Annotated in this window: 83 protein-coding genes (2 of these 83 cut by a window edge); 28 read left to right on the top strand and 55 right to left on the bottom strand. The window is 62.9% G+C overall.

Going from position 1 to position 115343, the window contains the following annotated elements; genetic code table 11:
• Both CGL56_RS06400 and CGL56_RS06395 read left to right on the top strand, forming a co-directional pair.
• A protein-coding gene (locus CGL56_RS06400; protein WP_099105705.1) for a glycosyl hydrolase crosses the window boundary here: on the top strand, positions 1-341 show its 3' end. The gene continues 2191 nt to the left of window position 1, outside the view; the window shows 341 of its 2532 coding nt (coding positions 2192-2532); its start codon lies beyond the left edge, outside the window; it ends in the stop codon at positions 339-341.
• A gap of 117 nt (positions 342-458) precedes the next feature.
• Positions 459-1151, top strand: a complete 693-nt coding sequence (locus tag CGL56_RS06395; RefSeq protein ID WP_099105704.1) for an SDR family NAD(P)-dependent oxidoreductase — start codon at positions 459-461, stop codon at positions 1149-1151.
• A 3-nt stretch (positions 1152-1154) separates the two neighbouring features.
• Here the strand turns inward: CGL56_RS06395 and CGL56_RS06390 are convergent, their stop codons facing one another.
• From CGL56_RS06390 to CGL56_RS06380, 3 genes are all read right to left on the bottom strand, one after another.
• On the bottom strand, positions 1155-2102 hold the full coding sequence (locus CGL56_RS06390) for a glycoside hydrolase family 43 protein (RefSeq protein ID WP_099105703.1): 948 nt from the start codon (positions 2100-2102) through the stop codon (positions 1155-1157).
• Positions 2103-2143: 41 nt separating this feature from the next.
• On the bottom strand, positions 2144-4585 hold the full coding sequence (locus CGL56_RS06385) for a DUF5916 domain-containing protein (RefSeq protein ID WP_099105702.1): 2442 nt from the start codon (positions 4583-4585) through the stop codon (positions 2144-2146).
• Positions 4586-4723: 138 nt separating this feature from the next.
• A complete protein-coding gene (locus CGL56_RS06380) occupies positions 4724-5170 on the bottom strand; it encodes a DUF1761 domain-containing protein (protein WP_099105701.1) in 447 nt (148 codons plus the stop codon).
• Between the two features lie 145 nt (positions 5171-5315).
• Here CGL56_RS06380 and CGL56_RS06375 point away from each other — a divergent pair, with 145 nt between their 5' ends.
• From CGL56_RS06375 to CGL56_RS06345, 7 genes are all read left to right on the top strand, one after another.
• Positions 5316-6521 carry a sensor histidine kinase gene (locus tag CGL56_RS06375; protein WP_143470640.1) on the top strand — a complete coding sequence of 402 codons (1206 nt, stop codon included), beginning with the start codon at positions 5316-5318 and terminating at the stop codon, positions 6519-6521.
• A gap of 299 nt (positions 6522-6820) precedes the next feature.
• The gene (gene rplM / locus CGL56_RS06370) at positions 6821-7261 is read left to right on the top strand and encodes a 50S ribosomal protein L13 (RefSeq protein ID WP_099105699.1); all 441 of its coding nucleotides are present in this window, start codon (positions 6821-6823) and stop codon (positions 7259-7261) included.
• A 91-nt stretch (positions 7262-7352) separates the two neighbouring features.
• Complete coding sequence (gene rpsI, locus CGL56_RS06365) at positions 7353-7742, top strand: 30S ribosomal protein S9 (protein ID WP_099105698.1); 390 nt, start codon at positions 7353-7355, stop codon at positions 7740-7742.
• 131 nt (positions 7743-7873) lie between these two features.
• On the top strand, positions 7874-8617 hold the full coding sequence (rpsB, locus tag CGL56_RS06360) for a 30S ribosomal protein S2 (RefSeq protein ID WP_099105697.1): 744 nt from the start codon (positions 7874-7876) through the stop codon (positions 8615-8617).
• Positions 8618-8744: 127 nt separating this feature from the next.
• Complete coding sequence (gene tsf / locus CGL56_RS06355; RefSeq protein WP_099105696.1) at positions 8745-9575, top strand: translation elongation factor Ts; 831 nt, start codon at positions 8745-8747, stop codon at positions 9573-9575.
• Positions 9576-9676: 101 nt separating this feature from the next.
• Positions 9677-9895, top strand: a complete 219-nt coding sequence (locus tag CGL56_RS06350) for a heavy-metal-associated domain-containing protein (protein ID WP_099105695.1) — start codon at positions 9677-9679, stop codon at positions 9893-9895.
• The gene (locus CGL56_RS06345) at positions 9892-10794 is read left to right on the top strand and encodes a pyridoxal-phosphate dependent enzyme (RefSeq protein ID WP_099105694.1); all 903 of its coding nucleotides are present in this window, start codon (positions 9892-9894) and stop codon (positions 10792-10794) included. The genes CGL56_RS06350 and CGL56_RS06345 overlap by 4 nt, the downstream gene beginning before the upstream one ends.
• 2 nt (positions 10795-10796) lie before the next feature.
• Here the strand turns inward: CGL56_RS06345 and CGL56_RS06340 are convergent, their stop codons facing one another.
• From CGL56_RS06340 to CGL56_RS06330, 3 genes are all read right to left on the bottom strand, one after another.
• Positions 10797-11657 (bottom strand): glycosyltransferase family 2 protein, encoded by an 861-nt coding sequence (locus tag CGL56_RS06340; RefSeq protein WP_099105693.1) that lies wholly within the window; start codon positions 11655-11657, stop codon positions 10797-10799.
• 75 nt (positions 11658-11732) lie between these two features.
• Entirely contained in the window at positions 11733-12707 is a 975-nt protein-coding gene (locus CGL56_RS06335; RefSeq protein WP_099105692.1) for a polyprenyl synthetase family protein, read from the bottom strand.
• A gap of 19 nt (positions 12708-12726) precedes the next feature.
• Entirely contained in the window at positions 12727-13536 is an 810-nt protein-coding gene (locus CGL56_RS06330; RefSeq protein WP_099105691.1) for an SdiA-regulated domain-containing protein, read from the bottom strand.
• 200 nt (positions 13537-13736) lie between these two features.
• On the opposite strand from CGL56_RS06330, the gene pdeM reads away from it, so the two are divergent.
• Positions 13737-14387 carry a ligase-associated DNA damage response endonuclease PdeM gene (gene pdeM / locus CGL56_RS06325; protein ID WP_099105690.1) on the top strand — a complete coding sequence of 217 codons (651 nt, stop codon included), beginning with the start codon at positions 13737-13739 and terminating at the stop codon, positions 14385-14387.
• An 11-nt stretch (positions 14388-14398) separates the two neighbouring features.
• On the opposite strand, the gene CGL56_RS06320 is transcribed toward pdeM, so the two are convergent.
• The 11 genes from CGL56_RS06320 to CGL56_RS06270 form a co-directional block, all read right to left on the bottom strand.
• Complete coding sequence (locus tag CGL56_RS06320) at positions 14399-14941, bottom strand: hypothetical protein (RefSeq protein WP_099105689.1); 543 nt, start codon at positions 14939-14941, stop codon at positions 14399-14401.
• 92 nt (positions 14942-15033) lie between these two features.
• Positions 15034-15375: a hypothetical protein gene (locus tag CGL56_RS06315; protein ID WP_099105688.1), complete on the bottom strand. Its 342-nt coding sequence runs from the start codon at positions 15373-15375 to the stop codon at positions 15034-15036.
• 5 nt (positions 15376-15380) lie between these two features.
• The gene (locus CGL56_RS06310; protein ID WP_099105687.1) at positions 15381-16775 is read right to left on the bottom strand and encodes a sulfatase family protein; all 1395 of its coding nucleotides are present in this window, start codon (positions 16773-16775) and stop codon (positions 15381-15383) included.
• A 623-nt stretch (positions 16776-17398) separates the two neighbouring features.
• Positions 17399-18082 (bottom strand): haloacid dehalogenase type II, encoded by a 684-nt coding sequence (locus tag CGL56_RS06305; RefSeq protein ID WP_099105686.1) that lies wholly within the window; start codon positions 18080-18082, stop codon positions 17399-17401.
• Positions 18083-18085: 3 nt separating this feature from the next.
• Positions 18086-18967: an alpha/beta fold hydrolase gene (locus CGL56_RS06300; protein ID WP_099105685.1), complete on the bottom strand. Its 882-nt coding sequence runs from the start codon at positions 18965-18967 to the stop codon at positions 18086-18088.
• A 133-nt stretch (positions 18968-19100) separates the two neighbouring features.
• Complete coding sequence (locus CGL56_RS06295; protein WP_099105684.1) at positions 19101-19877, bottom strand: oxygenase MpaB family protein; 777 nt, start codon at positions 19875-19877, stop codon at positions 19101-19103.
• Between the two features lie 143 nt (positions 19878-20020).
• Complete coding sequence (locus CGL56_RS06290; RefSeq protein WP_099105683.1) at positions 20021-20449, bottom strand: SRPBCC domain-containing protein; 429 nt, start codon at positions 20447-20449, stop codon at positions 20021-20023.
• A gap of 11 nt (positions 20450-20460) precedes the next feature.
• Positions 20461-23100, bottom strand: coding sequence for a DUF7133 domain-containing protein (locus CGL56_RS06285; RefSeq protein ID WP_099105682.1), 2640 nt, complete (start codon positions 23098-23100; stop codon positions 20461-20463).
• A 94-nt stretch (positions 23101-23194) separates the two neighbouring features.
• Positions 23195-24634, bottom strand: a complete 1440-nt coding sequence (locus CGL56_RS06280; RefSeq protein ID WP_099105681.1) for a M20 family metallopeptidase — start codon at positions 24632-24634, stop codon at positions 23195-23197.
• A 130-nt stretch (positions 24635-24764) separates the two neighbouring features.
• Positions 24765-25055, bottom strand: coding sequence for a hypothetical protein (locus tag CGL56_RS06275; RefSeq protein ID WP_099105680.1), 291 nt, complete (start codon positions 25053-25055; stop codon positions 24765-24767).
• A gap of 104 nt (positions 25056-25159) precedes the next feature.
• The gene (locus tag CGL56_RS06270; protein WP_099105679.1) at positions 25160-25948 is read right to left on the bottom strand and encodes a nitrilase-related carbon-nitrogen hydrolase; all 789 of its coding nucleotides are present in this window, start codon (positions 25946-25948) and stop codon (positions 25160-25162) included.
• A 652-nt stretch (positions 25949-26600) separates the two neighbouring features.
• Between CGL56_RS06270 and CGL56_RS18530 the strand changes: the two genes are divergently transcribed.
• A complete protein-coding gene (locus CGL56_RS18530; RefSeq protein WP_099105678.1) occupies positions 26601-28490 on the top strand; it encodes an amidophosphoribosyltransferase in 1890 nt (629 codons plus the stop codon).
• Positions 28491-28517: 27 nt separating this feature from the next.
• On the opposite strand, the gene CGL56_RS06260 is transcribed toward CGL56_RS18530, so the two are convergent.
• On the bottom strand, positions 28518-29615 hold the full coding sequence (locus CGL56_RS06260; protein WP_099105677.1) for an adenylate/guanylate cyclase domain-containing protein: 1098 nt from the start codon (positions 29613-29615) through the stop codon (positions 28518-28520).
• Between the two features lie 278 nt (positions 29616-29893).
• On the opposite strand from CGL56_RS06260, the gene CGL56_RS06255 reads away from it, so the two are divergent.
• Together CGL56_RS06255 and CGL56_RS06250 are read left to right on the top strand one after the other, a co-directional pair.
• Positions 29894-32650 carry a M16 family metallopeptidase gene (locus CGL56_RS06255; protein ID WP_099105676.1) on the top strand — a complete coding sequence of 919 codons (2757 nt, stop codon included), beginning with the start codon at positions 29894-29896 and terminating at the stop codon, positions 32648-32650.
• Positions 32651-32735: 85 nt separating this feature from the next.
• Complete coding sequence (locus tag CGL56_RS06250; protein ID WP_099105675.1) at positions 32736-33902, top strand: PQQ-dependent sugar dehydrogenase; 1167 nt, start codon at positions 32736-32738, stop codon at positions 33900-33902.
• Between the two features lie 127 nt (positions 33903-34029).
• Here the strand turns inward: CGL56_RS06250 and CGL56_RS06245 are convergent, their stop codons facing one another.
• From CGL56_RS06245 to CGL56_RS06235, 3 genes are read right to left on the bottom strand one after another with little or no spacing between them, the layout of a single operon-like run.
• The gene (locus CGL56_RS06245; RefSeq protein ID WP_099105674.1) at positions 34030-34860 is read right to left on the bottom strand and encodes a methylated-DNA--[protein]-cysteine S-methyltransferase; all 831 of its coding nucleotides are present in this window, start codon (positions 34858-34860) and stop codon (positions 34030-34032) included.
• 50 nt (positions 34861-34910) lie between these two features.
• Positions 34911-35306: a hypothetical protein gene (locus tag CGL56_RS06240; RefSeq protein ID WP_143470639.1), complete on the bottom strand. Its 396-nt coding sequence runs from the start codon at positions 35304-35306 to the stop codon at positions 34911-34913.
• Between the two features lie 46 nt (positions 35307-35352).
• Positions 35353-36009, bottom strand: a complete 657-nt coding sequence (locus tag CGL56_RS06235; RefSeq protein WP_209280334.1) for a hypothetical protein — start codon at positions 36007-36009, stop codon at positions 35353-35355.
• 156 nt (positions 36010-36165) lie between these two features.
• Between CGL56_RS06235 and CGL56_RS06230 the strand changes: the two genes are divergently transcribed.
• Entirely contained in the window at positions 36166-36948 is a 783-nt protein-coding gene (locus CGL56_RS06230) for an alpha/beta fold hydrolase (RefSeq protein WP_099105671.1), read from the top strand.
• 41 nt (positions 36949-36989) lie between these two features.
• Positions 36990-38651 carry a M1 family metallopeptidase gene (locus CGL56_RS06225; protein ID WP_099105670.1) on the top strand — a complete coding sequence of 554 codons (1662 nt, stop codon included), beginning with the start codon at positions 36990-36992 and terminating at the stop codon, positions 38649-38651.
• Between the two features lie 3 nt (positions 38652-38654).
• Here CGL56_RS06225 and CGL56_RS06220 read toward each other — a convergent pair whose 3' ends face one another.
• Complete coding sequence (locus CGL56_RS06220) at positions 38655-39224, bottom strand: DUF3109 family protein (RefSeq protein WP_099105669.1); 570 nt, start codon at positions 39222-39224, stop codon at positions 38655-38657.
• 182 nt (positions 39225-39406) lie between these two features.
• Between CGL56_RS06220 and CGL56_RS06215 the strand changes: the two genes are divergently transcribed.
• The 3 genes from CGL56_RS06215 to CGL56_RS06205 are packed head-to-tail and all read left to right on the top strand — an operon-like array spanning position 39407 to position 42144.
• Positions 39407-39931: a Pycsar system effector family protein gene (locus CGL56_RS06215; protein WP_143470638.1), complete on the top strand. Its 525-nt coding sequence runs from the start codon at positions 39407-39409 to the stop codon at positions 39929-39931.
• Positions 39932-39967: 36 nt separating this feature from the next.
• Positions 39968-41458 (top strand): lipopolysaccharide biosynthesis protein, encoded by a 1491-nt coding sequence (locus CGL56_RS06210; protein WP_099105667.1) that lies wholly within the window; start codon positions 39968-39970, stop codon positions 41456-41458.
• 8 nt (positions 41459-41466) lie between these two features.
• On the top strand, positions 41467-42144 hold the full coding sequence (locus tag CGL56_RS06205) for an SGNH/GDSL hydrolase family protein (RefSeq protein WP_167641615.1): 678 nt from the start codon (positions 41467-41469) through the stop codon (positions 42142-42144).
• On the opposite strand, the gene CGL56_RS06200 is transcribed toward CGL56_RS06205, so the two are convergent.
• The 14 genes from CGL56_RS06200 to tyrS all read right to left on the bottom strand — a co-directional run bounded on the left by CGL56_RS06200 (position 42138) and on the right by tyrS (position 80943).
• The gene (locus CGL56_RS06200) at positions 42138-42989 is read right to left on the bottom strand and encodes an ion transporter (RefSeq protein ID WP_099105665.1); all 852 of its coding nucleotides are present in this window, start codon (positions 42987-42989) and stop codon (positions 42138-42140) included. The genes CGL56_RS06205 and CGL56_RS06200 overlap by 7 nt on opposite strands.
• Before the next feature lie 53 nt (positions 42990-43042).
• On the bottom strand, positions 43043-44989 hold the full coding sequence (locus tag CGL56_RS06195) for a histidine kinase (RefSeq protein WP_099105664.1): 1947 nt from the start codon (positions 44987-44989) through the stop codon (positions 43043-43045).
• Between the two features lie 31 nt (positions 44990-45020).
• Positions 45021-45170 (bottom strand): hypothetical protein, encoded by a 150-nt coding sequence (locus CGL56_RS18220; protein ID WP_167641616.1) that lies wholly within the window; start codon positions 45168-45170, stop codon positions 45021-45023.
• A 115-nt stretch (positions 45171-45285) separates the two neighbouring features.
• Positions 45286-46047 carry a LytR/AlgR family response regulator transcription factor gene (locus tag CGL56_RS06190; RefSeq protein ID WP_099105663.1) on the bottom strand — a complete coding sequence of 254 codons (762 nt, stop codon included), beginning with the start codon at positions 46045-46047 and terminating at the stop codon, positions 45286-45288.
• Positions 46048-46082: 35 nt separating this feature from the next.
• Positions 46083-46625 carry an LPS export ABC transporter periplasmic protein LptC gene (lptC, locus tag CGL56_RS06185; protein WP_099105662.1) on the bottom strand — a complete coding sequence of 181 codons (543 nt, stop codon included), beginning with the start codon at positions 46623-46625 and terminating at the stop codon, positions 46083-46085.
• Positions 46616-46792, bottom strand: a complete 177-nt coding sequence (locus tag CGL56_RS18215; RefSeq protein WP_167641581.1) for a hypothetical protein — start codon at positions 46790-46792, stop codon at positions 46616-46618. Before CGL56_RS18215 ends, lptC begins: the two co-directional genes overlap by 10 nt.
• Positions 46793-46847: 55 nt before the next feature.
• Complete coding sequence (locus CGL56_RS06180) at positions 46848-49001, bottom strand: peptidylprolyl isomerase (RefSeq protein ID WP_099105661.1); 2154 nt, start codon at positions 48999-49001, stop codon at positions 46848-46850.
• Positions 49002-49164: 163 nt separating this feature from the next.
• Positions 49165-49743, bottom strand: a complete 579-nt coding sequence (locus CGL56_RS06175; RefSeq protein ID WP_245184090.1) for a Maf family nucleotide pyrophosphatase — start codon at positions 49741-49743, stop codon at positions 49165-49167.
• Positions 49740-50321: a D-sedoheptulose-7-phosphate isomerase gene (locus tag CGL56_RS06170; protein ID WP_099105660.1), complete on the bottom strand. Its 582-nt coding sequence runs from the start codon at positions 50319-50321 to the stop codon at positions 49740-49742. Before CGL56_RS06170 ends, CGL56_RS06175 begins: the two co-directional genes overlap by 4 nt.
• 75 nt (positions 50322-50396) lie before the next feature.
• A complete protein-coding gene (locus CGL56_RS06165; protein WP_099105659.1) occupies positions 50397-53375 on the bottom strand; it encodes a PKD domain-containing protein in 2979 nt (992 codons plus the stop codon).
• Positions 53376-53649: 274 nt separating this feature from the next.
• Positions 53650-61719 carry a PKD domain-containing protein gene (locus CGL56_RS06160; protein WP_099105658.1) on the bottom strand — a complete coding sequence of 2690 codons (8070 nt, stop codon included), beginning with the start codon at positions 61717-61719 and terminating at the stop codon, positions 53650-53652.
• Positions 61720-62113: 394 nt separating this feature from the next.
• Complete coding sequence (locus CGL56_RS06155) at positions 62114-64873, bottom strand: T9SS type A sorting domain-containing protein (RefSeq protein ID WP_099105657.1); 2760 nt, start codon at positions 64871-64873, stop codon at positions 62114-62116.
• A gap of 146 nt (positions 64874-65019) precedes the next feature.
• Positions 65020-79233, bottom strand: a complete 14214-nt coding sequence (locus CGL56_RS06150) for a PKD domain-containing protein (RefSeq protein ID WP_099105656.1) — start codon at positions 79231-79233, stop codon at positions 65020-65022.
• 396 nt (positions 79234-79629) lie between these two features.
• Positions 79630-80943, bottom strand: a complete 1314-nt coding sequence (tyrS, locus tag CGL56_RS06145; RefSeq protein WP_099105655.1) for a tyrosine--tRNA ligase — start codon at positions 80941-80943, stop codon at positions 79630-79632.
• Positions 80944-81085: 142 nt separating this feature from the next.
• Between tyrS and CGL56_RS06140 the strand changes: the two genes are divergently transcribed.
• A complete protein-coding gene (locus CGL56_RS06140; protein WP_099105654.1) occupies positions 81086-82408 on the top strand; it encodes an ABC transporter permease in 1323 nt (440 codons plus the stop codon).
• A 27-nt stretch (positions 82409-82435) separates the two neighbouring features.
• Here CGL56_RS06140 and CGL56_RS06135 read toward each other — a convergent pair whose 3' ends face one another.
• Both CGL56_RS06135 and porV read right to left on the bottom strand, forming a co-directional pair.
• Complete coding sequence (locus CGL56_RS06135; protein WP_099105653.1) at positions 82436-83491, bottom strand: DUF1015 family protein; 1056 nt, start codon at positions 83489-83491, stop codon at positions 82436-82438.
• Positions 83492-83724: 233 nt separating this feature from the next.
• Positions 83725-84933 (bottom strand): type IX secretion system outer membrane channel protein PorV, encoded by a 1209-nt coding sequence (gene porV / locus CGL56_RS06130; protein ID WP_099105652.1) that lies wholly within the window; start codon positions 84931-84933, stop codon positions 83725-83727.
• Between the two features lie 193 nt (positions 84934-85126).
• Here porV and CGL56_RS06125 point away from each other — a divergent pair, with 193 nt between their 5' ends.
• From CGL56_RS06125 to mnmE, 6 genes are all read left to right on the top strand, one after another.
• Complete coding sequence (locus tag CGL56_RS06125; RefSeq protein WP_099105651.1) at positions 85127-85675, top strand: hypothetical protein; 549 nt, start codon at positions 85127-85129, stop codon at positions 85673-85675.
• Positions 85676-85845: 170 nt separating this feature from the next.
• A complete protein-coding gene (locus tag CGL56_RS06120; protein ID WP_099105650.1) occupies positions 85846-86085 on the top strand; it encodes an acyl carrier protein in 240 nt (79 codons plus the stop codon).
• A gap of 84 nt (positions 86086-86169) precedes the next feature.
• Positions 86170-87435 carry a beta-ketoacyl-ACP synthase II gene (gene fabF / locus CGL56_RS06115; RefSeq protein WP_099105649.1) on the top strand — a complete coding sequence of 422 codons (1266 nt, stop codon included), beginning with the start codon at positions 86170-86172 and terminating at the stop codon, positions 87433-87435.
• Between the two features lie 54 nt (positions 87436-87489).
• A complete protein-coding gene (gene rnc / locus CGL56_RS06110) occupies positions 87490-88233 on the top strand; it encodes a ribonuclease III (protein ID WP_245851933.1) in 744 nt (247 codons plus the stop codon).
• 111 nt (positions 88234-88344) lie between these two features.
• A complete protein-coding gene (locus CGL56_RS06105; protein WP_209280335.1) occupies positions 88345-89517 on the top strand; it encodes a sensor histidine kinase in 1173 nt (390 codons plus the stop codon).
• Positions 89514-90914: a tRNA uridine-5-carboxymethylaminomethyl(34) synthesis GTPase MnmE gene (mnmE, locus tag CGL56_RS06100; RefSeq protein WP_099105648.1), complete on the top strand. Its 1401-nt coding sequence runs from the start codon at positions 89514-89516 to the stop codon at positions 90912-90914. Before CGL56_RS06105 ends, mnmE begins: the two co-directional genes overlap by 4 nt.
• 63 nt (positions 90915-90977) lie before the next feature.
• Here mnmE and CGL56_RS06095 read toward each other — a convergent pair whose 3' ends face one another.
• Positions 90978-91691: a glycoside hydrolase family 73 protein gene (locus CGL56_RS06095; RefSeq protein WP_099105647.1), complete on the bottom strand. Its 714-nt coding sequence runs from the start codon at positions 91689-91691 to the stop codon at positions 90978-90980.
• A 163-nt stretch (positions 91692-91854) separates the two neighbouring features.
• Here CGL56_RS06095 and CGL56_RS06090 point away from each other — a divergent pair, with 163 nt between their 5' ends.
• The gene (locus CGL56_RS06090) at positions 91855-92355 is read left to right on the top strand and encodes an OmpH family outer membrane protein (RefSeq protein ID WP_099105646.1); all 501 of its coding nucleotides are present in this window, start codon (positions 91855-91857) and stop codon (positions 92353-92355) included.
• On the opposite strand, the gene CGL56_RS06085 is transcribed toward CGL56_RS06090, so the two are convergent.
• Genes CGL56_RS06085 through CGL56_RS06065 form a run of 5 tightly spaced genes read right to left on the bottom strand, consistent with a single transcriptional unit; the run spans position 92333 to position 98619 of the window.
• Positions 92333-93475, bottom strand: a complete 1143-nt coding sequence (locus CGL56_RS06085; protein WP_099105645.1) for a M50 family metallopeptidase — start codon at positions 93473-93475, stop codon at positions 92333-92335. The two genes, CGL56_RS06090 and CGL56_RS06085, sit on opposite strands and share 23 nt — an antisense overlap.
• Positions 93476-93484: 9 nt before the next feature.
• A complete protein-coding gene (locus CGL56_RS06080) occupies positions 93485-94537 on the bottom strand; it encodes a lysylphosphatidylglycerol synthase transmembrane domain-containing protein (protein WP_099105644.1) in 1053 nt (350 codons plus the stop codon).
• A 19-nt stretch (positions 94538-94556) separates the two neighbouring features.
• A complete protein-coding gene (locus CGL56_RS06075) occupies positions 94557-95885 on the bottom strand; it encodes a Gfo/Idh/MocA family protein (RefSeq protein WP_099105643.1) in 1329 nt (442 codons plus the stop codon).
• A 39-nt stretch (positions 95886-95924) separates the two neighbouring features.
• Entirely contained in the window at positions 95925-97046 is a 1122-nt protein-coding gene (locus CGL56_RS06070) for an alpha/beta hydrolase family protein (protein ID WP_167641618.1), read from the bottom strand.
• 34 nt (positions 97047-97080) lie between these two features.
• A complete protein-coding gene (locus tag CGL56_RS06065) occupies positions 97081-98619 on the bottom strand; it encodes a family 20 glycosylhydrolase (protein ID WP_245851932.1) in 1539 nt (512 codons plus the stop codon).
• 231 nt (positions 98620-98850) lie between these two features.
• Here CGL56_RS06065 and CGL56_RS06060 point away from each other — a divergent pair, with 231 nt between their 5' ends.
• Both CGL56_RS06060 and CGL56_RS06055 read left to right on the top strand, forming a co-directional pair.
• Positions 98851-101019 (top strand): TonB-dependent receptor, encoded by a 2169-nt coding sequence (locus CGL56_RS06060; RefSeq protein ID WP_167641619.1) that lies wholly within the window; start codon positions 98851-98853, stop codon positions 101017-101019.
• A gap of 119 nt (positions 101020-101138) precedes the next feature.
• Positions 101139-102275, top strand: a complete 1137-nt coding sequence (locus CGL56_RS06055) for a S1C family serine protease (protein WP_245851931.1) — start codon at positions 101139-101141, stop codon at positions 102273-102275.
• Between the two features lie 78 nt (positions 102276-102353).
• Here the strand turns inward: CGL56_RS06055 and CGL56_RS06050 are convergent, their stop codons facing one another.
• The 11 genes from CGL56_RS06050 to CGL56_RS06000 all read right to left on the bottom strand — a co-directional run.
• Entirely contained in the window at positions 102354-105497 is a 3144-nt protein-coding gene (locus CGL56_RS06050; protein ID WP_099105639.1) for an ExeM/NucH family extracellular endonuclease, read from the bottom strand.
• 114 nt (positions 105498-105611) lie between these two features.
• A complete protein-coding gene (locus CGL56_RS06045; protein ID WP_099105638.1) occupies positions 105612-107723 on the bottom strand; it encodes an ExeM/NucH family extracellular endonuclease in 2112 nt (703 codons plus the stop codon).
• Between the two features lie 78 nt (positions 107724-107801).
• Positions 107802-108431 carry a hypothetical protein gene (locus CGL56_RS06040; protein WP_099105637.1) on the bottom strand — a complete coding sequence of 210 codons (630 nt, stop codon included), beginning with the start codon at positions 108429-108431 and terminating at the stop codon, positions 107802-107804.
• Between the two features lie 207 nt (positions 108432-108638).
• On the bottom strand, positions 108639-109265 hold the full coding sequence (locus tag CGL56_RS06035; RefSeq protein WP_099105636.1) for a hypothetical protein: 627 nt from the start codon (positions 109263-109265) through the stop codon (positions 108639-108641).
• Positions 109266-109380: 115 nt separating this feature from the next.
• Complete coding sequence (locus tag CGL56_RS06030; RefSeq protein WP_099105635.1) at positions 109381-110067, bottom strand: NUDIX hydrolase; 687 nt, start codon at positions 110065-110067, stop codon at positions 109381-109383.
• A complete protein-coding gene (locus tag CGL56_RS06025; RefSeq protein ID WP_099105634.1) occupies positions 110052-110810 on the bottom strand; it encodes an SDR family oxidoreductase in 759 nt (252 codons plus the stop codon). Before CGL56_RS06025 ends, CGL56_RS06030 begins: the two co-directional genes overlap by 16 nt.
• Before the next feature lie 24 nt (positions 110811-110834).
• Positions 110835-111665, bottom strand: a complete 831-nt coding sequence (kduI, locus tag CGL56_RS06020) for a 5-dehydro-4-deoxy-D-glucuronate isomerase (RefSeq protein WP_099105633.1) — start codon at positions 111663-111665, stop codon at positions 110835-110837.
• 52 nt (positions 111666-111717) lie between these two features.
• Positions 111718-112359: a M23 family metallopeptidase gene (locus CGL56_RS06015; RefSeq protein ID WP_099105632.1), complete on the bottom strand. Its 642-nt coding sequence runs from the start codon at positions 112357-112359 to the stop codon at positions 111718-111720.
• Between the two features lie 308 nt (positions 112360-112667).
• A complete protein-coding gene (locus tag CGL56_RS18055; RefSeq protein WP_167641620.1) occupies positions 112668-113630 on the bottom strand; it encodes a T9SS type A sorting domain-containing protein in 963 nt (320 codons plus the stop codon).
• A 282-nt stretch (positions 113631-113912) separates the two neighbouring features.
• Complete coding sequence (locus tag CGL56_RS06005) at positions 113913-114887, bottom strand: T9SS type A sorting domain-containing protein (RefSeq protein WP_099105630.1); 975 nt, start codon at positions 114885-114887, stop codon at positions 113913-113915.
• Between the two features lie 227 nt (positions 114888-115114).
• Positions 115115-115343, bottom strand: partial view of a T9SS type A sorting domain-containing protein gene (locus CGL56_RS06000; RefSeq protein ID WP_099105629.1) — the end only. It continues 767 nt past the right edge of the window; 229 of the gene's 996 nt are visible here — the last part of the coding sequence; the start codon falls outside the window, past its right edge; it ends in the stop codon at positions 115115-115117.

Raw genomic sequence — 115343 nt, 5'->3', positions numbered from 1 at the left:
AACCCGCAGCGGCGGATGGTTACCGGCTGCATTTCGACGAGATCCGGGAGTCGGCGGAAGTCATCCTGAACGGAGTGAGCCAGGGCACGATCTGGGCTTTCCCCAATACCCTGGACCTGCGCGCCGCCGACCTGCATGAGGAAAATGAACTTGAAGTGGTGATCCAGAACGTGTCGGCGAACTACCTGCGCAAGTACGACCGCGAGCACCCGGAATGGAAGCGATTCTACGACATCAACTTCGTGGACATCACCTACCGACCATTCGTGGCGGCGGAGTGGCCCCTGCACCCCGCGGGACTGATTGGCACCGTGCGGCTGATCAAATGGAGCGGAAGGTGAGCGGCGTACGCATGGATGCGCGAACTTAACCGTATCTGCCTTAATTATAGATGAATAGGCCCCTTTCGCTTTTTGGCGAGAGCGGTCGAGGCTATTTATCACATTCAAAGAGGCACTATGAACTACCCCCCACTATCCAAACTCATTTCATTCGAAGGCAAATTCGTAGCGGTGACCGGTGCCTGCTCGGAGATCGGCCGGCGCACGGCGATGCGGTTCGCTGAATCGGGCGCCCGGGTGATCCTGCTGGACGCCGATGCGGAAGGGTTGGCCGAACTGGTCGACGCCGTCACCGCCCAGGGCTACCGGGCACACAGCCACGAAATGGACATCTCGGATCCAGAGCAGATCCGCGAGGTGGTCGACCACATCAGCCGCGAACACGGTCACCTGGCCGTCTGGTGCACCATCGCCAGCATCTTTCCCTGCGCCCCGACGCTGGAGATGGACCCCGACAGTTTCCAGCGGATGATCGACCTTAACCTGAAGGCGACCTTTTTCTCCGGGCAGCAGGCCGCCCGCAGCATGATTGAGGCCGGAACCGAAGGCACCATCATCAACGTCATCGCTCCCGCCCAGCGTAAACCGATGAGCCGCAAGGACCCCTACCTGTCTACCAAGGGGGCCGTGCACGGCTTCACCCGGGCCCTGGCCGGGGAACTGGCCGACCGGAACATCCGCGTGCTGGCCATCGATCCGAGCCTGGCCATGCAGGCCGACGCGGACGAGGTGGCCAGGGTCATCTTCTTTTCCGCTTCCGGCATGCTGCCCATCATGAGCGGCAGTTCCCTGCGCGCCCAGGCGGTATAGGGCTTATTCCGCCCCGAATTCCGCCAGGAGGCGGTCCAGGACGCTCCGCTCCACCCGCAGGACCGTTCCGTGGCGGGTACCTTCCGGAAAGTCCAGTTCGTCGGAAATATCGGTCCAGGACTCAAGGTCGGAAGAGCGCACCGCCCCCATCTCGTGGTCGGTGTAGCGGTCGAAGTATACCACCCAGCCGTCTTCCGTCTTCGTAACGGTAGGCCCTTCCACCCAATGGTCGGTAATGGGTGGGGAGGGGGCGGAGTAGGGGCCGGTGAGGTTCCCGCTGCGGGCTACGCGAATGTTCTTTTCCGCTTTGGGGTGTTTGGTTTCATCCTTGAGGAACATGATGTACTCGTCCTCCCGCCGCTGGATGGTCGCGTCGATCACGTTGAAGCCCCGATCGTAGAGGTGCCGGGTGGGGGAGAAGCTCCGGAAGTCAGGAGTCAGGGTGTAGTACATGCGGTGGTTGAGCCCGTTGTCGCCGCTGGAGTCCGTTTCCGGGAAACGGCCGGGGATGGTGGTGGCCCAGTAGATGAGGTAGCGGGCGGAGTCGGGGTCGTAGTAGAGTTCCGGGGCCCAGCAGTTGCCGGCGGTGGGCTCGTGTTCCATGACGGGCAGGTAGCGTTGGTCCGACCAGTGGATCAGGTCGGGGGAGTGGGCGTAGCCGATGCCCCGTTCGTGCCAGCTGACGGTCCAGACCATATGGAATTCCCCGTCGCCCCCCCGGATGATGCAGGGGTCGCGCATGAGTTGGTCCTCCCCGACGTAGGGCGTGAGCACCGAGGCGTTGCCGTTCAGGGGCGTCCAGGCCATTCCGTCTTCGCTGTAGGCCAGGTGGAGGCCGTCCTCTCCGTTGCCCTGGAAATAAGAGAAGAGGAACACGCTATCGGTTTGGGCGGCGAGCGGAGCCGCCAGGGTAATCAGGATGGCCACTGCGCAGCGGAAGAGGGGTGACATTCGCGGGGTTTTGCGAAAGGTAAGCCTGAACGACGAATGGGCTAGCCCGGAAACAGGCTGGCGTAATCCAGCCAGTACACCACCTTCACGGACAGTGATCCGGACCGTGGCGTGTCCCTTCCCCAGAGCTGGGAGAAACTGTCGGAATAGGAATCCGCCTTCTCGCTGTCGAAGTCCGTGATGTTGGACTTGTACACCACGAAAATGTCGCTGCCCGGAGCGAAGCGCCAGCGGTAGATCAGGTCGACGTTGAGGGCGTCGAAGTCCTGGTCGTGGTTTGACTGGTAGTCGGTGTCGACCAGACGCCCGTCCGTATCGAGCAGGTGAAAGCGGGAATAGGCCACCCCGCTCCAGTAGTGGCGCAGGCGCAGGTTCAGGGTCATGCGGGCGCTGAAACTGTACTTGCCGCTCAGTCCCGCCTCCACGCTGCTGCGGTTTCGGGTGCCGAAGTAGATGTCGGTGCGGGAGCTGCCGTTGGCGGGGATGGTTTCCCGGTTCACGTAGCCCACGTCGCGGTAGAAATTGCCGCGCCAGGCGAAACCACTGAGGCTGAGGCGGTCACTGAAACGGTAGCGGGCGTTGAAGGCGAAACTCAGCGAGTGGCGATCGGTGTCGTCCCACCAGCGGTTCAGGTTGAAGTTGGTACTGAGCCGCAGCTTTTTCCGTCCGTCGGTACCGATCCAGCCGCCGAAGTTGCTGTAACCCGGGCCGCGCCAGTACCGGCCCTTTACCCGGGGTTCGAAGAAGTCGAACTGGTCGCCGATGTCGTGCTCCGTCCACAGGTTGAGGTTCCAGAAGCCCTTGGTGGTGGCGTATACGTAGGCCTCCAGGTTGGTGCCCACGTAGCGGCTGGGGGCGTACAGGCGGCGGTAGTCGAGGTCAATGCCGCCACCGCCGTTGAGGAATTTACCGTTGAAGAAGGCCTGCGGCCGGTTGTAGTTGAGCTCGGCGCTCCAGAAGCGGGAGTTGTTGGCGAAGATGATCCCCAGGTCGTTGACGTCGTAGGTGTCGCTTTCCTCGCCGTAGCTGGCCTCCCAGGTCCACTGACCGGAGATGCGGGCGAGTTCGAGTTCCAGGGCGTGGCCGGTTATCAAGTTGTCGGGCTCGTATTTACGGCTGTGGTTGAACCCGCCGCGTACGGCGTAGGCGTTGGCGTTGTTGTGGATATCGAAGAGCAGGCCGGTTACGTTGGCGTCGCGGGCCTCGCCCTCCCGCAGCACGTTGGTATTGATGAGGGTGGCCGAGGAGTTGTTGGGGAGGTTCTGGTCGACGGTCACCACGTTATAGTTCGTCAGGGGATTGGTGAGGACTTCCCGTTCCTCGCCCTCGGTGTTGCGGATGGTGGCGTAATTCTCCTGTTCCACGGCGTTGAAAAAGCCGAGTCCGGTACCCTGGGCCGTGCGGCCGCTGATTTTGGTGGCGTTGTAGAGCTTGGCGCGTTGGGGGTTGTGGACGATCTCTTCGCCTTCTCCGAGCTGGTCGTAAACCCGATGCTGGTAAAAATTGCGGCCGCCCACCCGACGACTGTAGAAAAGTCCACCCTTGTTGAATAGCTCCGTACCCTCGGTGAAGAAGGCCCGCTGCTCGTCGAAGCGCTGCTCGAAGGGGCCGAGGTTGAGGATCTGGTCGTCGCTGCGGGCCTCGCCGAAGTCGGGAATCAGGGTCATGTCCAGGGTGAAGGCGTCGCTGAGGCCGAGTTTGACGTCCATACCCCCGGTGATGCTGGTGCCGTAGGTGGTCTTTTCGTTGGATTCCCGCCCCTGCAATCCGTACACGGCTACGAAAGGGGTGGCCTGGAGCCGCAGGGGCGCCTTGATGTCGTAGAGGCCCGTCAGGGTGCCCGACTGGTTGAGGAAGCCGTCGATGGTGGGGTCGATCTCGGCCCAGAAGCTCTGCTCGTTGGCGCGGCGGATCATGCGCACGAAATTGACGGTCCACCGCTGCTCGGCCGTGGAGGGGAAGCGGAGGGCGGAGTAGGGGAGGAAGATCTCGGCCACCCATCCGTCGTCGTTGCGCTGGGTTTCACTTACCCAGACGGCGTCCCAGTTTTCGTCCTCGCGGCCGTCGTTCTGCTTGGCGTCGAATTGGACGTTTGAGGGGGTGACCAGGAAGGTGAATCCGTCGATCCCGCTTTGGTAGGGGTCGAGGACGAAGCCGAAAAAGTCGGTGTTGCCCAGGTCGTCCCTTTCCGTCAGTTCGGCCAGGATGCTGTCCGGCTGGCTGTCGAACAGCTGGGCGGCGAGGTAAATTCCCTTGTTGTCGTAGAGCACCTTGATGGCAGTAGGCTGGCTGGCCGCCAGGCCGGGGGTGGGCCGCAGGGTGGTGAAGTCGGTGGCGGCGGGGGCGTCGGCCCAGGCCGCCTCGTCGAGGATGCCGTCGATCTTGATGGATGCGTCGGTACGGACCGCTTCCAGGGTGGGCTTTTGCTGGGCGGTTAACGGGCAGGATAGCAGGGCAATAAAGAGGAGTACAAGTACGGGCATGGGGATACTGGCTCAGGGCGGAATGCGAGAGAGTTTCCGGAACGACGATACCCCGCCGGAAGGGTTGCAGCCCGCGACCGAGTAACCCTAAAAGATAAGGCTTGTAGATTGCTTATTCGAATCCCCGATAAGTGGGAGTCAGGGAATCCGCCGCACCACCGGCCAGCGGGCCACGATGCCCCCGATTATCGCGAACAGCACAGCGTGGTAGCTGCCATCGATAATGGTGAGGATGGCGGGGTTCATGGCGAACAGGTTGGTCAGGCCGTGGCTGGCGGCAACCACCAATCCGACAAGGAGGCCCAGCAGGGCACCCTCGGCAAAGGTCTTGCGCTTGGTCCGCTGCATAAGCCACGACAGGAACAGGGCGTAGGCCGCCATCACGAAGGCGTTGATCAGCATGGGGGTGACGGGGTCGATGGTGACCGGGGTACCGTGCTTGAAGTAGTTGACCTCATCGGTGGTGGTCAGGCCTACGGCGGCCGTCCAGGGTGCGTTGAAGAGGGCACCGTAAAAGAGGAATCCGACGAACATGGCCGCAACCGTAGCGCCCAGTATCGCCCACCAGTTGATGGTTCGTGTCATGGTTAGTGAGTAGCTTGGGGAAAAGGTACACACTTCGGCGCGGTTCTCTGACCTGCCCGGCGGCTTTTCCCCTGGTCCGGCACCGGCGGCCGCGCCTCCTACGTTCCTGGATGCCAAAACAACTTGCGTGGGTTACCTTTGCGGCGTGATCCCCCCCAGACCGGAAAACGAAGCCGCGCGGTTGGCCAACTTGCGCGAATACGCGATTCTTGACAGCCTGCCCGAGGATGAGTTCGATGACCTGACCACCATCGCGGCTCACATCTGCGGTACCCCGGTATCGTTGATCAGTCTGCTGGATGAACAGCGGCAGTGGTTCAAGTCGGCCGTCGGCGTACCGGAAGGTATGGAGGGTTCGCCCCGGGATGCGGCCTTTTGCTCCTATAATATCCTGGACCCTGCGGCTCCGCTGGTCGTGCCCGACGCGCGGGTTGATCCCCGCTTTGAGAACAATGAACTGGTGCACCAGGAACCCCACGTCGTCTTTTACGCGGGGGTGCCGCTGGTGAGCCGGGAGGGATACGCCCTGGGCAGCCTGTGCGTTATCGATCATGTACCACGGGAACTGTCGGACAGCCAGATGCAGGCGCTGAAGCGGCTGGCCCGCCAGGTGATCAAGCTGTTCGAACTCCGCAAGGCCCTGGCCGAGGCCAAGCAGCGGGCCCGGGAGCGGGAGCAGGCCTACCGGATCCTGCGCGACTTCAGCCACGTCATCGCCCACGACCTGAAAGCCCCCCTGCGGAATATCCGCCAGGCCGGGGAAATGCTCGAGGAGGATTATCTGTCGCTGTTGCCCGAAGACGGTGCCGAGCTCCTGCAGATGATCCAGGAACGGGCGGAGGACGCCACGGATATGATCGAGGGCGTGCTGCGCTACAGCCAGGTGGCCCGCAACCTGCGGGAAGCCCACGAGGAAGTGGTGGTCCAGCAGTGTATCGACCAGGCCCTGCGCCACCTCGGGTACCCGGACGATTGCCGCGTGGTCTACGTGGGCGCGGTGGAACGAGTGTACACCTCCTCCCTGGCCCTGTTGCAGGTGATCCAGAACCTCATCGGCAACGCCATCAAGTTCAGCAACCGCGACGACTGCCGGGTGGTGATCGATTGCGTCCATGAACCGGGCAACCAGTTCGTGTTTACGGTCAACGATAACGGCCCCGGCATCCCCGCCGAGAACCAGCGGGATATTTTCCGCCTGTTCCACAGCGCTGGGACGGGTAAAACGCGCAGCCACGGCGTAGGTCTTTCGATCGTCAAACGCCTCGTGGAAACCATCGGCGGCACCGTTAGCGTGGCTTCCGAGGTCGGGCAGGGGACGACTTTCACCTTTACCATTCCCGATCAGGACTGAGGCCCCCGATTATTTCATTGGATACTCCCCCCAGAACCTTACCCGCGCAAGTGGTGGAAGATTAGGCAGTTGCGTGCGGAGGAAGGGGGTGAAAAGCCGCCCATGGTGGGAGCTGTGCGAAATTTCAACTGTTTTTCAGCGACTTATGAGGGTCGGAAGTGAAAAATAAGCTTTCAAATGCTTGTTTCTGTTTTTCGTTCCACGTACCTTTGCGTCCGCTTTCGTGGACCCCGTTCCCCGGGGGCGCGTCCGTCCCGCCGGTGTGCGGGGCATTGAATCAGTAAAATCAAGTATTTCCCGTGAATACACTATCCTACAAAACCCAGTCGGCCAACGCCAGCACCGTTGAGCGCAAGTGGCACGTAATCGACGCTGAGGGTGAAGTCGTTGGACGACTCGCCAGCCGTATTGCCCGCGTACTGCGCGGCAAGCACAAGCCCGACTACACGCCCCACTTCGACAACGGCGACCACGTAATCGTAATCAACGCCGACAAGGTCCGTTTCACGGGCCAGAAGTTCAACAACAAGATTTACCTGCGCCACACCGGCTACCCCGGTGGCCAGCGGCAGGCTACGCCCCGGCAACTGCTGGCGCGCAAGCCCGAGCTGGTGCTGGAGCACGCCATCAAAGGCATGATGCCCAAGACCAAGCTCGGTCGGGCCCAGTACCGCAAACTTCACGTGTACGCCGGTGCCGAGCATCCCCACGCCGCCCAGCAACCGCAGGAACTCAAATAGTCAGTTGGTGCGTCCGGGAGCTACCGCGCCAGCAGCCCCTCCGGCCCAGGCAACCTACCCACGCACGAACGCCACAAAGCAACAATAATCCATGGAACAAATCAATGCCATAGGTCGCCGCAAGGCCGCCGTCGCCCGCGTTTACCTCATGCAGGGCAAGGGTAATATCACCGTTAACGGTAAGGACTACAAAGCCTACTTCCCCCAGACCCACGTCCAGGGCAAGATCGTACAGCCCTTCCACGTCATCGAGGTGGACAACAGCATCTACGACGTGAAAGTCAACGTCGACGGTGGTGGTTACAAAGGACAGGCCGAAGCGATCCGCATGGCCATCAGCCGTGCCCTCGTGAAGTTGAACGAAGACTTCCGCAGCCCCCTGAAGAGCAACAAGCTGCTGACCCGCGACGCCCGCGTAGTAGAGCGCAAGAAGTACGGTAAGCCCAAGGCCCGTAAGAGCTTCCAGTTCTCCAAGCGATAGATTGATAACGGTGGTACACCGGTACAGCCGTTCCGTCTTGCGCTTGCGCCTCTGCCGGACCCCTGTATTATCGTATCACGGTGCATAAAAAACCATTCGGGCTCCCGCCCGGATTCAACAATAAAAAAACCATGGCTAAGCCCACCCATCAGCAGCTCCTGGACGCCGGCGTACACTTCGGTCACCTGCGCCGCAAGTGGAACCCCAAGATGTCCCCTTACATCTTCACCGAGAAGAACGGCATCCACCTCATCGACCTGAACCGTACCCTGGAGAGCATCGACCGCGCCGGAAACGCCATGCGGCAGATCGCCCGTGCCGGTAAGAAGATCCTCTTCGTGGCCACCAAGAAGCAGGCCCGCGATATCGTCACCGCCGCCGCTCAGGAAGTCAACATGCCCTACGTTACCGACCGGTGGCAGGGAGGTATGCTGACCAACTTCAACACCATCCGCCGCTCGATCCGCAAGATGCAGAACATCGACCGGATGCTGAACGACGGTACCCTCGACAGCGTAACCAAAAAGGAGCGCCTCACCCTCACCCGCGAGCACGAGAAGATGAACAAGGTACTGGGCGGTATCGCTGACATGCAGCGGATCCCCAACGCCATCTTCGTGGTCGACATCGTACACGAACACCTGGCCATCGCCGAAGCCAAAAAGCTCGGTATGCGCACCTTCGGTATCGTCGATACCAACGCCGACCCCACCAGCGTCGACTACGCCATCCCCGGCAACGACGACGCCAGCAAGGCCGTAGGCGTGATCACCAACTACCTCGTCGAGTGCATCAAGGAAGGCCTGGCCGAGCGCAGCGAGGAGAAGGAAGAGAAAGCCAGCAGCGGAGAAGAACAGGCCGCCAGCGCAGAGTAACGAATCGGTAGGGTAGTACGGTAGTATGGCAGTACAGCAGTACGGTACTACCGTACTGCCATACTACCGTACTACTTTACTGCTGTACTCCTCTACCAGATTATTCCAATAAAAAACATCTATACAAATGGCTATTTCGGCTAAAGACGTAAAGAAACTGCGGGACATGACCGGTTCCGGTATGATGGACTGCAAGAAAGCCCTCGCGGAAGCGGAAGGCGATTTTGACAAGGCCATCGAGATCCTCCGCAAGCGCGGCGAAAAGGTAGCTGCCAAGCGCGGCGACCGGGAAGCCAACGAAGGCGTAGTGATCGCCCAGGTAAACGACGCCAACGACTATGGCGTGATCGTGCGCCTGAGCAGCGAAACCGACTTCGTGGCCAAGAACGACGACTTCGTGGCTTTCGCCCAGAAGGTCGCTGACCTGGCCCTCGAGAACCGCCCCGCCGACCTCAACGCCCTCAACGGCCTCAAGATGGAAGGCAACCTCACCATCGGTGAGAAGGTTACCGAGATGGTAGGCAAGATCAACGAGAAGATCAGCATCACCGCCTACGAGCAACTCAGTGCCCCCCTCGTGGCTCCCTACATCCACAGCGGATACCGCGCCGGTGTACTCGTGGCCCTGACCAAGAACAACGAAGCCGCCTTCGACGCCGGCCGTGACGTTGCCATGCAGGTTGCCGCCATGAAGCCGATCGCCGTCAACAAGGAGGGCATCGACCAGGCCACCGTTGACCAGGAGCTCGACATCGCCATGGACCTGGCCCGCCAGGAGGGCAAGCCCGAAGCCATGCTCGAGAAGATCGGCCAGGGACGCCTCAACAAGTTCTACAAGGAGAACACCCTGGAAGCCCAGGCCTTCGTCAAGAGCGACAAGCAGACCGTGGCCCAGTACCTCGACAGCGTCGAGAAAGGACTGAAAGTCACCGACTTCAAGCACGTCGCCCTGGGTTAATCCCCCCGCAACGACCGTTAAAAGTGGGTCACCTTCCGAACGGAGGGTGACCCATTTTTCATTTTGGGGTGTTCTGTGACCGAATTAGACCGATAGAACCCATGACCGCTACGCTCAAGTCCTTCGCCACCAACATCAACTGCGGCAGCTGCGTGCGCAGCGTCACCCCCTTCCTGGACGAGCTGGAAGGAGTGACGATCTGGCGCGTTGACGTGGAAGACGACCGCAAACTGCTTACGGTGGAAGGCACCGCCACCGAGGCCGAAATCATGCAGGTCGTCGAGGACGCCGGTTACGACATCCGACCCGTTCGGGCCTGAGGCCGCTACCGCCCAGCCCCCTCCAACGGCTGGATCACCCCGTGGCCACCGCCGCCGGCGTTGCGCTGTACGTCAAGCGCGACGATCACTACGCGTGGGCACCCCACGACCCCCTGCAGGGGAATAAAGTCCGGAAACTGGCCCCGCTGCTCAACCGGACTGATCTGGACGGGCGTACCGTAGTTTCCTTCGGCGGGGCCTTCAGCAACCACGTCGCCGCCCTCAGCGCTGCGGGCGTGCGCTTCGGATTCCGGACCCGCTTTTACATTCGGGGGGAGGCTGTCCGCAATCTCACCCTGGATTTTGTCGCCCGTAACGGGAGCCAGTTGACCTTCGTCGACCGGACCACCTACCGCCAAAAACACCATCCCGAAGTGCAACGTGAGATCGGAATCACCGCCGACGAAATCGTGGTGCCGGAAGGGGGGACCCAACCCTCCGCGCTTCCGTTCGTGGGGGCGGTTTACGGAGAAACGGTAAAACAACTCGGACGCGCGCCCGACTATTTCTGTCTCAGCGCGGGCACGGGTGGCACGGCCGCGGGGGTGGTTGCGGCCGCATCGGGGGGCAGAACCCGCGTTGAAGTCTACCCGGCGCTGCGGGGGAACTGGATGCGCAGCGAAATTGAATCGTGGTTACCCCCGGGCACCGACACGGGCCACCTGGACGTGATTACCGGCTACGCTTTTGGAGGGTACGGCAAGTTTCCGACGGACTGGCGACTGTACACGCCGGAAGGGGCAATCGCCAAGCGGGCCGACCTGGGAGATCAATTGCTTCCTCCCCTGGAACCCGTCTATACCGCGAAGCTTTTCACGGGGGTGTTGCACCGCCTGGCCAGGGGGGAATACCCGCGGGGGGCGTCTCTCGTAATCCTCCACAGCGGCGGAATCTATTGACCCTAGCCGAAGAGGGTTTCCCTCAGGGCATCCTCGACCTGTTCGGAATGCGGCTCGCGCAGGATCTCAATGTCGTTGGGTTCCCAGCGGATGAGGCCGTCCCGCTCGAACTGCTTCAGCCAGGACTCCATAGGCCACATCTGCCATTTGGAATGAAAGCGGCGCGCGTTACTGACGATGTCACTCAGGTGGTTGTAGGGCGGGGAGTATACCGGATGGTATTGGTGGAAGACGCGGGCACCGCAGCCGTAAAGGGGCAGCCGGGTAGCCCGGGCGTTGAAGGCGAAATCGGTGTCTTCGCCCCCGTAACCGACGTATCCTTCGTCGAACCCGCCGAGGCGGGCAAAATCCGTGGCCCGCAAGCCGAAGGCCAGCGACCAGAAGAGGGGGTAGGGCAGGGTCATGATATCCCGCCCCGCGGGAAGCCGGGGCCGCCGGGGATGGGGCTGGGCCACCTGGTTGAGCAGGCTGAAGGACCAGCCGGGAGCCGCCGCTCCCTCCGGCAGGTAGCGCACCTCACCCATCACCAGACCGTGGGTAAGCCCGACGGCCGCTTCCAGTTGTTCCAGGTAGTGGGGGGCGGGGATACAGTCTACGTCGAGGAAGGCCAGAATATCCCCCTCGGCGGCGGACGCGGCCCGGTTGCGCGCGGCGGCCAGCGGCAATTGATGGTGGTCGGAATTCAACTGGAGCGGACGGAGCGGACAACCCGGGTCGGGCAAATCGCCCGGAATGTCCTCGTTCATGAAGACGACGATTACCTCGTGGGGGCGGGTGCGTTGCCCGGCGATGCCCCGCAACAGGTTGTGGAGGTGGGCGCGGCGGCCGTGTACGATGGTAAGCAGACTGGTCTTCGGGGGCATAATCAATCGGTTGGGGTTAGGGCGCGCTGATTACAAGAATCACCGCTACTTAAAGTTCATACCCCGAACCTGCGATTAGTAATCCCGATCTACCACATAATTTACCAATTGTTCCAATCCGTCGCGGGCGGAGCTGGGGGGCAGCCCCCTGAGCAGGGCAAAGGCTTCATCGCGGTAGCGGAACATGGCGGCCTCCGCGTAGGATATCCCCTCGCTTTCGCGTACGAAGCGCAATACCTCCTGCACCCGGGCGGGGTCGTCGCTGTGCTTCTTGATGTTGCGGATCATCCGCCGCCGCTCGGAGCGCGTGGCCTGGTTAAGGGCGTGGATCAGCGGCAGGGTCATCTTCTTTTCCTTGATGTCGATGCCACGGGGCTTGCCAACGTTGTCGAGCCCGAAATCAAAGAGGTCGTCCCGGATCTGGAAGGCGATCCCGATCTTTTCCCCGAAGGCGTGCATCCGCTTCAGGGTGGCTTCGTCGTCGGTGGCCGAGGCGGCACCGGCGGCACAGGAGGCGGCGATGAGGCTGGCCGTTTTCTGGCGGATCACCTCGAAGTAGATCTCCTCGTCGATGTCCAGGCGGCGGGCCTTCTCGATCTGCAACAGCTCGCCCTCGGCCAGGGCTTGCACGGCGTCGGAGCTGATCTCCAGGGTGCGGTACTGCTTGTTGGCCAGGGCGATGGACAATCCGCGGGCCAGGAAGTAGTCGCCCACGAGTACGGCGATCTTGTTCTTCCACAGGGCATTGATGCTGAAGAAGCCGCGGCGCTCGTAGCTTTCGTCCACCACGTCGTCGTGGACCAGGCTGGCGGTATGCACCAGCTCGATCAGGCTGGCGGCGGTGTAGGTATCGTCGTTGATGCCACCGCAGGCCTGGGCGCTGAAGAAGGTGAACATGGGGCGCATCTGCTTCCCCTTGCGGCGCACGATGTAGTAGGTGATGCGGTCCATCAGGGGCACCGGCGACCGCAGGGTCTCGCGAAACCGCTTCTCGAAGGTCTCGAGCTCACGGGCGATCGGTTGCTTTATCAGGTCCAGGCCAGTGGCCATCGGGGGGAGTTGCGGATGATTAGGGCGCCAAAGGTAGCCTATATATCCGGGCCGGTTCACCGTCGCGGGCCTCGGTGCTGATGTAGAGGGTGCCGTCCGCGGTGAAGGCCAGTCCCTCGGCCTGGGGCAGGAACCGCTTGTCGAGTTTGCGCACCGTTTCTATGCGCCCCTCCGCATCCGCGACCAGGAGGCGGTTGCCCACGCTGCTGGTCAGGAACAGCTGGCCGGTGAGGGGGTGGATCGCCAGGGCGGAAGGGCTGAAGTCGTCCTCCCGGGGGATGCTGTACGCAGCTTCTTCGCCGAGTTTTTTCGTCTCCAAATCGAAGGCGAAGATGTAACGGTTCTCCTTCGACATACCGTTGCCCTTGGGGTCATCCTTGCAGGCCAGCAGCAGGCGGTTGCGGGTGGCGTCGTAGGCCAGACCCTCCACGTCGTTTTCCCCCTTCAGCCAGGTGTTGTATTCCTTCACCCGCTGCTCGTTGGTGCCGGGGGCGGTGATGCGGTACAGCCGGCCGTTGCTTTTGGTTACCCATACTTCGTTCTCGCCCACGGTGGCCAGTCCCTCGTAGTCGCCGCTTTCCCAGAACTCGGTGCGCTCCAGGATGGAACCATCGGCCAGGGCCAGGCGGTACAGGATGCCGTATTCGTCCTCAACGGCCAGCAAGTCACCGTTGCGGATGGTCAGGCCGGAGATTTCGTCCAGTTCCTCGGGCAGTTCCCCCACCAGCTGGGGGTTGTCCAGATCATAGGGGAACTGGGCAGCCAGGGGGGCGGGGCCGCAGGTGCCGATGGAAAGCAGCAAGAGCAGGGCAATCAGGTACGGATGCATGACCCTAGAAGTCTTGACAGGGCGAATTGGTTCCCCTGGTTCGCCCGCGAGTTGCCGGGGGGGCGAGGGTTTCTTTCTTCCGGAAATTTGATGGCGGCAATGTGGCTGCGGGTAAGCCAGTACACAAACCGCGGGATTGGCTATTGTGATCCGGCCCGGCAGAAGAACAGGACCCCGCCAGATCGTACTTTTGCGCCCCCATGGAATCCGTCACCATCGCCGGGGAGCAACTGCAGCTCCATCCCGACCGCGCCATCTACTGGCCGGCGCGGAGCATCCTGCTGCTCGCCGACCTCCACCTCGGCAAGGGAGCCCACTTCCGGCGGGCGGGAATCCCCGTTCCCCGGGGGGTAAGCGCGGTGAATTTCGCCCGGCTGCACGAGCTGCTGCGGGTATTTCGTCCCCGCCGGGTACTGCTGCTGGGCGACCTGTTCCACAGCGACCACAACCATGTCTGGCGCGACTTCTGCGACTTCACAACGGCCTATCCCGATCTGAGCTTTGAGCTGGTGCCGGGCAACCACGACGTATTGCCCCCGACGGCCTACGCGGAGGCCAGCTTGGTGTACCACCCGGAAATCATCACGGAGGGGGCCTTCAGTTTCAGCCACCATCCGCTAAAGGAAGACCAGCGGCTGCCGGGGCACTACAACCTTTGCGGTCACGTGCACCCCTGCGTAAAGTTGCTCGACGGGAGTGGGCGGGGCATGAAGCTGCCGGCCTTCTACTTCGGAGTCCGGGAAGGAATTCTGCCCGCCTTCGGGGAATTTACGGGCTGCGCCGAAGTGAAGGTGCGGCCGGGGGACCGCGTCTTCGTCCTGGCCGAGCAGGCCGTGCTGCCGGTGCACTGAGGCGGGGTTGTTCAGCGGAAGCGCAGGGAAAGCTGCCGTCCCTCCAGGGTTTCGGGTGCCTTGTCGAAAAGGAGGATGGTGTAGGCCAGTCCCCGTCCCTCCCGGTACAGGGCAATGAGTTGGGCCTGCTCCTTGTCGCTGAAGCTACGCTTCGGGCGGAAGGTGTACATCCGCGCCCAGTCGGCCCCGTACAGCGCCAGCTCCTCCTCCCCGAAGCTGTGCACGGCGGTCACGGCGTCCTCGTCGTTGCTGCCCAGGTTCATGGCCAGGGTGGTGGCGGCCAGGTGGGGCAGTTGGTAGTAGCGGTCGCCCTCGTGCTCGGGGCGCAGGTGGAACCGCAGTTCCAGCTTTTCGCGCCGGGAAGCCATGGCGTAGTGGTCCTCCAGCCAGCGGTTTTCGTTGCGCAGGGTGGTTTCCCGGAAGTCACTGTCCAGGGGGGCGGTGAATCGGATGTCCATGCTGTCCAGTCGCGTGATGAAGTCCGGGGGCAGGTCCATCTGTGCCGGAAGGGCAGCGGCGAACAGCAGCAGGAAAAGGAGGGGGAGGAACGGCATGGCTAAAAAACGCTGGCTTCCCCCAAGGTATTAACCGGCCAGGGAAAAAACGGGGCCTACGGCACGGCACGTCCGCTCGCTGACGCAGGTGCCTACCACGCCGAGCGGAGCCGCTCCACCAGCAGGTTCGTGATGCGGCGATTGATCTCACTCTCCTGCTGCAGGTAGTACCCCAACTCCTCGGCCGAGAACTGCCCGATCACGATGCCGAAGAGCAGGCCGCGGAGGCGGTTATCGCGGGTAACCAGCTCCTTGATTTTCTCGAAGCGGCGGGCGGCGGGGACCTGTTCCGGGTTGACCTTCCGCTTCACCAGGTAGTGGCGCAGCATGGCGGTGAGCAATTCGTGCTGCTGCTTGAGTACCGGGCGCAGGGTGGCATTCTGGAAGGCTTCTTCCGGTGAATCACTGGCCTGGGTGTCGATGGTGGGGCGCATGGGCGTCAGTTGAGCCGTTCGGACAACTGGTCCGGGGCCGGTTTAACGGTGGCCCGGTGGCGGGACAGGTGGTCGGTAATTTGCTGGATCACCTCCGGGTGGAGTTCGGCAATGTTGGTGGTCTCTCCGGGGTCGTGACCGAGGTGATACAGCAGGGGCTTGGCGTGCTCTTCCCGCTCCCCGAACTGCCCGTAGGCACCCTGGGTAACGTAGTGAACCTTGTAGTCGCCCAGGCGCACGGCGTAGGGCCTGGAACCGCGGTAGTAGATCATCTCCCGGCGGGGACTTTCGGCCGCGGTGAGGAGGGTGACGGAGAGGTCGATCCCGTCGATGGGGCGGTCGTCGGGGACCGCCACTCCGGCCAGGGCGGAAAAGGTGGGCAGGAAGTCCAGTGTGCTGCCGATGCCGCGTACGGTAGCCGGGGCTACCCGCCCCGGCCCCCAGAAAATGGCCGGCACCCGGTGGCCGCCTTCCCAGGTGGTGCCCTTGCCGGCGTACAGGGGGCCGGCGCTGCCGCCGTCGAGGCCGTAGGAGAGCCAGGGGCCATTGTCCGAGGTGAAGACCACGATGGTGTTTTCGGCCAGCCCCTCGGTGCGGAGCAGGTCCAGGATCTGCCCCACGCCGTGGTCGATCTCCTCAATGACGTCGCCGTAGAGTCCCCGGTGGCTGCTGCCCAGGAAGTCGTCGGAGGCGAAGAGGGGTACGTGGGGTAGGTTATGGGCCAGGTAGATGAAGAAAGGATTGTCCCCCTGGCGCTTGATGAAATCCATGGCTTCCTGCGTGTACCGCCGCGTGATGGTGCGTTGGTCGGCGGGGCGCTCCACGACGGTGGTGTCGCGCAGGAGGGGGACGTTGAAGTTTTCGCTGCGGATCGAGTCGTGGGGCTGCTGCCAGAACTGGTGGTACGGCAGGTGGGAGGACATATCCATGTCGTTGGAGTAGGGGATACCGAAGTAGGTATCAAAGCCGTGGGCGGTAGGCAGATACTTCGGCAGATGCCCCAGGTGCCACTTGCCGATGGCGGCGGTGGCGTAGCCGGCCGACTTCAGCTGCTCGGCCAGGGTGATTTCCGTGGCGGGCAGGCCACCCGTACTGTTGGGGAACAGCACCCGGTGGTGGTCGCTGGCCATGCCGCTGCGGACGGGGTAGCGACCCGTGAGCAGGGCCGCGCGGCTGGGGGTGCAGACGTTGGCCGCGACGTAGAAGCTCGTCCACCGCTGTCCTTCCCGCCCCATCTCGTCCAGCCGCGGCGTGCGGATGGTGGGGTGGCCGTAGCTTTCCAGGTCTCCGTAGCCCAGGTCGTCGGCGAAGATGACGATGATGTTGGGGGAGCGGGAGTCCTGTGCCGCCGTCCATCGGGGCATAAAGAGCAGCATAGCCAGGAAAACGAGAAAGCGCATGAACGGGAACTTTACCGAAAAAGTACGCTTTCTCGCTGATTGGACGGTTCCTCATTCCCAAAGGGAAGCCTCGGGATAACGGGGCGTGGCGGTTATTTCCCCGTCAGCCGGTGGCCCATGATCTCCGGTCGCGCTGCCGGAAGGGGTTACCGGTTCCTATCGGAGGGGAGAGTGTAGATCAAAAGGGTATAAAAAATAATGATCCAGGTCCGTAAGTGATCAGGCCACACAGCAAACCCGTGCCCACGCTGATATGCCGAAGGCGCAATGCACCCCCCTTGCGAAGACAAGCCTCCGTGCGGGATTGGGCAGGCGGACAAAGAACAGGTAAGTGCCCAAGGCCCAGCTGACCTTGATGGACGGATAGTCTGGCGGCCGTTAGGGACGCCGTGGCCGCATAACCAGGCTTAATTACCCGGCAGGGAAGGTTTGCGGTCTGATGGTAGGGTTACCGGTACGGGCTCGGGGCGGGGCGAGGGAAGCAGGCCGGAGCGTTCCAGTACTGAAATGAGTGCAGGTAGTAATTGCATAGGAATCAAGGGTTCAGGAGATTACTCCCCATAATAACACCGCAGGGTGGTGCAAATTGCGGTTCTGCGGTATTAAGTTCAGTTTGGACCGGACTATGTCATATTGTCGGTCAGGCGATTGGCTAATATAGTTAGGTCGGTAGCGGTCCACGTCGGCGGATCGGCCAGCGGATAGGTGGTCTGCCCCGGTCGGCTGATGAAGGCCGTTTGCAGTCCAGCCCAGGCGGCACCGGCTACGTCCCAGCCGTGGGCGGCTACGAGGAGACAATCTTCCGGTGATACCCCGACGCGCCCGGCGGCCCAGTGGTATACCTCAGTGGCGGGCTTGAACTTGCCCACCGCCTCCACGCTGAGCAAGTCCTCGAAGTAGGGGGCCAGGCCGCTATTGGCCATCTGCTCGGCCAGGGCGTCGGTACCAGAATTCGTAAGGGTAAAGAGGCGGTAGCCCGCTCCCCTCAGCCGCTCCAGGGCCCCGGCTACTTCGGGGTGGGGCGGCAGGGAACGGATGGGCTTCAGGGCCGTTTCGGCCTCCTGCTGCGAGAGCGCGATGTCGTGCTTGTCGGCCACCATCCGTAGGGTAGCGGCACCGATGGCTCCGAAGTCGGTATAGCGGTCCGCCACGGTGACCACCAGGGAATACTGCAAGAGGGTGGTGAACCAGGTGGCGACGAGCTCCTGGCGGCCGTTCAGGGCCCGGGCCACGCTGTCCTTTACCGGCTGCAGGTCGAGCAGGGTTTCGTTGACGTCGAAGAAGATCACCCTGGGGGAGCGGGGCATGGCCTATTGGTTTTGGGGGTGGATGAAGGCGGCGATGCGTTCCGCGATGGCCGGCGCCTGGTCTTCCTGCAGGAAATGTTTGGCAGGCACCTGGTGAATGGTCGAGAGGCCGGCCACCCGTTTGACCTCCTTTCCGTAGCGGTCGTAGGTCAGGGTCGGGTCCTCGCTGCCCCAGATGGCCTGGATGGGGTAGGGGGCACCGTGCACGGCCCGGTAGCAGCGGTCGCGGAAGGCCTCGGATTTATCGAAGCTCCGCATGATCTTAAGAAAGGCGGAACCTCCGTCGTCCCGTTTCAGCAGGTCCACGTAGGCGTTGCGTTCCTCGGCGGGGATCTGCTCACTGTCGGCCACGCCCAGGCCTTTCCACATGACCTGCCAGGTGAGGTGATTGATGGTAGCCAGCTCCGCTTCCCCCGCCACCGGCAGTTCGAAGGGGCGCATGGGCAGAGGCTTTTTGAAGTTGACCACGTCGATCCAGGTGTTCAGGATGGTCAGCGACCGGATCCGGTCCCGGTGGTCGGCGGCCAGGGCAAAACCAACGGGCCCGCCCACGTCGTGGACCACCAGGTGGTAGCGGTCCAGTCCAAGTGTTTCCGCCACCTTTCCGGTGAAGCGTGCCAGGTTGGAAAAGCCATAATCGAAATCCTTGGGGCGATCCGAAAAGCCCAGTCCGGGCAGGTCGAAGGAAATCCCCCGGAGGCCGCGTTCCGCCAATCCGTCGATCACCTTCCGGTACAGGAAGGAGGAGGTGGGCACGCCGTGGAGGCAGAGGACGGGCTCGCCCTGCCCCTTCTCCAGGACGAAGGTTTGCAGTCCTTCCACGGTGATGAATCTGCCGGCGGCGCGGTGGGATTCCAGTACTTCGGCGGTGGTGCGGTGGCTCATGGGTTTGGCTTGGTGTCAGGGGGGCGGTTGCGCGGTGCATATGGAACCGGCATGCAGTGCCTAACCCGACCTTTACCCCTAATGTTGATGGTCGCGGGGCCATGGTGACGCGTTCCTGCCCGAATCAGGTTTGTCAGGGCATCCGGTGGCCCGGGGCGACGTCGAGACTCCGGATTTCATTCTTGTAGGCCGAGGGCAGGATGAGCGACTTCAGCAGGCCGTCCAGCCGGAAGCGCCGGCTCCACTTGTAGGATCCGAGGAGGGGGCGGATGAGGGAGTCGCGGCGGTAATCCAGCAATTCGGCAACGCGCCCGGGTACGACCAGGCGCTGGGCTTCGCCCAGCAGGAAGTAGCGCAGCGGGCCAAGGTGCTTGCGGTACTGGCGGAACAGGTCGTCCGTGTAGGGGCTGCGCGCCAGGTTCCGGTTGAGGTGGGCCTGGCGGTCGTCTTCCCACTCGGGGAAGGTGGCGGGCAGGTCCTTTACCCCCATTCGGCTGCCCACCCGGTGGAAGACGGTGAATACCTCTTCCTTTTCCGGTGGGGTCAGGGGGTGCTCCAGGATCTCATGGGCTCGCATGGAGTAATCGATGAGGAGGTAGAGGACGTCACGGTAGGCCCAGTCGGGAATGCGGGTGCCCCGCTGGGCTTCTACGGCGGAGTGGATGTGGGCCATGGCGTCGATGGCGCGGTGGGCGGCGGCCTCCTCCGAGAAGACGATGGTGCGGGCGTAGGCCACCGTGGAAAACAGCCGTCCCATGGGGTCGGTCGGGAGCCTGCCGGTGAAGTAAAGCCAGTCAACGGCCTTGTTCAACGCAAATTCGGCGGCCGCCCCCGCGAAGATGAACAGGATGGTATCGCCGTTGCCCCAAATGCGGCGGACGATGGAGTGAGGGGCGACGAAAGGGGGCATGCTCAGGAGGTTGTAGGCCTGTCTGCACCTCCGTACTGGTATAATGCAGGGCTACCTCTTCTACGAAAGCCTGTTCCTTAAGTTCTTTGGAAAGGAAAGTAAATGGGGTGCAGACTTCAATCCGACAATCGATCCCGGAGTGGCTATCCTTGAGCGGCCTGTTCCCCGGCGTAGCGGCCGAAGTTATCCAGAATGGCCTGCCAGCCCTCCCGCTGCTGCTCCAGGGGGTATTCATTTTCGGGGTCAAAAGTAACGGTGACTTCGGTTGCCCCCCCTTCCTCCGCAAAGTCAACCGTCACCCGCCGGCCGTTGGTGAAGGTGTAGGCCAGGTGTTTTTCCGGTTGCACCGCATTGTAGGTGCCGGCCATGTCGAAACTCATGCTGCCGTCCCGGGCCGCCATGGTAATCCGGAAGTCGCCGCCGATCCGGAGGTCGTTCTCCGCCGCCGGGCAGTGCCAGTCGCTGGAAGCGAAGTTCCAGTTGACGATGTGGTCGGAGTCGGTGTAGTAGTGCCAGGTAAGGTCGCGGGGAGCCCGGGCGGTGGTGCGGACGGTGATCGGGTCGGTGGCCATATGAGGACGGTCTATTTCTGTTGTGCCAGGTAAGTTACCAAAGAAGCGAGTTCCTCAAAGGAGAGGGCGTTGGCCAGGCCTTCCGGCATCATCGACATTGGCAGTTCCTCCCGGTTGGTGATGTCGCTCTTCTTCAACCGGGCGCTGTTGCCGGCCACGTCGCGGATGGTCAGGGCATCGGCGGATTCGGCGGTGACGAAGCCCACGTGGGCCTCCCCGTCGCGGGTCTCGATGAGGTAGGAAGAGAAGCCCTGGGAAATGGAGGCGTTGGGTTTCAGGATCGACTCCGCGATCTGGTCGCGCGACATGATGGACCCGATCTGCCCCATGAAAGGCCCCTTCATCACCTGCCCTTTTTCGATGCTGTGGCACGCCATACAGCCCTGGCTCACGAAGAGTTCCTTGCCACGGGCGGGGTCGCCCTCCAGTTCGGCCAGGGCCAGGATGACGTCCTCGATGGAGGCCTTGCCTACCTGCCCCTTCTCCTTGGAGATGGCGGAGAGGTCTACCTCGGTTTCCGCAATGGCTTCCTCGGTTTCCACGCTGCCCAACTCGTCGATGCCCAGGCGGTAGCGGTCGTTCAGGCCGGCGAAGAAGGCCGCCTTTTCGGATTTTCCGGCGTCGGCTTCTTGGAGGAGAAAGGACTTGATGCGTTCCGAGGATTCCCAGCTTTCACCCTTGTAGTAGGGGCCGTGGGTGTCCGGGCGGGTGCTCCACCACCAGTCGCCCTTGTAGGGTGCCTCCCGGTGGTAGAGGCGGGCCAGGGTGTTCAGGATCTCTTGCTGGAGTTCGGGGTCGTCCTGCTTAGCGTAGGCGGTGGTCAGCCCCTCCACGGCGGCGGGGTCGTGAAGGTAGCGAAGGGTCCACAGCGCCAGCCGGGGATTGTCGTCGATGGCAGCGACCGCGGCGTCCACGGCCTTTAATTCCACCAGGGAACGGACCGCCAGGTGGGGCAGGACAACACCAGCATTGGGGGTGGCGTGGGGGCCTTCCGTGCCGGCGGCGGGTGCTTTCAGGGAGGCGGGTACGGAAACTTCCAGCAGCGTAGGTGCGGCTTCCGGACGGCCGAGGCGGCCCAGGGCTACGATGGCGGCTGCCTGCACCCGGGGGTTGGCGTCGTGGACGGCGGTGAGGAAGGGTTCGAGGGGTACGGAGGCCAGACAGCTTTTCCGGTCGGCCAGGGCGCGGAGGGCGAACTCCCGCATCTTGTTTTCTTCGCTCAGCTCAAGCAGCTTTTCCGTACCCTCGCCGCAGGTGATCTGGGCGTAGGTATACACGCCGGCTACCCGGGCGGCCAGCGACTGGGTAGGGTCGCTCGCCACGGTCCAGGCCGCGGCGGCGGCTTCTTCGGCGGGGCGGTTCAGCAGTTCCTGTTGGGCGTGGAAGCGGGTGACGGAATTACCCGCCCGCAGGAGTTCTCCGAGCCGGGCCACGGAGGCCGTCCGCAATTCGGGAAACGGCTCGTAGGACCAGCCCTCCGGCACCACCTTCACCACGTAGCCCTTGTCGGGGCTGCCGCGGTAGCCGGCACCGTCCCAGGCAGCCAGGAACATCCGGCCGGAGCCGTCAACGTCCACGTCGGTGATCTGGGGGAGTTCGATGAACGGCTCCTCCGTCTGGGTGAAAGTAGGCCCGTCCCGTTCCACCCGGTGGATGTAGAGCTGGTTCCGGCCCCAGTCGGCCATCAGGGGCACGTGGTTGTAGCGGGCCGGCCAGCGGTTGTCGTCCAGGAAGTAGCTGCCGGTGCCTGATCCGCCGCCCACGTCGACCAAAGCCGGCAGGATCTCATCCGTGAAGTGCTTGAAGAGAGTAGGGTAGCCGTACTCCCCGCTCTGGAGGTAGTGGATGAAGCGCACGTTCCACCCGCCACCGTCGTTGGTGTTGCCGCGGGTGAAGATGTTCATGAAGGGGTCGATGGCCACGTCGTAGATGTTGCGGGTGCCGTGGGCGTACACCTCCATCTCCGTGCCGTCCGGGCGCACCCTCACGATGCCACCGCCGAGCATGGTGTGCTTGTTGCCGGAGCGGTCGGTGGCCTCGTGGTAGCCGAAGTCGCCCACCGCGATGTAGATCCATCCGTCGATGCCCATCCGGATGCCGTTGGTGGCGTGGTCCGTACCCCGGTCGCTGAGGGGGGTGGGGGAGCTGATGTGCTTGATCAGGGGAGTGGCGGGGCCGTCAGCTACGCCGTCGCGGTCTTTGTCCTCGAAAACGACCAGGTCCATGCCCGTCGCCACGTCGTCGTCGCCCTCGAAGGCGGTGTGCAGTACGTAGACGCGGTCACCGACGGCCATGATGCCCCGGGGGTTGTCCACCCGGGTGAATTCCGTGTGCGACTCGTAGGTGCCGTCGTTGTCGGCGTCGACCAGGCGGACGATGCTGCCGTAGCCGGGGTCCTTGCCGAGGGAACCCATTTTATCCACCCCCACAAATACTTCGCCGGTGGGGAGTACCGCCAGGCAGGCTGGGCTGGGGACGATCTCCGGGCCGGCGATGTTCTCCATGACGAGGGAGGCACTGTCCGCGGAAGGCGTGAAGTATTCGTCGAATTCAGCCAGGTCGGCAGTGGTAGACACCGGCCGGTCGGAGCCGCAGGCGGCCAGCAACAAAAGGTTAAGCAGGCCAAAGCCAAGCCAGGAACGAGACAACATAACAGAACAGGTTTTTACCCGCGGCAGCCACGGGCAGCGTAACGTGCGGCCCAAGATAGAGCGCAGCCGGGGGCAGGCGCAAGGGTTTCCGGACTTAATTTGTCGAACCGACATTTATTTCACCCATGCACTTTTGCAGAAAGGTGGTGTAGACCTTCGGGCCCTCGTGCAGGATGGCGTGGGGTATGTGCTCGTCCCTGTTGTGCACCCGGTCGAGGTAGCTGCGATCCAGCCGGACGGGCACTGAGGCGAAAGCGGGTACACCATGGGAACGGAAGAGCCCCAGGTCGGAAGAACTTGGCAGGAAGATGCTGGCCACCTCGCTGTCGAGGTAGTGTTCCCGGATGCTCGCGGAGAGGTATTGAAAGAAGGGGCTCCGGGGGCTTGATGGCAGGGTTTCCGGCATTTGCTTGAGGACGGTGATCCTGATGTCCGGGTTATTCATCCGTCGCTCAAGCCGCGCCAGGAACTTTTCCGGAGAAGTCATTGGCAACAGGCGGCAATCCAGCAACGCCGTAGCGGTCGGCGCCAGAATATTGACCACCTCATTCCGACTGTCGAGGCCGGTCAGCGTGATGGTGTTGGAAAACAGCGCGAAGATCTCCGGTTGCTTTCGCAGTTGCGCCATCAGCAGCGGCCTGAACATGCGCGGGTGCTTCATGACGAAGCCCGTGACGCCCTTTTCCATCCGGCCGAGTTGGCGCAGCAGGGATACATTCAGGTCGGTATAAATACCCCGCTGCCGCTTGCGCAGCAGGCGGTTCAGGGCCGTCACCATTTCCCGGTTGGCGTACTTCAGTGGGGTGATGGACCCGTGGCCAGTGGTTTCCACGGAGACTTCCAGTTTAAGCCACAGGGCATTCTTGTGGGCTACGGAAATGCCGAATATCTCCCGCTCCGGGAACCGCCGGAGGACTTCTGTAACGGCGGGTGGCCCTTCGCCGATGACTACCGCCGGATTCAGGAGCTGCAGGTAGTTTTCCACTACGTACCGGGCTCCCCCCGCGCACTGGTTTTCCTCGCAGGAAACGGCCAGCAACGTCACGTTGTAGGGGATGGGTTGCCCACGGTAGCTGGCCTGGGCCTCCAGCACGGTGGACAGTTGTATCATAGCCACTCCCTTGTTGTCGAAGGCGCCCCGCCCCCATACTTCCGTCTCGGTGACGGTACCGGCATACGGAGGGTGTTCCCAGGTGCTGGGGTCTTCGGCGGGCACCACGTCGATGTGGTTCAGAAAGATGATGTTCGGCAATCCCGCCTCCAGCGGACGGATGGAGGCGGCAAAGTTGTAGTTGCCGTCCGCTTCCCCCATGGGCGTGATGTGGAGTCCGTTTTCGGCGCACAGGGTTCTCAGGAAATCACCGGCCGCTTTCTCGCTCCCGCTGACGGATGGGTACTTGATGTACTCGCTGAGCACCGAAGGCAGGTCCAGCGGCTGTCCGAGGTGGCGGATCGCGGGCGGTTGGGCATGGAAGTAGCCGCTGCTGAGCAACAGCAGGGGGAACAGGTAACGGATGGTCGTGGCGGCCCGCATAGCTTCGTGATTTCCGGTCCGGCAATCGGCACGACTCCGGGAGTGGAGACCTTGCAGCACGAATCAGGGTAGACCTATAAGATAGGCCCGGAAAGGACAGCGGGCAAGCCTGTGGGACTCTGCGGTCGGCTTAGAGAAAATCCAGCGACAAATCCGGCGGCGAGCCGATCAGGCTGCGGAAGGTGTTGTCGGCCTTGTGGCAGGTGAGGCCGTCGGGCATGGCGGTGAGGATGAAGTGAAAGGTATTGTCCTCCGTGCGGTAGCTGCCCTCTACCGGGCCGCGGGCGGTGGGGATGGTAAACGTCGCCTGGTCCGCGTCGCCGGAGAACTGTCCGCCCCGGGCGGTGATGGCCTCATCGAAGCGTGCGACGAGCTCCTCGACGGACTGGTGGAAGGTGATGGGGAATTCACAGTTGGCCATGACGATACGGATTGAGGGTGGTACCTATGCAGGTCATTCCGGCGGGATATGTTTGCGCTCCGGGGGGCTTTCTGAACGGGGGCGGCGGCGCGCGGGTGCCGGAATCATAAGTCGTAAAGCCGGGGCCGTCGCTCGTCCAGGGCCGCGATCCTTTCCCGGGAGGCGTCGACGGCGGCGAGGTCAATGTCCGCGCTGATCCATTCCTCCGTCCCGGCCGAGCCGCGGGCCAACACCGTTCCGTTGGGGTCGATGATCATACTGTTGCCGGAGAAGGTGGTGCCCGCGTCGGTGCCCACCCGGCCGGCACAAACCACGAATACCTGGTTCTCGATGGCGCGGGCCCGCAACAGGCTGGTCAGGTGTTCCACCCGCACGGCGGGCCAGGCCGTCGGGACCAGCAGCACCCGGGCACCCCGTAGCGTGAGGGTGCGGGCTACTTCCGGGAAACGGAGCTCGTAGCAGGTCATCACGCCGAAATTGGTACCACCCGCCGCGAAAAAGCCCAGGGCACCGCCGGGGGTGAGGTAGCGGTCTTCGTGGATGGGGGCAATGGAAACCAGGTGGGTCTTGCGGTACTTACAGGCCAGCTTGCCGGCGGCGTCGATCACGGCCGCGGTGTTGAAGACATCGTTGCCGGTGCGTTCGGAGACGCCGACTACCACGGTAGCGCCGAGTCGTGCCGCCTCCCGCTTGATGCCCGCGAGGTGATTTTCGTCCCAGGTCACGGCCCGCTCCACGATGACGTCCATGGCGTAGCCGGTATCGCACATTTCCGGGAACAGCACGAGGTCGGTTTCTCCGGGGACGAGCTCTGCCAGCAGGCCTTCGATCCGCTTCAGGTTGCGGTCGACGGCCCCGAGTTCGGCGTTGAATTGGTGGACGAAGATTTTCATGGGGGAACGTTGGGGAATAATTGGAGGCACGCTTATGCTTAGTGGGCAGCACCCCGGAAGTTCGCATTCCCCCGCAAAAAAGCGGTACCGGCGCAACAACACCGATACCGCACGCAACACTATGAGCCTAAGGGATTACAACTTGAGAAAGGTATTTACCGTCATGCGGTAAGTGCCTGGGCGGCGGCGGGCGCGGGTGCCAGGAACAGCAATAGCAGGCAGGCGCCAAGGCTTGCCGGGCACCGGGGGTGGGTAACGAAGGATGCAGTGCAGAGGTAGGGGGTGTGCTCATAGTGGATTGGAAATAGGAAAAATGGAACGGGCCGTGAAATCGCCCCGGCGTACCTCGCCCATCGGCTAATCGGTGGGTGATGTGCCCGAATTTACCGGCTGCGTCCCCTCGGAAATGGCAATTGTTATGTGTAGGTGGGATCCTGGAGGGTAGACAGCGGAATTTTGAGGGTAAACGACAGGAGTGGCGGTCCGGAAACAGGGCGCTGGAGAGCGGTTCGGCCCGGCCGCCGGGTTCCGGGCGGATGGTAGAGGCCGGTTGCTGGGCGTCGTGGCACCCGCGCGCCGCCGCCCGGCGTATACCCCACGTGCCCGACAAAACGTTGTACCTTTGACCCTCCCGAAAAAAGGGTGTCCCCTTATGAGTGAAGCCATCCACCACGAGTGCGGTCTTGCAATGATCCGGCTCAAGCAGCCACTTGATTACTACAACAAGAAGTACGGTACGCCGCTGCACGGCCTGAAATGCCTGCAGCTGCTGATGCGCAAGATGCGCAACCGCGGACAGGACGGGGCCGGCATGGCCACCATCAAGCTGGACCACCCCCCTGGAAAGAAATTCATCAGCCGCAAACGCTCCAACGCCTCCAACTACCTGGACGACCTGTGGAGCGGCGTCTACCGCCGATTTGACGAGCTGACCCCCAAGCAGCTGGCCAACGGGCAGTGGATGAAGGAGAACCTGCCCTACACCGGCGAGCTGATGATGGGCCACCTGCGCTACGGCACCCACTCCACCAACGCCATCGAAACCTGCCACCCCTTCCTGCGGCAGAGCAACTGGAAGACGCGCTGCCTGATCGTGGCCGGCAACTTTAACCTGACGAACGTCAATGAGCTTTTCCAGGAGCTGGTGGACCTCGGGCAGTACCCCAAGGAAAAGTCGGACACGGTGACCGTGCTCGAAAAAATTGGCCACTTCCTCGACGACGAGGTACAGCGCATCCACACCTGGCACAAGCCCGAGGGCTACACCAACATCGAGATCAACGACATCATCGCCGAGGAACTCGACGTGCAGCGGCTGCTGAAGCGCGCCAGCAAGAAGTTCGACGGTGGCTACGTCATGGGCGGCATGATCGGCCACGGCGATGCCTTCGTGATGCGCGACCCGGCGGGCATCCGGCCGGCCTTCTACTTCGAGGACGACGAGTTCGTGGCCGTGGCCTCCGAGCGGCCGGCCCTGCAGACGGTCTTCAACATCCCCATTGCCTCCATCAAGGAGGTCGAACCCGGCCACGCCCTCATCATCAAGAAGAGCGGCAAGACCTCCATGGAGCCCTTCACCAAGCCCCTGCCCCGGGCCGCCTGCTCCTTCGAGCGGATCTACTTCAGCCGCGGCAACGACCGCGACATCTATCTGGAGCGGAAGGAACTCGGCCGCCGCCTGGCCAGGTCGGTCGCCCAGGCCGTGAAGTACGACTTCGACAATACGGTGTTCAGCTACATCCCGAATACTGCCGAGACGGCCTTCTACGGCATGATCCAGGGACTGGAGGACGAGCTCCACGACTGGCGCAAGAAAGAAATGAAGCGCCGCAAGAAGGACGGCAAGAAGGGCTTCGGCAAAGTGCTCAAGACCAAGGTCCGCAACGAGATGATCGTGGTGAAGGACGGCAAGACCCGCACCTTCATCGCCGACACCTCCAGCCGCGACGATATGGTCAGCCACGTCTACGACGTCACCTACGGCATCGTGCGCGACGAGGTGGACACCCTGGTGCTGCTGGACGACAGCATCGTGCGCGGCACCACCATGCGCGACTCCATCATCAAGATCGTGAGCCGACTGAAGCCGAAGCGCATCATCATCGTGAGCAGCGCCCCCCAGATCCGTTACCCCGACTGCTACGGCATCGACATGTCGAAGATGGGCGAGTTCGTGGCCTTCAAGGCCATGGAGGCCCTGCTAGAACAGAAAGGGAAAAAGCGGCTGCTGAAGCAGGTCTACAAGAAAGCCCTTGCCGAGCTGAAGAAACCCGACAACCAGCAGAAGAACGTGGTCAAGGAACTCTACGACCAGTTCAAGTACGAGGACGTGAGCAGCAAGATCGCCCAGATCATGACGCCCAAGGGTACCAAGCCGAAGGTTGACGTGATCTACCAGACGATCGAGGACCTGCGCGAGGCCTGCCCGAACAACAACGGCGACTGGTACTTCAGCGGCAACTACCCCACGCCGGGCGGTTTCCGGGTGGTGAACCGGGCCTTCGTGAATTACATGGAAGGCAGCGGGGAGCGGGCTTACTAAAGGTCAATGGGTTAAGGTGGCAATGAGTCAATGAGTCAAGGGGGCGACCGCGAACACCTCCAGCGGTTCCTTCCGGCCGCGGAGTTCCTGCCGGCCTACGGACCGGGTGGTGAAGTCGGGAATGGGTCCCAGGGCTTCCAGCAGGGGAGCGGAGACCAGTAGTTCTACGTTGAAGGTGTTGCAGAGGGCCTGGATGCGCGCCGTAGCGTTGAGCACGTCGCCGGTGAACATGACGTGGCGCTTCAGGACGCCGACCTCGCCGGTGGTGACGGTACCGCAGTGCAACCCGGCCTTGAAGCTGGGTTTGACACCAAATTCCTTGACGTACCAGTCGCCGCGGGCCCGCAGGTCGGTCTCCATGGAGAAGAAGCAGCGCAGGCAGTTCTGGGCTTCTAGCCCTTCCCGCAACTTCCAGGATACGATCATTTCATCGCCCACGTACAGGTACACTTCTCCTTCGTGGCGCACCACGGCGTCGGACAGGTCTTCGTAGTACGCCTTGAGCAAGTCGAAGTAGCGGCGGTGCCCGAGTTGTTCGGCAATGGTGGTGGAGGAGCGCATGTCGAGGAAGAGGTAGATGCGGTCCTCCTCGATGGGATGGTGGTAGGTTCCGGAAAGCAGGTTCAGGAGGGTGGTGTGGCCGATCACCTCGCTGACCTGGGCGTATACTATGGACAAGGCGATGACGACGGCCAGTTGCAGCACCGTGTTGAGGTGAACAACGCTCGTCAGGTAGCGGCCCAGTTTGGCCCACACGGCCGGGTCGAGCGGGGAGGTACCCATCTCCATGGCTGCAGCCAGGGGGTAGGTGACCAACACCACCAGGTGGACGAAGACCAGGTAGGCCAGAAACTTGTAGATCGATTTGCGCAGAAAAGTGGTGTGGGTGAACCACCGGCTGAAGAGGGTCAGTTCAATGTACCCAACCACCAGGCCGAGGAGGCCCATGGCGGAGACGGCATAGATCAGGATGCCGAGGTCGGGGAGGATGGCCGTGTCGTTTTCGGGGAATTGGCCACCGGCCGCTGACCAATCCAGCAGCAGGAAAATCATGGAGCTGATCAGCCAAATCGCCCCGAACGGCAACAGGCGTACCATTTGCCGCCGGGTTTTCGGATCGAGCATGGGGGTGGGTGTTCTTTCCCCTTAAAACAGGGGTTTCGGCGGGTGGGGCACCTGGTCCGGGGTGTAGTGGTCGGACGACTAACCGGTCGGACCACTAAGTGGTCCGACCAATTTTCGAAGGACGACTTTACAACAATCATACCAAAAGTACACCCAGCCCAGCAGACCCCGCCCCGTAACCGCTGGTCGGGTAATCCGCCGGATTGGTCTAATCCGGGGTGGAGTTGTGAAATAAATAGAGTCCTTTAAGGAGGATTATCCTTCACCAAATAACGAAAATGCGCTACAGCTTACTTTCTACCCTGAGCCTGTGCGGTGGGTTGCTATTTACTTTCAGCGGCACCCTGCACGCCCAGGCGGACACCCCGCCCGAGAAGATCACCAGCGTCGAGGGCGTGACCGAGTACCGCCTGGACAACGGGCTGTCGGTGCTGCTCTTCCCCGACCAGTCGGTACCCACCACCACCGTCAATGTCACTTACAAGGTCGGTTCCCGCCACGAGGCCTACGGGGAAACCGGCATGGCCCACCTGCTGGAACACCTGGTGTTCAAGGGCACGCCCGACCACCCGAACATCCCCCAGGAGCTCACCGAGCACGGGGCCCGGCCCAACGGCACCACCTGGTACGACCGCACCAACTACTTCGAAACCTTCTCGGCCAGCGATGAGAACCTGGAGTGGGCCCTCGATATGGAGGCCGACCGCATGGTCAATTCCTTCATCGCCAAGAAGGACCTCGAAAGCGAGATGACCGTGGTGCGCAACGAATTCGAAAGCGGGGAGAACGACCCCGGCGGCGTGCTGATGGAGCGGGTACTGAGTACGGCCTACCTCTGGCACAACTACGGGAAGTCGACCATCGGCTCCAAGGCCGACCTCGAAAACGTGCCCATCGAGCGGTTGCAGGGGTTCTACCGCAAGTACTACCAGCCGGACAACGCGGTACTGGTGGTCGCCGGAAAATTTGACCCCGCCCGCGCCCTGGAGCTCATTCAGGAGAAGTTCGGCCGCATTCCGAAGCCGGAGCGGGAACTGTACCCCACCTATACCCGCGAACCCGTCCAGGACGGTGAACGCTTCGTGGAACTGAAGCGGGTAGGGGACGTACAGGTGGTGCAGGCCGCCTACCACATCCCCGCCGGCCCCCATCCCGACTTTGCCGCCCTTTCCGTACTGATGAACACCCTGGTGGATGAGCCCAGCGGACTGCTCTACCAGGCCCTGGTCGAAAACGGCAACGCCAGCAGCCTCTGGGGATTCGCCCCCGCCCTGGCCGAACCGGGTTTCGCCTTCTTCAACGCCAACGTGCTGAAGGAAAATGACCTGGCGGAAGTGGAAACCAAACTCAAGAATACCCTGGACAGCCTTGCCCAGCATCCCCCCAGCGAGGAGCAGGTAAAGCGGGCCAAGGACGGCATTCTGAAGAACTTCGAACTCAACCAGCGCGACGCCAACCGCGTGGGCCTGCTGATGAGTGGCTACATCGCCCAGGGCGACTGGCGGCTGGGCTACATCTACCGCGACCGCGTGGAACAGGTGACCCAGGCCGACGTCGTCCGCGTGGCCAGCCAGTACTTCAAGCCCCAGAACCGGACCATCGGCCGCTTCTTCCCGGTAGCCGAGCCCGACCGCGCCGTGATTCCCGAAGTGAATGACCTGGAGGCCATTACCGCCGACTACCAGGGTCGGGAAGCCATCGCCGAGGGCGAGGAGTTCGACCCTTCCTACGAGAACATCGATAGTCGCACCGTTTCCGGTACCCTTGGGCGGAGCAAGAACATCGAGTACATGCTGCTGCCCAAGGAGACCCGCGGGAACAGCGTGAACGCCCAGCTGCGGTTCAACGTCGGCAACCTGAAGGCCGCCACCGGTCGCGCCTTCGCCGCCGGCAAGATCGGCCAACTGCTGATGACGGGCACCGAGCAATACAGCCGGCAGGAGATCCAGGACAAGCTCGACGAGCTGAAGGCCCGCGTCAACCTGTCGGGCGACGAAAGCATGGCCATCGCCTACATCGAAACCGAAAATGAGAAGCTGCCCGCCGTGATCGACCTGCTGGGTGAGATCATGCGCAACCCCACCTTCCCCCAGGAGGAGTTCGACAAGATGGTAAAGGAGCAGCTCGCGGCCATCGAGGAGCGCCGCAGCGACCCCCAGGCCATCGTCTTCAACGAAATGCAGCGGCGCACCAACAACTACCCCAAGGGGCACCCGGCCTACGTCCCCACCTTCGACGAGCAGGTGGAGGCCCTGAAGACCCTGAAGCTCGAAGATGTCCGCTCCTACTACCAGGATGTCTACGGCGGAAGCAACACCATCTTCGCGGCCAGCGGCGATATGGACGTGGAGGCCGTGAAGGAGGCCCTGGTCCGCAACTTCGGCGACTGGAAGAGCCCGGTGAAGTTTGAACGCATCGCGCGGGACTACCAGCCCGTGACCCCCGAGGCCGTCAAGATCGAGACTCCGGACAAGGCCAACGCCTGGTTCGTGGCCGTGCAGACCCTCCCCGTCGGCGACGCCCACCCCGACTACCCGGCCCTCGTGATGGGCAACTACATCCTCGGTGGCGGATTCCTGAACAGCCGGCTGGCTACCCGGATCCGTCAGCAGGACGGACTGAGCTACGGCGTTGGCAGCCAACTGGGCGCCAGCTCCCTCGACGAGCGGGCTACCTTCCTGTCGTACGCCATTTACAACCCCGAGAACCGGGAAGCCCTGGAAAAGGCCTACCGGGAGGAGATCGAAAAGGCGCGGACCCAGGGCTTCACGGCCGAGGAGCTCGCCGCGGCCAAGAGCGGATGGAAGCAGAACGCCGCCGTGAGCCGCGCCCAGGACCGCAGTATGGCCTCCACCCTCAGCGACAACGCCTACCTGGATCGCAGCATGCAGTGGGACAAGGCCCTGGAAGAACGGATGATGGCGCTCACCCCCGAGCAGGTCAACGCCGCCATTCGCAAGTACATCGACGTCGACAAGATGGTGCTGCTGCGCGCCGGTGACTTCGCCAAATCGGAAGGCGAGATCAAGCCGTAACCCTTTCGGCGAATTGACGTTACTTTTGGCGGGGCCGCCGGTGCAAGAGGCACCGGCGGCCCCGCCGTACTTATACCCAATTACCATGCGCTACCTGTTTCTACCGATCCTGCTGATCCTGTTCACCGCCTGTGGCCCCGAAGGAGGCTCCACCGAGGAAACCACCACCCAGGCCCCCGACCGCTCCGCCGACGGAGAGCCCACCATGATGCTCACGGCCGCCGGGGTAGAACCGGAAACGGTCTTCAACTTCGAGGACATCATCTGGGGGTTCACCTGGCTGCCCGACGGACGCATCCTCGCTACGGTGAAGGACGGCCGCCTGCTGCTGGTGGAAGGCGACTCCGCCACCCAGGTCAGCGGCGTGCCGGAAGTGCGCGACGCCGGACAGGGCGGTTTGCTGGACGTGCTCCTCGACCAGGATTTCGCGACCAACCGCTACGTATACCTCAGCTACAGCCGCTCGGAGGAAGATGGAGCCACGGGATTCACCTCCGTAGGCCGGGGTAAGCTGAGCGAAGACGGCACCCGCCTGGAAGAATTCACCTCCCTCTACGACGGAGGGCCGGCCACCGACAAGGGGCAGCACTTCGGCAGCCGGATGGTCTGGGGCCCGAACGATGGCCACCTCTACTTCACCATCGGTGACCGGGGCAACCGGGACGAAAATCCCCAGGACAGCACCCGCGACGGTGGTAAGGTGTACCGCATCACCGCCGACGGCGATATCCCCGAGGACAACCCCTTCGCAGGCACCCCCAACGCCAAGGAAGCCATCTACTCCCTGGGCCACCGCAACCCCCAGGGACTGGCCGTACACCCCACAACGGGTAAGATATGGGAGCACGAACACGGCCCCCGCGGTGGCGACGAAGTGAACGTCATCGAGCCGGGCAAGAACTACGGCTGGCCGGTGATCACCTACGGCATCAACTACGACGGCAGCCAGATCACCCCCGAAGTGGGTATGTCGGGCATGGAACAGCCCCTCCACTACTGGGTGCCGAGCATCGCGCCGAGCGGCATGGCTTTCGTGACCGGCGACCGCTACCCCGGCTGGGAAGGCGACCTGCTGGTGGGCAGCCTCAAGTTCAGCTACATCAAGCTGGTCCACCTCAATGGCGACGAAGTCACCGGAGAGCAGGAACTGATCAAGAACACCGGCCGCGTCCGCGACGTCCGCATGGGCCCCGACAACTACATCTACGCGAGCGTGGAGGGTACGGGGATCGTGCGGGTGGTGCCTGAGTAGGGTTTCTGGTTGCTGGTTGCTTACTCGCCGGCTTGCGCCGGCTGGCTGGTTACTGGTTTCTGGTTGGTGGCTCGCCGGCTGGCGCCGGCTGGCTGGTTGCTGGTTGCTGGTTGCGCCGGCTTCCTGGTTACTGGTTGTGGCGTAATTTTTCCCAATCATTGATGACGACCTTGCGGTCTGGTCCCCAGCGGTAGCCGCCCAGGGCCCCGTCGCTGCGGATGACGCGGTGGCAGGGGATGAGGTAGGCCACCGGATTGCGGCCGATCGCCGTGCCTACGGCCCGGCTGGCGGTGGGTTGGCCGATGTGTTCGGCTACCGCCCCGTAGGTGCGCAGCTCACCGGCGGGAATGCTGAGCAAGGCACGCCACACCTGCAGCTGAAAGGGCGTGCCCCGCAGGTCGATGCCGATGGGGCGGGGGGGGCGTTGCCAGTTGGTGAAAAAATCAATTACTGCGGCAGAATGTTGCCCCGTGCCCGCCACCACGGTGGCCCGGGGGAATTCCCGGCGCAGCGATTCCGGGTCTGGAGTGCCATCGGAGAAGGAAAGGCTGCATACGCCACGGTCGGTCTCGGCCACCAGGGCCGCTCCGAAGGGGGAGGAGAAGGTGGTGTGCCGCAGGGTAAGTCCGGCGCCGCCACTGCGGTATTCCCCGGGGGTACAGGCAAGTACCTTGATGAAGTGATCGTGGAGGCGGGCGTTGCCGGACAGGCCGCTGGCGAAGGAGGTGGACAGGGTAGAATGTCCGGATCCCAGGGCGCGGCGCGCGCGTTCGGTGGTCAGGAACTGCAGGTAGGCCTTCGGGGAAACGCCGGCCCAGGCGGAGAACAGTCGCTGAAAGTGAAACTTGCTGAGGTTGACGTGCGCCGCGATAGTGGCCAGGTCGGGCTGTGCGGACTGCTGGCTGCGGATGAAGTGGATGGCGCGGGCGATGCGGTCGTAGGTATCGGGATCGGGCATAGGACAAAGATGCGACCGGCGGGGTAGGGGAGCAATCCGATCCTTGCGCTTCAGCCGAGGGAGGTGCCCAGCAGCAGGGCGAAAACGAGCAGCACCACGCAGCCGGCCACCACGATGCGGGTACGCTCCATGCGGCTCTGGCTGTCGCGGTGGGATTTGCGCAGCTGGTTCAGCGGGGTTTTCGCCTCGTGGTTGATCCGGCAGGAGTAGTCGTAGTGGTTGCCGCCGGTATGGTCGATGCTGACCTCGCAAAGCTCCTGGTCGAGGAAAACGGAGTAGGTCTTGGATTCCCGGACTTCGAAATCGATCTGCACCACCCGATCGTTGCAGTGGAGGACCACGTGGTGGGTCTTGTCGCCGTGGAAGAGGCCCAATTTGTAGTTCGCCCCTTGGTGACCGGTAATGTTCCAGGAGTACTGTGGCATGGGGGCGGGGCGCGGTGGCATTTCGTTCGTAGATAAGGTACCAAAAGAATTCCGGCACCCCACAACTTTAACGTTTGTCCGCCGGGGAATGCGGCTTACCCTCCGGAGGGGTGAATCCCGGCCACTCCCCCCGGGTTTCCAGGATGCGGAACCGGCTGAAGAGCTCCTCCCGGTACCAGCCCCGCTCGCGGGTGAGGGCCACTACCCGCCGGTGGTGATCGCCGGCGTAGGCGAACTCCGTCATCGCCCGGCCGCTGCTCCACACGCTGAAGGTGGCCTGCATGAAAACCGGGTATTCGCCGATGCCCACGCTCAGCAACCGCGCGGGGTAGTCCTGGACCGAACGGCTGGTGGCGGGGACGTACCGCCAGAAGTCGGGGAGCTTCGAAGGGTGAATGGTGGCCCGGGTGATGACGGCAACCGGCGCGGCGGGGTCGTATTCCTCGGGGCGGGGCGTGAAGGGATTGCCACCCCCCCAGGCGCCGTGGGCCATCGTGGCCTCCAGGAAAAAGGAAATGCGGCGGTCGGAGTGGCCCACCACCTCGGCGTACCAACCATCGTTGCGGAAGAAAGCGTCGGCGGCCTCCCGGTCGTGCCAGTGGCCCACCAGGGCAAAGACCCCGAAATTGGGCCAGAGGCTGAAACCATTGCCCCCGCCGCTGCCCATCAGCCGCGAAAAGGACAATCCGCTTACCTTCGCGAGGCGGGGCTGGGCAAGCTGCATCTGGGAAAGCGCCCAGAGGCGGTTGCTCCAGCCCGAATAATGAATGAGCGTAAGGGTGGTGATGTCCGTGGGTTTTATATAAACAAACTATACGTATCGACTATCCGTTCAGAAGTTAATCACGTGTAATGAGGCCAAAATTGTAATTTCCCCTCCATGGATTTGAAGATGAAGAAAGAGGGCAAGTTTGACTACCTGGAAACGGGTGGGTCCGGCGAACCCCTCCTTTTGTTGCATGGGCTCTTCGGGGGTCTGAGTAATTTTGGTGCGCAGATCGAGGAATTCCGCGGTCGGTTCAACGTGGTAATTCCCACCCTGCCCATCTTTACCCTGCCGCTGCGCAAGGTCTCCCTGGCTGGCCTCGTAGACCACCTGGCCGACTTCGTCGCCTTCAAGCAGTTCGACAGGGTGCACCTGATGGGCAACAGCCTGGGCGGCCACGTGGGTATCCTCTACGCCATCGATCACCCGGAGCGGATCGCCTCAATCACCCTTACCGGCAGCAGTGGGCTGTTCGAGAGCGCCATGGGCAACAGCTTCCCCCCGCGGGGCAACTACGAATTCATCAAGAAAAAGGTGGAAAGCACCTTCTACGATCCGGCTACCTCCACCCAGGAGCTGGTGGACGAGGTCTACAATACCGTGAACGACCGCAACCGCGGCATCCGCATCGTGATGACCGCCAAGTCGGCCGTGCGCCACAACCTGGCCCACAAACTGCACAACGTAACCGCGCCCACCCTGCTGGTGTGGGGCAAGCAGGACACCATTACGCCACCCTTCGTCGGGGAGCAGTTCCAGGAACTTATCGCGGACTCTGAGCTGCACTTCATCGACAAGTGTGCCCACGCGCCCATGATGGAGCGGCCCCGGGAATTCAACCGGATCATGGGGAATTTTCTGCAGCGGGTAACCGCCCCCCAGCCCTCGCCGGCCTGACCCGGGGAAAGCATTTCCCCGCTTCGCGCGTTATTTGCAGTATGCTGCGTAGCCAACTTACCCTGATCCTCGGTCTTCTCCTCGGCACCTGCGGAAGCGCCCAGGACTTCTGGAAAGACCACTCCTTTACCGAAGCCGATACCCTGAGGGGTATGCTCAACCCCGCCCGGGCCAACTTCGACGTCACCTATTACGAGCTCCACCTCGACGTGGACCCCGTGGAGCGGCTGATCGACGGTCGGGTGGAGATGGACTATACCGTGACCGGGGAACTGCCCCTGCTGCAACTGGACCTGTACCAGAACCTGGAGATCGACGGCATCGAACAGGCAGGTCAGGACCTCCGCTTCACCCGCCGTGGCAACGCGGTCTTCGTGGAACTCCCACGCCCGGCGGAAATTGGCAGCCGTCACCGGATGACGATCTACTACGGGGGTACCCCCACGGAAGCCCATAATGCCCCCTGGGACGGTGGCTTCGTGTGGGCCCTGGACCAGAAGAACCGCTACTGGGTAGGCGTGGCCTGTGAGGGCGACGGCGCCAGCCTGTGGTGGCCCAACAAGGACCACCTGAGCGACGAGCCCGACAGCATGCTCATCAGCGTCACCGTGCCCGAGCGCCTCTCCGTGGCCAGCAACGGCAACCTGCGCGCCGAGGAGGAACTGGAAGACGAGCGGAAACGCCGCTTCGACTGGTTCGTGAGCTACCCAATCAACAACTACAACGTCTCCCTGGGCATCGGTCACTACGTCCACTTCGATACCACCTACCGCAGCTTCGACGGCGAGGAGCTGGCCCTGGACTACTACGTCATCGACTACAACATCGAGAAGGCCCGCAAACAGTTCCGCGAAGTACACCCTATGCTGGAGGCCTACGAGCACTACTTCGGCAAGTACCCCTTCTGGGAAGACGGATTCGCCCTCATCGAGGTGCCCTACCTGGGGATGGAGCACCAGAGCGGTATCGCCTACGGCAACCGCTACATGCGGGGTTACCTGGGCGGCTTGATCCCGAGCGATATGGACTGGGACTATATCATCGTACACGAAACCGGCCACGAATACTTTGGCAATTCCATCAGCGTCGCCGACCACGCCGAAATGTGGGTGCACGAGTCCTTTACCACCTATATGGAGGCCCTGTACGTAGAATACCACTTCGGGGAGGCGGCCGCCCGCCGCTACCTTAAAAGCCAGCTGCGCTTCGTCACCAACGCGGAGCCGATGCTGGGGCCCCTGCACGTGAATTTCACCGATTTCGCCTCCTCCGACCACTACTACAAGGGGGCCTGGATGCTGCACACCCTGAGGGGCGTACTGAACGACGATCCCCTCTTTTTCGGACTGTTGCGCAGCTTCTACCAGGATCACGAGCGAAGCATCGTCAGCACCCAGGAGGTGATCGACTACTTCAGCCGGTTCACCGAACGCGACCTGCAACCCTTTTTCAACCAGTACCTGAAGTACCCCAACCTGCCCGTACTCGAACTCCGCCGCAGCGGTGACCAGCTGGAATACCGGCTGGCGGCCGACGTAGCCGGACTGTCGATGCCACTAGGGGTCTATATCGGGGAAGAAGCCGTTCGCCTGCTCACCACGGCAGAGTGGCAGCCGATGGGCCGCGGCATCGACCCCGACGAGGTGCGGGTGGACCAAGAACGCTTTCTGGTGGACCTCAGGGTGGTCAACGAGCAGCGCTAGGGCTTACTGCTCCCGCTCGGCGGCGGCCACCAGTTCTTCGTACCACTCCGATCCGTACTTGCGGATGAGGGCGGGTTTGGCGAATTCGTAGATGCGAATCTTTTCCCGCTTCCCCCGGCTGCAGGCGGCGGAACAGATGTCCCAGACGTCGTAGTTGAGGGCCTCGAAGCCCGTTTGGGGATTCTTCTTGACGCGGATGGGGTAGAGGTGGCAGCTGATGGGCTTCTTCCAGTCGATGCGGCCGTCGTTGTAGGCCTGTTCGATGCCGCACTGGGCGGTACCGGTGGCGTCGAGGGTCATGTAGGCGCAGGCGCCGCCGTCGACGAGGGTGGTGTCGTGACTGTTGCCGTTGCGCACGTAGCGTCCCTGCTCGGCAATGGCGGCCCGCCCGGCCTCGGTGAGGTAGGGGCTCACGGCGGGGTAGATCTCGTCCAGGATCTCGAGTTCGTCCGCTTCCAGGGGGGCGCCATAGTCGCCTTCCCAGCAGCAGGCGCCCTTGCAGGCGCTGAGGTTACAGGCGAAGTGTTCGTCGGTGATGTCGTCGCTGACGAGGATGGAACCGATGATGTACATGCGAAAAGATTTTTGGGGGCGGCCGGATTCGACGTCGGGGGAATGTCGGCCATCTAATTATCTTACGACAGACAAACAAAGACGGCACCCCCGACCGGCGCCCGCTGCAACAGAGAACCCCCGGTCGCGGCGGGAGTTGAACGCCCGGGGCGAATCAGCGATTGCCCCGGCTACCGTGGGCCGTGGAAGAAGGTTACGCTATGGACGAAAAAACGGAAAATTACTGGCGCATCCTGGAGGCCAACCTCGAGTGGATCCGCTACTCCGACGCCAAGGCGACGGGCATTCTCACCATCTACGGCGTCCTCATCACCGTGGCCTTCACCCGCATCCTCGACATCCTGGAGGTGATCAGCACTTCCTGGATGCTGATCGGGCTGACGACCTCTTCGGGACTCTCCTCCCTGGTAGCGATTTACTTCGGCTTTCGAAGTATCAGTCCGCGACTGGTGCAGCAGCACTACCGGTCCATCATCTTCTTCGGGTCGATCGTGCAGCACAGTCCGGACATGCAGACCTTCCGCAAGTTCAGCCACGAGGTGCTGGACTCTCCACGGGGGCTGGACGACGACCTCGCCGCCCAGATTTACATCAATGCGCGGATTGCGTCGCTGAAGTTCAAGAACGTCAGTTCCTCCATCCGCTTCTTCATTGCCAGCTTCCTGATTCTGCTGAGCGAGATGGTCATTTTCCTGCTGGTGAACTAGGCCCAGGGGAGCCGCCCGAAGCCCGTACCTTGCGGCGTGTCTCTGAAGAAACTCTCCGGTGAAACCCTGGTCTACGGCCTCAGCAGCATCCTGGGCCGACTGCTGAATTTCGTGCTGGTTACCCCTTTCATCACCCGGGTGCTGACGGAAGGGGAGTTCGGCGAGATAGGTAACCTGATGTTCTGGACCGCCTTCCTGATCGCCCTGGTGGTGTTTCGGATGGATACCGCCGTGTTTCGCTTTGCCAGCCGTGGAGATCATGATCCCGAGGCGGTGTTCCGCCAGTGTCAGCGGCTGGTGTGGCTGGGAGTAGGAGTGGTCATCGGCCCCCTGCTGTTCTTCTCCGAGGGCATCGCGGCATGGCTGGACGCGCCCTCCGCCACCACCTACGTCCGCCTGGTGTTGCTCATGGTAGCATTTGACGCCCTCAGCGCCGTGCCCCTGGCCCGCCTGCGGCTGCAGCAACGGGCCTGGTTCTTCGTAGCCGTAAACCTGGGCAACGTCGTGCTGAACGTACTGCTCATCTACGGCCTGCTCTTCTACCTGCCGGTTTACGTGGCGGAGTGGTTCGATCCGGCCTTCCGGGTGGGGTACTATTTGCTGGCCATGACCGTCGCGGCAGGCTTCCGCTACTGCGTGCTGGTGGCCGACGGGTTCCTCCGGACCAGCGAGAAGCCCGCCGCCGCGCCCCTGGACCGCCTGCCCACGGGGACCCCGGCACCCGCGGCCCCGCCCCTGCGGCAGCTTTTTTCCTACAGCCTGCCCCTGACGGTCGTATCGGTAGCGGGGATTGCCAATGCCCTGGTGGGCCCCACCGTCCTCATCGGCTATGATGAGGCGGCGGCCGGTTACTTCACCGCGGCCCTGCGCATGGCCGTCTTTCTCAACCTCTTCGTGACCGCCTATCAGTACGCGGCCGAGCCCTTCTTCTTCCGGCAGTCGGGCAAGGACCTGGCCACCGCTGACCGGACCATCTACGCCGATGCGATGCGGGCCTACGGGCTGGTGGGCACCCTGGCCAGTACCGGAATCCTGCTGGGCCTGCCGTGGCTGCAGCACTTCATCGGTGCCGACGTGCGGCCTGGACTGGTGGTGCTGCCCCTGCTGCTGGCGGCCAACCTGCTCTTCGGGGTGTACAGCAACCTCAGCATCGCCTACAAGCTTACCGACCAGACCTTCCTCGGCGGGGGCATCGCCCTGGTGGGCTCCATCTTTGCGGTGGGTGGCCCCCTGCTGTTCACCGCCCGCTACGGCATCTGGGCCCCCGCGGTGGGTATGCTACTGTGCTTCGCGGTGATGTGCGGGCTGGCCTACCTGGTTTCCCGCCGTTATTTTCCGGTGCGCTACCCCTTTGCCCGGCTGCTGCTGTACGCCGTTATCGCCGCGGCGGCCTGCACGGCGGGGATGCTTTCCGACCACCTGTTGTGGCGGCTGTGCCTGCTGCTGTTTACTATCTTGGCTTTCGGATGGATCGAGCGTCCGTGGCTGCTGCGTACCTTTCGGGGCGCGGCCGCGGGTGCCGTTTAAAGCAGCAAATGATGAAGATACCGGCTTTCCTGTCTGGGCTTGTGGTCCTGCTCCTGCTGGGCAGTTGCCAGCAGCCCCTCAAAAAGCGGAACGTACTGGTGATTGGCGACAGCAACGGAGCCGCGGGCCGGGGCTGGGTCTACCAGTTCCAGCAGCAGCGGGGCGGAGGTCCCCTGGTGAATACCGCCCTGTCTGGTAATACCATCGGCTTTACCGACGCCGGGAACCGGGAACGCAATACCCTGGAAAACCTCACCCCCTACCTGCGGCGGGGGTACGCCGAAATGGGCGGCATCGACGAAATCCTCATCGGCCTGGGCACCAACGACTGTAAGGAGCAGTTCGCGGACGAGCACGGGCAGATTGCCGCCAATCTGATCACCCTGCTCGACCGAATCGGCACCTTCTTCGCCGACCGGGGGCAGGACCTGCCGCGCATCGTGCTGCTGACCCCGCCCCCCGTCGGGGAGGACGCGGTGGTCAACGCTTCCTTCCAGGGTGCCCGGGCTTGTACAGCCGCCCTCAGTGCAGAGGTGCGCCGCATTGCCGCCGAACGGGGATTGTGTCTGGTAGACTGGCAGGCACGCCCGGGGGACGCGGTGCTGGAGTTCAGCGACGACGGCATCCACTTCAGTGAGCGGGGCTACGAAATGCTCGCGCGGCAAGTGGTGCGGGCCTGCTACTGACCCTTGATTTCCCTGGGCAGCCGGCCGCCCCCGGCGGGGTTCAGGCGTCCGCCGCAATACTTGCAGTAGATGGCATCGTCGGCGTGGCCCTCGCGGGCGCAGTAGCGACACACCTGGGTGCTCACCTTTTTGGTGGTGCGGATGATCTCGTTGGTGACGATCCCCGTGGGAACGGCGATGATGGCGTAGCCCAGGATCATCACCACCGCCGATACAAACTGTCCGACCCGGGTTTGGGGGGTGATGTCGCCGTAGCCCACCGTGGTGATGGTGACGATGGCCCAGTATACCGCCCGGGGAATTGAGGAGAATCCGGGATTACTGCCGCCCTCGATCAGGTACATGAAGGAGCCGATGATGATGACCAGGATGGTCACCACGAAGAGAAAGACGGAGATCTTGTTCCGGCTGGCCAGCACCGCCCGCATGAGCTGGTCGCCCTCGGTCAGGTACTGTCCCAGCTTGAAGATCCGGAAGACCCGCATGAGCCGCAGGATGCGGATGATGAGGAAGTACTGGGCATTGGCCAGGAACAGGGCGAGGTAGGAGGGGAGAATGGCCAGGATGTCTACGATGCCGTAGAAGCTCAGGGCGTACCTCACCGGATTGATGGTGACCCACAGCCGCAGGATGTACTCAATGGTGAATACGATCGTCAGGAACCACTCGATGTAGAAAAAAAGGGTGCCGTAAGTCTGGTTGAAATCCGCCGAACTCTCCAGCATGACCACCAGGATGGAGAGGCAGATCAGTCCCAGCAGGATTACGTCGAAGTACTTGCCGGCCGGAGTATCGGCCTCGAAAATAATTTCGTGGATACGGTGACGCAGACTTCTGGAGGGCATGTTCCGGGAACAATTGTGGGAGGTAAGGTACGCCTACCGGCGCAGATGCCGGACTAGGCGTTCGGGCCGCCGCGGCGGGGCAGCATCTCCGAGACGGGAATCCTCACTTTCACCTGGGTACCGAGTGCTTCCTGGTCGGGGCCGTAGAGGTCGATAATTTTGACCCACTCACGGTCTTCGTCGGAAAGCAACTGCAACCGCGACTCGGTGATCTGGGTACCGCGCGATTTGTGGTGGAGGCGGGTGGCGTCGCGGGCCTGGATCTCTCGGACACGTACCCGGCCGATGCCGTTGTCGGTCACGATAGCCAGGAGGTGGTCGTCATCGTCGGGGAAGAATTCCACGTCGATGTGGCCTTCCGGTTGCCCGCGGAGTCCGTGCTCGATGGCGTTCTCGACGTAGGGCTGAAGGATCATGGTGGGTACGCCGATGATGTCCTCCTCGAGGTCGGGGTGGAGGCTTACGCGGTAGGTGAGCTTGCCTTCGTAGCGCAGGTGGCGGTTGATTTCCAGGTAGTCGGTCAGGAACTGCCGCTCCTCCTCCAGGGTGATGTATTCCCGGTTGGCGTATTCCAGGCTCTGCCGCATCAGCATGGCGAACTTGGCCAGGTGTTTGCTGGCGGTCGCGGCGTTGTTGGTCGAGATGAACGACTGGATGCTGTTCAGGGCATTGTACAGGAAGTGGGGGTTCATCTGGGCGCGCAGGGCCTTCAGCTTGAGCTGGCTGGCCCTCAGTTTCAGCTGGCGGTTTTCCTGTTCGCGCTCCTCGGCCCGGAACTGGGCGGCAAACTGCTGTTGCCGCAGGATGTCGATCTGCTTGTGGAAGCGGAGGTTGTAGTGGTCGTAGGTGCAGTGGTGCTCGTAGGCGGAGCGGTAATCGCCGGTGGTGGCGTGGGCCATCGACAGGTAGAGGTAGGCGTCGGCTACCATGCTCAGCAGGCGGGGGTCGCTGGTATGTTCGTCCACCTGGGCCACGGGCAGCGACTGCTGCAACTGGGCGATGGCCTCCTCCCAGCGGGAGGCGTCCATGAGGAGGGTGGCGCGCATAAAGCCGATGCTGGCCAGTTCCACCAGGTCGGGGTCCGCTTCACTGCGGTAGATTTCTTCGGCGCGGTCGAGGTAGCCGCTGGCGCGCTCGGGCTGTTCCAGGTGGTGGTAGCAGAAACCCATATTGGCGTAGGCGGCGGCCAGGGCCCGTGAGGAACCGTTGGCGGCACTCTCCACCACGGCCTCGAAGTAGGAGAGGGCTTCCTGGTACTCTCCACCGCTGATGAGTTCCTTGCCGAGGTTCAGCTGGTGCCAGGGGAGGCGGGCCCGAAGTCCGATGGTTTCGCAGCGGTGGATCGCCTTTACGAAGGCGGCCACGGCGAGTTCACTCTCTCCGCTGTTCTGGTAGATGGTTCCCATACCCGACTGGGTGAGGGAGTAGAAGTAGTGGTCCTGGGGAGAAAGCTCGAAGGTGCCCCCCTCGAGGAGGGTTTCCGCCTCCAGAAACTTCATCGTGGCCTTCGGATAGCTGAAGAAGAGGAGGTAAAGGTAGCCGTGGCGGCAGGCGGCGTGGGCGCTCAGCCGGTCGCTGGGGTAGGATTCCAGCAGTCGCTGGCAGCGGTCGAGGTAGTCCCCCGCGGCTTCGATCTCTCCCAGGTTGCTGAGGTGGCCGGTGTAGGCCAGGTAGACCTCGAGCCGGTCGGCGATGTCGCCCCGCTGTTCGGCGATCTCCAGGGCGGCCCGGAAGGGGGCCGCTGCGGCGGCGTGGCGGTACTCCTGGCTTTCCAGGTTGGCCAGGTGGAGGTGGTAGGCCAGGTGATAATCGTGGCCCGTCCGGTGCTCCAGGCCCGGCAGCTGGGCCTCGTAGGTTTCCAGCAGGTCGCGCTGCCGGTCGAGCAGTTCGCGGGCCAGCCTTGGTTTGGTATAGACGTAGTCGTCCAGCAGCTCCCGTACGACTTCGATTTGCTCAAAGTCCTCGTCCCGCGAAGGGACCTCGCCCTGCGGATGAATCATGGAAGGGTAGACTGCGGTCGGAGGAAGTGGGTTACTGGGGCATGATGCCGCCGCAGACCCGGCGAAACCAGTGACCGCGGCGCTTGCCGCCGGTTACCTGGTCCATCGCGTTACGGTCCAGCGCCTTTACCTGCTGGTCGTTGCGAAGTTCCTCAATTGTTTTTTTCCCGTTTTGCGCCATGGGGAAGGGTGTCTTTGTACTTGGTTAATGGACAATGGGCGATCCGTAAGGAACGGTCCACTCAGGTTGCCCTGAGGAGTGAACGCTCCAAATGTATGCAATATGTGTAAGTTAACTATAATTCTTGTAGCATTCGTAGCTGCGTCATGAAGGCGGATCGCCGCCGCCGGCTTACCTCGATGCGCATATCGTCGTCCATGACCAGGTAACCGCCTTCCCCCTTCACGAATTTCTTCATGTAGTTCATGTTGATCACGTGCCGCTTGTGCACCCGGTAGAAGTTGAAGGGGGCCAGCATGTCCTCGTACAGCTTGATGGTCTTGGAGGCGGTGATCCGCTGCCCGTTCACCAGGTAGAGGTGGGTGTAGTTGTCCTCGGCCTCCAGGCGGATGATGTCGCGGATCTTGACGAAGTGGATGCCGTCGACCCCGCCGATGCTCATCTTTTCGAAGGAGTTGGGCTGGTTTTGGTACTGCCGCAGCACTTCGAGCCGCTCGTCGGTGCGGGCCAGCTGACGGGGGCGGACGCGGGATACGGCCTCCACCAGCCGGTCGGGGTCGATGGGCTTGAGGATGTACCCGATGCTGGAGTACTCACAGGCCTTCATCGCGAAGTGGTCGTAGGCCGTCACGAAGATGATATCGAAATCGATGGGCTGGATCCGCTCAATCATCTGGAAGACCTTGCCGTCGCCCAGGTTGATGTCGAGAAAGGCCACGTCGGGCCGGATGTCGGGGCGGGCGAAAAGGGCGCAGCCGGAAGCCACCCCGTCGGCGTCGCCGATTACCTCCACGTCGGGGCAGTGGAGGTTGAGCATTTGTTTGAGGTTGACGAGGCCTTTGCGTTCGTCTTCAATGATTACGGCGTTCAGTAGCATGCGGACGGAATGATACCTCCAAAGCTACGGAAATATCAGTTGGCCGGCCGGTTGACGGGGATGCGCCCGTCGACCTGCAGCACCCGCGCATTGGTAAAGTTGGGGTCGCTTTCCAGGCCGTATCCGGTGATGATGTAGTCGGGCTGGGTCAGGACGACGAACTTGTTCGTGTAGATCAGTTCGCGCTGCTCGTCCCAGTTCAATTCCTCGGTCTCCAGTCGCTGCTGGGTGGCCGATTGCCAGACCACGCTGTCGCTGACGGTGATGAGGTTGTTGCGGCGGCGGTACACTCCGTACTGTGCCACCAGGGTGCTGCTGGTGTCCTGGTTCTCGTCCAGGAAGTAAGCGGTTACCCCATCGGGGAACTCCTGCCGGGGGTCGGCCGGCGTCAGGTGGTTGAGCATCCGGGGTGCCTCGAGTACGAGGCGCACGCGGGCCGAATCGCTATACAGGATGCGGACGCCTTCGGCCAGTTCCACCTGGTCGTTAAGGGTTTCTTCCAGCCGGGCAACTTCAGCAGGGTCGTTGACGCAGCCCGTCAACAGCAAACAGAGGGTGAGCCCGCGGATCAGCCCCACCGGGAGGAGAACGCGGCCTGCAGCTGACCGTAGAGGTCGGGCTGTTCGGGCACGAACGCCTGGTTGGCCTTGTAGAGGTAAACCACCAGGATCACGAACAACAGAAAGGCAATGAAGCCACCGAGGAGGATGTAACCCTTGGTACCGGCATGCTTGATTTCAGACATCTCTTCTCAAATTTTTCCCGCCAAAACTAGAAATAATCCCGGCGGCTGGGGTGATTTAACGCAGTCCGCTGCACTCGGTGTTGACCCGCTGGTCCTCCACCTCAATTTCGTTGCGCAGAGCCGTCAGCAGCTGCTGGGGCACGCGGTTCCGGCTGTTGGCATTGATGACCTGGCGGGCGCCGGGCAGGTTTCCACTCGCGCCGGTAGGGGCGTCGGAGAGGGGCATGACCAGGTACACGCCGTTGCGGCCGACGATGGGCTGGCTTACGGTTCCGGTGGCCACCGTAGCGGCCGCGGCGATCACCTTGGGCTCGGCACCGATGCCCTGGGCCAGGGAGGACTGGGTGAAGTTTACGGCGTTGAGGGTGTCAACGGGAACCGAGTAGCGGCTGGCCGCGGCGGCCAGGTCCTGACCGGAGAGCTCGGAAGCAAGCTTTTCACCTTTGAGCTGGTTGCGGACGGCGGGGGTGACGGTCTCGCGGAGGGCAGCCACCGGCGGAACGCCCTCGGCCAGGATGTTCTCCAGTCCAACGACCACGTACTTGTTCTCGTAGAAGAAGTTGGGATCGGTGAAGGTGTAGACGAATCCGCTCACGTCGCCCTTGTCGGCACCAAAGGCCCAGCAGATCATCTCGCGGACGTCCTGTCCGTTACCCATGGCGGGGATGTTGAAGGTGCCAATACCCAGGGGGCCGGTGGTGCCTACGGTGTAGCCTTCTGCCTGGGCGGCGGACTTCAGTTCTTCCAGGCTGGACTTGCCGGCCAGGAATTGCTCGGCGCGGGCCCGGGCATTGTCCTCAGTGTCCTTGCTCGGGATCATCGATTCGGTAGCGTAGGCCACTTTGGCGCGGGGGGTGGTGGTGCTGCTGCGGCGCACGATCTCTACCAGCTGAACGCCGGTCTGGGTACGCACCTTGTAGAAGCGGCCGGTTTCACCCGTCACGAAGGCCAGGCGGTTGACCGGGGGCTGGAGTTCGCCGGGGGTCACATTTTCCAGTACGCCATTGGTGGCCAGGCTGCGGGGGTCGCGATTGAATTCGCCGGCGAGCTGGGCAAACTGTCCGGGGTTAGCGGAAAGCACGTTCTGCAGGCTGTCGATCAGCCGGTTGGCCTCGGTAAACTGAGTGGGGATGGTGGCGTTGCGGACAATGCGGCGGATGGTGACGCTGTCGGCCATGGGGCGACGGTCGATGAGCTTCACCAGGGCCATGATGGATCCTTCGGTGAAGGGGCCGTACACCTCGCCGATCTCCATTTCATTCATGACCACGTCGGCCACGGAAGGAGCCAGTTCGGCTTCGGTCAGGTAGGTGCCGGTGTAGGAACCATTGGCGGTCAGGGCAAAGAGGCTGTCGTCGCGGCTGGGCGTATTGCGCCATTCCTCGGCGGCCTCCTCGAGCAGGCTGCGCACGGCGGCGGAGTCTTCCGGGGTGGCGTTCACGTCGAAGGAAACGTAGGCCAGCTGCCGGGTTTCTTCCAGGTTGTTGAACTGGCTCTCGTTCTCCTCGATGAAGCGCTGCACGTCGGCGTCGGTCACTTCCACCGCGTCGTTGTCCAGTTCATCGAAGGGGATGCGCACCACGGCTACGCGGCGGTTGGCCGACATTTCATCGGCGTATTTCTGGGCCATCCAGCTCGGGGCGTACATGGCCTTGGAGACCAGGGCGCTCAGTTTTTCCTGCAGCCGCTGGGTGCTTACCTGGCGGTTCTGGTACTTCCAGATGTCGACGAAGTTGGGGGGCAGTTCACCGGCTTCGATGGCCTCGGTGATGCTGTTTTCCTGGATGCGGGTGCGTACGCTGTTGAGCAGCTGGGCATTCACCTGTCCGGTCTGCGGATCGCCGTAGGACTGGCGAATGACGGGGCTGTAACGGGGGCCGTAGGTCAGCTCCTCGAGTTCCGGGCGGGTTACCTCCAGGCCGAGCAGTTCCGTTTCGTTGCGGAGCAGGCTTTCCGTCAGGTAGTAGCGCCACAGGTTCTCCCGGCTTTGGTAAGCGTCGGCCGAGCTGCCGGCTACCGAAAGGGTACGCTCAAAATCATTGCGCTCGATCTCGATTTCACCCACCCGGGCCATCATGGCTTCGGCCGGCCCGATGGGGCCGCTGCTGCCGCTGTTCATGATGTCGGATAACACGAACAGAAGGATACCACCCCCGATGAAGAGGAGTACCAGGAGAGGGTTGTTTCGAATCTTACCAATCAGTGCCATAAGTCAGCTTATACGTTTGTCTCCACCCTTTACGGATGGGCCGCGAAGATACTATAATTTGTCCGGTCAAATAAGCGCGATCCGGCGGCGCGGTCGCGGGTGCCAGGAAAATGACCAGTAATTCCCGGGGTGGGCGTCCCCGTTTTTTTCCAGCCCGGTAGCCCTAAAAGTTGAGGAGCCGCTCGTAGACGAGGTCCACGGGCAGTCCCATAATGGTAGGGTAGGTGCCTTCAATACGCCGGATTTTCGCCAGCCCGATCCATTCCTGGATGGCGTAGGCCCCGGCCTTGTCGTAGGGCTGGTAGCGGTCCACGTAGGCTTCAATTTCCGTGGGGGCGATGTCGTGCATGTATACCTGGGCGATGCCGCTGAAGACGATCTGCTTGTGGCGCGACCGGAGGCAGCAGCCCGTCACCACGGTATGCCGCTGGCCGGATAGGCGGCCGATGGTGGCAATGGCATCTTGGCGGTCGCGGGGTTTGCCGAAAATCTCATTGTCCAGGATGACGACGCTGTCGGCCGTCAGCAGCACCTCCCGGTCGGATTCCAGCAGGTGATCGGCGGCTTCGGCCTTCAGCCGGGCGAGGTAAGGGGCCACCTCCAGCACGGGAGTTTCCGGGGGGTATATTTCCTCCACCTCGGCGGTGCGGATGGTGAAGGGGATGCCGGCCTGTTCCAGCAGGTAGCTGCGGCGGGGTGATTTGCTGGCCAGGATCAGTTTCAGGTCAGGGGGGAGCATCATGCTTGGGAGCTTGGTCCGAAGAGGTGGCGTTCTACGTCCTCGCACAGGATGTGGCCCAGCAGCATGTGGCCTTCCTGGATGCGGGGGGTGTCCCGGCTCGGGATGTTGATCAGGATGTCGACCAGTTCGCCGAGTTCGCCGCCGCTGCGGCCCGTCATGGCGATGAGGGTGCAGCCGGCTTTTTTACCGGCCACGGCCGCCGCCAGCACGTTGCGGCTGTTGCCGCTGGTGCTGAGCAGGAAGAGCACGTCGCCCGGGCGGCCCATGGCGGTGGTGAGGCGGGAGAAGGCGTGGTCGTAACCGTAGTCGTTGGCGACGGCGGTGAGGAAGCTGGTATTGACGTGCATGGCCTCGGCGAAGAGCGGCGGCCGGTCGAGGTAAAAGCGACCGCTGAGTTCTGCGGCCAGGTGCTGGGCGTCGGCGGCGGAGCCACCGTTGCCGCAGAAGAGCACCTTGCCGCCCCGCCGGAAGGTGGCTACACAGGCTTCCGTGGCCGCCTGCAGGCGGTCCAGGAGGTCCTGGTCGGCCAGTATGGCCTGCTTTACGGCAATGGCCGCTTCGATGCGTTGTCGGGTCATGCGGGGGATTAACGACGCAGGGCCAGGTGTATGCACCTGGCCCTGCGGATCACAAAACTAATACGTTGGCGGAAACTAGAGGCGCACGAAGGACTGCACCCGCTGGTTCTCACCTTCAATGATGCGCACCCGGTACAGGCCGCTCGGCAGGTCCCGGACGCTCAGGTCGACGCTCAGCAGCTCACCCACCTTATTATGGATAGAGGTGCTTACCTCGCGGCCGTTCACGTCGATGATGGTCAGGCGGACGTCTCCCTCGTAGTCGCTGCTCAGGGCAATATTGATGTTTTCCACGGCGGGGTTGGGGTAGACGGTCACGCCCTCGGCTACCTCAGCCGCGGCTTCCGGCTGGGTGGTGGACTGGGTCATGGACTTGCTGGAGGAAGCCATGGCCTGGGACTGAGCACTGCAGTTGGCGGCACTGCCTCCCATATTGGTGGGCACGGCGCTGGACAGGGAGAAGGCTACTTTGTCCAGTTTGAGCCCGGCCTCCCGGTTGGCGATGGTCACCGTGTGGTTGCCGGCGTTCAGGGTGAAGGAAACGGCCTTGCCGTCGTCGTTCATGCGCCGCCATTCGAAGCCATTCGTCAGCAGGTTGTTGCCGCCGATTTCGGTCCAGAGTTTCATCCACTTTCCTTCGTCAACCTTAACCCAGATCGAGTTGCTGCCCAGGTCGGGCGCATCCAGGCGGAGGTAGAGGTGGAAGGTGCCGCTGCCCTGGGCGTAGGCGGTGAACTTCACCTGCTGGCTGAGGTCATCAGCGGCGGGTTCGTTGGTCTGATTGTTGCCGGTGAAGACGATATACTTGCCGTTGGAGGCGCCGGAGCTGAGGTTTTGTTCCCAGCCCTTACCTACCTGGGCGCATTCGGCTTCCAGCCAGTGGGTGTACACGGTTTCGGTCGCCGCCGTCTGGCAGTTCGTTGCGGTACCGCCCATTCCCGAGGGTACGGTGTTGGATCCGGTCAGGTACAGTTTGTCGAGCATCGCACCGTCCTCCCGGAAGGCGAAGTCGATGGTGTTCGTGCCGGCCTCCAGTTGGTGGGAGTTGCCCGGCAGGCGGTTCCAGTTGAAACCTCCGCCCTGGACAATGCCCTGGTACCACTTGATCCAGGAGCCACCATTGATGCGGACCCAGAAGGAGTCGTCTCCGTTGGTGGGGGCACTGATGCGGGCAAATACCTTATAGAGTCCCTTTCCGGGGCTGTCGAAGGTGAAGCGGATACGGTTCTCGGGTACGTCGGCGGGTGCGCTGTTGTAGGAGTTCTTACCGTTCGCAATCACGTAGGATTCGCCCGATGCGGAAGTCGATTTTTTGGTGGCCCAGGTGGAGCCTACCGCGGCGCATTCCGCTTCGAGCCAGATCGAATTGTTGTTGGATACCGGCTCATCGGCCACCTGGATGGTGATGACATTGGAAGCCGTGGCCCCGTCATCGTCCTTCACCGTCAGGGTCACTTTGTAGGTGCCGGCGGAGAGGGTAGTCTCGGGAGTAACTCCACTGGCTGATCCTCCGGTCCACGACCAGTTGTACTCGACGATCTTGCCGTCGTTGTCGGTCGATTTTCCGGCATCCAGCATTACCGCCAGCGGGGCAACGCCCGAATAGGTGGACGCGGAGGCTACAGCAACGGGGGGCGTGTTAGCCGGAGCGTAGCAATTGTCGGCCGCTTCACCCGTACCGCTGGGCTTACGGTTCTGTTGGTTCAGGTGGATTTTATCGAGCCGGGCATCCGCTTCGCGGAAAGCAAAGTCGAGGGTGTTGGTGCCGTCGTTGAGGTACAGTTGTTGGCCGAACATTTCGTTCCACTGGAATCCACGGCCGGACTCAATCCCGGAGTTCCACTCGATCCAGGATTTGCCGTTTACCCGCACCCAGTACGAATCGTTCAGGTTGCTGGCGGCATCTACCCGGGCGAACAGGAAGAAGTTGCCCGCCTCGGCGTTGGTCAGGGTGAAACGAATGCGGTTCTCCGGTACGTCCGAAGGAGCCGAGGAGGTAGATTCTCCCTTGGCAAACACGTAGCTTCCCTCGGAAGCGCTGCTGCTCTTTCCGGTGGACCATTTCCCACCGATTTCAGCACACTCGGCTTCCAGCCAGTAGGAGCGGTAGCGTACGTAGTCGGAATTGGCTACCTCTACCGTTACGTAGTCGGTGGATTTGGCACCCGTGTTGTCCGTTACGGTGAGAACCACCTTGTGGGTTCCCGCTTCAAAGGTAGCGGTAGGGGTCGGACCGGCGGCGGTGGCGCCTTCCCAACTCCATTGGTAGTCTGCCACGGTGCCATCTGAGTCGTAGGACAGCAGGCCGTCGAAGTTAACCGTCAGCGGCGCTTTGCCACTGAACTGATTGGCGTCGATTTTCGCTACGGGGATTTTGTTTTTCTCAGCTTCCTTACATCCCGCGGGGGCCGCTTTCACCTCCACGGCTACTTTGCGGGCGCAACCGCTTTCGCCGGTAGTGAGTACGTAGAGCCCGGGAACGGTGACGTCGGGTTCCTGGGAGGTAGAAGTGAATCCGTTGGGCCCGGTCCACCGGTAGGAACCAGTGGAGCTGTAGCCCCGCAGGCGGGCCTTGCCGGTCTCGCAGTTGATCACCCGCGCCAGACGGTCGGTATTGGCGTCCAGGGTGCAACCCAGACTTTCGTCGTCAACAACAACGGAGAAATCGACCGATTTTTTGGCGCCGCCGGCATCCGTGGCGGTAACACGGACCTGGATCACTTGTCCGCGGGTGGAGGTGGGAGCCCGGACGGTAAAGATGCCCGTCTCGGGGTTCAGGGTGATCCAGGAAGGAAGGCTGCTACCGTTGGTCTGGGTAGCGGCGAAGGTCATTCTGGTGGATTGCTCGTCGGTTTCAAACGCGCCATTGACGATGTAGGCGTGCTCCACTTCAGTGGATACGGTAAGGGAAGGTATTTCGCTGGTTACGAGCCCAAAGGCCGTCGCGGCAGAGAGACTAGTAATCGTGGCCAGCAGGGTGAGTAATAAGATGAAACTCCCACGTAGGAGTATAGCCCGAACCTGTCCGGTCCGGAGTGTGCAAGCTAAAGCCATCCTCTAAATTCCTTTTTAGTTATTCCGGTAGTAAAAGCAGGACGAAGATAATAGGCTTTACCGAACCATGCACGGTTGCCCTCCGTTACCGCGATTTTCTTGCCGGGGATGGCGCGGCAAGAAACGCTGTACGGATAAATACTATATATCCGGCCATGCGCAACGACTGTACCAACTTTCAATTCTGCGTTAGTAGATACAAAGGGGGTAACTCCGGGTCTGAACGTCGGATCACCTTCCGCTTATATGACAGAAGGATGACATTTTGCCGGGTTTACAATCGGACAAAAAGAATCGTCCTTGGTCGCTCGGTGGCCGTATGGATCACCAGCCGGTAGGTTCCCGGCGGCAGGTATTCCGTCGTGAGCCGGTAGTGAAGTTCCTCGGTTTCCTTGTGCAGGGGCACTTCCAGTACCCGGCGCCCCGCCAGATCGGTTACCACCATGGTGGCTACTCCCCGGGTACGGCTTTGCCACCGGATGTTCAGCTCGTCATGGGTGGGGTTCGGGTGAACCGTCAGCTCCGACTCGACCGTCCGCTCCATTCCACCTGCTGCAGGGCGATTGCCAGGAGCGGCAAGTGCACCTGGGGCGGCACAGTTCGTGGCGGCCAGGCCATAGCCCGTGGGTAGGGTGGGGTCAACCGAGAGCAGGAGTTTATCCACTTCCGTCCCCGGTTCCCGGTTGGCCACCGTGATGAGGTGGTTGCCCGCGGTGAGGGGGAAAGACAGGTCCACGCCGTCGTCGTTCACCTTGCGCCACTCGAATCCGGAGGTCAGCAACTGGCCACCTCCGATCTCCTTCCACATTTTGATCCAGCTGCCGTCATTCACCTTGATCCAGACGGAGTTCCTTCCCCCGTCCGGGGCATTCACCCGCAGGAACAGGTGATAGTTAGCAGCGGTCGCGGTAGAAACGGTGAAAGTCAGTTCCTGGGCCGGGTCACTGTCCGTGGGCATGGAGGTATGCCTGCTACCCGTAAATACCCGGTACTGATTTCCGGATGCTGAGCTGGACGCCCGGATCTGCCAGTCGCTTCCCGCGGTTCCGCACTCTGCTTCCAGGGCGAAGGATTCGGCCGGCGGGGTGTCCGGGTCACAGGCGTCTCCGAGGCCGTCACCGTCGGAGTCGGTCAGGTCGGTAGCGTATACCGCCGGGCAATTGTCCAGGTTATTGGTCACGTAATTGGCCGGGGTGGGGCAACTTTCCAGCGAGTCGTTCGGGTCCCCGTAGCCGTCGCCGTCAAAGTCGGCGTAAAAGGTGGGTAGCGACTGGTCGGGATTGTAGTAGTCGGGACAGTTATCCTCGGCGTTGGCTACGCCATCCCCGTCCGTATCGTCGTTGGGAGTGCAGTTGGTCGCCGGATCGCCGAGCCCGGTGGGCAGGGCGGAATCCTGGTCGAGGTGGATCTTATCCAGGGCGGTTCCCGCTTCACGGTACGCGAAGTCGAGGGTATTTGTGCCGGTAGCCAGGGTGAGCAGCCCTCCCGGGTAGCGGTTCCAGGCGAAGCCACCACTCCGCAGGATGCCGCTGTTCCATTTGAACCAGCTTTCGCCGTTCACCCGTACCCAGTAGCTGTCGCTGTTGCCATCCGGGGCGCTGATGCGGGCAAACAGGTGGTAACTGCCCGCTTCCAGGTTGTTAATGACGAAGCGGATTCGGTTTTCGGGGAGGTCTGGCGGTGGAGTGGAACTCGGGCTTCCCGTAGTAGGCCGTACGAACAGGCCATTAGAAGCGCCGCCGTCCGGGGGGCTTTCCCAATTGCTGCCTACCGCGGCACATTCGGCCTCCAGCCAGGTGGCGGTAACTTCTCCTCCCGGAGGGCCGGTCGCGGTGATGGTCACTACGGCAAAGGCCGGGGTACCCGCGTCATCAGTGACTGTAAGGGTTACGTCGTGGACGCCGGCGTTGAAGGTAGCCGAGGCCAGGCTTCCGGAGGCGCTTCCGCCGTTCCAGTTCCAGTCGTACTGCACAATGGTGCCGTCGGGATCCGTGGATCCCGTAGCGTCCAGCTGCACGTTCAGCGGGGCTGGACCGCTGTCGGGGGTAGCCACCGCCACCGCGTTCGGGGGTTGGTTGGAGGAGGTGCCGCAGTTGTCGGCGTTCTCTCCCATGCCAACGGGCAGCGCCGGATCCTTGTCCAGGTGCAGTTTGTCCAGCTTCGTTCCCGCTTCCCGGAATGCAAAGTCAATGGTATTGAAGCCATCCACCAGGAAAGGCAGCGATCCGGGCAGTTTGTTCCAGGAGAAGCCCTCCCCGCGCGCCATGCCGCTGTTCCACTTGATCCACTCGGCGCTGTTGATGCGCACCCAGTAGGAATCGGTCAGGCCGTCGGGCGCCCCAATCCGGGCAAAGAGATTATAGTACCCCGCCTCTACGTCAAAAAGGTTGAAGCGGACGCGGTTTTCCGACACGTCGGGCGGGGGTGTATTCTGGGAGTTACTACCCTGTCGGACCACGTAGCTGCTGTTGCTGGCCTCGGCGTGGGCCAGGGTGGTCCACTGCCCCCCGACCAACGCGCATTCGGCTTCCAGCCAGAAGGAAGAGGTGCGGTCGCCGGTCGAGGGTGGACTGGCCAGTACGTTTACCACGTCGGTATCCTGGCCGCCCTGGTCGTCGGTCACCGTCAGGGTAATCGAGTAGGAGCCGGCGGGGAAGGTGACCTGGGAAGTGACACCCGTGGCAGAACCGCCGTCCCATGCCCATTGGTAGGTTTCAATAAAGCCGTCGGGGTCGGAAGAACCACCGCCGTCCAGGGTGACAGTGAGCGGCTCGGTTCCCGCCGGCGGGGAGGCTGAGGCCACGGCCTGGGGAAGCTGATTCGGCGGGCCGCCGGTTCCCTGGACCACCGTCAGCCGGAAGTCGGAGGTGACTACCCGCTGGTTGTCGTCGATGGCCCGCACCACGATGTCGAAGGACTGGCCCACGACGGCGTCCGGAGCGGTGAAGGTAAAGGTGCCCGTCAGTCCCTCCAGCGTCATCCAGCGGGGCAGGCTGGCCCCGTCGCTCAGGTTGGCGCGGTAGATGAGGCGGTTGCCGGCGTAGCCGCGCTGGAAGGAGCCATCGATGCGGTAATCCGTGGGCGTCAGGGACTCAACGGTAAAGTCGGCGATGTTGCCCGCCGACGGTACGTCCACGGGGCGGACGTTGGTGATGTAACAAACGTTGTCCTGGAAGTCGCAGTTGGCCGTGCCCGCGCCGCAACCGTTGACGATGTAATCCTGAACCAACAGGAATTCGTTGGGCACGACATTGCCGTCCCGGTCAACCGCCTTGTAGGCCCGCATACCCAGAATTTCGTCGCTCATCGAACCGTCTACCGTGCCGCCGGCAGAGCTGTACCCGGCGATCATGATCTGGAAGGGAATACCGATCGTGGGGGTTTCGTGGCCGGCGATGATGCCGGAACCGTCGATGTTGTGGGGCATCAGCGACTGGTAGTGCATCTCGTCGTGGCGGAAGACGAATCCGGGAATTGGGTGGCGGTTGGCGTCGCGGAGTTCGGTAGGGGCGTAGCCCGGGCCGTGGAGGGCCACCAGTTGGTACACCCGCACCGGTTGGCTGGGATCCGCCTGGGTGTAGAAGCGCGACAGGATCAGGTCGCCCATCCGGCCGCTGTTTACTTCCTCGTCCGAGGGATAATCCGAGCTCGGCCGGTCAATCACGTTGCCGTTTTCGTCCCGGGCCACTTCGGTGATGAAGCCCATGACGTTGAAGGCCTGTTCGGTGGTGATTTCGTTGCCGCCCTCGGCCTGAACCATAAAGGCCCCCCGCAAGGTCACGTGGGTGGTCAGTTGGTTGTCCGCATTGGATTCCAGGACGAGTTTCTCGGTGATCAACTGCTGACCGGGCAGACCGGTGGTGACAAAGGTGATGGTGGCGTCCACATGGTCCCCCGGCGCGACGCTCAATCCCCCCGGGGGGATGTTGATGCCGGAAATGGCAAAGTCCTCCGGAGAGGTTGTGGTCAGATCGGTGATGAGCAGGGGGGCCGTGCCGTCGTTGTGGATACGCGCCACGTTCTCATCGTGGGCGTAGATCAGCTGCCCGTTGCCGTTGTATGGCTGGTCCAGGCGATTAAAACTGAAAAAGTCATCGCCGGGCAGGGAGCGGTTGTTGAAGGGGGCCTTCGTCAGGTTCTCAATGCGGACGAACGCCCCGGTGGGGGTGCCGGGGTCAAATTTTTCCAGGGTGACATAGATGAGTTTGGAGTTGCCTACCCCCTGTGCGCCATTGTCGTCGATGGTGAGCCGCCCGTCGGTAACTTCCACGTAACCGGAGCCCGTGCGGTAGTAGTCGGAGTAGGATGGGATGAAGTCGGATACCAGTATGACGCCCTCGGCGCGGATGGTGTGGCGGCTGTCCACGCTGCTTGGGTCACCCGCGGCGAGTTCCACCAGGTAAATGCCGTTGGGCACGGCAATTTCCCAGTCCCGGGGAACCGGAGGGTCCTGTTTGCGCCAGTCCAGCATATTGAAGGAGTGGAGGAGTTTGTTTTCGTCCGGACTCGTTTCCGTAACCTGGCGATCGGCACCGCGGGCCGCGGCGGTATTGTCCTGGGGGTCCTTGGTCGCGGGATTGATCCAGCCGTACTGCAATCCGTTCTGGTCGCCAAACGGCAGACCTATATCCGCGGTATAGCCCGCCGGAGGAGAGAAGGTGTTGTCCTGGAAATTAATGCGAGCCGAAAATTCAAAGCTTTCAGTAACGGTGGCGGTCAGGGTAAGTTCCGCCGGGGTATAGCCCTGAGCCGAGGCGGTGACGGTGGCCTGGTAGGTGCCCTGGGCAAGTCCGGGTGGGTCCACGGCAATGGTGGCTGAATCACCGACGGCGGCCGAGGGGGGGAGCACTACCCAGGGTTCACTGGCGGTGAGGATGACGGCATCCCCCGCCGTACCGCCGCTAGCACCGATCAGGCTCTTCAGCGACTGTGCGGCACCGCCGTGGGAAACCACGAAGTTCAGGTTGTCCGGAGAGAACCCGAGCACGGGCGAGGGCGGCTGAAAGGGTACGACGTTTTCGGCCTGCAGCACATAGTCCTGGTAGTCCCCGTCTCCGTCGATGTCGAAGCAAATGAGGAAGTGGTCCGCAACGGGCTTCCCATCGCGGTCGAGCACGGGGTATACCCTTACCCGGTGGGTGCCAGCCCCGTTCAGGGCCTGCTCACTATAGGTATGCTGGTTTCCCGCCGCGGAGAACACGTAAAAACCGAAGGGATCGGCGGGCGGAGTAAATGACGTTCCTCCACCGGACAGTTCCGGGAAAAGGGTTTGGGATTCCGCGAGGCTGCTCGCGGCAACCCCGACTTCAGTCCCCGAAACCTGCCCGCCCGTATGGGTGAAATACCCGAAGGGCAGGGACTCAGCGGAGGAGTAGCGTGCCAGGGGGCGAACAAGAACCGGTCCGGCACCCGCGGCCGCGAACCACTCAACAGCAACTTCATCTCCGAGGGATGGGGCCTGGGGATCCGTTGTGAGGTCCGTCCAGCCCACGTCGATGGTCACCCCGACCACGTCCACGACTTCCTGGAGGGGCGGTTCATTGGCCCCGCCGTAACCCAGCGTCTTGAGGCCGTGCAGTCCAATGCGGAAAGGTGCCCCGAGGTTGCCATCGCTGTTGAAGACCAGCTCGGCGGGTTGGTGGCCCGGAGCACTGTTGTCTGGGTTGGGGGCGTAATGCACGGTGTAAGCCTGACTCTGCCCTGGAGGGAGGGTGACGGTCTCCGGTCCGGTGAAACTGAACTGGGTAGCAAAAACCCCGGTGAGGAGTACGGACGTCACGTGGAGATCCTGTTGTCCCGTATTACTGATGGTGAGGGGAAAGTCGTCCGTTTCGGCGCCCGCTTCCCCGATAGTGGCCTGCAGGATGGCCTCCGGAGCGGAAGCGGCGATCTGGGGGGCCGGCGCGTTGGGGTCGGCTACGCGCATCAGGATGAGCATTTCGTGGCCGTCGCCCCCGCGGTCGTACTGGGAAACGTACAGGTTACCGGAGGGAGTGTGTTCGATGATGTCCAGGGGGTCGTCGAGGCTCTGCAAGCCGGGCACGTCCTGGAAGGCCTCGATAATATCGCCCGAGTTGTTGCCGGGTTGGAGTACGATGATGTCGTCCTGTCCGCTGAAGCGGGCCACGAGCAGCATGCCCTGCAGCTTTCCGCCAAAGGCGGCCGACTGGTATTCGATGACGCCGTTGGGCGACTTGTTCATGCCGAAGTCGTAGGCCACCTCCCGGTAGTTCGGGTCGGGGGGCAGGTCGGCCGGGTACTTGCTGACGTCGCGGTAGTTGTCGATCAGCTGCCCCGGCAGTCCGGAGTAGGGTATGCCGCCGTGGTTAAGGACGAACTGTCCCCGGTAGGGGTTCGGGTGGCCGTGGTAGCTGCCGCCCTGGGATTTGAACAGCCAGTCCTTTTGGGTTTCTCCTCCTTCGACGCCGGGAATGGTGGGGTCGGTGAAGTAGGTGCCGTTCGGCCGGCGGATGCCCACGCCTGAGGTGTCGCGCGCGACGTAGATGTTGGAGGCCGGCGCATTCGGGGAGTTATTGTTGTTTCCCGCCGTACCGTTGGTGGGGATGTACAGCCAGCCATTACTGTGGAAGACCAGGTCGTAAGCGTTGCGGATGCCCGTGGCGTAGAGGGTCAGGGGGGAGTCCTGAGCGTAAGGATTGTAGGTGCCGTCGGCCAGGGTAAGCCCGGTCGCCGGTGCCTGGTTGATGACGGAAATGTCATTGGTGGTGTATACGCTCAGGGGCAGACTGGCGGGCAATTTGGCCAGATTAAGCCGCAGCACAGCGGCGGAGAGCAGGCGCTCCAGGCGCATACCCCAGAGGATATCGGGCTCCCCCCCGGCCGTGTTGCTGCCCTGGAGGAAGAAGAGGTCGTCGTTGGGGCCGAATACCAGACTGTTCGTCAGGTGGTCCTTTTTGGAGCGCGGCAGGTGTTCCAGGATGTCCTGGGCGTTTTCCAGCTGGGGCCCGCTCAGGCGGGTGAGCTTGCCGTCCCATTCAGGACCGTCGGTGAGGGTAAGGGCGCTGTGGGTGACGTAGGCCTCCAGATTGCCCGCCGTGGCGGTCGGTGAAAATACCAGTCCGATGATCAGGCGCGGGTCCGGCGAGAGCACCCCGGTGACGGGATGGGGACTGGGCTGCAGGTTGACGGTAAGTTCCTCCAGATTGGTCAGGGTGCCGTCGGGCAGGATGGTCCACCGCTTGATTACGTTGCTGAGGGTGGAGGCGTACAGCTTTCCGTCGGGGCCAATGGTCAGGGTGGTGAAACGGTCGGCGGTGCCGGCCCCCAGCAAGTCGCCCGAAACCTGGGTAAAGGCCACTCCGTCCAGGTTGGCCGGAGGGGTGGTGTCGGCTTCCGCCGCGGTGGTGAACTGAGAGGAAAAGGTCCGGAAGACGATGCGGTCGTTCAGGTCACCGATGCGGTTGGCCTCCAGCCCCTCCAGGAGGAATACGTAGGTAGTGGCTGCCTTGAGGGAAGAGTTGGGGGTCAGCGTAATGGCGTCTCCCCCGCCGGTGTCGTTGGCGTTGGAAGGGACCTCCACCAGCCCGGCGTCCGATTGTTCGAACAGCCGGACGTTGCCCGTCAGGGTAGTCTGGTCCAGTTCGTAACCAGCGGGAACGTTGATCGACACCGTGATCTGAAAGCCGGGAACAGGCACCCCGGTGGCCCCATCGGCCGGATTGGGGTGGGAGCAGAAGGCCTCAGGCTCGGGAGTGGCGGGTGCTATTACGACCGTATTGATTTTGGTGTTGTAGCCCCCCAGGGGGTCGATGGTGAGCCGGCCGTCGGTTACCTCGACTACGATGCTGCCGGTAAACTGATTCACCGCCCCGTAGGTCGTGGGCTGGTACAGTACGTTCAGGTTCTCCACGTTCAGGACGTGGGTGGTGCCTACCCGATTCTCCACATCGGAATCGCCGGCGGTGACCGTCACCCGGTAGGCGCCATTGGGCAGGGCAATTTCCCATGCACCCTCCTGGGGTACCCCGTTTCCACTGCCCGTGTCGCCGAATTGCATGTGCAGCAGGGTTTCCAGCAGGGGGTCGACGTCCGGAAATGGCCCCCGGTTGCGCCCGTTGCCCACCAGTGAAAGGGGGGTGCCACTGCCGGGATCCACCCAACCGTAGGTATAGCCCGTCTGGATGGCGTAGCCAAGGCCGAAATCGGGCAGGTAACCCGCCGGAGCGGGAGTGGACTGGTCGGCAAAGTTGATCCGGATGGTATCCGTAGCGGCTGTCAGGCTATGGGCCGGACCATGCAGGTATGAGGGGGGCGTGCCGCCAAGAGTCAATGAAGTAATCAGGGTGAGGATGCCCACCAAGGCCGTAGTGCAGGAGAGTTTCATCGGTGTTGTTCTAGCGTCAAGGAGAGTAAGGCTCACGCCTCCCGGTACAGGGTAAGGATGAAGCGCCGTGCGCCGGAGCGGAACCAGAATACCGGGAGATCGGGCCCCACCGGAGACGATAAGGTGGTTGTCGACTGTTTATCGAGTCGGCTTACTATAAGTTACCGGATTAATTTGAAAAAAATGCACTTTTATGAATGCCTCGAAAAATAATAATATGTATATATGTCTTAATTTTTAATAATATTTGCTTTATAGGAATCGATTTTATGTTTTGTATTGAACAAAAGGCTGTAGAGTAGGTCGGACGTTATGCGTGTGATTGTAAAGCACAAAAAAAGGGGCCGCGTCATTCGACGCGGCCCCTCCGATTGATATACCCGGTAATTCAACGTTATTGCAACCTGGCAAAGGGCAATATGGTACGGTGGTCACCTTCGGTCAACAGCAGGCGGTAGCTACCCTGTGGCAGGTGGGGCAGGTCCAATTGTGCCTCAATGAACGTAGTCGCTTTCTCGAGCCTGGTCCGGTGCACTTCCCGGCCGGTCAGGTCGAACACCTGTACTTCGACCGTACCGGTGAACGGGCTTTCCCAGGACAGGTTGATCTCTCCCCGGCTGGGGTTGGGGTAGAGGGCGGGTTGGCCATCCATGCGGGTCTGTTGTGGAGCGACAGCGGAAAACTCGGTGCGCTCGGGACGCAGGGTCGCCGCGGCGGTCCCGCAGTTGGTAGCCGATGCACCCAGGCCGGTGGGCAGTTCGCTGGAGGGCGATAGGTACACCTTGTCGAGCCGCGTCCCGGGCTCGCGGTTCGCGATTCGGATCAGGTGGGGGCCGGCGGCCAGCGTAAAGGAAATGTCCGCACCGTCGTCGTTGACCTTGCGCCACTCGAAGCCCGAGGTCAACAGTTGGGCGCCACCGATCTCCTCCCACATCTTGACCCACTCGCCATCGTCAATGCGTACCCAGAGGGAATTCCGGCCTGGGTCGGGGGCGTCGAGGCGCAGGAAGAGGTGGTACTCACCACCGCTGGCCAGATCGACCGGGAAGGTGACCTGCTGAGCGGGCTCGTTGGTGGTCGGCTCGGCAATGTGCCGGTCGCCGGTAAATTCCACGTACGCGGAGTTGGCGGCATTCTGTTCGGTGAAGGATTGCCAGCCGCTGCCCAGACTGCCGCATTCGGCCTCGAGCCAGAAAGCCGTGGCCTCCGCGGGTGCATCGCAGTTGGTGGCCGCGGCCCCCGTTCCGGTGGGGGTGGTGCCGCCGGAGGTCAGGAAGATCTTGTCCAGTCGGGTTCCGTCCTCCCGGAAGGCAAAGTCAACGGTGTTGGTCCCTTCCTGCAAGCTCAGGGGCGCGCCGGGCAGTTGGTTCCAGGCGAAGCCCACGCCCTGCTGCATCCCGCTGGCCCACTTGTACCAGCCGCCGTTATTTACGCGTACCCAGTAGCTGTCGTCCAGGCCGGAAGGCGCGTCGATGCGGGCAAACAGCCGATAGTCACCGGGAATGGCATCCATCAGGACGAACCGTACGCGGTTGCCGGCCTCGTCGGCTGGGGGGGCGCCGTAGAAGTTGCCGTCCTGGAAGACTACGTATTTACCGCCCGAAGCGGCCGGGGAAGCTTCCTCTGTCCACCGGCCGCCAACGAGGGCACACTCGGCTTCCAGCCAGAAGTCGCCTTGGGTAGGCGCGGGCGCGGGTTCCGGGTCGGGGTCTGGATCGCCCTCTGACGCCATGACCTGCAGGTCCAGCGTGGAGACAGTCTTGAGGCCGTTGTAGTCGGTGGCCGTTACCGCGATGCTGTAGCTGCGGTCTGTGGCGTTCTCCGGGGCATTCACGGTGAACGTAGCGCTGTTCGGATCCAGGGTGATCCAGTTGGGCAGGCTGCCCCCGCCGACCAGGCGGGCGGAGTACGTTAGCCGGTTGCCGGGGTACCCACGGTCGAAGTAGTCGGCCACCGGATAAACTTTCGTGACGCCCCCGGTGACAATCAGGTCCGGGATTTCCAGGCTGCTGGGTACGGCCTGGGGGCGTACGTTGGCGATGTAGGACACGTTGTCGTTCCAGTCGCAGTTACTGGAGCCGGCCCCGCAGCCCGTACCGATGTAATCTTGCACGATGATGTACTCATTGGGAATGGTTCGGCCACTGCCGTCCACTGCCCGGTAGATGCGTACGCCGAGGAGCTCGTCGGGCCGCGATCCGTCGTAGGCCCCACCGGTGCTTTTAAAGCCCGCCACCAGTATCTGGAAGGGTTCCCCGATTGAGGCGGCGTAGTCACCGGCCGGGTCGTTGCTGGTGTCCGAAAGTCGGGGCAACAGGGTCTGGTGGCTGCGCTCGCCGTGGAGGTACTTCATCCCGCCCACCAGGTGGGAGGCCGCGGCGTTGCGGAGCTCCGTGGGGGCGTAGCCGGGTCCGTGAAAGGCCGCCATCTGGATCATACTTACCGGTTTGGCCGGATTGGCCTGGACGAAGAGCCCGGGAATGATCAAGTCGCCCTCCTTGCCGGAGTTGACGTTTTTCTCCTGGGGGAAGTCGGAACCGGGCCGTACTTGCAGGTTGCCGTTGTTGTCAACCCCCATCCGCGTACCGAAGCCGAAGGACTCGTACACCTGCTGGACGTTGATCTCGCTGCCCCCCTCAACGTAGGTCATGTACGCCCCTCGAAAGGTGGCTTTGACGCTGGCCGCGTTGTCCGCGTTGCTGTCCATGACCAGCCGCTCAGTGAGCAGTCGCCGGGCTTCCCCGCCGTCGGTCACGAAGTTGACGGTGGCGTCTACGTAACCCCCCGGGGCCACCTTCAGCCCGCCCGTAGGGATGATGACGCCGGAGATGGTAAAGTTGCTGGTGTTGGTGGTGGTCAGCCGGGTGATGACCAGGGGATTGGTGCCGTCATTGTGGATCCGCATCGTGGCCCGGTTGGCAAACCACAGGACCGTTCCCCTGCTGTTGGTTTGTCGCTGGCTGCGGTGAAAGGTGAAGAAATCTTCCGCCGGGAAACCCCGGTTGGTACCGGGCAGTTTCGTCAGGTTTTCGATGCGGGCCGTGGCGCCACTGCCGGCCGCAAGGGTGGCCGTAAGGAGCAGCAATAAACCCATCAGCACCGCCTGAACGCAGCGGTTCGGGGGAGAAGAAAAAACAGTAAACTTCCAGTGCATGTAAAAGCGTGTTGGGGGGCTTAGTCCGCTGGAGGGCCAAAGTACTGGATAAAATGGTGTTATCCCGCAGATTCTCTGGATTCCGGATATAGAAAAGGCCCCCGCCGCGGCGGGGGCCTTGCACAATAGTCGGTGGTCAGCGACCCTTACTCCACCTTGATGAAGCTGCGGGTTACCTGCCGGTCGCCGCCCGTCACCCGCAGGAAGTACATGCCGGAAGGCAGGTCTTCGACGCGGAACTCCAGGTGCTCCGTTCCCGTTTCGGTGTCCCGGTCGGCTGACCGGACCACCTGTCCGGTGGGCCCGAGGATACGGACACTTACCCGTCCCGGCGCAGCACCGGATACACTGACGTTCAGCGTACCCCGGGTGGGGTTGGGGTAGGCTTCAATCGCCAGTTCACTGGTCGGGGTGAGGGGGGCGGTGGTGCGGACATTCGTCCGGGCGGTGGTGGCCTGTACCGTTCCGCAACTCAGGGAGGTGGGGCCGAAGCCGTCCGGTTCATTGCTGAACTTGCTAAGCAGCAACTTGTCCAGCCCGGTGCCCGCCTCGCGGTTCGCTATGGTGATGGTGTGGGTGCCGGCGCTCAGGTTGAAGGAAACGTCGGTACCATTGTGGTTCACTTTGCGCCACTCAAATCCGTCGGTGATGAGCTGGCCGCCACCGATGGTCTGCCAGAACTGGATCCAGCTGCCGTTGTCCACCCGTACCCAAAAGGAGTTGCTGGCTTCCACCGGTCCGTTCATGCGGATGAACAAGTGGTAGTTAGCCGCCTGAGCCAGGTCGACGGTGAAGACCATCTGCGAATAGGTGCTGGTCGAAGTCGGTTGGTTGCGGTTGGTGGAACCGGTGAATACCCGGTAGCTGCCGCCGGAAGCGGTAGCGTCGTCCCGGTATTCCCAGCCCGTACCGCCGCTGCCGCAATTGGCCTCGTAGGCGTAATCGGCAATACCGCTGTTGCAGTTCGTGGCCTCCACGCCCATACCCGTAGGTACGGTGGTGGATTTCGCCAGTACCAGCTTGTCCAGCCCGGTCCCTGCCTCGCGGTTGATGACCGTGATGGTATGGTTGCCGGCGGTCAGGCCGAAGGAGAGGGCGTTGCCTTCCTGATTCACCGTATGCCATTCGAAGCCATCGGTCAGCAGGTCAGCGCCACCGGCTTTCTTCCAGAATTTGATCCAGTTGCCGTTGTCCACCCGGATCCACAGGGAATTGCTGGACAGACTCGGGGCGTTGATGCGGGCAAACAGGCGATAAGTGCCGGCCTCCTCCACGGCCACCGAGTAGGTGATGTACTGGCTGGGATCATTGGTCTGGGGAGCGGAGAGGTAGGAATTCCCCGCGTATTCCAGGTAGCTGCCGTTGGAGGAGTTATTGCCGTTGCGGCGCATCCAGCCGCTGCCGGCCGTTCCGCACTCGGCTTCCAGGCCAAACTCCGTTACGGCCGTTTCGCAGGCGTCACCGATGCCGTCACCGTCACTGTCGGCGTTGCTCGGGTCGTACACCGAGGGACAACGGTCGTCGGCGTTGGCTACGTAGTTGGCCGGTGCCGTACAGGCTTCTAGCTGGTCGTTGGGGTCACCCAGTCCGTCGCCGTCGAAGTCGGCGTAGAACACCGGCAGGCTGCCATCGGGGTTATGGACCGTCGGGCAGTTGTCGTTGGCGTTGGCTACGTAGTTGGCCGGTGCCGTACAGGCTTCCACCTGGTCGTTGGGGTCACCTAGCCCGTCGCCGTCAAAGTCAGCGTAGAACACCGGCAACGTCTGGTCGGGGTTGTAGACCGTCGGGCAGTTGTCCGTACCGTCGGCCACGCCGTCGTTATCGGTATCGGCTTCCGTGACGCTGATCACCACCACGTCGGTATCCACGGCACCCTGGTCGTCGGTCACGATCAGGCTTACGTTGTAGGTTCCGGCGGTGAAGGTCGCGGTAGCGGTAGCGCCGCTGGCCGATCCGCCAGTCCAGGACCAGGCGTAGTCGACGATACTACCGTCGGGATCGGAGGAGGCCGTTGCGTCCAGGGTGACCGCCAGGGGGGCTACTCCCGTAGTGGGGGAGGCGCCGGCTACGGCGGTGGGTGCTTCGTTGGCCGGCCCGCAGTTGGTGGCCGTTGCTCCGAGAGCGATGGGCACCTGGTCGGCGTTGCTCAGCTGCACCTTATCGACCATGGTTCCGGCTTCGCGGTTGGCGATGGTCACCGTGTGGGAACCCGCCGCCAGGGCAAAGGAAACGGGGGTGCGGTCGTCCATCACCTTGCGCCATTCCAGGCCCGCGGTTTGCAGGTTGTCGCCGTTCGTTTCCCGCCAGAACTTCATCCAGTTCCCATTGTCGACGCGGACCCACAGGGAGTTCCGGTTGCCGTCCGGGGCGTCGAGGCGCAGGTACAGGTAGTAGGTAGCGGATTCCGTGACCTCGAGGGAGTAAGACACCTGTTGGTAAGGATCCTCCGTTACCGGGGCGGTAGACTGGTTGCCGCCCTGGAAGACGGCGTAGCTACCGGCCGAAGCTTCGGGGGCGCTTACGGTTATCCAGCCGCCGCCTACGGTGGCACACTCGGCCTCAAAGGCGTAGTCGGTGCTTTCTCCCGCGTATCCGTCACAGGGATCACCGATTCCGTCCCCGTCGCTGTCCGCATTGGTGGGGTCGTATACGGTAGGGCAGCGGTCGTCGGCGTTGGCCACGTAGTTGGCCGGGGCCGTGCAGGCTTCCACCTGGTCGTTGGGGTCGCCCAGTCCGTCGCCGTCGAAGTCGGCGTAGAATACCGGCAGGCTCTGGTCAGGGTTGGCTACCGTCGGGCAGTTGTCGCTGGCGTCGGGTACGCCGTCGTTGTCGGTGTCGACCGATGGGTCATACACGTTGATGGTTACCTGGTCGGAATTCGACAGCCCGAGGTCGTCGGTCACCGTCAGGGTCACCTCGAAGCTGCCGGCCGGGAAGGTGGCCTGGGGCTGGGGGCCAGTAGTGGAACCGCCCTCCCACGACCAGGCGTAGCTGGCGATGTTGCCATCGATATCGGAGGATCCGGTGCCATCCAGGGTAACGTTCAGGGGCGTGGGGCCGCTGCGGGGGGTAGCATCGGCTACAGCCAGGGGCGGACGGTTGCCCGTCTGTCCGCAGTTGGTTGCCGGGGTTCCCAGTCCGGTGGGCGGGGTGGCTTCCAGGCCGAGGTGAATTTTGTCGAGCCTGGCGTCGCCCTCACGCCAGGCGAAGTCGATTACGTTCACTCCTTCGCTCAGGGCCAGTGTTTGGTTGAGCTTGTTCCACTGGTAGCTGCCGTTGTTGACGATGCCGCCGGACCACTTGATCCAGGCTCCGTCGTTGAGGCGGACCCAGTAGGAGTCGCTGTCGGCGTTAGCCGCGGAAATCCGGGCGAAGAGATGATAACTGCCGGCTTCGGCCCGGTCAAGGAAGAACCGCACCTGGTTGTCGGCCACGTCCGCCGGGGCATTCGTCATGGACCGCTGTCCGGGAGCGTGCACGTATTCCTCGTTGCTGGCGGCGGGGTCACTGCCGACCGTCCAGCTGCTTCCGACGGTGGCGCACTCGCCTTCCAGCCAGAACTCGTTCACGAGGTAGGTTACGCCCTCGCAGACGTCACCCACGCCGTTGTTGTCGCTGTCGGCCTGGTCGGGGTTGGTAGCGTAGGGGCAGTTGTCGTCGGCGTTGTCCACGAAGTTGGCCGGGGGCGTGCAACTGCGTACCCATTCGCCGGGGTCACCGTATCCGTCTCCGTCATGGTCGGCGTAGAAGGTCGGGAGTTGCTGGTCGGGATTGTAGACCGCCGGGCAATTGTCGGTTGCGTCCGGCACGCCATCCGCATCCGCATCCTGGTTGGGATCGTAGACGCTGATGGAAACCACGTCGGTAGCTACCGCGCCGAGGTCGTCGGTGACGGTGAGGGTTACCACGTAGTTGCCGGTCGGGAAGCTCACCTGTGGGGTGGCTCCGGAAGCCGTACCTCCGTTCCACGCCCAGGCGTAGTCAACAATGCTGCCGTCTATATCAATCGACTCGCTTCCGTTGAGGCTTACCGCGAGGGGAGCCGGACCGGAAGTGGGGTTGGCCTTGGCCACCGCCACGGGGTCGGAGTTGCCGCCGCCGCCGCAGTTGGAGGCGTCTTCCCCGAGGGTAGTGGGCAGGGTACCTGCGATGGCCAGGTATAGCTTGTCGAGTTTGGCACCCCCTTCCCGCCAGGCGATGTCGATCAGGTTGATGTCGTCCACCAGGCTAAGGCTGCCGTTGAACTTGTTCCAGTTGAAGTTTCCGTCCACGGTGATGCCGCCGGACCATTTGAACCAGGCTCCGTTATTGACGCGGACCCAGTAGGAGTCGTTGTCGGGATTGGGGGCCGAAATGCGGGCGAAAAGCTGGTAGCTTCCCTCCGCGGCGTTGTCGAGGAGGAATCGCAGGTGGTTGTCCTCGATGTCGGCCGGTGGGGTGGCCAGGGTGCTGTTGCCGGGAGCGTGTACGTATTCACCGTTGCTGGCCGCGGCGTCGGACACCGTGGTCCAGGCGCTGCCTACTACGGCACATTCGGCTTCCAGCCAGAAGGCATCGTCGCGGTAGACCACTCCTTCACAGACGTCACCGACGCCATTGTTGTCGCTGTCGGCCTGGTCGGGGTTGGCGGCGTAGGGGCAGTTGTCGTCAGCGTTGGTTACGTAGCCGGCTACCGGGGTGCAGGAACGGATCGGTTCATTGGGGTCACCAAAGCCGTCGCCGTCCTGGTCGGCGTAGTAGAGGGTGCCGCGGCCGATGGTCGGATCCGTGGGGGCACAGTCGTTGGCGTCGGTTACCCCGTCGTTGTCGGAATCATTGTCACAGGCATCGCCGAGCCCGTCGTTGTCGGTATCCGCCTGGTCGGGGTTGGCTACGGTCGGGCAGTTGTCGCCGGCCACGGCAACGTAGCCGTCGGGGGCTTCGCAGGATTGTACGCTGTTGGCGGGGTCACCAAAGCCGTCGCCGTCAAAGTCGGCGTAGTAGGTCAGCAATTGCTGGTCGGGGTTGTAGACCGTCGGACAGCTGTCTTCCAGATCCGCGAACCCGTCGCCGTCCGTGTCGGCACCTGCGTCCAGCGACAACACCGCCAATTCATCACTGTCGGCACCGCCGCGATCGTCGATTACGGTCAGGGTGATGGGGTAGCTGCCGGCCGGGAAGGTTACGGTCGGGGTGCGCCCGGTAGCGTAACCGGTGGGCCATTCCCAGAAATAGGTGTCGATTTGCCCGTCGGAATCACTCGAGCCACTGGCGTCGAGGGTAACCGTCAGGGGGGCGGGGCCCTCCGTGGGGTTGGCCACCGCTACGGCGGTAGGCGGCACGTTCGGCGCGCCGTTGCAGTTGGCGGCGGTTTCTCCCAGGTTGGTGGGCAGGGTGGCATCCAGGTCCAGGTGGAGCTTGTCCAACTGGGCCTCGCCTTCCCGCCAGGCAATGTCCAGGGTGTTGGTGCCCGCCACCAGGGGCAGGGTGCCTCCCCGGTAAAGGTTCCAGTTGAAGTTTCCGTCGACGGTGATGCCACCGGACCACTTCACCCATTCCCCCCCGTTGAGGCGCAGGAAGAAGGAGTCACCGTCTCCATTGGCGGCCCGTACCCGTCCGAACAGGTTGTAGTTGCCGGCCTGGGCATTGGTCAGGCTGAAGCGGATGCGGTTCGATGGGATATCGGCCGGAGGTGCCGCGAGGTTGTAGTTGCCCACGGCATCCACGTAGCGGCCGTTCGAGGCCTGGGGGTCGGGCCGGATGGTCCAGACCGAACCCACGGTCCCACATTCGGCTTCCAGCCAGAAGGAGGTAGCGGCCTGGTTCTGGTTCGGACAGGCATCGCCCACGCCGTCGCCGTCCGTATCGGTCTGGGCAGGGTTGTAGGTAGCCGGGCAGTTGTCGGTGCGGTTCTTGACGTAGCCCTGGGGGGGCACGCAGGCCAGGGTCGCCTGGCTGGGGTCACCAAATCCGTCGCCGTCCAGGTCCGCGTAGAATACCTGGGGAGACCCGTAGCGGTCGTCCAGGGGGGCACAGTCCTGGGTGTCGGGAACCCCGTCGTTGTCGTCGTCCGGATCACAGGCGTCACCCAGGCCGTCGTTGTCGGTATCGGCCGGATTGGGGTCGCTTACTTCGGGGCAGAGGTCCAGGGCATTGTCTACGTAGCCGGTCGGAGGGACACAGGCCAGTATGGATACGTTGGGGTCACCGAGGCCATCGGCGTCGGCGTCGGCGTAGTAGGTGCTCAGCGACTGGTCGGGGTTGTAACGGGTGGGGCAATTGTCCTCGGCGTCGGCAATGCCGTCGCCATCCGCGTCGTACACGGGGTCGCCCACGGTTACGGTTACGGAGGCGCTGTTCTGGGCGCCGCGGTCATCCGTCACGGTAAGCGAGAAAGTATGACTGCCCTGGTTCAGCTGCAGGGCGTGGCTCGGGCCACTCAGGGTGCCCCCGGCCCAGCTCCATTCATAGGCTGAGATGCTGCCGTCAGGGTCACTGCTGGCCGAGCCGTCAAGGCGTACGGTGTGAGGGGCGGTTCCGCTACCGGGTTCGGCCGTGACCACCGCCACGGGATCCTGGTTGGGACCGGTGTTGGTGTTGGCCGTGCTGATCACTTCAAAGCCCGAAATTAGCGGCTGGTTGACGCCGCCGGAGGTGGACCGGGCGTCGACGTACATAAAGAAGTTACCGTCACTGTTGTTGACCGTAAACTCCTTCACTACGGGCTGACCGCTGCCTACCTCGGCGGCGATGTCGTAATTGTTCAGTACCCGGTTGCCCTCGATCACCACGTCAAACACGCGGCTGCCCGGTCCGCCCGATCCGCCTCCCGGGGCACCCCAGTAAGTTTCGGCAAAGTGCAGGCGCACCCGGTATTCTCCGGCTTCCATGGGGAAGTAATACCGGACGTAGTAGGGGCTTCCCGCTGTACGCATGGTCTGGTAAAGGCTCGGAATGTCCAGCTGGCTGTTGCCCGAGGCGTATCCGTCGTAGTAGGCCTGGTCGGCTTCGAACCGCAGTCCGTTCAGGAATACCTCCGGACCGCCGGCGTTGATGCGTTTTACCGGCCCCTGGGCAACACAGGCAGCGCCTTCGTCTACTTGTCCGTCGCAGTTGTTGTCGAGGCCATCACAGGCTTCGCCCGCGCCCGGGTGCACCGAGGCGTCTCCATCGTTGCAGTCGGATCCATTGCTGACGTAGCCGGTCTTGCCGCCCACACAGCCCTGGAGGGTGAGGGAGGAGTCTCCGAAGCCGTCCCCGTCCGCATCGCGGAAGTAGGTCGTGGCCGGGGTGACCGAAACGCTGAGGGTAGCCTCATCAATGGGGCACCCCGCCCGTCCGCCGACCCAATAGGTGTAGGTTCCGGGGTAGCCGGTGGCCGGGTCGAAGGTGTCGGGCATGGCCTCACCGTAGAACGTCCAGCTGCCACCGGACTGGGGGTTGCCCCCAAAGGCCGACAGTTCGTCGAAGAGGCTGAAGGGGGCATCGGCGGCGCATACGGTAATGCTGCCATCGTTGCCGGCGCTCGGGGGGGAGTAGTCTTCGGTGATGTTTATCGTAGTAGAAGTGCGGCACCCGTTGGCGGCCGTGGCCTCCACCGTGTACGTGCCGGCCTCGGTAACGGTGAGTGCAGCTCCCGTACCGATGCGCGTTGTTCCCGCGTACCAGACGTAAGTGGGGTTCTCGCTTTCACTGTCGGCCACCAGGTCGATGGAACCAACGGTGCAGCCCAGAACGGTAGTGGGGGCATCGATGGCCAGGGGCGGGCCCTGGGTAAAGTCCTCCGTCACGGTTACCGTAGCGGCCGTGCCGCAGCTGCTGCCGTCCATGGTCACCGAAGCCAGCTGGTAGGTGCCCGGGGTGGTGACGACGGGGTTTTGCAGGGAGGAAACAAAGCCGTTGGGGCCCGTCCAGCGGTAGACGCCCGTGGAGGCATCCCCCCTCAGTTGGACCGAAGTTCCCTGGCAGAAGATGACCTTGGGCAGCCCGTCCGCGTTGGCGTTGACCGTGCAGGGGGTAGCCGAGGTGCTGATTTCTATCCGCAGGTTGGCGGAGAGATTCCTTCCGTTGTTGTCCGCACCCGTCACGGTCAGGTTCACCGATTGTCCCGACAGGGAGAAGGGCGGGCGGGCCGTTATCCTGCCGCTGCGGCGGTCGATCTGCACCCAGTGGGGGAGGGCACCGCCGCCGGCCAGGGTGGCCGAGTAGCGGAAGCGGTTGCCGGGGTAGCCGGGGTTGTAGTAGGGTGCTGCCTCGTAGTGCTCCGGCTCATTGGCCGTAGCGTAGAATACGGGTAGGGAACTCACCGAGGACTGGTTCACCGGGCGGGCGTTGATGAGGTAGGCCACGTTGTCCTGCCAGTCGCAGTTGCCGCCACCCTGGGCGCAGCCGTTGCCGATGTAATCCTGCAGCACGATGTACTCGTTCGGAATGGGCTCACCCCGGTGATCGAGGGCGGCGTACATCCGGATGCCCAGGATCTGGCTGGCGTAGTTGCCGCTGCGGTTGCCGCCGGTCGACTTGTAGCCCGCAATGGAAACCTGGAAAGGCCCGTTGATGGTGTTGGTGGCGTTGCCGGCCTGAACCGTGGAAGAGTTGGTGGCCCGGGGCAGGATGGTCTGGAACCAGTAGGAGCCGTGGTTGTAGGAGAAGATGGTCTGCCCACTGCTGGTCAGCAAGCGGCTGTCCTCCCCGCCGAATCCATGGAAAGCACCCAGATGGACCATCCGAACGGGTTTGTTGGGGTCGGCCTGCTCGAAGTAGTCGGACAGGATCAGGTCACCGTGCACCCCGTTGGTCACGTCGGCCGGGGTAGGCCGGTCGGAACTGGGGAACACCAGGTATTCGAACTGCTCGTCACGCCCCATCTCGGTACCGAACCACAGGGCTTCAAAGACGTGCTGGTTGGTCAGCTCATTGATCCCCTCGATGAATTCCGAGTAGGCGCCACGGAAGTGGGCGGATACCTCCCCGCCGTTGTCGGCATTGGAAACTACCCGCAGGGAATCGTAGAAGGTGGCCTTCTCCACCCCGCTGGGCTCGTCGGCGATGAAGCGCACCGTTACGTCGGTGTATCCACCGGCGGGTATGGTCAGGGGGTTCCCCGCGGTGGGCGCTCCTTCCACCGTGAAGCGGACCGGGTCGGTCACTCCCAGGTCCTGGATTACCAGGGAAGCCGTGCCTTCATTGTGCAGCCGCAGGCGGTTGTTATCCCAGAAGGCAGGCCGCTGGCCATTGAAGGTTTTTTCCGACTTGAAGCGGTGGAAGGCCAGCAAGTTATCGGCCGGGAAGGAGCGGTTGGTGCCGGGGATCTTGGTCAGGTTCTCCAGGCGGAGCCGGGCACCACTGCTTGGCACCAGGGCGAAAGTGGTGTCCAGGGTAGTGGCCCGCCCCCGGGTATCGACGGCGCGGGCGGTGATGCGGAAGGTCTGCGGACTTCCCGAAACGGACAGCGACAGCGGCTGGGTGTACGGCTGGGTAGCCGCACCGTTTACGCTGTAGGTCAGCGACTGGATACCGGCGTTGGCCGAGGCGGCCGTGGCCAGCAGTTCGATCGTGGCCGCGCCGCGCAGGTTACCGGACGCATCCCGCGGACCGTCGGCATTCGCGATCAGGGCGGGAGCCGACCACTCCCCGCTCAGCTGGGTGGCCGTCAGGTAAATGATCTTCGTATTGCCGTCGGGGTTGATCGAGTAGTCGTCGATGGTCAGTTTGCCGTCGATAACCTCCACGATGCCAGTGGCTACCTCAAACAGTTCCGCGGAAGTGGTCTTGTGGTCCTCGATCAAGGTCACGCCTTCCGCCCGTACGCTGTGGCGACTGTTCGACTTGGTGGCGTCGCCGACGGCGGTTTCCACGCGGTAGCGGCCGTTGGGTACCGCTACCTCCCAGAGCCGGTGCTGGCGCGTGGCGGCCTTGGTGTAGTCGAACATGTTGAAGGAGTGCATGAGCTTCTCCGTGCCCGGACTGCCGTTGGTGATTCCGCGCAGGGACCCGGTGGCTTCCCCGGTGTTCGAGGCCGGCTGCCGGCTGTCCGCGTCGATCCATCCGTACTGGAGGCCCTGACCCTGCATGCCGTAGGCTGCTCCCGCATCGGCCAGGTAGCCGGCGGGCGGAGTGAAGGAACCGTCCTGGAAATTGACCTTCACGGCGTAGGCTACTTCGTCCTTGACGAAAACCTCCAGCTGGAGGATGGCGGGCACGTACCCCTGGGCACGGGCCACCACGGTGGCTTCGTAGTGGCCGTTCTGCAGGTCAATGGCGTTGACGGCGAACGACAGGGGGGTATTCGTGGCCGGATTTTGGGGCAGCACCACCCAGGGCTGGTCGGCCGAGAGGGTGATGGGCTGACCGCTCAGTGGTACGCTGGCCGTAAGCTGGGTAGGGTAGGCCGCGGAAAGACCACCGGTGGGTGCCTCCAGCGCAATGCGGTCTTCGGCGAACCGCAGCACCTGCGACCCCAACTCCACGGGCCGGGCGTTGGAAAGAAGGAATACGTAGTCCTGGTAGTCGCCATTGGTGGCGTCCTCAAAGCAAACCAGGTAAGTGTGGGGCAGCAGGGTGCCGCTGCGGTCGCGGGCGGGATAGACCCGGACCCGGTGGGCCACCTCGGTATTCAGTCCGTCCTCGGTGTAGTTGAAACGGTTGAAGGTCTTGGACTCCACGAAAATGCCGAAGGGCTCGGCCGGGGCCACGAAGGAAGTGTAGCCCGACTGCAGGGAGGGGAAGAGGGTCTGGGCCTCGTTCAGTCCGGAAGCCAGTACGCCCAGTTGGTTGAGGGCCAGGTTACCTCCGTTGGTGTAGTAGCCAAAGGGCAGAGACTCCGCCGGGGAATAGCGGGCCAGTGGCCGCAGGGTCACGGGGCCGGGCGCCGCGGCTTCGAAGATCGGGGCTATTGCCTCGTCGCCCTGGGGGTCGACCAGGGTGTGGTGGGCCAGGGTAGTCCAGCCCACGTCGATGCCGTAGCCGAGCACGTCCACGATGGACTGTAATGCGGGTTCCTGGTTGCCCTCGTAGCCGGCTTTCTTCAGGCCATGCAGCCCGATGGTGAGGGGGGCTTCCCCTTCCACGTCGGTGGTGATGACCAGGGAGGCGGGTTGGTGACCCAGGTCGCTGGCCGTAAGGTCCGGGGCGTAAGTGATGGTGTAAGTTTGCGCGGCCGCGGGTGCCAGGGTCTGTGCCGTGGGGCCCGCCACCGAGAACTGGTCGGCAAAGGGACCCGCCAGCGCTACCCCAATGATGGAAAGGGGGCGGCGGCCCTGGTTGGTGACGCTTACGGTTTTGGTCATCGTCTGGACCCCTTCGGTATTCACCGTGGTCTCAAACAGCAATTCCCCAGGAGCGGCAACCAGGGTGGTGCCCGGTACGGGCTCTACGTTACGGGCCACGACGACCACGTCCTGGTAGGCGTAGGTGTCGGTGGTCGCCTCGAAGGCCAGTAGGTAGGCGTTTTCCTCGCCGGGCAGGGGGTATACCCTTACGTGGCGGGGCACGGCACCGGTGAAGGTGTTCAGGCTGTCCTCACTGTAAACCGTCCGGTCCCCGTGGACGGGCCACTGGGTGTAAAATCCGAAGGGCAGGGAGCCGGGGTCGAAACTCGTGCCACCGGTCACCTTGGGCTGGAGGGTCTGGCCGTTTCCGGTAATGCCGTTGCCCAAGACCAGCACCTCCGTGGTGGAGGCCGCGTCGCCGGTTTCGTACCAGCCCAGGGAGAGTACGGGATCATTGGTCTGGGGCGCAAAGACCGATAATACCTCCACCGTTACGGGGCCGTCCGTTGCCCGCACGAAGGCCGGCACGTCCGCCTCGTCGCCGAGGCGGAGGTTGTAGTCGCCGGCCGCGGTTTCGATGGTCGGTGTGGCGGGGTTTTGGTCGCCGACGGTCAGCGGCAACTGGTACACGTCGAAGATGTGTTGTAGGGAGGGCTCCAGGTCGCCGGCGGTGCCGTTCTTTCCCAGTCCGCTCAGGGGGATGGAGACCGGCTCGGTATTGCTGCCGACCAGGGTAAGGGTGGCGAATTTGGCCCCGGCCGAAGTAGGCACAAAGCGGACCTCCACCGAAGCCGTGCTGTTGGCGGCCAGGGTGGACGGCAGGGAAGTGGCGTCGAGGGCGAATTGGGAGGAAGCTGGGCCGGTAAGGGTTACCGTAGCGTTCTCCAGGGCGGCGTTCCCCGTATTGGCAATGAAGACGGTGGTCGAGGCACTGCTGCCCACTACCGCGTCGGTCAGTACCGCCTCGGGGTTCAGGGTAATGGCCGGCTGGGGGGTAGCCTGGTTACTGGGCTTGAGCAGAATGATGCCCTGAACCCCGAAATCGGAAACGTAGAGGTTGCCGGTAGCGGGATCCTCGGTGAGGTCCAGGGGGTCCGTCAGACCAGTGAATCCGGGTACGCCGGTGCGGGCCGTGCCGATGTCGCCGTTCGGGCCGTCCGGCTTCAGGACGATCAGGTCGCTGCCGCCGCTGTACCGACAGACGATGAGGGCACCGCGCAAGGCACCGTTCTCGGCGTTCGACTGGTATTCGATCACCCCGTTCGGGCTCTTGTTGAATTCAAAATCGAATGCGGCGCCCCGGTAGTTGTCGTCGGGGAGTACGCCGGCGGGGTACTGGTCCACGTCCACCGCTCCGCGGTTCATGACGAACTGTCCGCGAAGGGGATTGGGGTGGCCGTAGTAGCCCAGGCCGGCGGTGGGGTCGATCCGGAAGAGCCAGTCGCGCTGGGTGTTGTTGCCCAGGGCTTCGGGGACTACGGGGTAGGCACCGGAGGCGTCGGCGTAGCGGTAAAAGGTTCCGTCGGGGCGGCGGGTACCGTCGATCGAAGCGGGGGAGTTGCTGCCGCCGGCCGTGCCGTTGGTGGGGATGTAGAGCTGGCCGTTGGAGTGCCACACCAGGTCGTAGGCGTTGCGCACGCCGGTGGCGTAGAGGGTAAGGGGTGCCTCGCGGTAGTAGGGGTTATAGGTTCCGTCGTCGGGGAAGGTCTCACCGTTCTCGGTGTAGGTTCCCTGGCCAGTGCCGAGGGTAGGACTATTGACGTCGGCGGCATTAATGGCGGCCGCGTTCATCGTCGTCTTGGCGTTCAGCGGCCAGGCACTTTCGGGCAGTTTGTCCAGGTCGAGCCGCAGGGCGGCGGCGGAAAGCAGCCGCTCCTTGCGGTTGCCCCACGACTTGTCCGGAGCCCCACCGGCCGTATTGCTGCCCTGCAGGAAGTAGAGTACGCGGTCCTCACCGGGCCGGAAGGCGATGCTGTTGGTCAGGTGGTCGCGGCGCGACCGCGGCAGGTTGGTTACGATGAGGTCCTCGTCGGCCAGATCGGGGCCCGACAGGCGGCTGATCTTGCCGTCCCAGGCCGGACCGTTGGTCAGGCCACCAGAAACGTGGGTGACGTAGGCCACCAGCTGGCTGGCCGTAGCCGTAGGGGCGAAAGTGAAGCCGATGGCCGACCGCGATCCGTAGTTGTCGCTCAGGGTGGTGATGTCGGTGCGGTTGGAAAGGGTGCCATCCGCCTCGATGGTCCACCGGCTGATGACACCTTCCAGGCTGAGGGCGTACAGCAGGCCGTCGGGACCGACGGTGAGGGAGGTGAAGTGGCCGGAACCGCCGACCGGGCCGGCCGAGACAAAGGCCACGTCCTCCAGGTTGCCGCCCCCGTTGCCACCGCCGTCGTCGGTGCGGAAGGTGGAGTAAAACAACTCAAAGGGCGCGCCCGTCAGGTCCTTCACCCCGTTGATGGTGAAGAGGTAGGAGGTATTGGGCTCCAGCGGCAGCAGGGGCGTCAGGTTGATGGCGTCGCCCCCGCCGGTACCGTTGACGGTGGCGGGTACCTCGGTGCCCGAGGGCAGCTTGAACAGCCGCACCGTCTGGGTGGTAATGCTCTCATTGTCCACGCCGAAAATGCCGTTCTGTCCGTTGGGCAGGTAGAGGGCATTGGCCGAGATGGAGGTATTGGTCGAAACGCCCTGCAACCCGTTCGGCGGGAACACACCGGTAACCCGGGGCTGCTCCGCGGTGGCGGCGGTCACCTGGAAGGTGACCGGCAGCTCGGCCGCATCGAAGCCGTTGGCGGTGGCGAACAGACTGGTCTGGTAGGTACCAGGGGCCAGTCCGGCCTTCACCCCGATGGTCAGTTCTCCCTTTGCCGTCTGAGCGGGGAACACCAGCCATTCCCCGGCGTGGGGATCGTCGGAGAGGGTGATCAGCGGCGCGGCGTTGTCACTCGTCGTCAGGGTGACGGTACGGTTGCCAACCGGAGCGGTCCCGTCGCTGGAAAACGACAGGGAGGATTCCGAAAAAGTGAGGGTGGGGGCGTCAACCGGCGCGCCGGTGGCCGACACCAACAGGCAGGTCAACAGCAGGCCAAAGGCTGCCAGGGCAAAAGCTTTCATGTGTGTTCAAAGTGTGTCGCCCGGAAAACCGGGATGAAAAACAAAAGACGTATAAGCAATAAGGCGGTGAGCCTAGTGATCTTCAATATACAACCCCAACGACAGACGCGGGGTGTTGCGCGCAACATCGTGGTGTTAGGCTATGGGGCAGGCGGGCCATCGTTCACAGTTACCGTGGGGAAGGAGCAACGTCCTCTAAAAAGGAGGACTTGCAAAACGACCATCGGAAAGCCGGAGCGGGTTAGTTAGGCAAGTGGTGGAAGAAATCTCCCACAGAAAGTTGTAATACCCCGACAAGGTACGCCGCCGGCCATCCGCGGCCAACTTTCCCCCGGAAAAATCCGGTGAAAGGTGAAAAAAGGCCCTTGTCGGGGCAATATTCAGGTAGTAAGGTCGTTAGGCGGCCCCTTCCACGGTGAAGAGGTAGCGGTTTTTCTTGCCGTTTTCCACCATGAGGTAGCGGCCGTGGAGGAGATCGGCGGGGCTGACCTCGGCGTCCACGTCGGAAACCTTTTCCTTGTTCACCGAGATGGCATTCCCCTGCACCGCCCGCTTCGCTTCGCTCTTGCTACCGGTCACGGTGCTGTGCTCGGAGAGGAGGTCCAACAGGGATACGGGGAGGACATCCGCAGCAATCGCAAAGGTGGGAATGTTGCCGCTCAGCGACCGGAAGGCCTTGGCGTCCAGGGCCCGCAGGTCTTCCGGCGTGGCACCCTTGCCCCACAGGAGGTTGGTGACCCGTTCGGCGGTCAGCAGTCCTTCGTCCCCGTGGATGCGGCGGGTGAGCTCGGCGGCGAGCCCGGTCTTGATGGCACTCACCTCCCGGTAGCGGTCCTCCCCGCCCAGGTGGGCCTCCAGTACGGCGCAGTCGGCCAGAATATCCTCCTTGTCGCGCAGGGAGAAGTACTTCAGGTAGGTGGCCACGTCGGCGTCGTCGGCCCGCACCCAGAACTGGTAGAAATCGTAGGGGCTGGTCAGCTCGGCGTCCAGCCAGATGTTGCCTTCGGCGCTCTTGCCGAACTTGCTGCCGTCGGCCTTGGTCAGCAATGGGGTGGTCACGGCGTAGGCTTTTGCCTCCAGGTTGCGACGCACGAATTCGGTGCCACTGGTGATGTTGCCCCACTGGTCGGAGCCGCCCATCTGGACGGTCACCCCCCGCTCGGCGTAAAGCTTCTGGAAGTCGTAGCCCTGCAGCAACTGGTAGCTGAATTCGGTGAACGACATGCCGGTTTCCAGGCGGTTTTTCACGCTGTCCTTGCTCATCATGTAGCTCACGGTCAGGGTTTTGCCCACCACCCGCAGGAAGTCCAGTACGTTCATTTCGCGGTAGAAGTCGAGGTTGTTGACCACCGTGGCTTCACTGCCTTGCCCGGCACCCGCGCCCGCCCGCAGCAGCCGCTCCATCTGTTGCCGCTGGTGAGCCAGGTTCCCATCGAGCTCGTCGTAGGTCTTCAGGTCGCGCTCCTGCTCCTTGAAGCTGGGGTCGCCGATGCGGCCGGTAGCGCCGCCAAAGAGCACCACGGCCTCATGCCCGGCCCGCATCCAGTGGAGCAGCAGCATCACCTGTACGTAGTTGCCGATGGTCAGGGAGGGGGCGGTGGGGTCGAAGCCGATATAGGCCCGGCGGGGGGCTTCGGCAAGGTGTTCCCGGATGCCCGGGGTAAGCTGGTGGAGCATGCCACGCCACTCGAGTTCGGCAATGAAATCCATAATGCGATTAGGGGTTATGCGTAGAAGGGCGCAAATATAGCATGGGGGCAACCGTTGGCGCGACCGCGGGTGCCACGACAAACGGAAAGGCCGGGCTTTTTGGTTCCGGACGCGGAGCCGAACGTACTATCTTTGCCCGTCCATGAACCTTCCCCTCTTCCTGGCCCGGGGCGTCGCCAAGGGCGGCAGTCAGTCGATCAGCCGTACCATCATCGGTATTGCCGTGGCGGCCGTGGCCATTTCCATGGCCGTCATGGTGCTCGCTAGCGCCCTCATCTCCGGCTTCAAGTCCGAAATCTCGGCCAAGATTTTCGGTTTCTGGGGGCACATCCACATCACCGAGGAGCAGGCTGCCAGCGACATCATGCTCACCTCGGAGTTTCCGATCAGCAACCGGCAGGAATTCTACCCGGGCCTGGCGGACCTGGGGCCCATCGAGTACCGGGATTTCACCGACCCCCTCGGCGGCAACGGCGGTGAACTGCGTACCACCCAGGCCGGAGTGAAGCACATCCAGCAGTTCATTCTGCTACCCGGCATCATCTCCTCCTTCCAGGAAGGGGAGCGGCTGGCCGATACCGAGCCCCTCATCCTGAAGGGCATCGCCGAAGACTTCGGCTGGGATGACTTCGGGCAGTACCTCGTGGAGGGCGAACCGCTGAACGTGGTCCCGGACTCCACCTCCCGCGACATCCTGATCTCCAACAGCACGGCCCGCCGGCTCCGGATCGGGGTGGGCGACCGGGTCGACTTCGTTTACTTCAGCGGACTGCGGGAGGAGAAGAACCGGGCCTTCACCGTACGGGGCATCTACAAGACCGGCCTGGAGGAGTACGACAGCAAATTCGCCATTGTCGACATCAAGCAGCTCCGCCGCTTGCTCAACTGGCAGGACGACCAGGTGGGCGGATTCGAGGTGATCCTGGAAGACATCGACGACCTGGACGCCTTTTCCGATTACATCCACTACGACGTCCTGCCCCAGCACCTATACGCCGACAGCATCCGCAACAAGCTGCGCGAACTCTTCAACTGGCTGGACATCCAGGACTACAACGGCATCATCATCCTGATCCTGGTAGTGCTGGTGGCCATCATCAACATGATGACCGCACTGCTCATTCTCATCCTGGAGCGGACCAATATGATCGGTACCCTGAAGGCACTCGGGCAGCACAACTGGGGCATCCGCAAGATCTTCCTCTACTACGCGGGCTTCATCGTGGTGGTGGGGCTGCTGCTCGGCAACGGACTCGGACTGGGACTGGCCTGGGTACAAAAGACCTACGGCGTCGTCCAGCTCGACGAAGAAAGCTACTACCTGGCCGTGGCACCCATCAAGCTGGAGTGGCTCACCATCCTGGGACTGAACGTGGGTACCTTCTGCGTCACCCTGCTGTTCCTGGTGCTGCCGTCTTACCTGGTTACCAAGATCGACCCGGTAAAGGCCATTCGGTTCAAGTAGCCCGGTCCCCGCGCCCGGTTCGCGAGCTTAGCTCGCGTTTCCAGGTATCCACACCAGCAACCCGCTGGGCACTCGCGGCTCAAAACGGGTACTCTTGGGGGGCAGGGTGCGCCCGGCCTGTACCTCTGTGAAGAAGCGGTCGCGGCTGAGGGGGAAGCCCAGCAATTTTATCTTTTCTTCGTAGCCCGCGTCGTAGTGCACCTGTCCCTCGATCACCGGGGGTGGATCCACGGAAGTGATGCGGGGGTCGCTGCGGGTATCGGTGATGCCGAAGACGCGTGGCAGGACTTCCGCATTGATCCAGCCCGGATCGGTATCGGTGGAAGCGCCGTCGCGCCGCGACAGCAGGAAGTGGTTGTCCCGGTAGCTCAGTAGCCATTCCCCGGCGTGGCCGGGCGGACGGGGGCAGGAGGTGGCCGAGATGGTAAAGAACGGTTCCAGCTGGTCCAGCAGGGTAGGGAGGGAGCGTCCTTCGCCGTCGATCAGGCGTAAAAAGGTGCCGATAAAAAGCTCTCCGGCCTCCACGATCACCACCGGGATGAACTGGCAGTCCGCCCGCCCTCCCGCGGCCAGTTGGGCGTGGGTGTAGGCCCGGTGGTGGCCGTCGGCAATGACCAGGGGGCCGGTGAGGGGCAGCGGCCCGTTGCCCGGCAGGGCGCCGCGCTGGAGGCGGTAGATGTGATTGTCGCCGTAAAAGACCACCGGGTCCGACTGGGCGTCGGGCAGGTTGCCGGACAGGGCGCCGTTCAGACTGGGTGTGGTCAGCAGGACGGGTTTTCCCAGGGCCCCGCGATCGGCGGAAACCAGCTGTTGCTGCCGGTTGAGGCGGGCGGTGAGGGTCTTTTCGTGGGGGCTCACCGTACCGTCGGAGAAACAATCGGCGGACAGCAGTCCGCAGACACCGTGGGCGGTGCGACCGTCCTCTCCGTTGCGGATGGTCAAACTCGGAAAGCAGGGCCCCTCCGTACAGGCGAAGGGGAAGGGAGACAACTGGCGGACACCGGCACGGGTGACGGGCAGGGCCTCGTGGATCCCGGGGGCGGGGTGGTAAAAGCGGGGGAAGGGGTGGAGGGCTGGCATCATGAGAGGGGTGGGAAATGTACCACCAATTGGCCAAAAAGAGAAAGGCGGGGCACAAGTGCCCCACCTTTCCTGAACTAAACCCCAGTTATAAAAAATCTTGTGGCGGCGTGGCGCCGCCGGTAGTCTGTCTGCAATATACGGCCGTGGCCGACAAATTATTGTAAAATGGTAAAAAATTTACCCGGGAAACCCCATGATTTCAATTTCTACACCCCATGGGGCGCCGCCGCACATTACGGTTGGGTGGTGGCACCGAAATCGAAGAGCAGGCTGAAGCGCAGGGTATTGTCCAGGGGGTTCCGTTGGTTGCTGGTGGGCACCAGGTAGCTCAGGTTGATGCCGAAGATATTGTACTTCAGGCCCAGTCCCGCGGTCAGGTAGCGTCGGCCGCCCTTGGTCTGGTTTTCGTGGAAGTAGCCGGCCCGCACGGCGAACTGCTGGGCGTACCAGTATTCGGCACCGACGCCGATGGTGAACTCCCGCAGCTCCTCGCTGAATCCGTCCGGCGCATCGCTGAAGCTGGTCAAAATGCCGGCGATGGGGGAGAGGTCGTCGATCTCGTTCTGGGTGCGCTGGCAGGTGGCCGTTCCGTCGCAGGGGGTAGGTACCAGCAGTTTGTTGGTCTCGGCGGTGAGGGTGATCTGGTTGTACTCGTCGAGGTTGATGGTGTAGGCCGCGCCCAGGGCCAGGTTGGCCGGCAGGAAGTCGCGGATGGTGTCCAGGGTGTAGGAGATCTTGTTGCCGATGTTGGTCACCGCACCGCCTACCGACAGGATGTTGCCGTTGGGGCCCAGGGGCTCACTGCGGAAATTGACGCCGAGGTCGGCGGCGAAGGCCTGTCCGGCCTGGATGATCTGCCCTTGCACCTGCTGTCCGGAGGCCAGGTTGGAGTTGATGTACTTCGCGGTGATCGACAGGCCCAGGTTCTGGGTCAGCCGGCGGCTGTAGGCCAGGGCTACCTCGAATTCGTTGGGTTTGCCGGTACCGAGGGAGGTGTTGTTCTCGTCGGTATACTGAATGTCACCCAGGCTGAAGTAGCGGAGGCTGGCCCCTACGGCCTGGTTTTCGTCCAGCTTCTTGAAGCCGCCGAGGTAGGCCAGGTAGACGTCGTTCAGTCCCAGGGCCTGCAGCCAGGGGGTGTAAGTTGCGCTGAGGGCGAGGTCTTCCTCGGAGAACGCCAGGCGGCTGGCGTTGTAGTGCATGGCGTTGGCGTCGGGGCTCAGGGCCACGCCCACGTCTCCCATGGCCGCGCCGCGGGCGTCGGGGGCGATCCGCAGGAAGGGAACGGCCGAAACCACGGTATTAACGCAGGGGCCGCCGGTGCCGGGCATGGTCTTGTTGCCGTCGGGACCCACGACGCAAGCGCCGATCTGGGCGTGGAGGGAGGTTCCCGGGCCGCAGAGCGCAGTGAGGGCAAGCAGGGTAAACAGTAGTTGTCGCATAGGTTGATTAAGATTCCGACGTAGTCAGGCGCAAAAGGCTAACCGGTGGGCGCCGCCTGGGGTTTGAGACTACCCAAACGCGGGGCTTCGCGTCCTTATTTTCCGCCTAGGGCGCAGATTTAGGACCCGGACGGGGCACATCGGGACAAAATTACGTTGAAACAGTTCACTACGGATCTTCAATAGCCCAAGAATGTTTGCCCGTTACCCCCTGTTCTTTCTTGCTCTCCTATCTCTGTCGCCCCTCGCGGCCCAGGTCGAAGTGAACCCCTATATCGGTTACCTACTGGGGGAGGACCGGCTCACGGTAGGGGAGGGTGGTTCCGTCCGGGAGTTCACCGGCACCCGCTACGCGGTAGGCGTCGACGCCCTGCTCGGGGCACGGCAACTCGCGCCCTCGGGCGGATTGCTGTACGTTCACCGGAAATTCTCCGGGGATGGCGGTACCGACTTTAGCTACGGCAGCGTCCACCTGCCGCTGGGGCTGGCCTACCGCGTATTGCCGCCCGACTTCGATCTCAACCTGGTGGCCAACCTGGCCGTCGCGCCGGGGTGGGTAGCCGGCGGCGGCACGGCCCCCGGTTTCGAGGGCAACCTGGACTGGAGCCTGCGCGGCGGCGTCCGCCTGTACCTGGACTACGTAACCCTGGGGGTGCACTACTTCGGCAGCTTTACGGATCATTATCCCCCGGACCGGGAGGTGGTCCCTCAGTGGATGCTTACCCTGGGGATACGGCTGTAGGCAGGGGGCGGCCTTCATTCTGATTCTAAAAGAGGTTCAGTTACTTCCGGTTGTCGTCAGGAGTGTTACCTTGCCGCCCGGCCAGCCCTCATTTGACGCTGAACTTGCGCAAGTAAACCTTTCGGGCTTTCTTTGCGGCCGCATTTAATCACAAAAGCCACCCCCTGATTATGGCAAGTATTGAAGAAAAAGTAAAGCAGATCATCGTTGACAAGCTTGGTGTTGACGAGTCTGAGGTAACCCGGGACGCCAGCTTCCAGAACGATCTGGGCGCCGACTCCCTCGACACCGTAGAACTCATCATGGAGTTCGAAAAAGAATTTGACATCAGCATCCCGGACGAGCAGGCGGAGAACATCCAGACTGTCGGCCAGGCCGTTACTTACCTTGAAAGCAGCGTGGAAAAGTAATTTTCCCGTCACCGCTTTTCTTCCGCCGCCCGATTACCCTGACAGGTAGCGGGCGGCGGTTTTTCTAGAATTAGCAGCAGCAACATGAAGCGAGTAGTCATCACCGGCATTGGCGCCCTTACCGCAATCGGCAATTCCGTCCCCGAATACCTTGAAGGTCTCCGCCAGGGCCGCAGCGGGGCCACGCCCATTACCCAATTCGACGCCGAAAAATTCAAAACGCAGTTCGCCTGCGAAGTGAAGGACTGGGACCCCACCACCCGCGTCGACAAGCGGGAGGCCCGCCGGCAGGATCGCTACACCCTCATGGCCCTCTATACCGCCGACGAGGCCCTGGAAATGGCCGGCCTCCTCGGAGAGGACCGGCAGACCATCGCTTCCGTTGACCCCGACCGCGCCGGCTGCATCTGGGCCAGCGGCATCGGCGGACTGCAGTCGCTGGAAGAACAGATCGAGATCTTCGACGCCGGCGACGGTACCCCCCGCTACAACCCCTTCATGATCCCCCGCATGATCGCCAACATGGGCGCCGGACACATCAGCATGCGGTACAACCTGCGTGGGCCCAGCTACGCTACGGTGAGCGCCTGCGCCTCCGGAGGCCACGCCCTGGCCGCCGCGGCCGACGACATCCGCCTCGGCCGGGCCGACGTGATGGTGACCGGCGGCTCCGAAGCCGTTATCTCCAAGGTGGCCATCGGCGGCTTCAACTCCATGAAGGCCCTCAGTACCCGCAACGACGACCCGGCCTCCGCCTCCCGCCCCTACGACGCCGACCGCGACGGCTTCGTGCTCGGCGAAGGCGCCGGTGCGCTGGTGCTGGAAAGCCTGGAACACGCCCAGGCCCGCGGTGCCACCATCCTGGCCGAAATTGGCGGCTACGCCGCCAGCTCGGATGCCTACCACATCTCGGCCCCCCACCCGGAAGGAACCGGCGCCAAGATGGCCATGCTCAACGCCATGAAGGACGCCGGGCTGTCGCCCGAGCAGGTCGATTACATCAATACCCACGGCACCTCCACCCCCCTGGGCGATACGGCCGAACTCAAGGCCATCCAACTGGCCTTCGGCGAATCGGTGTATGACCTCAACATCAGCTCCACCAAGTCGATGACCGGCCACCTGCTGGGCGCTGCGGCCGCCATCGAGTCGATCGCCTGCGTACTGGCCATCCAGCACGACTTCATTCCGCCGACGATCAACCACTTCACGGACGATCCGGCCATCGACCCCAAACTCAACCTCACCTTCAACGAGGCCGTCGAGCGGCCCGTTAGCGTGGCCCTGAGCAATACCTTCGGATTCGGCGGACACAACTCGGCGACGATCTTTAAGCGTTTTGCGGAGTAAATCGTTATACAGACAGCTTGCTATTGAGCGTTTAGCCCCCATATCGCCCGCCTTGTGATCAAAGCAGTACGAAGGATTTACAATCTTTACTTCTCCCCGGAGAAGGAACTGGTGCGGCGGCTGCGTCGGCTGTTGGGTTTTACCCCCGCCTACCTCAATATCTTCAAGCTCGCTTTCTCCCACAAAAGCAGCAACGACAACAACCGTCACCAGCCCTACGGCGGGCAGAACAACGAGCGGCTGGAATTTCTGGGCGACGCCGTCCTAGGCACCATTGTAGCCGAGTACCTCTATAAAAAGTACCCCACGGCCGACGAGGGCTTCCTGACCAAGATGCGCTCCAAGATCGTGAAGCGCAAGTCGCTCAACGCCATCGGCTACGATATGGGCCTCGATGAACTCCTCAGTACCTACAACAACACCCGCATCGCCCGCTCCATGCTGGGCAATGCCGTGGAAGCCCTCGTCGGGGCCGTATACGTCGAGCAGGGCTACACGGGTACGACCAACTTCGTGGTTCAGCGCATGCTGCGCGACTACGTCGACATCGAGAACCTGGAAACCTACGACGACAACTACAAGAGCCAGTTGCTGGAACACTGCCAGAAGAACGGCCAGAAAGTCGACTACGAAATCCTCAAACGTTTCAAGCAGGACAAGCGCGACCGCTTCCGCGTCGCCGTCACCATCAACGGCCGCCGCATGGCCGTCGGGGAGGATTTTAACAAGAAGAGCGCCGAACAGCTGGCCAGCCGCCGCGCCCTGAAGGACCTCGGGGTCGAGGCCGGCAACCAGTAGGCCGCGCCGCGAAAATAAAAGCGCCCCGCCCGCGTTGGTGCAGTACTCCCGTCCGGAGCGCCCGCGCTTGGCCGCTATTTTCGGTATGTTCACCGGGCGAAGCCATCAACCATGCCCCTGCCCACCACCTCCCGCTGGCCCCTCTACCTGTCCCTGATCGGACTGGTCATCGTGGTGGCTTCGGTGTGGTACACCAACCGCCTGGCCAACCAGCTTTCGGTGATCGAGGAGAACTACGTGCGCTTCTACGAGGCCTCGATGCGCGACATCAACAACTTCGACGGGGCCGCCGCCGCCGAGGACGTGTCCACCCAGCAGGCCATCATTGAAAACAACACCACCATCCCCGCCATCTGGGCCCTCCAGGGGGGAGGCTACGTGGAAGCCATCAACTGGGGCGGCCGGGAAGCCGATACGGCCTACATCCTCGAGCAACTCGACTACCTCAAGGAGTACGGTAAGCCCCCGGTGGAGATGCCCTACGGCGGGCTGATGTATTTCGGCACCAGTACCCTCATCCAGAAGCTGCGGTTATTCCCCTACATCCAGCTGGCCCTCATCGGCACTTTCCTCGTAGTGGGAATCTTCGGCATCAACCAGGCCCGGCGGGCGGAGCAGAACCGCGTCTGGGTGGGCATGGCCAAGGAAACGGCCCACCAGCTCGGCACCCCCATCAGCGCCATCATGGGATGGATCGAGCACCTGAACCTGACGTACGCCGATGACCCCGACCTCATGGAGGTGTCCGGGGAACTCCACAAGGACGTCCAGCGGCTGGAAATGGTGGCCAACCGCTTCAGCAAGATTGGCGCCACGCCGGAGCTATACCCCACCAATATCTACACCGAACTGGCCAAGTGCCGGGAGTACATGGAGAAGCGGGCCCCCCGCCGCGTACGCTTCGACTTTCCGCCGCCCGACGCCGGTGACCTGCCCGTGGCCATCAACCCCCTGCTCTTCGACTGGGTGATCGAAAACCTCCTCCGCAACGCCCTTGACGCCATGGACGGCAAGGGGCAGATCAGCAGCGTGGTCCACGAGAAGGACAACAAGGTGATCATCGACATCAGCGACACCGGCAAGGGCATCGCCCCCCGCCACGTGCGCCGGGTTTTCAAGCCCGGATTCACCACCAAGAAGCGGGGGTGGGGGCTCGGCCTCAGCCTCGTGCAGCGCATCATCGAGGAGTACCACCAGGGCCGCATCTCGGTGTTGTCGTCCGAACCCGGCAAGGGCACTACCTTTCGCATCGTTTTACCCCGCGCTACCCCCACCAAACCATGAGCCAAGACACCATCATTGCCGTCGCCACGCCCCCGGGCGAGGGCGCGATCGGCATCGTCCGCCTCAGTGGCCCCGACGCCATTCAACTGATCAATCCCTTCTTCCCCTCCCGCGACCTGCTGCGGGCCCGGGCCCGGCAGGCCTACTTCGGCACCCTCCGGGATGCGGAAGGGGAGGAAATCGACGAGGTGGTGCTCACCCTCTACCGGGCGCCGGCCTCCTACACCGGAGAGGACGCGGTGGAAATCAGTTGCCACGGCAGCCCCTACATCCTGCAGCGCATCGTGCAATTGGGCGGGGACGCGGGTGCCCGGCCCGCCGGGCCCGGGGAATTCAGCCAACGGGCCTTCCTGAACGGCAAGCTCGACCTGAGCCAGGCCGAGGCCGTATCCGACCTCATCGCCTCCCGCTCGGCGGCGGCCCACCGGATCGCCCTCGGACAGCTCCGGGGCGGCGTCAGCAACGAAATTGGCGACCTGCGGGCCCGCCTGATCGACTTCGCCAGCCTGATCGAACTCGAACTGGACTTCGCGGAGGAAGACGTGGAGTTCGCCGACCGCGGCCAGCTCTCCGAACTGGTGGCCGAGATCCGGTCCCGGATCGGCACCCTCACCACCTCCTTCCGCCTCGGAAACGCGATCAAGGAAGGCGTCTCCACCGTCATCGCCGGTCGCCCCAACGCAGGAAAGTCAACGCTGCTGAATGCCCTGCTGAACGAGGACCGCGCCATCGTTTCCAACATCCCCGGCACCACCCGCGATACCATCGAGGAAGCCGTCAACATCGGCGGCATCCGCTTCCGCCTGGTCGATACCGCCGGCATCCGCGACGCCTCCGACGCCATCGAGGCAATGGGGGTAGAGCGCACCCTGCAACAGGTAGCCGTGGGTCACGTACTCGTTTATGTTTTCGATGTGGTGGAGACTTCACCGGAAACCCTGGCCGCCGACCTCGACCGACTGTACCGCGAAGACCTCGAACTGGTGGTCGTGGCCAACAAGATGGACCTGAACCCGTACACGAAGTACGTCCACTATTTCGGCCCCGAGTACGCGGGCAAATGGCAGGTACCCCCCGAGCGCTTCGTTCCCATGATCGCCAGCGAACGCAGCAACCTCCAGTACCTCCAGGATACCCTCCTCAATATTGTTACCGACGGCCGCGGCGGCATAGACGCCCAGGAGATCATCCTGAGCAATGCCCGCCACTACGACGCCCTGCGCCGGGCCGATGCGGCCCTCGAACGGGTGGCCGAGGGGCTGCAGAGTGGCCTCTCGCAGGATTTCGTGGCCATGGACATCCGCCAGAGCCTACGCGACCTCGGAGAGATCACCGGCGAGATCACCACGGACGACCTGCTCGGCAACATCTTTTCCAACTTCTGTATCGGGAAGTAAATAAAAAAAGCCCGCCGAAACGGCGGGCCCGATATACACTCAAAACGTCAAACCTAAATTTCTTTACGCGTCGAGGCGGTAGAGCTCGAGCGACTCGATCATCCGGATCAGCTTGTCGGCGTACTTCGGATCGGTAGCGTAACCCGCTTCGCTCAGCCCCCGGGCCCAACTGCGGTAGTCGGTACGGTCGAGGCGGAAGAGATCCTGGTAGCGGTCCTTGCGAAGCAACTCCCCGTGGGCGCGGTAGCTCTCTTCCGGACTGGAGAAAATCCGGAAGAAATCCTTGTGGTGGTCGTCGCTGTGGTTGCTGCAGTGGCCCTTGCTGCAGTTCTTGCTGAAGCATTTCAGGCCGAAGTGGTTGTTGTTCTCCAGGGCCAGGGTGCTTTGGCCCACGCCACTTTCCAGCAGGCCCTGGGCCAGGGTGATGCTGGCCGGAATGCCCTCCTGCTCCATCTGTTCCAGGGCAATGTGTTTGTACTGCTTTACGTAGTCCAGTTGCTCCAGCTCCCGGGCCGTCCACTCCTGTTTGTTTCCCCCGAAGAGTGTGAAGTGATTCTCGGAACCGCCGCCGCCGTTACTGAACACCGAAGATTGTTTGATCCCGAGCCAGCTACCGCCGTCAATGCTGAGCGACAAGCTCAGTTCCTTGCGGGTAACAATAATTGCCAACAGGGCAAGCACGGCCACCTTGGTCCACGGACTGGTGATCTGCTGGTGCAGCCGGTGGTACAGGTTCTCGAAGTAAAGCCGCCAGCTGGAAGGAATGGGTAGGTTCATATCGATCGGGTTGCTTGTGGCTGCAAGGTAGGGCAAATGTTTTAAATTAAAACATTTTAAAACAAAAAGTTGATTGGGGGGGGGTGATTTGCCGCTATGCCACCCACTCCAAGGAGGTGGTAGCTACGGCGGCAGTATCTTGCGTAGCGTCAAATCCCTGCCCATGCTACGTCACCTTCTCCTTGCCGCCTCGTTTCTGCTGGCCGTTGGCGTACTGCCGGCCCAGAAGTACGGCCACCTCAACTTCGGCAACCTGCTGGCTACCATCCCCGGGACCGAGGCCGCCGAAGCCGAATTGTCCGCCTACAACGATGAGCTGGTGGAGGAAGGGGAGCGCATGGTGGCAGCCCTGCGGGCCCGCGTGGCGGAGATCGAAGCAATGGTAGAGGACCTCCCTCCCGTAGAACTGGACAAGTACCGCGCCGAGATCGAGCAGGGGCGCCGGGAGATTGCCGCGTACGAGCAGGAGGTGGGCCAGAAACTGGAAGCCCGCCGCCGGGAACTACTCGGTCCCCTGGTGGCTGAAGCCCGCGCCGCCGTCCAGACGGTAGCCCGGGAGAACGGGTATGAACTGGTGTTTGATACCTCCCAGTTCAATACGGTGCTCTTCGCCCGGGAATCCGACGACCTCATGGAGCTGGTCAGGAAGCAGCTCGGTTTGTAAACCGCTTGTAGAACCGCCGCCGCGAGCGGTCCAGGTGCAGGATGACGTCCTCCGTAAGGATGAAGCCAACGACCTCACCCCGGGAGTAGATCGCCGCCCCGTAAACGTCGGCGTCTACGATCCGTTCGGTCAGTACGAGCAGGCTTTCGGCCGCGGTAGCGGTGATGAATTCCGCTTCGTAGTAGAACTCCACCGGGTGCTCCCGGTCGGCCTCCCGCATCAGTACCTCCCGCTCCACGAAGCCACTCAACTGGTTCCAGTTGTCGTAGACCGGCAGCACCTTCGCGTCGGTGCCGGCGAAGATGGCCCGCGCGCGGTACACCCGGTCGGCGGCGTAGATCCGCTCGTTCAGCGGCGGCCGCAGCATTTCCGTGATGCTGGCCCGGGCGAGCCGCCGCCGCTGCCAGCCCCGGTTGAGTTCGATGGCGGAAAAGGAGACGATGAACAGGGCGCTCAGCCCCAGCAGGGGATCGCCGAGGTAGAAGGACACCCCCACCAGCCCGCCCCCGATCAGCATGCCGAGCAGGGTGGTGATCACGGTGGCGGAGCGTTCCCCCAGGGGCTTTTTCAGCAAGGCCCGCAGGATGCGCCCCCCGTCGAGAGGGTAGGCGGGCAGGAGGTTGCCGAGGGCCAGGATGGCGTTCACCGCCAGGGTGATCCCCAGCAGTTGCTCGGTCAGGCTCGGCAGTACGATGAGGTTGCCGAAGGGATTGAGGTAAAATTGAAGGAGGTAGGCCCCATTGGGCTGCCAGAGGAGCAGCGGCAGGGCCACCAGTGCCAAAAGGATGTTGGCCAGGGGGCCGGCGGCGTAGATCAGTACCTGGTCGAAGGTGCGCTCCGGTTCCTCGGGGATGAGGGCCCCACCGCCGAGGGGGAACAGAATAATCTTTTCGGCCCTTACTCCACGGGCCCGGGCGGTGAGGGCGTGACCGAGTTCGTGGACGAGCACGAAGAGGAACAGGAGGAGCGTAATGCCCGTCCACCATTGCACCTGCGTCCACCGCAACCCCAGTCCCGGCTGGTAAGCATATACCAGGATGGCGGCCGGCACCAGCAGGAAGGACCAGTGCAGTTCGGTGGGGATGCCAAGGATGCGGCCGATGCGCCAGGTGCGGAACAAGGGGGAAGTTTAGGTTGGCTCGTAGTTGCGGTTGATCCGGGGAAGGAACAACAGCGCTATCAAGCCGATCAACACGTTACAGCCGATATTGATGGAAAAGAAGGAAATATTCGCCCAGGCGAAGCCGTCTTCTCCGGCCACCCCGTAAAGTCCCAGGGCACTCTGGGCCAGGAAGTGGTAGCTGCCCATGCCCCCCGGACTGGGAATGACGATGCCCCAGCCCCCGCTGACGAAGGTGGTCAGGGCGGCTTCCGCACCCAGCCCGGCGGTGGGGCCGTAGGCCTGGAAGACGAATACCGTCATCAGGAAGTACATCAGCCAGATGTTGATGCTGTGGAGGACGAAGAGCCAGGGCTTCTCTACCGCGGCAATGGTCCGCAGCCCGTCCACGAAGCCGCGGATCACCCCGATCAGCCGGTCGCCGAGGCGGGTAGCCCCGATGCGGCGGCGCTGGAACCAGGCAAGAGCCAGTCCGGCCGTGCCCAGCACAACCAGGGTAATGAGCAGCCATTCGAGGCCGGCAAACCGGTCACCGAGGGAGGCGTTTTCCACCAGCCAGTTCATGATGCGGTCGCCGGCCAGCAGCAGGGTGAGTCCCGAGAGCGTTAGGAGGCAGATGACGTCGACCATGCGGTCCACGACCACGGTTCCGATCACCTTTTCCAGTTTCATCTTTTCGTAGCGCGCCATGGCCGCCGGGCGGGCAATCTCGCCGAGGCGGGGAAAGCCCAGGTTCGCCAGGTAGCCGAGGTTGATGGTCAGGAAGGCGTTGATCAGGCGGGGGCGCTTGCCGAAGGTGCGCAGCAGCATGTTCCAGCGCAGGGCCCGGCTGAGGTTGCTCACGCAGAAGGCCAGCAGGGTCATGCCCAGCCAGCCGAAATTGGCGCCGGCGAAGTCGCGCAGCACCTTGTCCAGGAGGCTGCATTCCCCCGCGGCCACGCCCCGTAGGGCACAGTCGGCGGCGTAGGCGTCTTGTTGGTTGCGGTACACCAGGTACAGGATACCGAAGCCCAGTCCGATGAAGACGATGAACTTCAGCAGGTTCGTAAGCGATTGCGACATGGGCGCGAAGATAGCCCCGCTACGGCCGTTTATAGGGGGGGCGGTAGCGGCGGGCCAGCAGGGCGGAATCGCCGCCCGTCAGGGTGCGGGCGTCGGGGTCGTAGCTGAGGCTGCCGCCGTCGAGCATGGCCAGGTTACCCAGGATGCAGGCCGCCGACGAGATCACCCCTTCCTCGATATCGGCTACCGGACGACTGCCCGTATCGATGGCGTGCAGGAAGTCAAGCATATGGGCCCGGGTGGCCGGTGCGGCGTGGAGCTCGATGTCCTTCTCGGTAACGTCTTCCGGAAATTTCTCCCGTTCGTACAGGGCCTCTACCCGCTGCGTTTCTCCGCCGGTGGGGGTGAAGTCGTATTTGTGGGGGTCGGCCTCCAGGGTGCCGCGGTCGCCGTAAATTTTCATCGACCAGGGGAATTCCGGATCGGGGGCCTTGCCCCAGGTGCGGTGCTGCCACACGCAGCTCAGGCCGTCGTACTCAAAGACCACGTGCTGGGTATCGGTAATGGTAGCGTCAGCGGCCGTTTCCACGTAGATGCCCCCGGTACTGCTCACCTCCAGGGGCCAGCCCAGGTCAAGCATCCAGCGGGTCATGTCGAACATGTGGACGCACATGTCGCCCACGATGCCGTTGCCGTAGGCCCAGAAGGCTCGCCAGCGCCGGTGGGGCAGCCCCTTGTACGGCAGCAGGGGCGCGGGGCCCGTCCAGCGGTCGTAGTCGAAAAAGGCCGGCACCGGTTCTTCCTGCCGCACCGCCCGGTCGCGCATGCTGTAGTAGCAGCAGATTTCGACGTGGGCCACCGTACCTAGCTTTCCGGCGTCGACAATGTCGCGCTTGGCCTGTACCAGGTGGGGGGTGCTGCGGCGCTGCAATCCTACCTGTACCACCCGTTCGTGGCGGCGGGCGGCGTCGAGCACGGCCTCACACTCCCGGATGTCTACCCCGACGGGCTTTTGCAGGTAGACGTGGGCGCCGGCCTCGATGGCGGCGACGGCCTGCAGGGCGTGCCAGTGGTCGGGGGTACCCACCAGGACGATCTCCGGTTTTTCTTTTTCCAATAGTTGCCGGTAGTCGGCGTAGCGCCGGGGGCGGGCACCGGGCTGCCGCTCCTTCAGCAGGGCCGCGGCGCCTTCCAGCATGTGTTCGTCCACGTCACAAAGTCCCACTACTTCCACGTCGGCAACCTGCAGCAGCCGCAGGAGGTCACTCTTGCCGTACCATCCACAGCCGATCAGGGCTACTTTCCGGGGGGCGGCGGAGCGCGGGTGCGGGGTCCGGTGGGGAAGGGCACTGAGCGGCAGGCCCGTGAGCAATACGGGGGCGGTCTGGAGAAAGGCGCGTCTTTTCATGGAGGGTGTTTGTGCGGGGTGTCCGCTAATATAGCAGCTTCAGAAGCGGTTGTCCAGCCAGTCGGCAATGCGCTGGAGCACTTCCGGGGCGAGGGTGGTTTCAATGGCGCCGTACTCGGCCGGGTGGCCCGTAGTGGCGGGCTGGAACAGGTGATTCAGACCGGGCAGGACGATGGCCGTTACCTCCAGATTGCCGGCACGGGTGAGGGACTCTTCCAGGGCGGTGAGGTTGCCGGGGCTGACCTGCAGATCTTTCTCCCCGTTCAGGGCCAGTACCGGTACGGAGACCTGGGACAGGTAATCCGCCGGGTCCAGGGAGAGGAAGTAGCGGAACCAGGCACTGCTCAACCCCCGGGCGTAGGTAGCGGCAAATAACTCCGGGTCGGAGATACTCGCCCGCACGGGCGGAGCCAGCTGGGGCAAGAGAGAGAGGATGGTGTCCTGCAGTCCGGCCACGAAAGTCGCCGAGTCTAGCTCGGGATGCCGGCGGACAAAAGTGAAGGCCCCACGCACCACGGGCTCGTCGGGGGTGGTCTGCCCGGCGATCATCCGTCGTTGCTCGAGCATGAGGCTATCGATCGGGAGCCCCGGTGCGGCCAGCAGAATCAGGTAGTCAACGGCGGCTCCCGAGGCCACAACCATGGGAGCGATCAATCCGCCTTCACTGTGACCGATCAGGCCCAGGGGCAGGTGCTGCACGTCGGGGAGGTGGCGCAGGTAGGCAACCGCTGCGGCGGCATCGGCGGCGAAATCGGCAGAGGTGGCGCCGGAGAACCGGCCGCTGCTTTCCCCCACGCCCCGGTCGTCGTACCGCAGCACCCCGTAGCCCCGCCGGGTGAGGTAGTCGCTCAGCACCAGGAAGGGGCGGTGGTTGATGTGGGGACCGAGGTCTTCGTTCCGATCTTGGGGGCCGGAGCCCGTCAGGAGAATGGCCACGGCACGGATGGCCCCCGAATCGGGCACGGTCAGTTCACCGGCCAGTTCCACCCCCGGGGCCCCGCCCGGGAAGCGGACGGCCTCCCGCCGGTAGGGGAAGTCCGTCGGATCCTGGGGGCGGAGGCTGTCGCTGACCAAAGGGGTAAAATCGCCGCCGCCCTCCGCCCGCAACCCGCATAGAAGGGGGATGAGGAGGAGGGCGGCGAACAGACTGCATGGTAGCATGGCGGGTGATTCAGGGGGCGGGCACCCCCTTGGTTCAGTTGTCGGTGGAAGGTGCCGGCTCAGCGGGTGCCTCATTTTCCTCCTCCTGCAGCACCCGGGTGTCGTAGGTGCCGATGCCCTGGTCCTTGAGCCAGGTCTGGTGGGCGCGGAGGCGGCGGCGGAAGTCGTCCCAGTCGCGCCGCTCCTGGGGCGTCCACCCGACTTCGGCCAGGGCCAGCAGGCGGGGGAAGGTGAGGTAGTCGATGTCCTCCAGGTTCTGGATGGTCTCTCCCCACAGCGGGGCTTCCACGCCCATGATGTCGGAGTCGGTGAGGCCCTCGGCCAGGTTGGCGGGGTCCCACAGGTAGGCCGAGTCCACCTCGATGTACGCGGCCCAGTGGAGTCCGATGCGGGAGGTGCTGTCGTACTGCATGTCGAGGTAAGCGCGGGTGGCGGGACTCATCAGTACGGGGTTGCCGGCGGCCTTTGCCTTCAGGGCGTAATCGGGGTGGGCCCACAGCTGGACGACGGTACCGGGATCGAGGGCGGCGGTGGCCACTTCGTCCCAGCCCATGGGCTGCTTGCCGTTGCGCTTGATGATCTTCTGTACTTCGTTGACGAACTTGACGTAGTCCTCGTGGTCGGTGGCGTCGCTCTCGTCGCCGCCGAGGTGGAAGTAGGGGCCAGGGGTCAGGGCGCCGATTTCCCGGACTACGTCGTCGATGAAGACGTAGACGGAATCCTGGTCAGTATCCAGGGTGCTGAAGCCCACCCGCGTACCGGTGTAGGGCTCGGTGGCCTTGCCGTCTTCGTTGAGGATGGGGTAGGCCGACAGGGCCGCGTTGGTGTGGCCGGGCATATCGATTTCGGGGACGATGGTGATGCCCCGGGCGGCGGCGTAGGCCACGATGTCGCTGTACTGCTCCTGGGTGTAGAAGCCGCCGGGGGTGCCGCCGACCTCCGACTTGCCGCCAATCTCGGTGAGCTTGGGCCACGACTTGATTTCGATGCGCCAGCCCTGGTCGTCGCTCAGGTGGAGGTGGAGGTGATTGATCTTGTAGGGCGCAATGCGGTCAATGACGGCCTTGACCTCCTCGACTTCGAAGAAGTGGCGGGCCACGTCCAGCATGAAGCCGCGGTAGGGGAAGCGCGCCTCATCCGAAATGGTGCCTTCGGAGATGTACACGGCACCCGCGTCCGCGCCCGAAAAATGAAGCACCTGCTCGAGGGTCTTGACGGCGTTGAGCATGCCGTCGCGGGTACCCGCACTCACCTCGATGTTGCCGTCGCGGAAATTGATGCGGTAGGCCCCCTCGGCAAGGTCGCTGCGCACGTCGAACTGCAGCGGCAGCACCAGGTCGGGCAGGCGGCTGTACAGGTAGCGCTGGGCGTCACCGATGATGGCGTCGGAGCTGGGCATCACCTGACCGGTGTAGGTCTCGTAGTAGGCGTCGCCCTCGCCGTCGGTGATGGAGGCCGGCAGCGGGATGAGCGGCAGTTCCGACAGGGCGGGTACCTCGGCGGGTTTGGGGGGCGGCTCACTGCCGCAGGCGGTCAGGAAGGCCAGGAAAAGCAGGGGGAAGAAACGCACCACGGAATAACTGAGATTTGGTAGAAGGGAAAGGTAATTCAAAAATGGGAAGCGCAAAAAAGGGGGCGGCCACTGGAAATCTCCAAAATTCCGGGCCGGAAACCAGCGGGGTGGCTTTACCTTTGCGGCGATAACGGGGTGCTGTCCCTCCTTCGGGGCGGCTGAGATCATACCCTTTGAGATTCATTCAAGGAACCTGCCCGGGTAATGCCGGGAAGGGAAAAACAAGTTCGCATGAAGCGTATTACGCTGAGCGCCGTCGCGCTCCTCTTCCTCCAATTCGTGGCTGCCCAGCAAACCGTCGACACCATCAGCAGTGTCTACGACTTTGACTATCCCATCACCGTGACGGCCACGGCCGCCCGGGCAGAAACGCCGGTCACCTTCGTCAACCTGACCCGCAAGGACCTCGCCGCGCGCAACCTCGGTCAGGACGCCCCCTACCTCCTCAAGTGGACGCCCTCGGTGGTGGTCAACTCCGACGCCGGCACAGGGGTAGGGTACACCGGCATCTGGATCCGTGGCAGCGACCCCACCCGCACCAACGTGACCATCAACGGCATCCCCTACAACGACTCCGAAAGCCAGGGCGTCTACTGGGTCAACCTGCCCGACTTCAGCTCCTCCGCCGATATGGTGCAGATACAGCGGGGCGTGGGTACGAGCACCAACGGGGCCGGGGCGTTCGGGGCTACCATCAATTTCACCACCACCAGCGAGGACGCCGAACCGGGACTGGAGATCGACGGCGGCGTGGGGAGCTTCGGCACTCGCCGCGGCGTGGTGCAGTACCGCGGCCGCACGGAAGACGGGCTGCGCGTTTCCGCCCGCTACAGCAAGATCCATTCCGACGGCTACGTGGACCGCGCCCGCGCCGACCTCGACGGCTACTACGCCTCCATCGGCAAGGAAGTGGGCTCCGCCCTGCTCAGTTTCGTGGCCTTCGGGGGGCACGAGGTGACCTACCAGAGCTGGAACGGCGTGACCCAGGACGAAATCGACACCTACGGCCGCACCTACAACTCGGTGGGCACCGAAAAGGAAGGCGAGCCCTACGACAACGAGGTCGACAACTACCGGCAGAACCACTACCAGCTGCACTACAACGATCGCCTCAACGACCGCTACGACCTCACCATCAGCGGCCACTACACCCGGGGGCTGGGCTACTTTGAGCAGTACAAGGCCGACGAGAGCCTGTCCGACTACGGCATCGCCGCCGCGGTGGCCGAGAGCGACCTGATCCGCCGCCGCTGGCTCGACAACCACTTCTACGGAACCGTCTACAGCCTGCGGTACCGCCACGCCGGGTGGGACGTGACCCTGGGCGGCTCGGCCAACGAGTACCTGGGCGACCACTACGGTGAGGTCATCTGGGCCCGCAACGCCGGCGACTCCGAGATCCGCGACCGCTACTACGCCAACGACGCCACGAAGCGGGACTTCAGCAACTACCTGCGCGCCAACTATACCCTGGCCGAAGGACTGAGCGCCTACCTCGACGGGCAGATCCGCCACGTGGCCTACGAATTCCTGGGGCCGGACGAAAACTTCAACGAACTCGAGCAACGGGCCGCCCATACCTTCTTCAACCCCAAGGCCGGTCTCGTCTACCAGCCCGCCCGCGGTACCCGCCTGTACGGCAGCTTCGGCGTGGCCCAGCGGGAACCCAACCGCAACGACTTCGTCGACAACCCCGCCGCCACCCGCCCCGTCCCCGAAAAGCTGTACAACACCGAAATCGGCTACAACCGCACAACCGGCCGCGCCAACTACGGCGTCAACGTCTACCATATGGCCTACCAGGACCAGCTCGTCCTCACCGGTGCCCTCAACGACGTAGGGGAGTACATCCGCACGAACGTCCCGGAGAGCTACCGCCTCGGACTGGAGCTGCAGGGTGGGGTGCAACTCGCCGACTACTTCACCCTGGGCGGCAACCTGACCCTGAGCCGCAACCGGGTAGGCCGGTTCACGGAAATCCTGGACGACTACGACGCCAACTTTGAATACCTCGGTCAGGTGGAGGTGGTACGGGAGGATACCCCCCTGGCCTTCAGCCCCAACGTCACCGGCGCCGTGGAGCTAGGCTACGACCGCACCATCCGGGAGCACGGCCTGTCGGCCGCCCTGCAGACCAAGTACGTCGGCGACCGCTACGTGGACAACAGCGGCGCCGCAGAGAGCAAACTGGACGGCTACTACTACACCGACCTGCGCCTGGGCTATACCCTGCAGGAACGGTACCGCATCACCTTTATGCTGCGCAACCTCACCGGCCAGCTCTACAGCAGCAACGGCTGGGGCTACCGCTATCAGTTGGATGGCGCACCCACGACGCTGATGGGCATGTACCCCCAGGCGGGGCGGAATTTCATGCTGAGCTTCGGGGTGACGCTGTAGACTGGATAACATCCTGCGCCCTTTCCCCCGGAGAGGGCGCATTTCGCGTCCTGGTAACGCTTCCTTAAGCACCCCTCGCCGTTATTTTTGCGTTGTTAGGGCGAATAACCGGACGACACGTGAAAAATTTCCTGCTTTCCTTCCTCATCATCCTGGCTGCCTTCGCCGCCGGGCGCTATCTCTTCCCCGCCGAAGCGGCTTCCCCGCCGGCCATGCTGAACGTGGTCTCCCCCCAGCCGGTACTCAATGTTGGCGGCCCGGGGGAGCGCGTTGAACCGGGTGACGTAACCCTGGCCTCCACCCCCGAGGAGGAGCGCACCATTCGCCTCTTCGAGGAGGCTTCTCCGGCCGTGTGCTTCATTACCACCAAAGCCATCCGCCGCTCCTTCTGGAGCTACGGGGAGGTGGAGAGCGGTTCGGGATCCGGCTTCCTTTGGGACCGGCAGGGGCACGTCATCACCAACTTTCACGTCATTAACGGGGCAAATACGAGCTCCATCGCCGTCACCCTGAGCAACGGCAAGACCTACAAGGCCCGGGTCGTGGGCTTTGAGCGGGAGAAGGACCTGGCCGTCCTCAAGATCGACGCCCCCGCTTCGGAGTTGCAGCCCATCCGCGTGGGCAGCAGCCAGAACATCCGCGTAGGCCAGTCGGTCTACGCCATCGGCAACCCCTTCGGGCTGGACCAGACCCTGACCACCGGTGTCGTGTCGGCCCTCGACCGGGAGATCCGCAGCCAGGCCGGCGTACCCATCAAGGGCGCTATCCAGACCGACGCGGCCATCAACCCGGGCAACTCCGGCGGCCCCCTGCTGAACAGTTCCGGGGAGCTCATCGGCGTCAACACCAGCATCTACAGCCCATCCGGCGCTTCGGCGGGAATCGGGTTTTCCATTCCCGTGGACGTGGTGCGCTACGTGGTGAACGACGTCATCCGCTACGGGGAGGTGCGGCGGCCGGTACTCGGTGCCGACCTGCGGCAGTACGGCCGCATCAAGGGGCTCATCTTCGTCACCGTGGATCCGGGCGGCGGAGCGCAGGCTGCCGGGCTGCAGGGGCTGAGCCGCGACGCACGCGGTAGCCTGGTACTCGGCGACGTACTGGTCGCCATTAACGACAATCCCATCCGCACCACTTCCGATCTCTACCTCGAACTCGAAAAGTACAAGCCCGGCCAGGTGGTCACCCTGACCATCATCCGCGGCGACCGCGAGGGCAAGGTTGACGTCCGCCTCGGGAGCTCGGTGGACGGCTGAGGCACCGGTGGCACAACGAAAAAGGGGGTAGTTGCACACTGGCAACTACCCCCTTTCCTTTTGGGTGAGGTAGCGGCGTTACGGCACCACCACCTTGACGGCCTGGGTGGAGCCGTCGCCCTGTATGAAGTGCAGCAGGTAGAGACCTGCGGGCAGGCCGTCCATGCTAACGAGGCCACCCGTAGCCTGCAGGGCACCCCGCCGCAGCACCTGCCCGCTCATGGCGATCAGGCTGTACTGGCTGCTGGCGTCGAAAGCCACCACGCGGTAGGCCCGGTGGCCCACCCGCTCGACGGTGGCCCGGGCCGATTTGCCTTTCAGCAGGGTGGCCGAGGCTTCGTGGCTGTAACGGGCCATGCCGTCGGTACCCACCAGTTTCAGCCGGTAGGTATTCATGCCGGACACCGCGCCCTGGTCGTTGAAGACGTACTGGCGGTTGGCGTTGCTGTTGCCGCCGGAAACCTTGACGGTACCGATGGTCTGGAAGGCGCCCGTAGCGTCCAGCCGCTCAACCGCGAAGTATTCGGCGGTGATGCCGGGTACGGCCACCCACTGCAGCTTCACCTTGTTCCCCGAGGGGGCGGCGGTGAATTCCATCAGCTCGTCCGTCAGCGCGGGACCCAGGTCGAGGCCAACGATCAGCGGATCGTGGTCGCTGAAGCGGTAGAAGTCCGGGGCGTAGAGCCCATCGCTCAGTCCCTCCGTATTGTAGTCCAGGACGGCGGGTTCCGCGGAGTTCACGCCCCAGGTGGCGGCACCCGCAAGGGCATCCGCCAGGCTGTTGCTGGCCAGTACGTAGTCCAGGCTGCCCCACTGCCCCTGGAAGCCATAGGAGGCCGCGCCACCGCCGCAGGGGAAGCTGGCAGGATCGGAAACGGCCACCTTGGTATTGAAGTAGCCGGCCTCGAGGATGGTCTGGATGGGATCTTCCATGCGGTAGGCATTCAGGTCGCCGATGATGAGGATGTCCTCTTCGTCCACCCCCGTCGGGTTAGTGGCAAGCCACTCGGTGATGGCCCGGGCCGCCGCGTCGCGTACGGTATTGCAGTTGCCGGATCCGTCGCCGGTATTGTCGCCGCAGCCACTGCCCTTGCTCTTGAAGTGGTTGACGACCACGGTCAGCTGCTGGCCGTAGTTCTCACTTGCGGGGTCGATCACCCGGAAGGTCTGGGCCAGGGGCACGCGGTTGGTACCGGGGCCTACGAATACCGAAGCCGGTTCGGCCAGGGCCGCGGCGGTGCCGCTTTCCGCTACGCGGTCGGCCTGGTAGATCAGGGCCACCATGATCTGGTCGCTGCCGGTGTTGGGGGAAGTCACGTAGGTGTATTGCGTGCCGCAGCTGGCGTTGAGGGCGGCTATGAGGTCCTGCAGGGCCGCATAGTTTTTGTTTTCAATCTCGATGAGGCCCACGATGTCCGCGTTCAGGGCACAGAGGGCGTTGACGATCTTGGCTTGCTGCCGCTCGAATTCCTCGGCGTTGTCGGCTCCGCGGCCGGATCCGCCCAGGGTGGTGAAGTAGTTCAGCACGTTGGCGCTCACGACGGTGACCTCACCGCCAACGACCGGCGCGGTCGCGGGGCGTACGTTGCCGCCCAGCACAACCTGGTCGGTTTCGGTGGGCTGAATCCGGTAATTGTTGAAGCCGTAGCCGAGGATGCCGGTGAGGTTTTCGATGGTCTGGCCGGCGCGCAGGGTGTTGGTGGCGCTCAGCGTGCTGCCGTCGGGCAGGCGGACGGGGGAGACGTTGCTGCCGCCGCGGCCGTCGTCCACGAGGATGACATCGGACTGCTGGGAGGCGGTGTAGGCCGCCAGGGCGGCCGCGTCGGGCGCATTACATTCGGTGAACTGGATCAGCCGCTCGCCGGAAGTGACCGTCACTTCCCCGAAGCGGGCCAGGTTGGAGTTGTCGGTTACGACCAGGTCCAGGGGCGTCACCCGCATGCCTTCGAGGGCTTCCAGCTCCGCTTCGCTGAGCGGCAGGGTAAGGTTAATTGCTACGGGCAGGGGCAGGCCGGATTCGAGAACGGTAATGCTGGCGTTGGTGAGCTGGGTCTGGCCGGAGAACTCCGCCGCCCGTCCGGTAATCTTTACGAGGTCGCCCACGCTCACGCTGGCGTTGTCGGCAAAGACGAACAGTCCTTCGGAGGTAGCCGGGTCACTGTCGTTGTCCTTGTCCTCTTCCTGGATGTAGAATCCACGCAGTCCCTCGCCGCTGCCGCCGGGGAAGCTGCCGGTGACGACGGCTTCCACTGTTACCGTTTCACCCGCCAGGGGAGTGGAGGAACCTGCGCCCTGCACAGTGCTGATCAGGATGGTGCCGAAGAGGTCCTCGTCGATGATGCTGAGGGTGGCTCCGGCACCCGGGGAGTAGGCCGGGTCGGAAACTCCCGTCACGGTAAGTTCAATGGTCTCGTCCCCTTCGATGGCCGTGTCGTCAATAACCTGGAGGAGTACCGCCGCGGCGTTCTGACCGGAGGAAATGGTTACGCTACCCCCGTTCGGGTCGCTGTAGTCCGTGCCGGTCGTAGCCGTTCCGCTCAGCGCGTAGGTGATCGTTACGGGACCGGTAGCGGGGCGGGAAAGGGCAATGGAGAAGCCCCCGTCCGTGGCCGGTTCTTCCAGGTTGGCCTCGGCCGTCACGGTGACCTGGGGACCCGCCGCTCCGGCCCGGTAAGTACCGAAGGGGGTGGCAGCGCCCATTTCGGCGTTGTTGAGGCCGTCCAGGACTTTATTGCCACCGGCCCATTCGCTCAGGTCGAAGGTGGGGGAGGGGCCCGTGTTGTCCAGGCGGTAGAGGAATCCGTCCTGGTAAAGGTTTTCCCGCACGCCGATGGTGCCGCCGGTTACGTCCACGATGGTGGCACCCTGTTGCAGGGCAAAGACGTCGTCGCCATTGCCGCTTACGTTGCCGTTGCGGATGGGGTCGGCGAAATCACCGCCCGTACCGAAGGTGGCCTCGAAGGAAGCCAGGTCGCTGACCACGTAGACGTAGCGATCGGTGAAGGTGCCGTTAAGGGAAATGTCGGTACCCGAAGTGCCGCCGTTGGCGTAGCGGACCAGGGTGTAGTCGCCCAGGTTCACCGTGCCCTCGACGAAGAGCTCGATGGCCTTGGGGAGGCCGCCCGGGGCGTCACCGTCCATAATGCCGGTCAGGATGACTCGCTGGGAATAAAGGGAAAGGGTGCCGCCGAGTACCGACAGCAGAAGTAGAAATATCCGCATGTGTTGTGTTTGGTAGTGGTGTGGTAGAGAAAGTGTGGGGTACGGCCAGCAGGCCGGCCGCTGACGAAGGTAAGCGGACGATGAGGGATTCAGGTTACCCGAATGTGAAATCTGCTAGGGCACCACCACCTTGAAAGTCAGCGGGGCGGCCCCGGGGCTGTTCAGCACCACGAAGTATATGCCGGCGGGCAGGCCGGCTACGCTGAACTGGCCGTGGGTGCCGGCCTCCACCGTTCCCGAGGCGATCACTTGGCCTCCGGCATCCGAGAGCAGGTAGCGGCCGCCACGGGTGACCCCCACGAAAGCGTAGTCCACGTCGCCCCGGCGCTCCAGCCGAATGGGGGCGGCCGCCTTTCCCTTTGTGGTTCCGGTGGTTGCGGAGAGGTCTAGTCCCACCACGATGGGGTCGTGGTCGCTGAAACGGTAAAAATCCGGAGCGTACAGCGCGTTGTCCGTGCCGGTTTGCCGGTAGTCGAGGACGTCGGGTTCCGGTGCGTTGACGGTCCAGGCCGTAGCTCCGGTGACGCGGGGCGCCAGGGCGGCACTGGCCAGGGCATAATCGAGGCTACCCCACTGTCCGCCGAAGACGTAAGAGGGTGGCCCGCCGCCGCAGGGGAAACGGTCGTTGTCCATGGTCTTGGTGTTGTGGTATCCGGCTTCCCGGAAAACCTCGATGGGATCTTCCATCCGGTAGCTGTTCAGGTCGCCGACCACCAGGATATTTTCTTCCGCTACCCCCGTTGGGTGGGTGGCTAGCCAGTCCGCTACCGCCCGGGCCGCGGCGGTGCGGGTACCGTTGCAGTTTCCGGCGCCCCGGGTGGTGTCGTCGTCTCCCGCCCCGCAGCCACTGCCCTTGCTTTTGAAATGATTGACGGCCACGGTTACTTCCTCACCCTGGCTGTCGCTGGCGGGATCGATCACGCGGAAGGTCTGCGCCAGGGGTACGCGATTGCTGCCGCGGCCCACGAAGAGTTCGCGGGGGGTAGACAGGGTCGCGGCGGTGCCCGATTCCTCCAGCCGGTCGCTGCGGTAGATCAGGGCCACAGCGATCTCATCTTCCCCGGTATCGGGGGAACGGACGTAGGCGTAATTAAGGCCGCAGGCGGCGTTCAGGGCATCGGTGAGCCGCTGCAGGGCCACGTTGTCGTTGTTCTCGATTTCTAGCAGCCCGACGATGTCGCCCCGGAGGGCACATAGGGCCGCGATGATCTTGGCTTCCTGCCGCTGAAGTTCAGCGTCGGTTTCCGCACCCCGGCTGCCCAGGGTAGTGAAGTAGTTGAGCACATTCGCGCTGACCACCCGTAGGTCTCCGCCTACTTCCGGCGCACTTTCGGGGCGGACTTCGCCCCCGAAAGTCACTACAGCCGTTTCCGTGGGTTGCAGGCGGTAGCGGTCAAAGCCGTAGCCCAGCACCCCGGTGAGCCCCTGGATGGTCTGTCCGGCGCGGAGGCTGTTGGTGGCCGAAAGGGTGGAACCATCCGGTAGCCGGACGGGCTCCAGGTTGCTGCCGCCGCGACCGTCGTCGATGACGAGGACGTCCGTAGCCAGTTCTGCGAGATAGGCCCGGTAGGCGGCGGAGTCGGGGCGGTGGCATTCGGTGAACTGAGCCAGGCGCTCGCCTGAAGTCACCTCTACCTCCCCGAAGCGATCCAGGTTGTCGACGCGGGTAACGACGATGTCCTGGGGCGACACGCGCATCCCTTCACGGGCTTCCAGGGCAGCGGCGGACTGGGGGAGGGTAAGGGGCACCGCAGCGGGCAACGGCACGCCCCGGCGGTTTACGGTGATGCTGGCACCGGCGTCCGCGCCCCGCAGTTGGGTTTGTCCGAAGTATTCCTCTACCTCGGCCGTGACCGTGACCAGGTCACCCACCGCCACCTCCGGCGTCTGGGCGAATACGAAAATGCCTTCGGAGGTCGTCGAATCCGCGTCTACGTCCGCGTCCTCCTCCTGAAGGTAGAAACCCCGCAGCCCATCCTGAAAATCGCCGGTGACCACCCCCTGTACAGTGACGGTGCTGCCGGCCAGCGGACTGATATCTCCACTGCCCTGGACGGCGTGAATGCCCGTGGGCGCGCGGACCGTCTGCTTCATTTCCAGCACCGCCTCATCGAGGGCCGACAGGTCGATGCGTACGACCGTTTCACCGCTGGGGCCAAACTGGCGGTCCTGGGCGTTCAGGCTGGTGCAACAAAGCAGGGCGAACAGGGAAAAGAATAGCTTCAAGGTGCGCGGGTGGTTTAAGCGCGCAAAGGTAAGGCTTCCGGCGGCCGTTCGTCTCCTGGGGGCAGGCTTGGTTCTTTCCTAGTTGATGGTGTAGGGCATGCGCTTGCTGGCGTTGCGCATCAGGTCCTCGATGAGGTCTTCGGGTTTGTTGAATACGCCGCCGCTGGCTTCCCAGTCGTAGTTCCAGACCATGCCCGCCTGGGCGTCGTGGACGTCCATATTGACGGTGGTGGCGTTGGTGGTTCCCGCTACGCCGGCCAGTACGCCCAGGGCGATGGCGGCCCCCTGGCTCATGGGTTTGCTGGTATTGAAGCGGGTGGTGATCACGGCGTCGACCCCGAGGGCTTCGGCCATTTCGGCGGGCGTCAGGTTGCGGTTATCGAGGGTGTAGCCAGCGCGTTCAAGCTTCGCGTTGGTAGTCTGGGGGTCCATGATTTCCAGGTTGCGAATCTTGCCCTGCTGCTTGCGGCGCAGCATCCAGCTGTAGAGTTCCCGCTGGAAGGTGTAGGTGTCTTCGCGGGCCGCGGCGTCGAGCTGGGCCTGGTCGTCCTTGGGCCGCCCCTTGATGGCTACCATGGGCGGGGCGATGGCGATCAGCTGGTGGTTGCGGGTCACCGAAGCCATATTGGGAGCCTCGTACACCTTGGGCCCACAGCCGGGAAGCAGCAGCAGGATACCCGGCAGGAGGAAACACAGAATCGTCTTCATAGCCGTAGATTAGGTGAATGGAATAATTAAAATTACGGCCGGTTTTCTCAGGAACCTATACCCTGGTGAAACAGAAAATTGTGCTGGGAAAGCGAGGGAATCACCCGGCCTGCCGGCATAAAAAAAAGCCGGTCACCGGGGGCTGGCCACCGGGGTGGAGGACGACCCGATCGGTGACCGGCAGTGGAGGCTTTCGCCGCCGTCGGACTAGCCCAGGGTGTAGGGCATGCGCTTGCTCGCGTTGCGCATCAGCATCTCCACCAGGTCCTCGGCCTTGTTCAGGACGCCACCGCTGGCTTCCCAGTCGTAGTTCCAGATCATGCCCTCACGCGCATCGTGGATGTCCATGTTCACGGTAGTGGCGTTGGTGGCGCCAGATACCCCGACCAGCAGGCCCAGGGCGATGGCGGCCCCCTGGCTCATGGGCTTGCTCATGTTAAAGCGGGTGGTGATGACGGCGTCGACCCCGAGGGCCTCGGCCATTTCGGCGGGCGTCAGGATACGGGAGTCGATGGTGTAGCCAGCGCGTTCCAGCTTGGCGTTGGTGGTTTCCGGATCCATGATCTCCAGGCCGCGAATCTTGCCCTGCTGCTTGCGGCGCAGCATCCAGCTGTAGATTTCTCGCTGGAAGGTGTAGGTGTCCTCGCGGGCCGCGGCCTCGAGTTGGGACTGGTCGTCCTTGGGGCGTCCCTTGATGGCCACCGACGGGGGGACGATGGCGATGAGTTGGTGGCTGCGGCTGACGGACGCCATGTTCGGGGCCTCGTAGACCTTGGGACCACAGGCGGTCAGGCACAGCAAGGCCAGGAAAAGGATGAAGGAGAAAATTCGCATAGTTGGGTGAGTGTGTAAAAAAGGATTGACCCATGAGGGGCCGTGTCGCCAGCAAAATAATTGCGGCGCGCCACATTTTGGGGGCGAATTGCTGTTATTTCGTCAATCGGTGATGCTACTTCCGCATTTCCCGGTCCAGGGCGGCGCGGTCGAGGCGGTAGAGTACGGGGCCGCCCTTCACGCCGGCGCGTTTGGCCCTGGTTTCGATGAGGAAATCGTAGGCCAGAATTTTGCGGCGGAAGTTGCGGCGGTCAAGGGCCTCGCCGAGGATCCCTTCGTACAGTTGCTGGGCCTCGGTGAGGGTAAAGCGGTCGGGGAGGAGGTCGAAGGCCAGGGGGCGGTCCCGGAGCTGCTGGATGAGTCGCTGGTGGGCGTCGTTGAGCAGGCGGCCGTGGTCGAAGCCCAGGGGGGGGACTTCGCTAAGCGGGTGCCAGGCCACGTCGCTCAGGTAGCCTTTTGCCACCGGGGTGTGGTTTTCGGGCTTGACGAGAGCGTAGTAGCAGGTGGTCACTACCCGGCGCACGGGGTGGCGGTCGGGTTCGCTGTAGGTAGCTACTTGCTGTAGGAAGAGGTCGCGGACCCCCACGAGTTCAAGCATGACCCGGCGGGCGGTCTGTTCCAGCCGTTCGTCTTCGCCCATGGCCCCGCCGGGGAGCACCCAGTGGCCGGCGAAGGGTTCTACGTTGCGCTGCACGAGCAGCACCTTGAGTACGCCTTCCGAGAAGCCGAACACGGCGCAGTCGGCCGTGTGGGTGGCCGCCGCGCTCTGGGGCGTTACCCGGGTATTTAGCGTCCCATCCATCCGCCGTCCACCACGAGGATGGTTCCGTTTACATAATCGGATGCCGCGCTGGCCAAAAAGACTACGGGTCCCTTGAAGTCGTCGGGCTCCCCCCAGCGCCCGGCGGGGATCCGCCCCAAAATGGTTTGGGAGCGTTCGGTGTTGTCCTGCAGGGCCTGGGTATTGTCGGTGCGTACGTAGCCGGGGGCGATCGCATTCACCTGGACGCCGCGGCTGGCCCATTCATTGGAGAGTGCCATGGTGAGCTGGCCGATGGCGCCCTTGGAAGCGGCGTAGCCCGGCACCGTGATGCCCCCCTGGAAGGTGAGCAGGGAGGCCGTGAAGATGATCTTGCCGCTGCCCCGCGCCACCATGCCGCGCCCGAACTCCCGGGAGAGAATGAACTGGGCCGTCTGGTTGATTTCGATCACCCGGTCCCAGTACGCGTCGCTGTGCTCCGCGGCGGGGGCCCGCAGAATGGTGCCGGCGTTATTGACGAGGATGTCGGGCACCCCGTGATCGGCCGTTACGGCCCGGACGAAGGTGTAGAGGCTTTCGCGGTTGGCGAAGTCACACTGGTAGGGGGTAAACCGGCGGCCGGTGGCATTTACCGCCCGCTCGATGGCCGAATCCGGCGCGAGGGTAGCGGATACCCCGATGATGTCGGCGCCGGCCTCCGCCAGTCCGAGGGCCATGGCGTAGCCGATGCCGCGCTTGCAGCCGGTTACCACCGCCGTCTTGCCGCTCAGGTCAAATGATGTCATGGTCCTTGGTTGAGGCTGGTTTGGTTAGCGGATTTCGTCGAGGGCGGCGGCGTCCATGTCGCTGAACGACTGGTTCTCGCCGGCCATACCCCAGACGAAGCGGTAGTTGGCCGTACCGGCTCCGCTGTGGATGGACCAGGGCGGGGAGATAACGGCCTCGAAGTTGCGGACGGCCAGGTGGCGGGTTTCCCGGGGCTGGCCCATGAAATGCATCACGAGCTCGTCCTCCGGCAGGTCAAAGTAAAGGTACACCTCCATGCGGCGCTCGTGGGTGTGGGGGGGGAAGGTATTCCAGATGTTGCCGGGGAGCAACTCGGTAAAGCCCATTACCAGTTGGGAACTCTGGATGCCGTTTTCGTGAATGTACTGGTAGAGCACCCGCTGGTTGGCGTGGTCCTTGTTGCCCAGTTCCACCCGGTTGGCGTCCTGCTGGCTGCAGTGTGTGGTGGGGTGCTCGGCGTGGGAGGGGGCGCTGTTCAGGTAAAAGCGGGCGGGATTGGCCGCCGCCGAACTGGAAAAGGTCACCTCGCGGGCGCCGCGGCCCACGTAAAGGCAGTCGAAACGCGCCATGGAGTAACGGGTGCCGTCGACGGTCACCGCCCCGGCGCCGCCGAGGTTCAGGATGCCCAGCTCGCGGCGTTCGAGGAAGAATTCGGCCCGCAGGTCGTCGTCGTTTTCCAGGCTGAGCGGCGTGGTGGTAGGTACTGCGCCCCCGAAAATGAAGCGGTCGTAGTGGGAATGCAGCAATTCGATGCGCCCTTCCTGCAGGAGGCCGGTGGCCAGGTATTCGTCGCGGATCTCCTGGGTGTTGAGGCGGGTAAAGTGGGTGGGGTGGATGCCGTAGCGGGTCTGCATGGTATATTCTTGTGCGTCAAATATACACAGAATACCCCAGTGCGGTTCCCTATTAAGGCCGAATCCAGAACTGCTGGGGGTCGACGGCCTGCCGTTTCTTGCCGATCAGCACTTCGAAGTGGAGGTGGGGCAGGGTGGAGCGGGCATTGCCGGTATTCCCGACGGTGCCGAGCACTTCACCGGCGGCCACGGTTTGTCCTTCCTCCACGGCCCAGTCGTCCAGGTGGGCGTAGTAGTACAGCCGGCCGGCGGCGTCGCGCAGGTACAACTGCCTTCCGCCAATGCCGCCTTCGCGGCGACGTTCCACGGTACCCGCAGCCACGGCTACCACGGCGGTGCCCCGTGGAGCGCTGATGTCGATGCCTTTGTGGAGGCGGTGGGCCCCGCGCTTATCGCCGAATACGCTGATGATGGCCTCGGGGGACAGTCCCTCCACGGGGAAGTACAGCGCCGGTTCATCGTCGCCGATCTTCACGGGCGGGGGTGGGGCCACCACTACCGGGGCGGGAGGTTTGGGGAGGGCGGCCACGGGGGCCACCGTTAGCATGGTGGTTGGCGGCAGGGGCGGCTCCTCCTGGATGCAGAAGCTGCCTTCACCGGTGGAAAGCTGCGGGGGCGGTGGCGCGGGACGCAGCGACGTCCCCACCATGCAAGTAATCAGGGCCGCTTCGAAGAGCAGGGCTTGTTTCAGCATGTTGGTGTAGGTTGTTGATGCAAATTACGCCCACCCCCCTGCATGTATTACCCTCCCGCTGGCCTCTAGCCTCGCCACGCCGGCCACGGAGCAAGGCCCCGCCCCGATTTTGTTTGTCTCGGCATAAAACAATTATGATTTCCTTAACTGCCCTTTTTGCCCCATCATTCGTCTCGTAGCGATGGCTTCGGCCATTCCCTGCCGGGCTTGGGGGCGCTGAGGAGGCTAACTGCAAGACGAAAAAAGCCCACCGCGGAAACCTCCGCGGTGGGCTTTTCAATTCCGTTGCCGGGAACTGGCCGTGGGTGCTAGCGCACCAGCAGGCGGGTGCTTTCCCCGCCGGCGCGTAGCACGTAGATGCCGCCGGGGAGGTTAGCCGGCAGGTCGATGCCCCCGTTCGTGGCGGGAGACCGCTGGATTTCCCGGCCGGTGATGCTGTGGAGCACTACCTCGGTAACGTGGGCCGGTGCCTGGAAGGACACCCGCTGTCCGGCACGGGCCGGGTTCGGGTAGAGGGACTTCAGGGCGGCGGCCTCGCTGCCGTAGGTTACACTGCGCACCTCGAAGGTTTCCCGGGTACCGTCGAAGTCCTGCTGGATCAGGCGGTAGTAGTGGGTGCCCCCGGTGCTGGGCACGTCAAGGTGCTCGTAGCGGACTACACCATCAGAGCTGCCCTTGCCGTCGACCCGGGCAATTTCGGTGAAGTTGCGGCCGTCGGTACTGTATTCGATGCTGTAGAAGTCGTTGTCGATCTCGGAGCGGGTGGCCCACTTCAGCTTTACGCCTTTGGGAGTGGCCTCGGCCTTCCAGTAGTACATGTCTACGGGCAGGGCCTGGGCCTGGGCCTCGATAAAAGTTTCTAGATCGTCAAAGGAGGGAATGGGCCCTGTACTGTTCGACTGGTATTCAGTTCCTTGAAAGAAGATTACAGCATTGGTTGCAGATGGCTTAATGAACACGTCAAAATCCACAGCTGCGGAACTAACGCCGATTGAACTGTCAAAGATCACTGAATCTCCTTCTCCAATATTAATAGTGAAGGCGCCAATATTCAGGGGGCTATCTTCCCCACAACCGAGGGGCACCTCTACAGCAATGCCGGAGTTGTTGTCATTGTCGACTTTCAATACCCCCTCGAGTTCTCGATTGGCATTAATGATGTCATGGACGGGCTGTCCGTTGTTGTTGCAGGTGCTGCAGAAGAGGTCGGAACTGGCGTCGGTGCGGAACCCACAATTGCCTTGGGCGTAAGCGGGGGTTGCGCATGCCAATAGGCATACGAATACTAGTAAAAACTGCTTCATGGGGTTATGTTGTTAAAGTGTTCTAGCAAATAGGATAGCAGCCCTACCAGATGGAACTGCTATCAAGACACTCATGAAGCGCAAAAACCGGGGCATTTGTGCACCCAAACACGCAATAAATTTCCCTTGGGTCAAAAAAGTAACCGGCCTGCGCCCGTCGGGACGGGCGGCAGACCGGTGGTCAAATTTCCTTGCGCAGGGTCGGTTCGTTAAGGCCCAAACCGGCCGTGCGGGGGTTATGTACTTTCCCTACCTGACCAGCAGGCGGGTGTTGACGGAACCCGCCCGTAGGAGGTACACTCCGGCGGGGAGGGCGGGGTCAAGGTCGATCCCGCCGTTCGCCGCGGGATAGCGTTGGACGAGGTGTCCGGTAACGGAATAGAGCGACAACTCGCTAACCCCCTCCGGGGCCAGCACGGAAACCCGCTGCCCGGCGCGGGCCGGGTTGGGGTAGAGGGCGGAGAGGGTGGTGATTTCACCGAGGTTCGCACTGCGAACGGTAAAGTCGGTGCGTGTACCGTCATAATCTACCTGGCTCAGTCGGTAGAGGTTCAACCCCGCAGCGGGATCGGTATCTACGAACGAATACTCAGCAATTGTTTCGGAAGAACCCTGTCCGTCAATCCGGGCGATCTCGGTAAAGGCGCGACCGTCCGTGCTGTGCTCAATAAGGAAGTAATCGTTATCGGTTTCCAGGGTAGTCGCCCAGCTCAGAACTACCTTGCCACTGTTTATCCGGGCGTCCCAGTAGTAGAGGTTTACGGGGAGTGCCTGGGCTTCGGCCCGTATGGCTGCCTGGGCATCGGCAAAATTGTTGGTTCCTGTATTGTTGGTGTATACAATACCTCGAAAAATAATTTGAGAGTTTGTAGCCTGTCCGGTGAGGGTAAAGTTTTTAGCTTCCTCGTTCAACATTAATCCGACCAACTGGCTGCCCACAACCGTTGAAATTGTTACTCTTTCATTTGCACCTACAGTTAAGTTAACCGCCCCCAATGAAAGAGAGGAGTTTCCGCATTGCGTCGGAAACGTGAAAGTCCCGTTGCCGTTGATGATAACTGAAATATTTCCGGTCAGGGAGCCACCGCTGTTTTGATAGGTGGTGTTGCAGTTGGGATTGGAGCAAAAGTTAGCTCCACTGCTGCTTGAAGTTGTGATGACACACTGGGCGTCGAGGGAGGTGAGGTAGCCGAGTACCAAAGCAGTTAGTAAAAAGTGCTTCATTGGGTAAGTGTTGTTCAAGTGTATAAGCCCAAAGCAGTGGGGGTTGAAAAGCCCGACCCTCCGCTTTCGTCACCCAAAATAGGGAGTTCCCCGGTGGGATATATATTCGAAACGTTAAAGTTTTACCTAAACGCAATATATCCGAATGCAAAAGCGGCTCCCCCGGAATTCGGGAGAGCCGCCACGTTATTGAACGACAAAATTAAAGCTCTTTAGGTGGGGCGGATTTAGCGCACCAGCAGGCGTTGGCTGCGGTTGCCAATCCGCAGGACGTACACGCCGGCCTGCAGTCCGGAGGGCAGGTAGAACTGTCCGTCGAAGCCGGTGGCGGCCACGGGGGCGGAGGCGATGAGGCGACCGTCAAGGTGGTACAGGTTGGCCGTGGTGGGGGCCGACGGGGCCGCGAAACGAAGGGCCTGGCCGGCGAGGGCGGGGTTGGGGTAGACGCCGCCGGCG

Origin of the sequence: Neolewinella marina (genome assembly GCF_002631205.1) — a bacterium.
Lineage (GTDB): Bacteria > Bacteroidota > Bacteroidia > Chitinophagales > Saprospiraceae > Neolewinella > Neolewinella marina.
The sequence above is the reverse complement of the archived record's forward strand: the minus strand, read 5'-3'. Positions and strand labels throughout refer to the sequence as shown.

What these genes read in the sequence shown, in the direction of transcription:
- tsf (WP_099105696.1), top strand. Translation starts at nt 8,745, where the DNA reads ATGGCTATTTCGGCTAAAGACGTAAAGAAACTGCGGGACATGACCGGT.
- porV (WP_099105652.1), bottom strand. Translation starts at nt 84,933, where the DNA reads ATGCGACAACTACTGTTTACCCTGCTTGCCCTCACTGCGCTCTGCGGC.
- CGL56_RS06200 (WP_099105665.1), bottom strand. Translation starts at nt 42,989, where the DNA reads ATGCCCTCCAGAAGTCTGCGTCACCGTATCCACGAAATTATTTTCGAG.
- CGL56_RS06135 (WP_099105653.1), bottom strand. Translation starts at nt 83,491, where the DNA reads ATGATGCCAGCCCTCCACCCCTTCCCCCGCTTTTACCACCCCGCCCCC.
- CGL56_RS06285 (WP_099105682.1), bottom strand. Translation starts at nt 23,100, where the DNA reads ATGTTGTCTCGTTCCTGGCTTGGCTTTGGCCTGCTTAACCTTTTGTTG.
- CGL56_RS06245 (WP_099105674.1), bottom strand. Translation starts at nt 34,860, where the DNA reads ATGCCCGATCCCGATACCTACGACCGCATCGCCCGCGCCATCCACTTC.
- kduI (WP_099105633.1), bottom strand. Translation starts at nt 111,665, where the DNA reads ATGCAGACCCGCTACGGCATCCACCCCACCCACTTTACCCGCCTCAAC.
- CGL56_RS06005 (WP_099105630.1), bottom strand. Translation starts at nt 114,887, where the DNA reads ATGAAGCACTTTTTACTAACTGCTTTGGTACTCGGCTACCTCACCTCC.
- CGL56_RS06260 (WP_099105677.1), bottom strand. Translation starts at nt 29,615, where the DNA reads ATGCTCGATCCGAAAACCCGGCGGCAAATGGTACGCCTGTTGCCGTTC.
- CGL56_RS06090 (WP_099105646.1), top strand. Translation starts at nt 91,855, where the DNA reads ATGCTACGTCACCTTCTCCTTGCCGCCTCGTTTCTGCTGGCCGTTGGC.
- CGL56_RS06270 (WP_099105679.1), bottom strand. Translation starts at nt 25,948, where the DNA reads ATGAAAATCTTCGTCCACCAATTCAACGCCGAACTCGGGGCCGTCGAC.
- CGL56_RS06155 (WP_099105657.1), bottom strand. Translation starts at nt 64,873, where the DNA reads ATGCACTGGAAGTTTACTGTTTTTTCTTCTCCCCCGAACCGCTGCGTT.
- CGL56_RS06350 (WP_099105695.1), top strand. Translation starts at nt 9,677, where the DNA reads ATGACCGCTACGCTCAAGTCCTTCGCCACCAACATCAACTGCGGCAGC.
- CGL56_RS06225 (WP_099105670.1), top strand. Translation starts at nt 36,990, where the DNA reads ATGCTGCGTAGCCAACTTACCCTGATCCTCGGTCTTCTCCTCGGCACC.
- CGL56_RS06120 (WP_099105650.1), top strand. Translation starts at nt 85,846, where the DNA reads ATGGCAAGTATTGAAGAAAAAGTAAAGCAGATCATCGTTGACAAGCTT.
- CGL56_RS06205 (WP_167641615.1), top strand. Translation starts at nt 41,467, where the DNA reads ATGATGAAGATACCGGCTTTCCTGTCTGGGCTTGTGGTCCTGCTCCTG.
- CGL56_RS06340 (WP_099105693.1), bottom strand. Translation starts at nt 11,657, where the DNA reads ATGCCCCCGAAGACCAGTCTGCTTACCATCGTACACGGCCGCCGCGCC.
- CGL56_RS06015 (WP_099105632.1), bottom strand. Translation starts at nt 112,359, where the DNA reads ATGCTGAAACAAGCCCTGCTCTTCGAAGCGGCCCTGATTACTTGCATG.
- CGL56_RS06195 (WP_099105664.1), bottom strand. Translation starts at nt 44,989, where the DNA reads ATGATTCATCCGCAGGGCGAGGTCCCTTCGCGGGACGAGGACTTTGAG.
- CGL56_RS06295 (WP_099105684.1), bottom strand. Translation starts at nt 19,877, where the DNA reads ATGCCCCCTTTCGTCGCCCCTCACTCCATCGTCCGCCGCATTTGGGGC.
- CGL56_RS06070 (WP_167641618.1), bottom strand. Translation starts at nt 97,046, where the DNA reads ATGCTACCATGCAGTCTGTTCGCCGCCCTCCTCCTCATCCCCCTTCTA.
- CGL56_RS18220 (WP_167641616.1), bottom strand. Translation starts at nt 45,170, where the DNA reads ATGGCGCAAAACGGGAAAAAAACAATTGAGGAACTTCGCAACGACCAG.
- rpsB (WP_099105697.1), top strand. Translation starts at nt 7,874, where the DNA reads ATGGCTAAGCCCACCCATCAGCAGCTCCTGGACGCCGGCGTACACTTC.
- CGL56_RS06160 (WP_099105658.1), bottom strand. Translation starts at nt 61,719, where the DNA reads ATGAAACTCTCCTGCACTACGGCCTTGGTGGGCATCCTCACCCTGATT.
- CGL56_RS06235 (WP_209280334.1), bottom strand. Translation starts at nt 36,009, where the DNA reads ATGCAGCTTGCCCAGCCCCGCCTCGCGAAGGTAAGCGGATTGTCCTTT.
- CGL56_RS06180 (WP_099105661.1), bottom strand. Translation starts at nt 49,001, where the DNA reads ATGGCACTGATTGGTAAGATTCGAAACAACCCTCTCCTGGTACTCCTC.
- fabF (WP_099105649.1), top strand. Translation starts at nt 86,170, where the DNA reads ATGAAGCGAGTAGTCATCACCGGCATTGGCGCCCTTACCGCAATCGGC.
- CGL56_RS06125 (WP_099105651.1), top strand. Translation starts at nt 85,127, where the DNA reads ATGTTTGCCCGTTACCCCCTGTTCTTTCTTGCTCTCCTATCTCTGTCG.
- CGL56_RS06330 (WP_099105691.1), bottom strand. Translation starts at nt 13,536, where the DNA reads ATGCATCCGTACCTGATTGCCCTGCTCTTGCTGCTTTCCATCGGCACC.
- CGL56_RS06170 (WP_099105660.1), bottom strand. Translation starts at nt 50,321, where the DNA reads ATGACCCGACAACGCATCGAAGCGGCCATTGCCGTAAAGCAGGCCATA.
- CGL56_RS06230 (WP_099105671.1), top strand. Translation starts at nt 36,166, where the DNA reads ATGGATTTGAAGATGAAGAAAGAGGGCAAGTTTGACTACCTGGAAACG.
- CGL56_RS06300 (WP_099105685.1), bottom strand. Translation starts at nt 18,967, where the DNA reads ATGAGCCACCGCACCACCGCCGAAGTACTGGAATCCCACCGCGCCGCC.
- CGL56_RS06320 (WP_099105689.1), bottom strand. Translation starts at nt 14,941, where the DNA reads ATGCCGTTCCTCCCCCTCCTTTTCCTGCTGCTGTTCGCCGCTGCCCTT.
- CGL56_RS06105 (WP_209280335.1), top strand. Translation starts at nt 88,345, where the DNA reads ATGCCCCTGCCCACCACCTCCCGCTGGCCCCTCTACCTGTCCCTGATC.
- CGL56_RS06175 (WP_245184090.1), bottom strand. Translation starts at nt 49,743, where the DNA reads ATGATGCTCCCCCCTGACCTGAAACTGATCCTGGCCAGCAAATCACCC.
- CGL56_RS06060 (WP_167641619.1), top strand. Translation starts at nt 98,851, where the DNA reads ATGAAGCGTATTACGCTGAGCGCCGTCGCGCTCCTCTTCCTCCAATTC.
- CGL56_RS06390 (WP_099105703.1), bottom strand. Translation starts at nt 2,102, where the DNA reads ATGTCACCCCTCTTCCGCTGCGCAGTGGCCATCCTGATTACCCTGGCG.
- CGL56_RS06050 (WP_099105639.1), bottom strand. Translation starts at nt 105,497, where the DNA reads ATGCGGATATTTCTACTTCTGCTGTCGGTACTCGGCGGCACCCTTTCC.
- CGL56_RS06080 (WP_099105644.1), bottom strand. Translation starts at nt 94,537, where the DNA reads ATGTCGCAATCGCTTACGAACCTGCTGAAGTTCATCGTCTTCATCGGA.
- CGL56_RS06280 (WP_099105681.1), bottom strand. Translation starts at nt 24,634, where the DNA reads ATGCGGGCCGCCACGACCATCCGTTACCTGTTCCCCCTGCTGTTGCTC.
- CGL56_RS06075 (WP_099105643.1), bottom strand. Translation starts at nt 95,885, where the DNA reads ATGAAAAGACGCGCCTTTCTCCAGACCGCCCCCGTATTGCTCACGGGC.
- CGL56_RS06385 (WP_099105702.1), bottom strand. Translation starts at nt 4,585, where the DNA reads ATGCCCGTACTTGTACTCCTCTTTATTGCCCTGCTATCCTGCCCGTTA.
- CGL56_RS06240 (WP_143470639.1), bottom strand. Translation starts at nt 35,306, where the DNA reads ATGCCACCGCGCCCCGCCCCCATGCCACAGTACTCCTGGAACATTACC.
- CGL56_RS18530 (WP_099105678.1), top strand. Translation starts at nt 26,601, where the DNA reads ATGAGTGAAGCCATCCACCACGAGTGCGGTCTTGCAATGATCCGGCTC.
- CGL56_RS06095 (WP_099105647.1), bottom strand. Translation starts at nt 91,691, where the DNA reads ATGAACCTACCCATTCCTTCCAGCTGGCGGCTTTACTTCGAGAACCTG.
- CGL56_RS06255 (WP_099105676.1), top strand. Translation starts at nt 29,894, where the DNA reads ATGCGCTACAGCTTACTTTCTACCCTGAGCCTGTGCGGTGGGTTGCTA.
- mnmE (WP_099105648.1), top strand. Translation starts at nt 89,514, where the DNA reads ATGAGCCAAGACACCATCATTGCCGTCGCCACGCCCCCGGGCGAGGGC.
- CGL56_RS06025 (WP_099105634.1), bottom strand. Translation starts at nt 110,810, where the DNA reads ATGACATCATTTGACCTGAGCGGCAAGACGGCGGTGGTAACCGGCTGC.
- CGL56_RS06220 (WP_099105669.1), bottom strand. Translation starts at nt 39,224, where the DNA reads ATGTACATCATCGGTTCCATCCTCGTCAGCGACGACATCACCGACGAA.
- CGL56_RS06035 (WP_099105636.1), bottom strand. Translation starts at nt 109,265, where the DNA reads ATGCGAATTTTCTCCTTCATCCTTTTCCTGGCCTTGCTGTGCCTGACC.
- CGL56_RS06250 (WP_099105675.1), top strand. Translation starts at nt 32,736, where the DNA reads ATGCGCTACCTGTTTCTACCGATCCTGCTGATCCTGTTCACCGCCTGT.
- CGL56_RS06380 (WP_099105701.1), bottom strand. Translation starts at nt 5,170, where the DNA reads ATGACACGAACCATCAACTGGTGGGCGATACTGGGCGCTACGGTTGCG.
- CGL56_RS06165 (WP_099105659.1), bottom strand. Translation starts at nt 53,375, where the DNA reads ATGGCTTTAGCTTGCACACTCCGGACCGGACAGGTTCGGGCTATACTC.
- tyrS (WP_099105655.1), bottom strand. Translation starts at nt 80,943, where the DNA reads ATGGATTTCATTGCCGAACTCGAGTGGCGTGGCATGCTCCACCAGCTT.
- rpsI (WP_099105698.1), top strand. Translation starts at nt 7,353, where the DNA reads ATGGAACAAATCAATGCCATAGGTCGCCGCAAGGCCGCCGTCGCCCGC.
- CGL56_RS06290 (WP_099105683.1), bottom strand. Translation starts at nt 20,449, where the DNA reads ATGGCCACCGACCCGATCACCGTCCGCACCACCGCCCGGGCTCCCCGC.
- CGL56_RS18215 (WP_167641581.1), bottom strand. Translation starts at nt 46,792, where the DNA reads ATGTCTGAAATCAAGCATGCCGGTACCAAGGGTTACATCCTCCTCGGT.
- CGL56_RS06275 (WP_099105680.1), bottom strand. Translation starts at nt 25,055, where the DNA reads ATGGCCAACTGTGAATTCCCCATCACCTTCCACCAGTCCGTCGAGGAG.
- CGL56_RS06040 (WP_099105637.1), bottom strand. Translation starts at nt 108,431, where the DNA reads ATGAAGACGATTCTGTGTTTCCTCCTGCCGGGTATCCTGCTGCTGCTT.
- pdeM (WP_099105690.1), top strand. Translation starts at nt 13,737, where the DNA reads ATGGAATCCGTCACCATCGCCGGGGAGCAACTGCAGCTCCATCCCGAC.
- CGL56_RS06140 (WP_099105654.1), top strand. Translation starts at nt 81,086, where the DNA reads ATGAACCTTCCCCTCTTCCTGGCCCGGGGCGTCGCCAAGGGCGGCAGT.
- CGL56_RS06150 (WP_099105656.1), bottom strand. Translation starts at nt 79,233, where the DNA reads ATGAAAGCTTTTGCCCTGGCAGCCTTTGGCCTGCTGTTGACCTGCCTG.
- CGL56_RS06395 (WP_099105704.1), top strand. Translation starts at nt 459, where the DNA reads ATGAACTACCCCCCACTATCCAAACTCATTTCATTCGAAGGCAAATTC.
- CGL56_RS06190 (WP_099105663.1), bottom strand. Translation starts at nt 46,047, where the DNA reads ATGCTACTGAACGCCGTAATCATTGAAGACGAACGCAAAGGCCTCGTC.
- CGL56_RS06305 (WP_099105686.1), bottom strand. Translation starts at nt 18,082, where the DNA reads ATGCCCCGCTCCCCCAGGGTGATCTTCTTCGACGTCAACGAAACCCTG.
- CGL56_RS06315 (WP_099105688.1), bottom strand. Translation starts at nt 15,375, where the DNA reads ATGCGCCCCACCATCGACACCCAGGCCAGTGATTCACCGGAAGAAGCC.
- CGL56_RS06335 (WP_099105692.1), bottom strand. Translation starts at nt 12,707, where the DNA reads ATGGCCACTGGCCTGGACCTGATAAAGCAACCGATCGCCCGTGAGCTC.
- CGL56_RS06310 (WP_099105687.1), bottom strand. Translation starts at nt 16,775, where the DNA reads ATGCGCTTTCTCGTTTTCCTGGCTATGCTGCTCTTTATGCCCCGATGG.
- CGL56_RS06030 (WP_099105635.1), bottom strand. Translation starts at nt 110,067, where the DNA reads ATGGATGGGACGCTAAATACCCGGGTAACGCCCCAGAGCGCGGCGGCC.